This is a genomic window from Sphingomonas faeni (assembly GCF_040407565.1).
GTDB lineage: Bacteria > Pseudomonadota > Alphaproteobacteria > Sphingomonadales > Sphingomonadaceae > Sphingomonas > Sphingomonas faeni_F.
In genome coordinates this window covers 1-115343 of record NZ_JAPZPR010000006.1, presented here as the reverse complement: position 1 = coordinate 115343, position 115343 = coordinate 1, and the positions used below count along the sequence as shown (strand labels likewise).

General features: G+C 66.5%; 99 protein-coding genes and 1 tRNA gene (1 of these 100 running past the window's edge). 56 read left to right on the top strand and 44 right to left on the bottom strand.

Translation table 11 applies throughout. The features are described 5' to 3' along the window. From hemE to O6Y00_RS13540, 4 genes are all read left to right on the top strand, one after another. Window positions 1-133: the end of a uroporphyrinogen decarboxylase gene (hemE, locus tag O6Y00_RS13555; RefSeq protein WP_353443338.1), read on the top strand. Its footprint begins 917 nt before the window's first position; only the last 133 of its 1050 coding nucleotides appear in the window; its start codon lies beyond the left edge, outside the window; the stop codon is at window positions 131-133. Beyond that, window positions 130-591: a CopD family protein gene (locus O6Y00_RS13550; RefSeq protein ID WP_353443125.1), complete on the top strand. Its 462-nt coding sequence runs from the start codon at window positions 130-132 to the stop codon at window positions 589-591. The genes hemE and O6Y00_RS13550 overlap by 4 nt, the downstream gene beginning before the upstream one ends. Window positions 592-857: 266 nt before the next feature. Then, on the top strand, window positions 858-2114 hold the full coding sequence (gene rho, locus O6Y00_RS13545) for a transcription termination factor Rho (RefSeq protein WP_031395107.1): 1257 nt from the start codon (window positions 858-860) through the stop codon (window positions 2112-2114). A 203-nt stretch (window positions 2115-2317) separates the two neighbouring features. Next, window positions 2318-3037, top strand: a complete 720-nt coding sequence (locus tag O6Y00_RS13540) for a TerC family protein (RefSeq protein WP_353443337.1) — start codon at window positions 2318-2320, stop codon at window positions 3035-3037. A 175-nt stretch (window positions 3038-3212) separates the two neighbouring features. Here O6Y00_RS13540 and O6Y00_RS13535 read toward each other — a convergent pair whose 3' ends face one another. Both O6Y00_RS13535 and O6Y00_RS13530 read right to left on the bottom strand, forming a co-directional pair. Further along, complete coding sequence (locus O6Y00_RS13535; RefSeq protein WP_353443124.1) at window positions 3213-3914, bottom strand: dienelactone hydrolase family protein; 702 nt, start codon at window positions 3912-3914, stop codon at window positions 3213-3215. Then, window positions 3911-4381, bottom strand: a complete 471-nt coding sequence (locus tag O6Y00_RS13530; RefSeq protein WP_353443123.1) for a methylated-DNA--[protein]-cysteine S-methyltransferase — start codon at window positions 4379-4381, stop codon at window positions 3911-3913. The genes O6Y00_RS13535 and O6Y00_RS13530 overlap by 4 nt, the downstream gene beginning before the upstream one ends. Window positions 4382-4437: 56 nt before the next feature. On the opposite strand from O6Y00_RS13530, the gene O6Y00_RS13525 reads away from it, so the two are divergent. The 6 genes from O6Y00_RS13525 to O6Y00_RS13500 are packed head-to-tail and all read left to right on the top strand — an operon-like array spanning window position 4438 to window position 10138. Beyond that, on the top strand, window positions 4438-4671 hold the full coding sequence (locus O6Y00_RS13525; protein WP_056053820.1) for a DUF6489 family protein: 234 nt from the start codon (window positions 4438-4440) through the stop codon (window positions 4669-4671). 7 nt (window positions 4672-4678) lie between these two features. After that, the gene (gene mnmE, locus O6Y00_RS13520) at window positions 4679-5956 is read left to right on the top strand and encodes a tRNA uridine-5-carboxymethylaminomethyl(34) synthesis GTPase MnmE (protein WP_353443122.1); all 1278 of its coding nucleotides are present in this window, start codon (window positions 4679-4681) and stop codon (window positions 5954-5956) included. 54 nt (window positions 5957-6010) lie between these two features. Further along, window positions 6011-7846 (top strand): tRNA uridine-5-carboxymethylaminomethyl(34) synthesis enzyme MnmG, encoded by a 1836-nt coding sequence (gene mnmG / locus O6Y00_RS13515; protein ID WP_353443121.1) that lies wholly within the window; start codon window positions 6011-6013, stop codon window positions 7844-7846. Continuing rightward, window positions 7843-8463, top strand: a complete 621-nt coding sequence (gene rsmG / locus O6Y00_RS13510) for a 16S rRNA (guanine(527)-N(7))-methyltransferase RsmG (protein WP_353443120.1) — start codon at window positions 7843-7845, stop codon at window positions 8461-8463. The genes mnmG and rsmG overlap by 4 nt, the downstream gene beginning before the upstream one ends. After that, on the top strand, window positions 8460-9242 hold the full coding sequence (locus O6Y00_RS13505) for a ParA family protein (RefSeq protein ID WP_056064325.1): 783 nt from the start codon (window positions 8460-8462) through the stop codon (window positions 9240-9242). The genes rsmG and O6Y00_RS13505 overlap by 4 nt, the downstream gene beginning before the upstream one ends. After that, entirely contained in the window at window positions 9239-10138 is a 900-nt protein-coding gene (locus O6Y00_RS13500) for a ParB/RepB/Spo0J family partition protein (protein ID WP_353443119.1), read from the top strand. The genes O6Y00_RS13505 and O6Y00_RS13500 overlap by 4 nt, the downstream gene beginning before the upstream one ends. A gap of 330 nt (window positions 10139-10468) precedes the next feature. On the opposite strand, the gene holA is transcribed toward O6Y00_RS13500, so the two are convergent. Genes holA through O6Y00_RS13480 form a run of 4 tightly spaced genes read right to left on the bottom strand, consistent with a single transcriptional unit; the run spans window position 10469 to window position 15136 of the window. Beyond that, window positions 10469-11488, bottom strand: a complete 1020-nt coding sequence (holA, locus tag O6Y00_RS13495) for a DNA polymerase III subunit delta (protein WP_353443118.1) — start codon at window positions 11486-11488, stop codon at window positions 10469-10471. Beyond that, entirely contained in the window at window positions 11485-12015 is a 531-nt protein-coding gene (gene lptE, locus O6Y00_RS13490) for an LPS assembly lipoprotein LptE (RefSeq protein WP_353443117.1), read from the bottom strand. The genes holA and lptE overlap by 4 nt, the downstream gene beginning before the upstream one ends. Next, the gene (gene leuS / locus O6Y00_RS13485) at window positions 12012-14693 is read right to left on the bottom strand and encodes a leucine--tRNA ligase (protein WP_353443116.1); all 2682 of its coding nucleotides are present in this window, start codon (window positions 14691-14693) and stop codon (window positions 12012-12014) included. Before leuS ends, lptE begins: the two co-directional genes overlap by 4 nt. 11 nt (window positions 14694-14704) lie before the next feature. Further along, entirely contained in the window at window positions 14705-15136 is a 432-nt protein-coding gene (locus O6Y00_RS13480) for a DUF3576 domain-containing protein (RefSeq protein ID WP_353443115.1), read from the bottom strand. Between the two features lie 303 nt (window positions 15137-15439). On the opposite strand from O6Y00_RS13480, the gene O6Y00_RS13475 reads away from it, so the two are divergent. Then, window positions 15440-16150 carry a hypothetical protein gene (locus O6Y00_RS13475; RefSeq protein WP_353443114.1) on the top strand — a complete coding sequence of 237 codons (711 nt, stop codon included), beginning with the start codon at window positions 15440-15442 and terminating at the stop codon, window positions 16148-16150. Window positions 16151-16228: 78 nt separating this feature from the next. On the opposite strand, the gene O6Y00_RS13470 is transcribed toward O6Y00_RS13475, so the two are convergent. Next, window positions 16229-16753, bottom strand: coding sequence for a thiamine phosphate synthase (locus tag O6Y00_RS13470; RefSeq protein ID WP_353443113.1), 525 nt, complete (start codon window positions 16751-16753; stop codon window positions 16229-16231). 58 nt (window positions 16754-16811) lie between these two features. On the opposite strand from O6Y00_RS13470, the gene O6Y00_RS13465 reads away from it, so the two are divergent. Both O6Y00_RS13465 and O6Y00_RS13460 read left to right on the top strand, forming a co-directional pair. After that, window positions 16812-17486, top strand: coding sequence for a YggS family pyridoxal phosphate-dependent enzyme (locus O6Y00_RS13465; RefSeq protein WP_353443112.1), 675 nt, complete (start codon window positions 16812-16814; stop codon window positions 17484-17486). Then, entirely contained in the window at window positions 17483-18145 is a 663-nt protein-coding gene (locus tag O6Y00_RS13460) for an HAD family hydrolase (RefSeq protein ID WP_353443111.1), read from the top strand. The genes O6Y00_RS13465 and O6Y00_RS13460 overlap by 4 nt, the downstream gene beginning before the upstream one ends. A 190-nt stretch (window positions 18146-18335) precedes the next feature. Here O6Y00_RS13460 and O6Y00_RS13455 read toward each other — a convergent pair whose 3' ends face one another. The 6 genes from O6Y00_RS13455 to O6Y00_RS13430 form a co-directional block, all read right to left on the bottom strand. Next, window positions 18336-18815 (bottom strand): YdcF family protein, encoded by a 480-nt coding sequence (locus O6Y00_RS13455; protein ID WP_353443110.1) that lies wholly within the window; start codon window positions 18813-18815, stop codon window positions 18336-18338. 41 nt (window positions 18816-18856) lie between these two features. Next, complete coding sequence (ribA, locus tag O6Y00_RS13450; RefSeq protein WP_353443109.1) at window positions 18857-19903, bottom strand: GTP cyclohydrolase II; 1047 nt, start codon at window positions 19901-19903, stop codon at window positions 18857-18859. Then, a complete protein-coding gene (locus O6Y00_RS13445; RefSeq protein ID WP_353443108.1) occupies window positions 19900-20682 on the bottom strand; it encodes an exodeoxyribonuclease III in 783 nt (260 codons plus the stop codon). Before O6Y00_RS13445 ends, ribA begins: the two co-directional genes overlap by 4 nt. Window positions 20683-21026: 344 nt before the next feature. Further along, window positions 21027-21656: a LolA family protein gene (locus O6Y00_RS13440; protein ID WP_353443107.1), complete on the bottom strand. Its 630-nt coding sequence runs from the start codon at window positions 21654-21656 to the stop codon at window positions 21027-21029. A gap of 220 nt (window positions 21657-21876) precedes the next feature. Further along, window positions 21877-23265 (bottom strand): carbohydrate porin, encoded by a 1389-nt coding sequence (locus tag O6Y00_RS13435; protein WP_353443106.1) that lies wholly within the window; start codon window positions 23263-23265, stop codon window positions 21877-21879. Between the two features lie 230 nt (window positions 23266-23495). After that, window positions 23496-25808: a DNA translocase FtsK gene (locus O6Y00_RS13430; RefSeq protein ID WP_353443105.1), complete on the bottom strand. Its 2313-nt coding sequence runs from the start codon at window positions 25806-25808 to the stop codon at window positions 23496-23498. Window positions 25809-25950: 142 nt separating this feature from the next. On the opposite strand from O6Y00_RS13430, the gene O6Y00_RS13425 reads away from it, so the two are divergent. The 3 genes from O6Y00_RS13425 to O6Y00_RS13415 all read left to right on the top strand — a co-directional run bounded on the left by O6Y00_RS13425 (window position 25951) and on the right by O6Y00_RS13415 (window position 28559). Beyond that, window positions 25951-27165 (top strand): UbiH/UbiF/VisC/COQ6 family ubiquinone biosynthesis hydroxylase, encoded by a 1215-nt coding sequence (locus O6Y00_RS13425; protein WP_353443104.1) that lies wholly within the window; start codon window positions 25951-25953, stop codon window positions 27163-27165. 202 nt (window positions 27166-27367) lie between these two features. Then, entirely contained in the window at window positions 27368-28177 is an 810-nt protein-coding gene (locus tag O6Y00_RS13420) for an eCIS core domain-containing protein (protein ID WP_353443103.1), read from the top strand. Further along, complete coding sequence (locus tag O6Y00_RS13415; protein ID WP_353443102.1) at window positions 28167-28559, top strand: hypothetical protein; 393 nt, start codon at window positions 28167-28169, stop codon at window positions 28557-28559. The genes O6Y00_RS13420 and O6Y00_RS13415 overlap by 11 nt, the downstream gene beginning before the upstream one ends. Before the next feature lie 130 nt (window positions 28560-28689). Here the strand turns inward: O6Y00_RS13415 and O6Y00_RS13410 are convergent, their stop codons facing one another. The 6 genes from O6Y00_RS13410 to O6Y00_RS13385 all read right to left on the bottom strand — a co-directional run bounded on the left by O6Y00_RS13410 (window position 28690) and on the right by O6Y00_RS13385 (window position 36587). Beyond that, window positions 28690-28872, bottom strand: coding sequence for a Trm112 family protein (locus O6Y00_RS13410; protein WP_353443101.1), 183 nt, complete (start codon window positions 28870-28872; stop codon window positions 28690-28692). After that, entirely contained in the window at window positions 28869-29525 is a 657-nt protein-coding gene (locus O6Y00_RS13405) for an LON peptidase substrate-binding domain-containing protein (protein ID WP_353443100.1), read from the bottom strand. The genes O6Y00_RS13410 and O6Y00_RS13405 overlap by 4 nt, the downstream gene beginning before the upstream one ends. Beyond that, window positions 29522-30418 (bottom strand): tetratricopeptide repeat protein, encoded by an 897-nt coding sequence (locus O6Y00_RS13400; RefSeq protein WP_353443336.1) that lies wholly within the window; start codon window positions 30416-30418, stop codon window positions 29522-29524. The genes O6Y00_RS13405 and O6Y00_RS13400 overlap by 4 nt, the downstream gene beginning before the upstream one ends. Before the next feature lie 392 nt (window positions 30419-30810). Continuing rightward, window positions 30811-34341 (bottom strand): error-prone DNA polymerase, encoded by a 3531-nt coding sequence (locus O6Y00_RS13395; RefSeq protein WP_353443099.1) that lies wholly within the window; start codon window positions 34339-34341, stop codon window positions 30811-30813. Window positions 34342-34354: 13 nt separating this feature from the next. Beyond that, window positions 34355-35824 carry a Y-family DNA polymerase gene (locus O6Y00_RS13390; RefSeq protein ID WP_353443098.1) on the bottom strand — a complete coding sequence of 490 codons (1470 nt, stop codon included), beginning with the start codon at window positions 35822-35824 and terminating at the stop codon, window positions 34355-34357. After that, a complete protein-coding gene (locus O6Y00_RS13385) occupies window positions 35793-36587 on the bottom strand; it encodes an ImuA family protein (protein ID WP_353443097.1) in 795 nt (264 codons plus the stop codon). Before O6Y00_RS13385 ends, O6Y00_RS13390 begins: the two co-directional genes overlap by 32 nt. Before the next feature lie 165 nt (window positions 36588-36752). On the opposite strand from O6Y00_RS13385, the gene O6Y00_RS13380 reads away from it, so the two are divergent. The 9 genes from O6Y00_RS13380 (at window position 36753) to O6Y00_RS13340 (ending at window position 48325) form a co-directional block, all read left to right on the top strand. Further along, window positions 36753-36827: transfer RNA gene (locus tag O6Y00_RS13380), tRNA-Gly, on the top strand. A 545-nt stretch (window positions 36828-37372) separates the two neighbouring features. Further along, entirely contained in the window at window positions 37373-41578 is a 4206-nt protein-coding gene (locus O6Y00_RS13375; RefSeq protein ID WP_353443096.1) for an SIR2 family protein, read from the top strand. 57 nt (window positions 41579-41635) lie between these two features. Next, window positions 41636-41797: a hypothetical protein gene (locus O6Y00_RS13370; protein ID WP_353443095.1), complete on the top strand. Its 162-nt coding sequence runs from the start codon at window positions 41636-41638 to the stop codon at window positions 41795-41797. Between the two features lie 151 nt (window positions 41798-41948). Next, a complete protein-coding gene (locus O6Y00_RS13365; RefSeq protein WP_353443094.1) occupies window positions 41949-43787 on the top strand; it encodes a DUF885 domain-containing protein in 1839 nt (612 codons plus the stop codon). Continuing rightward, window positions 43784-45295: a S10 family peptidase gene (locus O6Y00_RS13360; protein ID WP_353443093.1), complete on the top strand. Its 1512-nt coding sequence runs from the start codon at window positions 43784-43786 to the stop codon at window positions 45293-45295. Before O6Y00_RS13365 ends, O6Y00_RS13360 begins: the two co-directional genes overlap by 4 nt. Before the next feature lie 108 nt (window positions 45296-45403). After that, window positions 45404-45952 (top strand): TspO/MBR family protein, encoded by a 549-nt coding sequence (locus O6Y00_RS13355; RefSeq protein WP_353443092.1) that lies wholly within the window; start codon window positions 45404-45406, stop codon window positions 45950-45952. Further along, entirely contained in the window at window positions 45949-46308 is a 360-nt protein-coding gene (locus tag O6Y00_RS13350; RefSeq protein WP_353443091.1) for a thiol-disulfide oxidoreductase DCC family protein, read from the top strand. The genes O6Y00_RS13355 and O6Y00_RS13350 overlap by 4 nt, the downstream gene beginning before the upstream one ends. Further along, the gene (locus tag O6Y00_RS13345; protein WP_353443090.1) at window positions 46305-46814 is read left to right on the top strand and encodes a DUF427 domain-containing protein; all 510 of its coding nucleotides are present in this window, start codon (window positions 46305-46307) and stop codon (window positions 46812-46814) included. The genes O6Y00_RS13350 and O6Y00_RS13345 overlap by 4 nt, the downstream gene beginning before the upstream one ends. Window positions 46815-46888: 74 nt before the next feature. Continuing rightward, window positions 46889-48325 carry a deoxyribodipyrimidine photo-lyase gene (locus O6Y00_RS13340; protein ID WP_353443089.1) on the top strand — a complete coding sequence of 479 codons (1437 nt, stop codon included), beginning with the start codon at window positions 46889-46891 and terminating at the stop codon, window positions 48323-48325. A gap of 145 nt (window positions 48326-48470) precedes the next feature. On the opposite strand, the gene O6Y00_RS13335 is transcribed toward O6Y00_RS13340, so the two are convergent. Continuing rightward, the gene (locus tag O6Y00_RS13335; protein WP_353443088.1) at window positions 48471-51686 is read right to left on the bottom strand and encodes a DUF4214 domain-containing protein; all 3216 of its coding nucleotides are present in this window, start codon (window positions 51684-51686) and stop codon (window positions 48471-48473) included. An 81-nt stretch (window positions 51687-51767) separates the two neighbouring features. On the opposite strand from O6Y00_RS13335, the gene O6Y00_RS13330 reads away from it, so the two are divergent. Next, complete coding sequence (locus tag O6Y00_RS13330; RefSeq protein WP_353443087.1) at window positions 51768-52211, top strand: AprI/Inh family metalloprotease inhibitor; 444 nt, start codon at window positions 51768-51770, stop codon at window positions 52209-52211. Between the two features lie 45 nt (window positions 52212-52256). On the opposite strand, the gene O6Y00_RS13325 is transcribed toward O6Y00_RS13330, so the two are convergent. From O6Y00_RS13325 to O6Y00_RS13295, 7 genes are all read right to left on the bottom strand, one after another. Continuing rightward, a complete protein-coding gene (locus O6Y00_RS13325; protein WP_353443086.1) occupies window positions 52257-57197 on the bottom strand; it encodes a DUF4214 domain-containing protein in 4941 nt (1646 codons plus the stop codon). Between the two features lie 152 nt (window positions 57198-57349). Then, the gene (locus O6Y00_RS13320; RefSeq protein WP_353443085.1) at window positions 57350-58324 is read right to left on the bottom strand and encodes a DUF2891 domain-containing protein; all 975 of its coding nucleotides are present in this window, start codon (window positions 58322-58324) and stop codon (window positions 57350-57352) included. Then, on the bottom strand, window positions 58324-59265 hold the full coding sequence (locus O6Y00_RS13315) for a DUF979 domain-containing protein (protein WP_353443084.1): 942 nt from the start codon (window positions 59263-59265) through the stop codon (window positions 58324-58326). Before O6Y00_RS13315 ends, O6Y00_RS13320 begins: the two co-directional genes overlap by 1 nt. Then, window positions 59262-59915 carry a DUF969 domain-containing protein gene (locus tag O6Y00_RS13310; RefSeq protein WP_353443083.1) on the bottom strand — a complete coding sequence of 218 codons (654 nt, stop codon included), beginning with the start codon at window positions 59913-59915 and terminating at the stop codon, window positions 59262-59264. Before O6Y00_RS13310 ends, O6Y00_RS13315 begins: the two co-directional genes overlap by 4 nt. After that, window positions 59916-63479, bottom strand: a complete 3564-nt coding sequence (locus tag O6Y00_RS13305; protein WP_353443082.1) for a hydantoinase B/oxoprolinase family protein — start codon at window positions 63477-63479, stop codon at window positions 59916-59918. It abuts the gene before it with no gap. Window positions 63480-63536: 57 nt separating this feature from the next. Continuing rightward, window positions 63537-64700, bottom strand: a complete 1164-nt coding sequence (locus O6Y00_RS13300; RefSeq protein WP_353443081.1) for an alpha-hydroxy-acid oxidizing protein — start codon at window positions 64698-64700, stop codon at window positions 63537-63539. 116 nt (window positions 64701-64816) lie between these two features. Next, a complete protein-coding gene (locus tag O6Y00_RS13295; protein WP_353443080.1) occupies window positions 64817-65596 on the bottom strand; it encodes a class II aldolase/adducin family protein in 780 nt (259 codons plus the stop codon). A 132-nt stretch (window positions 65597-65728) separates the two neighbouring features. Between O6Y00_RS13295 and O6Y00_RS13290 the strand changes: the two genes are divergently transcribed. The 3 genes from O6Y00_RS13290 (at window position 65729) to O6Y00_RS13280 (ending at window position 68842) form a co-directional block, all read left to right on the top strand. Beyond that, entirely contained in the window at window positions 65729-66451 is a 723-nt protein-coding gene (locus tag O6Y00_RS13290; protein ID WP_353443079.1) for a Crp/Fnr family transcriptional regulator, read from the top strand. A 58-nt stretch (window positions 66452-66509) separates the two neighbouring features. After that, window positions 66510-67301: a DUF72 domain-containing protein gene (locus tag O6Y00_RS13285; RefSeq protein ID WP_353443078.1), complete on the top strand. Its 792-nt coding sequence runs from the start codon at window positions 66510-66512 to the stop codon at window positions 67299-67301. Window positions 67302-67543: 242 nt separating this feature from the next. After that, complete coding sequence (locus O6Y00_RS13280; RefSeq protein ID WP_353443077.1) at window positions 67544-68842, top strand: amidohydrolase family protein; 1299 nt, start codon at window positions 67544-67546, stop codon at window positions 68840-68842. A 187-nt stretch (window positions 68843-69029) separates the two neighbouring features. On the opposite strand, the gene O6Y00_RS13275 is transcribed toward O6Y00_RS13280, so the two are convergent. Both O6Y00_RS13275 and hemC read right to left on the bottom strand, forming a co-directional pair. Beyond that, window positions 69030-70739: a uroporphyrinogen-III synthase gene (locus O6Y00_RS13275; RefSeq protein WP_353443076.1), complete on the bottom strand. Its 1710-nt coding sequence runs from the start codon at window positions 70737-70739 to the stop codon at window positions 69030-69032. A gap of 7 nt (window positions 70740-70746) precedes the next feature. After that, complete coding sequence (gene hemC / locus O6Y00_RS13270; RefSeq protein ID WP_353443075.1) at window positions 70747-71652, bottom strand: hydroxymethylbilane synthase; 906 nt, start codon at window positions 71650-71652, stop codon at window positions 70747-70749. Between the two features lie 64 nt (window positions 71653-71716). Here hemC and tsaD point away from each other — a divergent pair, with 64 nt between their 5' ends. After that, window positions 71717-72742 (top strand): tRNA (adenosine(37)-N6)-threonylcarbamoyltransferase complex transferase subunit TsaD, encoded by a 1026-nt coding sequence (gene tsaD / locus O6Y00_RS13265; RefSeq protein ID WP_353443074.1) that lies wholly within the window; start codon window positions 71717-71719, stop codon window positions 72740-72742. Then, window positions 72739-73716 carry an NAD(P)H-dependent glycerol-3-phosphate dehydrogenase gene (locus O6Y00_RS13260; RefSeq protein ID WP_353443073.1) on the top strand — a complete coding sequence of 326 codons (978 nt, stop codon included), beginning with the start codon at window positions 72739-72741 and terminating at the stop codon, window positions 73714-73716. Before tsaD ends, O6Y00_RS13260 begins: the two co-directional genes overlap by 4 nt. A gap of 214 nt (window positions 73717-73930) precedes the next feature. Here O6Y00_RS13260 and O6Y00_RS13255 read toward each other — a convergent pair whose 3' ends face one another. Continuing rightward, on the bottom strand, window positions 73931-75787 hold the full coding sequence (locus O6Y00_RS13255) for an AsmA family protein (RefSeq protein WP_353443072.1): 1857 nt from the start codon (window positions 75785-75787) through the stop codon (window positions 73931-73933). A gap of 209 nt (window positions 75788-75996) precedes the next feature. Continuing rightward, entirely contained in the window at window positions 75997-76155 is a 159-nt protein-coding gene (locus O6Y00_RS13250; protein WP_082441494.1) for a DUF1674 domain-containing protein, read from the bottom strand. A gap of 103 nt (window positions 76156-76258) precedes the next feature. Here O6Y00_RS13250 and O6Y00_RS13245 point away from each other — a divergent pair, with 103 nt between their 5' ends. From O6Y00_RS13245 to O6Y00_RS13220, 6 genes are all read left to right on the top strand, one after another. Further along, window positions 76259-77536, top strand: a complete 1278-nt coding sequence (locus O6Y00_RS13245; RefSeq protein ID WP_353443071.1) for an RsmB/NOP family class I SAM-dependent RNA methyltransferase — start codon at window positions 76259-76261, stop codon at window positions 77534-77536. 172 nt (window positions 77537-77708) lie between these two features. Continuing rightward, on the top strand, window positions 77709-78365 hold the full coding sequence (gene rpe / locus O6Y00_RS13240) for a ribulose-phosphate 3-epimerase (protein ID WP_353443070.1): 657 nt from the start codon (window positions 77709-77711) through the stop codon (window positions 78363-78365). 17 nt (window positions 78366-78382) lie between these two features. Continuing rightward, window positions 78383-80101 (top strand): heparinase II/III family protein, encoded by a 1719-nt coding sequence (locus O6Y00_RS13235; protein WP_353443069.1) that lies wholly within the window; start codon window positions 78383-78385, stop codon window positions 80099-80101. Between the two features lie 247 nt (window positions 80102-80348). Then, a complete protein-coding gene (gene purH / locus O6Y00_RS13230; RefSeq protein ID WP_353443068.1) occupies window positions 80349-81923 on the top strand; it encodes a bifunctional phosphoribosylaminoimidazolecarboxamide formyltransferase/IMP cyclohydrolase in 1575 nt (524 codons plus the stop codon). A gap of 267 nt (window positions 81924-82190) precedes the next feature. Further along, window positions 82191-82529 (top strand): P-II family nitrogen regulator, encoded by a 339-nt coding sequence (locus tag O6Y00_RS13225; protein WP_056053652.1) that lies wholly within the window; start codon window positions 82191-82193, stop codon window positions 82527-82529. 11 nt (window positions 82530-82540) lie between these two features. Beyond that, complete coding sequence (locus O6Y00_RS13220; RefSeq protein WP_353443067.1) at window positions 82541-83899, top strand: ammonium transporter; 1359 nt, start codon at window positions 82541-82543, stop codon at window positions 83897-83899. A gap of 585 nt (window positions 83900-84484) precedes the next feature. Here the strand turns inward: O6Y00_RS13220 and O6Y00_RS13215 are convergent. The 3 genes from O6Y00_RS13215 to recQ are packed head-to-tail and all read right to left on the bottom strand — an operon-like array spanning window position 84485 to window position 87107. Beyond that, a complete protein-coding gene (locus tag O6Y00_RS13215) occupies window positions 84485-84916 on the bottom strand; it encodes a hypothetical protein (RefSeq protein WP_353443066.1) in 432 nt (143 codons plus the stop codon). After that, window positions 84913-85341 (bottom strand): TIGR01244 family sulfur transferase, encoded by a 429-nt coding sequence (locus O6Y00_RS13210; RefSeq protein ID WP_353443065.1) that lies wholly within the window; start codon window positions 85339-85341, stop codon window positions 84913-84915. Before O6Y00_RS13210 ends, O6Y00_RS13215 begins: the two co-directional genes overlap by 4 nt. Next, a complete protein-coding gene (gene recQ, locus O6Y00_RS13205; protein WP_353443064.1) occupies window positions 85338-87107 on the bottom strand; it encodes a DNA helicase RecQ in 1770 nt (589 codons plus the stop codon). The genes O6Y00_RS13210 and recQ overlap by 4 nt, the downstream gene beginning before the upstream one ends. Before the next feature lie 274 nt (window positions 87108-87381). Here recQ and O6Y00_RS13200 point away from each other — a divergent pair, with 274 nt between their 5' ends. The 4 genes from O6Y00_RS13200 to O6Y00_RS13185 all read left to right on the top strand — a co-directional run bounded on the left by O6Y00_RS13200 (window position 87382) and on the right by O6Y00_RS13185 (window position 90490). Next, a complete protein-coding gene (locus tag O6Y00_RS13200) occupies window positions 87382-87678 on the top strand; it encodes a metalloregulator ArsR/SmtB family transcription factor (protein ID WP_353443063.1) in 297 nt (98 codons plus the stop codon). Continuing rightward, window positions 87660-88319 carry an SdpI family protein gene (locus O6Y00_RS13195; protein ID WP_353443062.1) on the top strand — a complete coding sequence of 220 codons (660 nt, stop codon included), beginning with the start codon at window positions 87660-87662 and terminating at the stop codon, window positions 88317-88319. The genes O6Y00_RS13200 and O6Y00_RS13195 overlap by 19 nt, the downstream gene beginning before the upstream one ends. 94 nt (window positions 88320-88413) lie before the next feature. Beyond that, window positions 88414-89322: a hypothetical protein gene (locus tag O6Y00_RS13190; protein WP_353443061.1), complete on the top strand. Its 909-nt coding sequence runs from the start codon at window positions 88414-88416 to the stop codon at window positions 89320-89322. Between the two features lie 94 nt (window positions 89323-89416). Then, window positions 89417-90490 carry a type I restriction endonuclease gene (locus tag O6Y00_RS13185; protein WP_353443060.1) on the top strand — a complete coding sequence of 358 codons (1074 nt, stop codon included), beginning with the start codon at window positions 89417-89419 and terminating at the stop codon, window positions 90488-90490. Window positions 90491-90878: 388 nt separating this feature from the next. Here the strand turns inward: O6Y00_RS13185 and gltX are convergent, their stop codons facing one another. Then, window positions 90879-92204, bottom strand: a complete 1326-nt coding sequence (gene gltX / locus O6Y00_RS13180; protein ID WP_353443059.1) for a glutamate--tRNA ligase — start codon at window positions 92202-92204, stop codon at window positions 90879-90881. A gap of 109 nt (window positions 92205-92313) precedes the next feature. Here gltX and O6Y00_RS13175 point away from each other — a divergent pair, with 109 nt between their 5' ends. Then, on the top strand, window positions 92314-93252 hold the full coding sequence (locus O6Y00_RS13175) for a ribose-phosphate pyrophosphokinase (protein WP_353443058.1): 939 nt from the start codon (window positions 92314-92316) through the stop codon (window positions 93250-93252). A gap of 105 nt (window positions 93253-93357) precedes the next feature. Here the strand turns inward: O6Y00_RS13175 and O6Y00_RS13170 are convergent, their stop codons facing one another. After that, window positions 93358-93687: a pilus assembly protein PilZ gene (locus O6Y00_RS13170; protein ID WP_353443057.1), complete on the bottom strand. Its 330-nt coding sequence runs from the start codon at window positions 93685-93687 to the stop codon at window positions 93358-93360. A 95-nt stretch (window positions 93688-93782) separates the two neighbouring features. Here O6Y00_RS13170 and O6Y00_RS13165 point away from each other — a divergent pair, with 95 nt between their 5' ends. From O6Y00_RS13165 to O6Y00_RS13145, 5 genes are all read left to right on the top strand, one after another. Beyond that, window positions 93783-94169: a hypothetical protein gene (locus O6Y00_RS13165; protein ID WP_353443056.1), complete on the top strand. Its 387-nt coding sequence runs from the start codon at window positions 93783-93785 to the stop codon at window positions 94167-94169. Beyond that, complete coding sequence (sucC, locus tag O6Y00_RS13160; protein ID WP_056053980.1) at window positions 94156-95358, top strand: ADP-forming succinate--CoA ligase subunit beta; 1203 nt, start codon at window positions 94156-94158, stop codon at window positions 95356-95358. The genes O6Y00_RS13165 and sucC overlap by 14 nt, the downstream gene beginning before the upstream one ends. A 366-nt stretch (window positions 95359-95724) precedes the next feature. After that, window positions 95725-96471, top strand: a complete 747-nt coding sequence (locus O6Y00_RS13155; RefSeq protein WP_056064107.1) for an electron transfer flavoprotein subunit beta/FixA family protein — start codon at window positions 95725-95727, stop codon at window positions 96469-96471. Then, a complete protein-coding gene (locus O6Y00_RS13150; RefSeq protein WP_353443055.1) occupies window positions 96468-97397 on the top strand; it encodes an electron transfer flavoprotein subunit alpha/FixB family protein in 930 nt (309 codons plus the stop codon). The genes O6Y00_RS13155 and O6Y00_RS13150 overlap by 4 nt, the downstream gene beginning before the upstream one ends. A gap of 466 nt (window positions 97398-97863) precedes the next feature. Then, window positions 97864-98622 carry an energy transducer TonB gene (locus O6Y00_RS13145; RefSeq protein WP_353443054.1) on the top strand — a complete coding sequence of 253 codons (759 nt, stop codon included), beginning with the start codon at window positions 97864-97866 and terminating at the stop codon, window positions 98620-98622. Between the two features lie 166 nt (window positions 98623-98788). On the opposite strand, the gene O6Y00_RS13140 is transcribed toward O6Y00_RS13145, so the two are convergent. Then, window positions 98789-99874, bottom strand: a complete 1086-nt coding sequence (locus tag O6Y00_RS13140; protein ID WP_353443053.1) for an acyltransferase family protein — start codon at window positions 99872-99874, stop codon at window positions 98789-98791. Window positions 99875-99966: 92 nt separating this feature from the next. On the opposite strand from O6Y00_RS13140, the gene O6Y00_RS13135 reads away from it, so the two are divergent. Further along, window positions 99967-101211 (top strand): dipeptidase, encoded by a 1245-nt coding sequence (locus O6Y00_RS13135; protein WP_353443052.1) that lies wholly within the window; start codon window positions 99967-99969, stop codon window positions 101209-101211. Window positions 101212-101373: 162 nt separating this feature from the next. On the opposite strand, the gene O6Y00_RS13130 is transcribed toward O6Y00_RS13135, so the two are convergent. The 5 genes from O6Y00_RS13130 to O6Y00_RS13110 form a co-directional block, all read right to left on the bottom strand. Continuing rightward, window positions 101374-102606 (bottom strand): MFS transporter, encoded by a 1233-nt coding sequence (locus O6Y00_RS13130; RefSeq protein ID WP_353443051.1) that lies wholly within the window; start codon window positions 102604-102606, stop codon window positions 101374-101376. Next, the gene (locus O6Y00_RS13125) at window positions 102596-103600 is read right to left on the bottom strand and encodes a histone deacetylase family protein (protein ID WP_353443335.1); all 1005 of its coding nucleotides are present in this window, start codon (window positions 103598-103600) and stop codon (window positions 102596-102598) included. Before O6Y00_RS13125 ends, O6Y00_RS13130 begins: the two co-directional genes overlap by 11 nt. A 145-nt stretch (window positions 103601-103745) precedes the next feature. Beyond that, window positions 103746-104078 carry a GFA family protein gene (locus tag O6Y00_RS13120; RefSeq protein ID WP_353443050.1) on the bottom strand — a complete coding sequence of 111 codons (333 nt, stop codon included), beginning with the start codon at window positions 104076-104078 and terminating at the stop codon, window positions 103746-103748. Between the two features lie 52 nt (window positions 104079-104130). Then, a complete protein-coding gene (locus tag O6Y00_RS13115) occupies window positions 104131-105711 on the bottom strand; it encodes a lysine--tRNA ligase (protein ID WP_353443049.1) in 1581 nt (526 codons plus the stop codon). A gap of 57 nt (window positions 105712-105768) precedes the next feature. Then, window positions 105769-106074 carry a hypothetical protein gene (locus O6Y00_RS13110; protein WP_353443048.1) on the bottom strand — a complete coding sequence of 102 codons (306 nt, stop codon included), beginning with the start codon at window positions 106072-106074 and terminating at the stop codon, window positions 105769-105771. A gap of 305 nt (window positions 106075-106379) precedes the next feature. Here O6Y00_RS13110 and O6Y00_RS13105 point away from each other — a divergent pair, with 305 nt between their 5' ends. Both O6Y00_RS13105 and O6Y00_RS13100 read left to right on the top strand, forming a co-directional pair. Next, window positions 106380-109079 (top strand): ATP-dependent DNA helicase, encoded by a 2700-nt coding sequence (locus O6Y00_RS13105; protein WP_353443047.1) that lies wholly within the window; start codon window positions 106380-106382, stop codon window positions 109077-109079. Between the two features lie 8 nt (window positions 109080-109087). Next, the gene (locus O6Y00_RS13100; RefSeq protein ID WP_353443046.1) at window positions 109088-109624 is read left to right on the top strand and encodes a SixA phosphatase family protein; all 537 of its coding nucleotides are present in this window, start codon (window positions 109088-109090) and stop codon (window positions 109622-109624) included. A gap of 242 nt (window positions 109625-109866) precedes the next feature. Here the strand turns inward: O6Y00_RS13100 and O6Y00_RS13095 are convergent, their stop codons facing one another. Continuing rightward, a complete protein-coding gene (locus tag O6Y00_RS13095; RefSeq protein ID WP_353443045.1) occupies window positions 109867-110391 on the bottom strand; it encodes a YceD family protein in 525 nt (174 codons plus the stop codon). Further along, window positions 110388-110894: a ubiquinol-cytochrome C chaperone family protein gene (locus O6Y00_RS13090; protein ID WP_353443044.1), complete on the bottom strand. Its 507-nt coding sequence runs from the start codon at window positions 110892-110894 to the stop codon at window positions 110388-110390. Before O6Y00_RS13090 ends, O6Y00_RS13095 begins: the two co-directional genes overlap by 4 nt. A 134-nt stretch (window positions 110895-111028) precedes the next feature. Between O6Y00_RS13090 and O6Y00_RS13085 the strand changes: the two genes are divergently transcribed. The 6 genes from O6Y00_RS13085 to O6Y00_RS13060 all read left to right on the top strand — a co-directional run bounded on the left by O6Y00_RS13085 (window position 111029) and on the right by O6Y00_RS13060 (window position 115144). After that, complete coding sequence (locus O6Y00_RS13085) at window positions 111029-111532, top strand: outer membrane protein assembly factor BamE (protein WP_353443043.1); 504 nt, start codon at window positions 111029-111031, stop codon at window positions 111530-111532. Window positions 111533-111834: 302 nt separating this feature from the next. After that, the gene (locus O6Y00_RS13080) at window positions 111835-112473 is read left to right on the top strand and encodes a glycosyltransferase (RefSeq protein WP_353443042.1); all 639 of its coding nucleotides are present in this window, start codon (window positions 111835-111837) and stop codon (window positions 112471-112473) included. 281 nt (window positions 112474-112754) lie between these two features. Beyond that, complete coding sequence (locus O6Y00_RS13075; RefSeq protein ID WP_353443041.1) at window positions 112755-113492, top strand: Crp/Fnr family transcriptional regulator; 738 nt, start codon at window positions 112755-112757, stop codon at window positions 113490-113492. A 407-nt stretch (window positions 113493-113899) separates the two neighbouring features. After that, complete coding sequence (locus tag O6Y00_RS13070) at window positions 113900-114040, top strand: hypothetical protein (protein ID WP_353443040.1); 141 nt, start codon at window positions 113900-113902, stop codon at window positions 114038-114040. A gap of 197 nt (window positions 114041-114237) precedes the next feature. Further along, window positions 114238-114495: a DUF6894 family protein gene (locus O6Y00_RS13065; protein ID WP_353443039.1), complete on the top strand. Its 258-nt coding sequence runs from the start codon at window positions 114238-114240 to the stop codon at window positions 114493-114495. A gap of 256 nt (window positions 114496-114751) precedes the next feature. After that, on the top strand, window positions 114752-115144 hold the full coding sequence (locus tag O6Y00_RS13060) for a hypothetical protein (RefSeq protein WP_353443038.1): 393 nt from the start codon (window positions 114752-114754) through the stop codon (window positions 115142-115144). Window positions 115145-115343: the final 199 nt, after the last annotated feature.

The window sequence follows — 115343 nt, the reverse complement described above, 5'->3', positions numbered from 1 at the left end:
TGCGGCGATCGACCGGATCCTGGCGGCGTTCGTCGAGCGGCCGCACGTCTTCAACCTCGGCCATGGCATCCTGCCCGACACACCCATCGCGCATGTCGAGCAGCTGATCGCCCGCGTAAGGAGCACGACATGAGCGGTTTTCTCGGCGCGGCCTACGACTGGGTGAAGGCGGCGCATCTGATCTTCGTGATCTTCTGGATGGCGGGGCTGTTCATGCTGCCGCGCTATCTGGTGTATCATCAGGAGGCGCTGGCGGCCGGCAACACGGGCGAGGCGGCGAACTGGGTCGAGCGCGAGAGCAAGATCCGCCACATTATCCTGACACCGGCGATGATCGTCGTCTGGGTGCTGGGGATCGCACTGGCGCTGAACCTGGGGCTGGCGGACGGTGCGCCGGGGTTGGGATGGCTGCACCTGAAGCTGCTGCTGGTGTTCCTGCTGACGGGATATCACGGTTGGGCGGTTGGCTATGCGAAGAAGCTCGCCGCGGGGAAGCCGACGCTGGCGGGGAAGCAGTTGCGGATGCTGAACGAGGTGCCTGCGCTGGCGGTGACGCTGATCGTCGTGCTGGTGATCGTCAAGCCGTTCTGACCGGGCGTTCTCCTGCGAACGCAGGAGCCCAGGGTTACAGGCGATCGCGTTTGTGATCCTGGGCCCCTGCGTTCGCAGGGGAACGGCGAAAGCGGAGTTCCCGTCTCCGCTTGACTAACCCGCCCCCCAATTCTAACCCCTTCTCCCAACACGGCCTCCTGGCGTCCTGCCCGGTCGTGTCTTGCCAGACTCGTTTCGCCCAGTTCCGCTTCCCAAGCGCACCGCCGACCGAGCGTTCTCCCGTTGATTGCTATCCGGAAATCCCCATGCATCTCAAAGACCTGAAAAAGAAGAAACCCGCCGAACTGGTCCAGCTGGCCGAGGAACTGGGGGTCGAGAGCGCCTCGACGCTGCGCAAGCAGGATCTGCTGTTCGCGATCCTGAAGGTCCAGGCGGACAATGGCGACCAGATCATGGGGCTCGGCACGATCGAAGTGCTGCCCGACGGCTTCGGGTTCCTTCGCTCGCCGGAATCGAACTATCTGGCAGGGCCGGACGATATCTACATCTCGCCGAACCAGGTCCGTAAGTTCGGCCTGCGCACCGGCGATACGGTCGAGGGCGAGATCCGTGGGCCGAAGGATGGCGAACGCTATTTTTCGCTGGTGAAGCTGACCGCCGTCAATTTCGACGATCCCGACGTCGTCCGTCACCGCGTTAATTTCGACAACCTCACGCCGCTCTACCCCGAGAGCAAGCTGACGCTCGATCCCGCCGACCCGACCGTCAAGGACAAGTCGGCGCGCGTGATCGACATCGTCTCGCCGCAGGGCAAGGGCCAGCGCACGCTGATCGTCGCACCGCCGCGCGTCGGCAAGACGGTCATGTTGCAGAACATGGCCAAGGCGATCACCGACAACCACCCCGAGGTGTTCCTGATCGTCCTGCTGATCGACGAGCGCCCCGAGGAAGTCACCGACATGCAGCGCAGCGTGAAGGGCGAGGTGGTCAGCTCGACCTTCGACGAACCCGCACAGCGCCATGTGCAAGTCGCTGAAATGGTGATCGAAAAGGCCAAGCGCCTGGTCGAGCACAAGAAGGACGTGGTGATCCTGCTCGACTCGATCACGCGTCTCGGCCGTGCCTACAACACCGTCGTGCCGTCGTCGGGCAAGGTCCTGACCGGTGGTGTCGACGCGAACGCGCTGCAGCGTCCGAAGCGCTTCTTCGGTGCCGCGCGCAACATCGAGGAGGGCGGTTCGCTCTCGATCATCGCGACCGCGCTGATCGATACGGGCAGCCGCATGGACGAGGTGATCTTCGAGGAGTTCAAGGGCACCGGCAACTCGGAAATCGTGCTGGATCGCAAGGTCGCGGACAAGCGCATCTTCCCGGCGCTCGACGTCGGCAAGTCGGGTACCCGCAAGGAAGAGCTGCTGGTCGACAAGGCCAAGCTCAGCAAGATGTGGGTCCTGCGCCGCATCCTGATGCAGATGGGTACGATCGACGCGATGGAGTTCCTGCTCGACAAGATGAAGGATTCGAAGACCAACGAGAATTTCTTCGATTCCATGAATCAATAACCGAGTGCGGCCTGCGCCAAGCTGGCGCAGGACTCGCACCGGTTCGGCCGGCGGGGCAGGGCCCCGACCGACGACATGGGCTTTGCCCATGTCCCGCCAAGCAGACCAAAACGGCACGCGAGAGCAATGGCTTTCGCGTGCCGTTTCGCTATTAAACCCCACGTAATCCGTCACCGGGAGCTGACATCTTGAGTATCATCGCCATGCTGGCCGCCGCCGTATCGAGCACCGCGGGCCCCGGCTCGCCGCTGGAAATCTGGCAGCACATCGTCGCCGACTTCTCCAACCTCGGCGACCCGAAGGCGCTGGCCGCATTCGGATCGGTCTTGATGATCGACCTCGTCCTCGCGGGCGACAACGCGATCGTCGTTGGCGCGCTCGCCGCTGGGCTGCCGACCGATCAGCGCAAGAAGGTCATCCTGATCGGTATCGGCGCGGCGCTGGTGCTGCGCATTTTCTTCGCGTTGATCGTGACGTGGCTGATGGGCATCGTCGGCCTGATCTTTGCGGGCGGCCTGCTGCTGCTCTGGGTGAGCTGGAAGTTCTGGCGCGAAATCCGCGAGGGCGCGGAGAACGCCGGGTCGGAGGAGATCGAGGGCGACGAGCGTTCGGGAATTCGGTCCTCAAAGGGCTTTGCAAGCGCCGCTTGGGCCGTCGCCGTCGCCGACGTCTCGATGAGCCTCGACAACGTCCTGGCGGTCGCAGGCGCGGCGCGCGAGCATCCCGGCATCCTCGTCATCGGCCTGCTGCTATCGGTCGCGATGATGGGTCTGGCGGCGAACTACATCGCGCGCGTCATCAACAAGTATCGCTGGATCGCGTATATCGGCCTCGCGGTGATCCTCGTGGTCGCGCTGAAGATGATCTACGAGGGCTGGGTCGGCACCGGCGAAACGCTCGGGATCATCTCGTTGCTGCGCTGATCGCGGTACGATTGGGATAAGGAAAAGGCCTCGCCGGGATCGTCCGGCGAGGCCTTTTTCATGTATACCGTCATGCCGGGCTTGTTCCGGCATCCACCGTTCCGCACGCTCGATAGTCGTGAGTTCGCGGGAGCGTGGACCCCGGAACAAGTCCGGGGTGACGGGGGAGGCGCGGTTAGCCGAGGTTCTGCGCGAAGAACTTCGCCGTGCGCTCGTCCGCCAGCTTGGCCGATGCGTCCGACCGCCGCTCGCCGAACTCGGTCGCGAAGCCGTGGTCCTCGCCCGCGTAATCGTAGATCGTCACCTTGGGATGATCGTCGAGCCCGGCGTGCATCGCTGCCTGCGCGGCCTTGTCGACGAAGTGATCCTCCTCCGGCACGTGCAGCAGCACCGGGTGTGCGATCGCGTGCTTTTCGCCGAGCAGGCCGTCGATCCCGACGCCGTAATAACCGACGCTCGCATCGACGTCGGTCCGTGCCGCAGTCATGAACGCCAGGCGCCCGCCGAGGCAGTAGCCGACCACGCCGACCTTGGCGTCGTCACCGAGTTCGCTGCGGACGGCGCGGATGCTCGCCTCGATATCGGCGATACCCTTGTCCTGGTCGAACTGGCCCATCAGTTCGAGCGCACGGTCGAACTCGGGCTTGATGTCCGGATCGAGTTCGATGCCGGGCTCGAGGCGCCAGAACAGGTCGGGGGCGATCGCGAGATAGCCGGCCTCGGCGAGCGTATCGCACTTGCGGCGGATTCCGGCGTTCACGCCGAAGATCTCCTGGATCACGACGATCGCGGCCTTTGGCGTGCCCGCCGGCGTCGCGCGATACGCGGTGAATTCGCCATCGCCCGCGAGCGTGGCGATCTTGGTAGTGTTCGTCATAACAGTCCTCCTGGCGGCCGCTCATGATCGAGCAGCCGGGATTTGGTGATCGGGCCTTCCCCCGCGGAGTACGCACCAAGCGCTCCGCCGGCTCCAAGGATTCGGTGGCAGGGGACGATGATCGGAAAAGGATTGCGTGCGCACGCCTGGCCGATCGCGCGCGGGCTCGATCCGATTGCCTTGGCGAGCGCGCCGTAGCTGGCCGTCGTGCCGTAGGCGATGTCGACGATCGCCTGGCGAAGGTCGGCACCGCGCGGGGTAGGGGAGAGCGCGAGGGGCAGGTCGAACACGGTCAGCCGTCCGGCGAAATACGCGTCGATCTGGCGGAGTGCTTCGAGGATCGTGGGGGCGTCGCTGGTAGACACCGTGTCCACGCGGATATCGATCGCGTCGATCCGGTCCCCGGTGCCGGTCACGCGGACCAGACCGATAGGCGTTGCGATCGAGGCGGCATCGCGCGCATACATTCCCCCGCTATGCAGCGCCGCGATGGACCGCTCAAGCGTCATCGAGGGTGCGTCACATGAAGATGAATATCGAGATCGAATGCACCCCCGAAGAGGCGCGCCGTGCGGTCGGGCTGCCCGACCTGACGCCGATCCACGACCGCTATATCGCGATGATGATGGAGGCGATCCCGGACGGCCAGATGAAGCCGGAAATGCTCGAGTCGATGATGCGTGGGTGGCAGCCGATGGGCGAGGCGGGGATGGCGATGTGGAAGCGCCTGTTCGACAGCGCGACGAAAAGCGGCTGACTTTCACGTGAAGACCATTTTTGCGGTATCGAGCGGACGACCGCCAGCGGCGATTGCCGTGGTTCGGGTGAGCGGGCCTCAGGCGTTTGCCGCGGCCGAGGTGCTCGCGGGACCTTTGCCGGCGCCGCGTCATGCTAGCCTCCGGGGACTGCGGGACACCGATGGCGCTTTGCTCGATCGCGCGTTGGTGATCGTGTTTCCGGGACCGGCGACCGCGACCGGCGAAGACCTGGTCGAGTTTCACTGCCACGGTGGTCGCGCGGTGATCGCCGCGGTCGAGCGTGTGTTGTCGGGAATGCCAGGGTTGCGGCACGCCGAGCCAGGGGAGTTCACGCGCCGTGCTTTGACCAACGGGCGGATCGACCTGACCGAGGCGGAGGGGCTCGCCGATCTTCTCGAAGCCGAGACCGAGAGTCAGCGCGTCGCGGCGATGACGGCGGCCGAGGGGCGGGTGAGCCAAGCGGTCCGCGGCTGGATGGACTCGGTTGCGATGCTGTCCGCGCGGATCGAGGCGATGCTCGACTTCGCGGACGAGGACGACGTCGCGAGCGATACCGCAGCGTTCGACGCGATCGTCTCGGAGATCGACGCGCTCGCTGCGCAGATCGAGACGGTGGTCGATGCCCCGCCGGTCGAGCGGCTGAAGGACGGCCTGCGCGTCGTCATTGGCGGTCCGCCCAACAGCGGCAAGTCGACGTTGCTCAACCTGCTCGGCGAGCGCGATGCGGCGATCGTGTCGCCGATCTCCGGAACGACGCGCGATCGGATCGACGTGCCAGTTACGCGGAACGGTGTCGCCTATGTGCTGACCGACACCGCGGGCTTGATCGACACGCTCGACCCGATCGAGGCGATCGGTGTCACGCGGGCGGAAGGTGCGCTCGCTGCGGCGGACATCGTGATGTGGCTGGCCGATACCGCGCCGCCCCGCGCCGATGCGATCTGGATTCATGCGCGCGCGGATCTGCCGGGGCGGGGAGAGTTGCCGTCTGCTCGGACTTTGGCGGTTTCACAAAACGACCGTGGATCGCTCGATGCCCTGTGGAGTGAACTGCATCAGCGAGCGATTGCGATGTTGCCGCGTGGCCATGAGATCGCATTGAAGCAGCACCAGCGCCGGCAGTGCGCCGCGGCGGTCGAGGCTCTTCGGTATCGAAGCTCGGACGCGCTTATCGTCGCCGAGCATCTACGCCAGGCCCGCGCAATCCTCGCAGGCGTCCTCGGCCTCGATGCCACCGGGGAGATGCTCGACGCGCTGTTCGGACGTTTCTGCATCGGGAAGTGATGTTCCACGTGGAACATCTTTGACGCGTCCGTCGCGGCGTTCTACGGCCGTGACATGTTCGATGTAGTGGTGGTTGGCGGTGGCCATGCCGGAACCGAAGCCGCAGCTGCGGCGGCGCGGAGGGGCGCGCGTACCGCGCTCGTGTCGTTCGACGCTGCGCATATTGGCGCGATGTCGTGCAATCCGGCGATCGGTGGTCTCGGTAAGGGGCACATGGTTCGCGAGGTCGATGCGTTCGACGGGCTGATCGGTCGCGCCGCCGACGCTGCCGCGATCCATTATCGGATGCTCAATCGCAGCAAGGGTTCGGCGGTGCAGGGGCCTCGGATCCAGGCCGATCGGCGTCTCTATTCCGGTGCGATCCAGGCGATGCTTGCGGCCACTGAGGGGCTTTCGATCGTCGAGGGCGAGGCGACGGCGTTGCACTTTAACGGCGATCGCTTGGCGGGTGTCGTGCTGGCGGATGGCTCGATCGTCGCAGCACGAGCGGTCGTATTGGCGACCGGGACGTTCCTGGGGGGGCGGATCTTCCGGGGGGATGACCGCGAGGAAGGGGGGCGGATTGGCGAGCGGGCGGCCAAGCCACTTGCGGACCAGCTGCGCGCGCGCGACCTGCCGATGGCGCGGCTGAAGACGGGGACGCCACCGCGGCTCGATGGTCGCACGATCGACTGGGGTGCGCTTGCCGAGCAGCCGTCTGACCTCGATCCCTGGACGATGTCGCCGATGACTCGCGCGCGTCCGCTCCCACAGATCGCGTGCGCCATTACCCGCACGACTGACGAGACCCACTCGATCATCCGCGAGGCGTTCCATCGGTCGCCGCTGTTCACCGGCGCGATCGAGGCGGCGGGGCCGCGTTACTGTCCTTCGATCGAGGATAAGGTGCATCGGTTTGGCGACCGGGACGGGCACCAGGTTTTCCTCGAACCCGAGGGGCTCGATGATGCGACGGTTTACCCGAACGGGTTGTCGACGTCGCTGCCGGTCGAGGTCCAGGCGGCGATGCTGGCTAGCATTCCCGGGCTCGAGCGCGTCAAGATGACGATGCCGGGTTATGCAGTCGAGTATGATTATATCGATCCGCGTGCGCTCGATACGCGGTTGGCGCTGGGTGCGATCGAGGGCGTGTTCTGCGCGGGGCAGATCAATGGCACGACCGGGTATGAGGAAGCGGCGGGGCAGGGGCTCGTCGCGGGGCTGAACGCTGCGGCGTATGCGTGCGACCTCGCGCCGGTGATTTTGGATCGTGCGTCGAGCTATCTGGGGGTGATGATCGACGACCTGACGCTGCAGGGGGTGACCGAGCCGTATCGGATGCTGACGGCGCGCGCCGAGTTCCGGCTGTCGTTGCGCGCGGACAATGCCGAGACGCGTTTGGGCGATATCGCGGGGGCGGCTGGGTGTCTTGGGCCCGAGCGTCTGGCGCATCAGCATGCGCTGGCCCGGGATCGCGTCCGTTTCCGCTCGGCGCTCGACGACGAGCGGACCGCGACCCATGTGGCCGATCAGGGTGTGGCGATTGGCCGGGATGGTGCGCGGCGGACGGCGTTCGACTGGCTCCGGTTCGAGGGGGTAACGCTCGCGCATGTCGCGCCGGACGCTGCTGAAGGCATCCCGGTGGCAGTCGTTGACGAAGTGTTAGAGGACGCGCGCTACGCTCCGTATATCGAGCGGCAGGCGCAGGAGGTCGCGCGGTTGCGGGCGGACGAGGCGATCCGGTTGCCTGAGGACCTTGCCTATGATCGCGTGCCGGGTCTGTCGAACGAGATGATCGATCGCCTGAGTGCTGCGAGGCCGGCCTCGCTTGCGGCGGCGGCTCGGGTGCGGGGGATCACGCCGGCGGCGTTGTCCGCGGTATTATTGCATACGAAACGAGTGCCAGCATGACCGAAGACGATGCACAGAGCTGGACGACCGAGCGGTTTGGGGCGGCAGCGACCGAGCGGTTGAACGCGTTCGTGGCGATGGTCGTCGAGGAAGCGCCGCACCAGAATCTGATCGCGCCGTCGACGATCCCGACGATCTGGGATCGGCACGTTGTGGATTCGCTTCAGTTGGTTGCGCTTGCAGGGGCGGATACGTTGTCGAAGCGCTGGCTAGATATCGGTACCGGCGGGGGGTTTCCCGGTATGGTCGTTGCATTGGTTCGCGAGGGGCCGGTCGATCTGGTCGAACCCCGGCGACGCCGCGCTGACTTCCTCCAGCTCTGTGTCGCGCGGCTTGGCCTCGGCGACCAGGTCCGCGTCCACGCCTCGAAAGTCGAGAATGCGACCGCCGACGCGTCGATCATTTCCGCCCGAGCGGTCGCCTCGCTGCAAAACCTTTTGCGTGGCGCGGCGCACTGCGCCACAACGGAGACGCGGTGGTTGCTTCCTCGGGGGCGTTTCGACGAGGAGGAGCTGGCCGCACTCAAGCAGCATTGGCGGTTTATGTTCCACGTGGAACAAAGCGTCACGAACCCGGAGTCGTCGATCGTGGTTCTGGATCGGGTAAGCGCGCGATGATCACCATCGCGGTCGCCAATCAAAAGGGTGGGGTGGGTAAGACCACCAGCGCCATCAATCTCGCGACCGCACTCGCGGCGACGGGTATGCGCGTGCTGCTGGTCGATCTCGATCCGCAGGGCAACGCATCGACCGGACTCGGCATCGGCCATTCGCAGCGCGAGCGGTCGAGCTACGACGTGCTGGTCGGCGAGACGTCGATCGAGGACGCGGTGGTGCATACGCGGGTGCCGCGGCTCGATATCGTGCCGGCGACGGTCGATCTGTCGGGCGCGGAGATCGAGCTGGTCGATTTCGATGCGCGCACGCACCGGCTCGATCGCGCGGTGAAGGCGGCGCAGGGTCCTTGGGATATCGCGCTGATCGATTGCCCGCCGTCGCTGGGGCTGCTGACGATCAACGCGATGGTCGCGGCGGACTCGCTGCTGGTGCCGCTGCAATGCGAGTTTTTTGCGCTTGAAGGGTTGTCGCAGTTGCTGAGTACGGTCGAGCGAATTCGCCAGCGGTTCAATCCGGGTTTGTCAATTCTGGGGGTGGCACTGACGATGTTCGATCGGCGGAATCGCCTGACCGACCAGGTCTCGGCGGATGTTCGCGCTGTGCTGGGCAAGGTCGTGTTCGAGACGGTGATCCCGCGCAACGTGCGGCTGTCGGAGGCGCCTAGTCACGGATTACCGGCCCTGATCTACGACCATCGGTGTTCGGGGTCGCAGGCGTATATAGCGCTAGCCCGTGAGCTTATCGGGCGGCTTCCGGCAACTGCGCAGGTTGCGGCATGAGCGACGGTAACAAACGCGGCCGTCCGGGGCTGGGCAGGGGGCTCAACGCACTTCTCGGCGAGATGGCGCGCGAGACGCCGGTTTCGGCTGATGGTGCGGCGCAGCAATCATCGGGAGTGCGGATGCTGCCGGTCAGTTCGCTGTCGCCGCATCCCGATCAGCCGCGGCGGCATTTCGACGAGGCGATGCTCGACGAGCTCGCCGCCTCGATCGCGTCGCGGGGGCTGATCCAGCCGATCGTCGTGCGGCCGCATGGGCATGACTACCAGATCGTCGCGGGTGAGCGGCGCTGGCGGGCGGCGCAGCGCGCGCGGCTGCATGAGGTGCCGGTCGTCGTTCGCGACTTCGACGATGCCGAGACGCTCGAGATCGCGCTGATCGAGAACATTCAGCGCGAGGATCTCAACGCGATCGAAGAGGCGCAAGCGTATCAGCGGCTGGCGGGCGAATATGGCCACACGCAGGAGGTGCTCGCCAAGATCGTCCACAAGTCGCGCAGCCATGTCGCGAACCTGCTGCGGTTGCTGGAGTTGCCGGCGCAGGTGCAGTCGCAGGTGGTCGATGGATCGCTGTCGATGGGGCATGCTCGGGCGTTGCTGGGGTCGCCGGATGTGGAGTCGCTGGCGGACCAGGTCGTGTCGAGGGGGCTGTCGGTGCGCGAAACCGAGAAGCTGGCGCGTGATGCCAAGCCTGGGCGGAGTCGTGGGGTCGGTGGATCGTCAGAGCCTCGGGTGCCGGATGCAGATATTGCGGCGTTAGAGCGGCAGTTGGCGGATCTGCTCGGGTTGCAGGTTAGGGTTGCGCATACCGAGACTGGGGGGACGCTGACGTTGAGTTACTCGACGTTGGATCAGCTCGATATGGTTTGTCAGCGGCTTACGGGTGGGGCGATCTAGGTCGCGGGCCAACCTGAGCCAATTACCCCCGGCCCGTTCGTGCTGAGCGAAGTCGAAGCACCTGCGTGCTGGACCATCCTTCGACTTCGCTCAGGACGAACGGGGCATAGGAGGGCGTGGAGGGAGGAGGGAGGACCAATACCCTCCGTCATCCCGGCGGACGCCGGGACCAACGGTTGCGGTCCGCTTTCGTTGGTGATCGCACCCTGTCCATGGGGCCCGGCGTGCGCCGGGATGACGGAAGGTGGGGGGCGGGAAGAGGGAAGCGCAAGCGGATGCAGACGCAGACGCAGAACCAGACGCGAATGCGGTTGCAGACGCGAATGCGCGTTAGTTTCGCCGGGCGATCGCTTGGGATAGCGCCACCACGGCAGCTTCCGCCACCACACCGCCGGCATTCCCCGATGCCATGATCGCGCGCTCGGCGGTTCGGACGCGCTGGATCGCCGTCGCGAGCATTACTGGTGACCAGCGCCGCAAGGACCGCGCGGTGCTGGCCTCTTCCTTGAAGAACACCCTGTGGCGTTTCATGACCGCGTCGACCGCTTCGCCGCGGTCGATTTCGCCGCGCATGTCGGCGAGCGCGATCAGGCGGCGGACGAGTTGCCGGAGCCATGGGATCGGCGAGGTGCCGGCTTCTTCCAACACAGCGAGTTCGGCGCCGAGATCGTCGACCCGGCCTTCGATCACCGCATCGACCGCACGGCTCATTTCCGCGTCGCCGAGGTCTGCACCGACCGCATCGAGTGCGTGGTGATCGAGGTCCGCAGGCCGATCGGGCGCGGCGTCGAGGTATAGCGCGAGCTTCTCGATCTCGCGCGAAATGACCGCGCGATCGCCGCCGGTCGTATCGACCAGGCGGCGGGCGACGCCGGGGGCGGGGCGGAGGCCGTTCTCGTTGGCGATCGTCGTCGCGAGGCGTTCGGCGTCCTGCGCGGTCGGGGCGTAGCAGGCGAACGCCATCGCACGGGGGGAGTCGATCGCGAGCTTGACGATCTTGGCGGTCGATTTGACGGTCGGGGCGATCGCGACGACCGGGTTGCCGACGCGCTCGGCCGCGAGGAGGTTGATGAACGCTTCGAGGCTTTCCTCGCCGGCCGACGCGACGCGGACGAACCGCGCACCGGCGAACAGCGACAGCGAGGCGGCTTCGTCGGTCAGCCGGCCGGGATCACTCTTGAGCGTAGAGCCGTCGAGATCGACGCGTTCGGCATCCGCGCCCATTGCCTTGGCCAGCACGCGCGCGAGATCGCTTGCGCCGGCCTCGTCGGGGCCGTGGAGCAGGTACAGGCGGATGTCGCCGCCCGGCTTGGCCAGCGCACCGCGGATCTGGCCGGCGCTGGCCTTCACTTGGCGGGCGGAGTGGCCTGCGCCGCTGCGACCGCGGGCGTATTGCGGGCGTAGAGCGCGATGCGGGCGACGATCTGGTCCGCGACGATCGTCGAAAGGCGTTCGAGCGCGGTGTTCTCGGCGGCGATCGTCGCATATTCGGAGCGGACGACATCGATGCCGGCGTCCGAGCCCGCGGTCGCGTCGAGCAACACCGAATTGTCGCCGATCCGGACGAGTTGGTAGCGGGCGCGCAACGTGCGGCGTTCGCGCGCGACGCTGTCGTCGCGGCGGACGCCCAAGCCGCTGATCTGGTCGTCGAGGCGGATGTCGATCCGGTAGATCGGCGCGGCACCGTTCGACGGCAGGCGATCGCGCAGCGCCGTCGCCAGCAGCCAGCCGTTCTTGCCCGCGATCGGCGCGATTTCGACCTGGCCGAGCGCGCCCGCGACCGGACCGCTGCTGCCGCCTGCATAGAGTGGATGCAGGCCGCAGCCGGACAGCGCAGGGGTCAGCGCGAGCGCACCGAGGATCGCCAGGCGCTTCATGCGACGATATTCACGAGACGGTCGGGCACGACGATCACTTTCCGGGGCGGCTTGCCCTCGAGCAGGCGGACGATCTTCTCGGAGGCGAGCGCAGCGGCTTCGACGTCGCCGGACGGCGCGCCCTTGGCGAAGACGAGCGTGTCGCGCAGCTTGCCGTTGACCTGCACCGCGATCGTGACCTCGTCGTCGACCAGCATCGCCGGATCGACGATCGGCCAGGCGGCGTCGGCGATCAGGCCATCATTGCCCGCGGTTGCCCAGGCTTCCTCGGCGACGTGCGGGACCATCGGGCTGACGAGCAGCAGCAACGTGCGGACCGCCTGGTCGCGATCTGCGGAGGGCGCTGCCTTCTCGATCGCGCTGCACAGGGAATAGAGGCGTGCGACCGCCTTGTTGAACTGCAAGGCGTTGATATCGCTCTCGATACCGACGGTCGTGCGGTGGCAGAGTTTGCGCAAGGCGATGTCGTCGCCCTCGGCCTTGGCGGCGTCGTCGGACTCGATCAGGCGCCAGAGACGCTGGACGAACCGCCACGCGCCTTCGATGCCGGATTCGCTCCAGGGGAGATCGCGTTCGGGCGGCGAGTCAGAGAGCACGAACCAGCGCACCGCGTCGGCGCCGTACTGGTCGACGATAGGCTCGGGATCGACGGTGTTCTTCTTCGACTTCGACATCTTCGTCACGCGACCGACCGTCACGGGGCCTCCGGTCGCGATCTCGATATACCCCGCGTCGGTCTTGCGGACCTCGTCGGGAGACAGCCACTTCGTCTTCACCGGCGCGTCGCTCGAATCGTCGTCGTCGGTGTCGGCCTCCGGCTGCGCGTCGCTGGCGTCGCCTCGGCTATACGTCTCGTGCGTGACCATGCCTTGCGTGAAAAGCCCGGCGAACGGCTCGGAAATGTCGAGCATGCCGATATGCTTCAGCGCGCGCGTCCAGAACCGCGCGTAGAGCAGATGCAGGATCGCGTGCTCGACGCCGCCGATATACTGGTTGACCGGCAGCCACTTCTCCGCGCCCGTCCGGTCGAACGGCTTGGCGTCGGGCTGGCTGGCGAAGCGGATGAAATACCACGACGAATCGACGAACGTGTCGAGCGTATCGGTTTCGCGCCGCGCGTTCGCACCGCAGGACGGGCAGGGGACGTGCTTCCAGGTCGGATGACGATCGAGCGGGTTGCCGGGGATGTCGAACGACACGTCCTCGGGCAGCACGATCGGCAGCTGGTCCTTGGGCACCGGCACCGCACCGCACGCGTCGCAGTGGATGATCGGGATCGGCGTGCCCCAGTAGCGCTGGCGGCTGACGCCCCAGTCGCGCAGGCGGAACACGGTGGTGCCCTTGCCCCAGCCTTCGCCCTCGGCGCGCTCGATCACGACGCGCGTGGCATCCTCGATGTCCATGCCATCGAGGAAGTGCGAGTTCACGATGGTGCCGGCGCCGGTCCAGGCGGTGTCGCCGACGAACACGGGGGCCTCGTCATCGCCTTCGCTGACGACGCGCTTGACGGGCAGGTCGTATTTGCGCGCGAAGTCGAGATCGCGCTGGTCGTGCGCGGGCACACCGAACACCGCGCCGGTGCCGTATTCCATCAGCACGAAGTTCGCGATGTAGACGGGCAAGTGCCATGTCTTGTCGAGCGGATGGACTGCGCGGATGCCGGTGTCGAAGCCGAGCTTTTCCTGCGTGTCGAGTTCGGCTGCGGTGGTGCCGCCACGCTTGCAGAGTTCGATGAACGCTGCAGCTTCGGGGTTCGTCTCGGCGATGGCGCGCGCGATCGGGTGATCCGCGGCTACCGCGACGAAGCTGGAGCCGAACATCGTGTCCGGGCGGGTGGTGAAGACCTCGACGGACTCAATTCCCCTTCCGCCTGCGGGAGGGGTTAGGGGAGGGGAGGCATCCTCGGACGCTGCCGCCCCGTTCGTGTCAGGCCCTCCCCCGACCCCTCCCGCGAGCGGGAGGGGAGCAGTGAGGTCGAACTTGAACTGCAGGCCCTGGCTGCGGCCGATCCAGTTCTCCTGCATCAGCTTGACCTTGTCGGGCCAGTGCTCAAGCGCGCCCAACCCGTCGACCAGCTCGTCGGCGAAGTCGGTGATCTTCAGGAACCACTGCGACAGCTTGCGCCGCTCGACCAGCGCGCCCGAGCGCCAGCCGCGACCGTCGATCACCTGCTCGTTGGCGAGCACGGTCATGTCGACCGGGTCCCAGTTTACCGCCGATTCCTTGCGGTAAACCAAGCCTGCTGCGAACAGGTCGAGGAACAGCGCCTGCTCATGCCCGTAATATTCAGGCTCGCAGGTCGCCAGTTCGCGCGTCCAGTCGAGCGCGAAGCCCAGGCGCTTCAGCTGCGCCTTCATCGTCGCGATGTTGGCGCGCGTCCAATTGCCCGGATGGACGCCCTTTTCCATCGCCGCGTTCTCGGCGGGCATGCCGAACGCGTCCCAGCCCATCGGATGGAGCACTTCCATGCCCTTCATCCGACGGAACCGCGCGAGCACGTCGCCCATCGTGTAGTTCCGGACATGGCCCATGTGGATGCGCCCCGACGGATAGGGGAACATCTCGAGCACGTACGAACGCGGCTTGGTCGACAGATCGTCCGCGGCGAACGTCTTGCGCTCGTCCCAGACTTTCTGCCACGCCGCGTCCGCCTTCAACGCATTGAAACGCGACGCCATTATATCAGTCCTCAGCCCGCGATCGAGGCGCGGCGCAGGTCGCGGGCCTTGGTCAGGATGATGTCCTCGAGCTTCTGCGTGGTCGCGGCCTGGACCGGCGACGACACCCACTGGCCGTTGCGGTTGACTTCGCGCAGCGCCGCGACGCGCAGCGCATCGGCGCGCAGATCCTGGTCGAGGATCGACACGGTCACTTTCATGCGCTCGGTCGGCGTCTGCGGATTGGTGTACCAGTCGGTGACGATCACGCCGCCGTTGGAATCGGTCTGCAGCAGCGGCATGAAGCTCAGCGTGTCGAGGCTCGCACGCCACAGATAGCTGTTTACGCCGATGGTGGTGATCTTCGACGCGGCGAGATCCGCCTTGGGACGCGCGGAGCCGCCGCCGCACGCGACGAGGGGCAGGGCAAACAGCACGACTGCGATACGCGAGCGGCGGAACATGGGCATCATCCTGGCAAGAAAATCTGCCTCATGCTCTACAGGCGAGCCCGCGTGCCCGCAAGCAGACGCCCGCATAGGCAGATCGGCGGCGCGCGGCGTGGCATCCGTGTTCCTGCACACGGTCGATCGGCACCGATTCGGCCGGGCAAACGCGGCAACCTGTGTGCTGATTGCAACACTGTCCGACAATTCAGCGACGAGGAGGGCGATCCGTCGGTTCTGCGGCCTTTGCTGTGGATCAATTCATGTTAGATGCGCTTTAACAGGATCCGATTACGGGATTCGAAGGACAGATTCGTTGTGATGACGCGTGGGGGAATTTTCGGGATGGTTGCCGGGGCGCTTGTCGCCACCACTGCAATCGTCGCGCCCGCGTTCGGCGCCAGCGAACAGCCAGCCCGGATCGTCAAGCACAACGTCGCCGCGGTCCGCGGGATCGGGTCGTTCACGCCGGCCGCTGCCGATCCCCGCCTTGCCGCGATGTTCGCGCGCGGTGGATTCGACGCCGGCAGCTTCCGCTTCACGCCCGCCGAGACTCGCCAGGACAACCGTGCGGTGACCGTCGCGGTCCGCGCACAGACCAACCGCGGCGTCGCCAACACCGCCAGCCTGGCGTCGACGACGCCGACCGTCGTCGGCATTGCGCCGATCGCCTATAATCTCGGCATGTCGGTGGGCTGGAAGCGGTTCGCGATCTCGGGCGACATGAACAAGCTCGATCTCGGAGGCCTGCCGGGCAGCCGCGAAGCCGCCGACCTGGCCGTGAGCTACAGCGCCAAGCGGTTCAGTGGGACGGTAAAGGCCGCGGCCGACCGTCCGATGGCGAATGCGCCGCGTCTGGTGGAGGATGCCCCGAGCTATTCGGTCGATCTGGGCGGCTCCTACGCCTTGACGCGCAGCTTGGCCGTCACCGCGGGCGTCCGCTACCGGTCCGACCGCGAGCGCTTCGTGAAGGTCGACGACGACCGTCGCGACAGCCAGGCCGTGTATCTGGGTACCGCCTTCCGCTTCTAGGCGTCCGGTCGAGCGATGCTCGGCTACCTCCTGTCATCCGGACGGTCGTCGGGACCCAGTGTTACTGATCGCTGCGTTTCATGGCACTGGATCCCGGCTCTCGTCAGGATGACGGCGTATGGCAGGCATCCAGGCATCGATCGCGGCCCAGCCATGGAAGCCGAACCGCTGGATGCGCCGCCAGCGCGCCTCGTTCATTCCGCCGAGCGCGATCAAGGGTATCCCCAGCCCTCGTCCGATTCGTATGGCCCGCCGCGGACCGATCCCCGCCGCGTCGTCGTGCGACCGGGTGGGATGGATTGGCGACACGAACAGGGCATCAGCCCCGGCGCGCTTTCCGGCCAATGCCTCGACGCGAAAATGGGCAGGCCAGGTTCTGATTCCTTGGGTTTGTGCCCTACCATGCACGCCATCGGCCCTGATCGTAGAGTTTCCTGCCACCACTACGACCAACCTGCGCGCCTGGGCGATGCGGATAACTCGCCGCAGCAATGCCCGCCGATCCTGCTCGGGTGTGGCATAATGCCGAAACACCACGCCGGATCCCGGCGGCAACCGCCCGAGTGCAAGCCACAGAGCGTTGCCCATCCGCTCCTCGGTCATCAACCAGCGCGTGGGAATGGGGTTACGACGGGCCACGCCGCTGCCTATAGCGCGCGGCATGATTGCTGACGACACCACCAAATTGCAGGCCATCCGCAGCCGGATCGCCAAGGCCGCGGAGCTCGCCGATCGCCGCGCGGCCGACGTCACGCTGATCGCGGTCTCCAAGACGCACCCGGCCGCGGCGATCGAACCGCTGCTCGTCGAGGGCCAGCGCGTCTTCGGGGAAAACCGCGTGCAGGAAGCGTCCGAGAAATGGCCGGCGTTACGTGCGGCGTATCCCGATGTCGAACTCCACCTGATCGGGCAGCTCCAGTCGAACAAGGCGGCCGACGCGGTGGCGCTGTTTGACTGCATCCACGCGGTCGATCGGCCGTCGCTGGTCGAGGCGCTGGGGAAGGCGATGGCGGCGAGCGATCGTCGGCCGGACTGCTTCCTCCAGGTCAATATCGGCGACGAACCGCAAAAGGGCGGCTGTGCGATCGCCGATCTCCCCGCGCTGGTCGAGCAGGCGCGCGCCGCCGGACTGCCGGTCGCGGGGCTGATGTGCCTGCCGCCCGCCGACATCGAGCCGGCGCCGTATTTCGCGTTGCTCGCCAAGCTCGCGCGCGATCACGGGCTGACGGGGCTGAGCATGGGCATGTCCGACGACTTCGAAACCGCGGTGACGATCGGCGCGACTCACGTCCGGATCGGCAGCGCGTTGTTCGGCGCGCGGGGTGTCGCGGCATGAAATTCGACGCGCTGCTGTTCGACTTCGACGGCGTCCTGATCGACAGCGAAGCGATCGGCAATCGCCACATCGCCGAATGGCTGACCGCCGCGGGTCATCCGACCACCGCGGACGATTCGATGGCGAACTTCATGGGGCTCGCCGGGCCGCAGTTCATCGATGCGATCGAGCGCTGGATCGACCGGCCGCTGCCCGAAGACTTCTACGCCGCGCGAAAGGCCGAGGATGCGCGGGTGATGGCGGCGGGGATCGACGCCATCGACGGCGCGGTGGCGTTCGTGCGGTCGCTGCCCGCCGACCTGCCCAAGGCGATCGTCTCGTCGAGCCCGGTCAGCTGGATCGCGCGGCATCTCGAGCATATCGGCCTGCGCGAGGCGTTCGGCGACCATCTTTACAGCGGCCGCGAACATGTGACGAACGGCAAGCCGGCGCCCGATCTGTATCTGTTCGGCGCGCGGCAACTCGGCGTCGATATCTCGCGGACGGTGATTCTCGAGGATTCGCCGGTGGGCGCGACCGGGGCGGTGGCGTCGGGCGGCTATGTGATCGGCTTGTCGGCGGGGTCGCATTGCAACGCGGAGCATGGCGCGCGGCTTGAGGCGATCGGTGTCGATGCGCTGGCGGAGAGCTTCGACGACGTGGCGCGGTTGATCGCGTAAAGCGGGTCGCTATCCGATTGGGCAATCTTCCCCGCAAGGGGGAGGTGGCTGACCGTTGCCAAACGGAGGGGGAGGCGAGCGCCAACCTCTGTTCCGTGTCCTCCCCCTCCGTCGCCCCCGGCGCCACCTCCCCTGGCGGGGGAGGATCGTTTGCATGCGTAATCTCGGTCTCCTGCGTTCTCAGGAGAACCTAGCCCCGCTTCCGCCGCCAGATCGCTCCGATGCCCGCGACCAAGTCATACGGAATCGCCGCCGCCTCGCGCGTGCGCATCTTGAGCTGGTACCGTCGGCTCCCGCCGTGCGGCACGTGGATCGCGCTCGCGGGCATGCCGAGCATTGCGAACAGCATGCGGATGCGCGGCTGATGATAGCCGTCGGTGCAGATCATGCACTGCGCATAGTGCCCCGCGCGCGCGAACGCGGTCGCCGCGACGACGCTTTGCAGCGTATCCACGCTCGCCTCGTCGAGATGAATTCGCGACCGGTCTACCGTCTCGGCGAGCATTTCGGCCATCACCGACGCCTCGGATGGCCCATGCGTCCCCTTCGCCCCCGAGCAGAACAGGTCCGCATCGACATAGCGCGCCGCCGCGGCCGCCGCGAACGCGATGCGGCGGGCGAGAGTAGGGCTGGGACTCCCGTCGGGACGCACCGCAGCGCCGAACACCACGATCAGGCGCCGGGACGGTGGTGGCGAGGTCGGAATGTCGGTCAGAACTGATGCCCCGTGCGGTCGCGCTTGGTCGCGAGATACTGCGCGTTGTGCGGGTTCGACGGCAGGAAATGCGGCACGCGTTCGATCACCGTCACGCCTGCCGCTTCGAGCCCGGCGACCTTGGCGGGATTGTTGGTCAGCAACCGCACCTCGCGCTGGCCGAGCAGCGTCAGCATCCGCGCCGCCACGCCGAAATCGCGTGCATCGACTGCGAAGCCGAGTCGCGTGTTCGCGTCGACCGTATCGAAGCCCTGGTCCTGCAACGCGTACGCGCGCAGCTTGTTGACCAGCCCGATGCCGCGACCTTCCTGCCGCAGATACAGCAGGATACCCCAGCCACCATGCTGGATCGCGTGGATCGCGGCGTGCAACTGCGGTCCGCAATCGCATTTGAGGCTGCCGAGCACGTCGCCCGTCAGGCACTCGCTGTGCAGGCGGACGAGCGGGGGCTGGCCGTTGGGCTGGCCAATCAGCAGCGCGATATGCTCGTCCGCGCTTTCGGGGGAGCGGAATGCGACGATCTCCGCATTCTCCGCGCCTTCGACCGGAAGCCGCGCGCGTGCCGCGAGTGTCAGGCGGTTCGCGTCCTCGTGTGCGTCGATGTCGGCGGTGGTTATGCCGACTTCGGGCTCGCCGGTGCCGAGGAAGAACGCGGGCAGCAGTCCGGCGATCCTCGCTAGGCGTAATGCGGCGGCGGCTGCTTCGGGATCGGTCACCGGGAGCGTGCGGAACGGACCCTTCAACGGAGTCGCCAGGTCGAATTGCGGATCGGCCAGCGCGGTCGCGGCGGCGAAGTCGATCCACGGCGCGCGATCGACGAGTACGGGCTCGGTAGGATCCGCCGCCGCGAGCTGGTTCGCGAGCTTCAACGTCGCCGCGCGGCCCGACGAGATCAGGACGCCACCATTCGCTTCGGGATCGAACGCGGCCAACCGCTCTGCATCCGCCGTCTCCACCGCGAGCAGGACAAGCCCGTCGATCGCGATCGGCCAGCCGCGCCTGAGCGCGTCGACCGCGCGGGCGGCGGCGCGGGGATTGGTCAAAACGCGAACTCGGTCATGATCGGGACGTGGTCGGAGGGCTTCAGCCAGCTTCGGCAGCGTTCGTAGACGTGGTGCGACACCGCGGCTTCGGCGGCCGCACCGGTCGCCCACATATGATCGAGCCGCCGGCCACGGTCCGACGCGGCCCAGTCCTTGGCGCGGTAGCTCCACCATGTGAACAGGCGCGCGGGGGCGGGGTGGAAGCGGCGGCCGAGATCGACCCAGTCGCCTGCCGCCTGCAACTTGCCGAGCGCCTCGACCTCGATGGGGGTGTGGCTGACGACATCAAGCAACTGCTTGTGGCTCCAGACGTCTGATTCGAGCGGGGCGATGTTGAAGTCGCCGACCAGGATGGTCGGGCCGGGAAGCGTTTCGGACCATGTCGTCATGCGCTCGATGAAGTCGAGTTTCTGGCCGAACTTGGGGTTCACCTCGCGGTCGGGGACGTCGCCACCGGCGGGAACGTAGACGTTCTCGAGCCGTACGCCGTTCTCCAGCCGGACGCCGATGTGCCGCGCCTCGCTGTTCGCCTGCCAGTCGAAGCGGTCGTCCTCGACGATTGGAATTCGGCTCAGGATCGCGACGCCGTGGTGCATGCGCTGGCCGTGCAGGACGATGTGCTCGTAACCGAGCGCGCGGAACGCCTCCAGCGGGAAGTCGCCGTCGATCACCTTGGTCTCCTGCAGGCACAGGATGTCAGGCTGCTCGTCGCGCAAAAACTGTTCGACGATGGCGATCCGGAAACGGACCGAGTTGATGTTCCAGGAGACGATCTTCACCGCCGCGATGTAGCGTTGCGTGGGGGTGGGGACAAGGAACGCTGCTGAGGGTGCGGAAGAAGGTGAGAAGTTAGAAGACGCCACGGGCAAAGCCCATGTCGTCGACCGGGCTTTGCCCGTCGGCCGCGCTTGAGCGAGTCAGGCAAATCTTTTTGCCTGCCGCTCTACGCGAAAGACCCCCGCTCCGGGGGCATGGAGCGAGGGCCGACTCAGCGTTCGTCACGCAGGCGAGATATGGGGAAACCATCCGGGCAACAGGGGGAAAAATCCCGAATGCCCCACATCCGCGAGCCACTCTCTAGGGATCGAAACCTGTCGCTTGCATGAATGACGCGAAAGTTATGTTACTTTCTTCCATTCGTGCGCCGCGGATCGTTCCAGCGGAAGGTGTTCTCGCTGACCGGAACGCCGAATTTCTGGTTGGTCAGCCGGACGGTCGTGCGGTTGTTCTGGCTGTCGAGCGCGACCCAACCCTGCAACATCAACCCGCCCGGCGCGCCTGCGTTGCGGACGAACACCAACGTGATCTTGCCCGTCTCGGGGTGCTTGGGATCGTTCACCTCGACCGATACGATCCGTGAATCATAGCCGGGTACGAGCTTGGCATAGCGCGTGATATCGCGCGACGGATCGAGGAACACGACCAGAGGCGAGTTCTTGATCGGCCAGCGCTGCACCTGCTTCACGGAGTAATCGATGAAGGTCAGCGCGCCGCCCTCCGCGACGATCAGGATCGGAACGCCCTTCTGGTACTGGAACCGGATCTTGCCGGGCTTCTTCAGCGTCAGCACGCCGGTCAGCACCTTGCCGTTGCGATCCGCCTGCGAGAAGTCGGCGGTCATCGTCTCCATTGCCTGGAGGGACTTCTGCACGGCCGCCAGGTCACCAGTCGCCTGCGCGGCGATCGGCGCCGGTACGGCAGCGACCGAGAGGGCGGCGATCGTCGCGATCACCGCGGGACGGGTATTGAACATCGAAATCTCCTTGGAGCGCCACCGTTGCCCGCGCGCGCTTGAACCGCCACTGAATTCGTCCAGCGTTCCGCATCGAACCCTGGCCGTTACCTCCACCCGCCGTCCGTCATCCTGACGAAAGTCAGGATCCAGGGTGGTGAGGGACCGTCCTGCTTTGCTCTGGATCCTGACTTTCGTCAGGATGACGGGGCTGGGACCGGCAACACGGAGTGTCAGCGCGTTACAGCGTAATGGCGGCCTTCATACCCAACACGCCGACATCGTTCGCATCATGCACGCCACCGGGATTGTGGATGAACTGCACGTTCGGCCGCAATTCGAGCCACCGCGTCGGATGCACGCTGTAGTAAATCTCCGACGCATATTCGGCGTCCTGCACCGCCGGCCGCGTCGGATCGAGGGCCTCGCCCTTCGCGACGCGCCCGTTGACGTTGGTTCGCGCCACACCGAAGCCGAGAATGTCGCCCGGCCGCCAGGGCACCAGCCCCTTGTAGAACAGCCCGGCGGCAACCTGGTTGTCGGTGGTCGAGGTCGCGCGATCGGCCTGCGTCGCGTTGAGGAAGACGCTGAGCCCGGTGACCGACTTGCCGTCCTTCGAGGTGCCGGTGATCTGCTGCTGCAGATTGAAATATACGCCGTAGCGCGCATTGCGACGGAGCGGTTCGAGCCCGGTGATGGCGATCGGCTGTCGGTTGACGTCGTAGAACACGTCGTCGCCGTTCGATGTGTTGACCCAGCCGCCGACCTTGTACGCGCCCACGCGGCCATCGTTGTCGCCGCGGTGCCATTCGGCCTCGACCGGAACCAGCGCGCCCGTCGCGCCGTGGAACCGGCCGATCACGAAGTCCTTTTCGAGATTGCGCGGATTCACCTCGTAGGCGGCGGTCTTCAGCGTGAGGTGGTCGTTGACGTCGTAGCGCAACCGCGCGCCCCATTGGCCGACCGGCCAGTTCTGCCAGTAATCGCCGACCAGATTGCCCGGCTGCGCGCCGCAGAAGCTGAGATTCTGGAAATAGCAGGAGAACACCGCGAAATCCTCGCCGGGATTGGTGCGGCCAGCCTTGATCTCGAATTTCTCGCCGATCTTCTGCTCGTACCAGAATTGCGTCAGGCGCAGCGTCTGGCCGCGGCCGTACACCTCCTGCACCTGTTGCAACACACCAAGGTTGGCGTCGGCGCCGAGATCGCGACCGCGGCGATAGGTGAGCGTGGCCTGGAACGCGCCGCCCTTGAGTCCGACGACCTTGTCGAGATCGAGCAGCACGCCGACGTCGAACTGGCCGGTTTCGCGCAGCAGTTTCCGGTCGCCGCCTGCGAAATTATACCCGCTCTCTGACGCATAACGCGCGCTGACGCCGATCCCGCGCTCGGTCAGCCGCTTGCGGACGTCGAACCAGTCCGCGAACAGCCCGGGCGGCGGGGTGCGCTGCGTATCCGCGGTGAGGGCCGATGGGGAGAGATCGCTGTCGCGGCGGATGCCGGCGCGCGAGCGATGCTGCGTGTCGGTGGTGCTGCTGCCGGGGGTCTGCTTGGCGGTATCCTGTGCGGAGACCTGACCGGGTATGGCCAGCGCCAACGCTGCCGTTGCACAGAACCGCCGAAACTGCATTACGCCCACCTGTTTTCGGAACTTGTATCAACCCCTTATCGCGGGCGTTGGCTGATCGAAACCCTCCGGGAGGTCGAAGGCCGGATTACAATAATCCTCCCCCGCCAGGGGGAAGTGGCTGGCACTTGCCAGTCGGAGGGGGCGGTAAACGACAAACTAGGCTCCGTGTCCTCCCCCTCCGTCACCTGCGGTGCCACCTCCCCCTGGCGGGGGAGGATCGTGGTGTGGCGCTAGACCGCATGCCCGTCGGTATCGCGCAGCACTTCGCGACGGCCGACGTGATCGGGGCGGCCGACGATACCGTCCTTCTCCATCCTCTCGATCAACCGTGCGGCGGAGTTGTAGCCGATCCGCAACTGGCGCTGGAGCCACGAGGTCGACGCTTTCTGCGACCCGCACACGAGCTGGATCGCCTGGCGATATTGCTGGTCCTCCGCCGAATCCTCACCGGTCGGCGAGCCCTCCAGCGCGAAGCTCTCCTCGGGCTCCTCGGTCACGGACGAGATGTAATCCGGCAGCCCCTGCGAGCGCCAGTGATCCGCCACCAGCCGCACTTCGTCATCGGTCACGAACGGCCCGTGGACGCGGACGATGCCCTTGCCGCCGGGCATGTAGAGCATGTCGCCCTTGCCGAGCAGCTGCTCGGCGCCCTGCTCGCCGAGGATGGTGCGCGAATCGATCTTCGAGGTGACGTGAAAGCTGATCCGGGTCGGCAGATTGGCCTTGATGACGCCGGTGATGACGTCGACCGACGGCCGCTGCGTCGCCATGATCAGGTGGATGCCCGCCGCGCGTGCCTTCTGCGCGAGCCGCTGGATGAGGAATTCGACCTCCTTGCCCGCGGTCATCATCAGATCGGCGAGCTCGTCGACGATCACCACGATCTGCGGCAGCACGTCGTATTCGAGCTTCTCCTCCTCGTACATCGGCGCGCCGGTGTCGGGGTGATAGCCCGTCTGCACCTTCCGCCCGAGCGGTTGCCCCTTCGCCTTTGCCCCGCGGACCTTGTCGTTGAAGCCGGCGAGGCTGCGCACGCCGACGGAGGACATCTGGCGATAGCGATCCTCCATCGTCTCGACGGCCCATTTCAGCGCGCGCACGGCCTTGGCGGGATCGGTCACGACTGGCGACAGCAGGTGCGGAATGTCGTCGTACATGCTCAGTTCGAGCATCTTCGGATCGATCATGATCATCCGGCACTGGTTCGGCGTCAGCTTGTAGAGCAGCGACAGGATCATGCTGTTCAGGCCGACCGACTTGCCCGAGCCGGTGGTGCCCGCGACCAGCAGATGCGGCATCGGCGCGAGATCGGCGATCACCGAATCGCCCGCAATGTTCTTGCCGAGGATGATGGGCAACTGCGCCGACTGGTCCTCGAACGTCTGGCTGCCGACGAGTTCGTGCAAGCTCACCGCCTCGCGCCGCGCGTTCGGCAACTCGATGCCGATCACGTTGCGCCCCGGGATCACCGCGACGCGCGCGGAAATCGCGGACATGTTGCGGGCGATATCGTCGGCCAGCGCGATCACGCGGCTCGCCTTGACGCCGGGGGCGGGCTCGAGCTCGTACATCGTCACGACCGGACCCGGCCGCACCTCGATGATCGACCCCGTCACCTTGAAATCGTCGAGCACGTTCTCGAGCAGCCGCGCGTTACGCTCGAGGCCTGCCTTGTCGATCACGTTGCCCTGGCTCGGCGGCGACGGCGTCAGCAGGTCGAGGCTCGGCAACGTGAAATTGTCGCGCAGATCGAGCGACGACTGGCGCTCCTTGGGTTTCGCCTGCGACGGCGCGTTCTGGCGGTCGGCGATGACCGGGGCCGGGCGCGGGTCGGGCTCGGCGACCGCGCGCGGCTCGACCGGTTTGCGAGTCAGCGTCAGCGGTTCGTCGTCGTCCTCGTCGATCTCCGCAAAGCCGTCATAGCCGAGCGCCTCGGTGCGATTGCGGCGGGGGAAGCGCCATTTGCGCTCGCCCAGGTCGATCTCGATGCTCTTGCCCCAGACGATCGCACCGGCGATCGCTGCGATCAGTCCGACGGCGCGGGCGGACCAGAGCTCGGCGACCGGCTGGCCGATGAAGCTCAGCCCCCAATGCACCACGCTCGCGACGGACAGGCCGATCACGCCGCCCCACCCGGCAGGCAGCGCCAGCACCGACGTGCTCGAGACGAACGCCAGCGCGCTCGCCATCAGCGCGACGCCGATCGCCGCGCCGCGCACCATCCGCACCCAATGCCCGAGCGGCAGATCGCGCCACAATCGCATCCCGAGAATCGGCCCGATCGGCAGCAACAGCGCCACCGCTGGCCCGAACAGCGTGAGCGCGATATCGGCAAACCACGCGCCCGGCGGGCCGCCCAGATTGTCCGGATAGGCACCGGACGCGGTGTTGAGTGCCGCGTCGCTCGGGTGATAGCTCGCCAGCGCCAGCGCCATCAGCAGCGTGCCGACGAACAACGCGATCGCCGCGATCAGCGCACCGCTGCGGACGGCGCCCGCCTTCACCGTCTCACGCCACAAGGCTGGCTGCGCGCGGCTGGCCATGACCCGTATTCTCCAGTTGCAATCTAATCGGAAATGCATCGCCCTCGGCAGGCTCAACGTCAAGGTAACCACGCGGCAACACGGGTTAAGCTGCGCCCGGATCGTCGTTGGCAGCGACCGGCTACCGGGATAAAGCGCGACCATGGACACAGATGTACTCATCCTCGGTGGCGGGCTGGTCGGCGCGACGCTCGCCGTGGCGCTCGACGTGCACGGCATCTCGACGATCGTGATCGACCCCGCCGACCCCGCGGTGACGCTGGCCCCCGGCTTCGACGGCCGCGCGTCGGCAGTCGCGAGCGCGAGCCACCGCATGCTCGACGCGATCGGCATCGGCGCGACGCTGGCGGGGCAGGGCTGTGCGATCCGCCAGATCCGCGTCAGCGATGGCCTCGAACCCGGTGCGCTCGATTTCGTCCCCGCCGCGGATGATGGCGCGCTCGGCACGATGTACGAGAACAAGCTGCTCCGCCGCACGCTGTTCGACGCCGCCACCGCCGCGCCGCATGTTGACCTCCGCATGCAGACGCGCGCGACCTCGGTCGACCGCGCCGAATCGGGCGTGACCGCGACGCTCGACTCGGGCGACACCGTCCGTGCGCCGCTGCTGATCGTCGCGGAGGGCCGTAATTCGCCGACGCGCGAGGCCGCCGGGATCACGATCGCGCGCTGGTCCTACGATCACACCGCGATCATCGGCGCGTTCCATCACGAACTGCCGCATAACGACGTGGCGTACGAGATCTTCTATGCGAGCGGCCCGTTCGCGCTGCTCCCGCTGCCGGACGATGCCGACGGCCATCGCTCGGCGATCGTCTGGACGGTGGATGCGAAGGACGCGCCCGGGATGCTGAAGCTCGGCGACCGCGCGTTCCTGGCGGAAGCGGAGAAGAGCATGGGCGGTTTTCTCGGCGCGCTGTCGATGGCGACGCCGCGCGCGTCCTATCCGCTCGGCTTCCATCACGCCGCACGCATTACCGACACCCGGCTCGCTCTGGTCGGCGACGCGGGCCACGGCATCCATCCGATCGCGGGGCAGGGGCTCAATCTCGGCTTCCGCGACGTCGCAACGCTTGCCGAAGTGCTGGTCGAAGGCAAGCGCCTCGGCCTCGATCTCGGCGATGCGGCGCTGCTCGCGCGCTACCAGCGCTGGCGCGGGCTCGACACGTTCATGACCGCCGCCGCCACCGACACGCTCACCCGCCTGTTCGGCCTCCCCGGCAAGACCGCCAGCGCGGTGCGCCGCTTCGGCATCAGCGCGGTGAATGCGATCCCCCCGCTGAAGGACCGCTTCATGGCGGAAGCGCGCGGCGAAAGCGGCGATCTCCCCAAATTGCTGCAGGGGATGACGGTCTGAGGCGACGGACCGAGGCGATCAACCATTACACCGGACCTGTTCCAGCATTGATGGTGCCACGCATCCGATAGACCCGGTTTGCGGCGGCTGCCGCCGCCGGCTCGTCCGATGTCGTGCACCGCGTGTCTTCCGCGACAGGAAGCGTAGCGGTATGGACAGTTACGGGCGTTGCGTGGGGCCAGAAGCCTGACTAGTCTCGGCTTTGCCGGATGTCGCGCTGACATCGCCGATGCCTGCAAGAACGACGCGAAAAGGGTATAGGACGATGATCCCTGATCCTCTCGAAGCCTTTCGCCGCGCGGCCGCCGCCACGCTTGCCCGGATGGAGCAGGCCTTTGTCGAGCGCGCGCTGACCCTTCCAGGTTTGCTCGCCGGCGAGGTCGTCAACGGCGCGCGCCGCGTGGTGACGAATACGGCTCAGTTGGCGCTCGATGCCGTGCAGATGCTGGTTCGTCTGCCCCATCATCTGGCGGACATGCTCGCCGACAGCTGGCGTGGTCCCGATGCCCGTGCGCTGACCGTGCGGGAGCGGCTCGCGATCGCCGATGCGTACGGCTACCGTGCGCGACCCGACCTGCTGCGTATCGTCAACGGACCCGGCCTGTCGGCGATTCCGCGCGCGGCATTCGAAAACGGTAATCCCGCGATCACGATCGGCAATACGATCTATCTCAGGCCAGCGTCCAATTGGCCGAAGAAGGATCTCATGGCCAAACCCGAGGGGGCCGCGCTGTTGATGCATGAGGTCATGCACACCATCCAGTATCGTGAGATGGGGTATTCTCGATTCGCTGCCCGATATGGCGTCGACATGACGACCGTGCGCGGCAAGGCCGGTGACATGTATAAATACGGCAAACGTCGTCGCCAGTTCAATGCCGAGATGCTTGAAGGTCAGGCTGAAATGGTAAGCGACTATTACACCGTCCTTCACTCGACCAATCCAAAGCTGGCGGTCCAGCGTGCGGCGCTGCAGCGCCGGTTGAAAGGCACCGGCATCTATGGACTTTAAGCCTGTGCCTTTACTTCTGATTCTTGCTCTTGCAGCGTGCAATATCGGTGTCGAACGCGTCGATGTCAGCGGTTCTGCGCGAGATCTCCGCTTTGCGGCCGTCGCCTCGGAGCGCGAGGAGCCTGTCTGCATCAAGACGGCGAGCGTTTCGCAGGTCGAGCCCGAGGACGCCGAGCCAGTGTGGCAGGTAACGGCCTTGCGCACCGACAAATGCGTCTCGGTGGTCGGCTATGGTCGCGAGACCACCGAGCTCGCACAAGAGGCGCCCGCTCGAACCCTGCGGGCGGGCGTTCCCTACAGGGTCCGCATGTCTGGTAGTGGCTTCAGCTTCACGCGTGATTTCAGCATTTCGCCGAAAGGTGACCTGACGGTACTGGATTGATCCGTGCCTTCGTTACGGGAACCAGCGTCGTCCGTGACGGGTCCTGGCGCTGCACGTTCGAGTGCGTCACGGCGATTTGGACCAGCGCTCCACACCAGTCGGTCCGCCTTCTTCCCACTCCAGGACAGTATCAGGTCCGTCCGTCGATCCGACGCGCTTCCTCGATCAGCATGACCGGCACGCCGTCGCGGATCGGATAGGCCAGACCGGCCGCCTCCGAGATCAATTCCTGCGCTGTCTCGTCATACTGCAGCGGCGTGCGCGTCACCGGACAGACTAGGCGTTCGAGCAGCCAAGGATCGAGCGCGCTCACTGCAACGTCACCGATTCGTCGCCGTCGTGGCGGCCGAAAAATTGCATCAGCTGGATGATCAGTTCGGCACGGTGTTCGATGTTCGGGGCTTCCAGCAACGCCTGCTTCGCGGCGGCATCGAACGGTGCGATCTGCGCGATGCCGTTGACCAGGCTCTCGTCGTCGAGTCGGCCGACCGCATCCCAATCGACCGCATAGCCCTGCATGTCGGCGAACCGACGCGACTCCAGCTCCAGCGACGAGCGCCGCCCGAGCGATAACGCATCATCCTCGATCAGCGGCAGCAACTCGGCCTCGACCTGGCGGAACGCGGTCGTCACGTCCAACTCGCGGACGATCCGGAACAGCGCGATTCCCTCCAGCACGACGTTGTAGCGCCCATCGTCGAGCGCCTCGACCTCGGCGATCTTGCCGACGCAGCCGATGTCGTACAGCGCATCCGCGTCGTCATGCGGTCCGCCGCGCGGCTGGATCATCCCGATCCGCCGGTCGCGCGCCATCGCGTCGCTGATCATCGCCCGATAGCGCGGCTCGAACATGTGCAGCGGCAGGTGCATGCCGGGGAACAGCAGCGCCCCCGGCAACGGGAAGATCGACAGCCGCGTGGTAGCGCGCGGGGGGGTGGCGCGCGGGGGGGCGGACTCGGTGGTCATCCGAACAGGATCGCAGACAGGCGGCGTCGCTGTCCAGACACCCACGAGTCCTCGAGCCCGACAACCTCGAACAGTTTCAGCAACTGCGTCCGCGCCGCGCCCTCGTTCCAGTCGCGCTCGGTGGCGATGATGCCGAGGAACGTGTCGGCAGCGGCATCACGGTCGTTCGCCGCCATCTGGCCATTGGCGAGTGCGAACCGGGCCTGCAGGTCGTCGGGGTTCGCCTCGACCGCAGCCAGCAGCGGCGACAGGTCCGCGACCGGCGGGGCCGATTGTGCGAGCGCAAGCGCCGCCTGTGCGCGCGTAATCGCCGGGTCCTTGGCGATCGCCGGATCGAGGTTCGCCAGCCAGTCGCTTGCCTCGTCGAGCTGCCCGGTCGCGACCAGCGCGCGGACGAAGCCGGCATGGACCTGCGGATGCTCGGGCGCGATCTCGGCGATCTCGCGGAAAATGCCGAGCGCGCGCTCGCCGTCGCCCGCGGCCAGCGCCTCTTCGCCCACCGCGATCAGTGGCTCGACGTCAGGCGACGCGTCGGTTGCGCCGGCTTCGATCGGCAGCTGCTTGAGCAACTGGTCGAGGATCACGCGCAGCTGCGATTCGGTACGCGCGCTGGTCATGTCGGCGACGAGCTGGCCCTGGAACATCGCGTAGACGGTCGGGATCGACTTGATCTGGAATTGCGCGGCGATGAACTGGTTCTTGTCGGTATCGACCTTGGCCAGCACGACGCCCTTGTCGGCATAATCGGCGGCGACCTTCTCCAGCGTCGGCGTCAGCGCCTTGCACGGCCCGCACCATTCCGCCCAGAAATCGATGATCACGAGGCTGGTCATCGAGGGTTCGACGACGTCGCGACGGAACGCCTCGACGGCATCCTTCTCCGCGGGGGACATTCCAAGCGTGGCCAAGTTCAACTCCCGTGTGGTTCTAGCGCGCTATCTGGGGGGCGGCGGCGGTGAATGCCACCTCTAGGATGGATAGGTATGCACGACAAATGGGCGGTATCGTCACACGGGGCTAGCCGTCACGCGCTCCACCGCCGGGAACGAGGCGCTTGGCAAACCAGGACCACTGCGCTCTCCGGGCAACGGCGGTACTATTCGCGAGCGCAACTCACGGCCAGCGGATCGCACCGGATCCTCCCCCGCAAGGGGGGGGGGGCGCCGAAGGCGACGGAGGGGGCGGATACGGAACAGAGGTTTTCCTTTCCTCCCCCTCCGTCTGGCAAGCGCCAGCCACCTCCCCCTGGCGGGGGAGGATCGTGAGGTCGAACGGCGATCCGTCGTCAGTGAAAGTCGCGGGACTTAGGGAGGACGCGGACGTCGCGGGGGTGCGTGGCGCGTGGGTGGCGCGCGCGGGCGTCCGGGCTGCGCGTGAGGACCGGGCGGATCACTTCGTCGACGCGCGCGAGCGGTGGCTCCAGCGCGTGATCCTCCGACAGCAGCCGCAGCATCTCGGTGCGATCCTGCACCCGCGACGTCATCAGGTGCGTGACGCCTTCCTCGCTGCGCTGGATCACGCCCTCCAGCACCATCAGTCGCGACGCCATCACCGCGCGGCGGTTCGCCTCGAAATCGCGCGCCCACATCAGCCCGTTGGTGACACCGGTCTCGTCCTCGATCGTCACGAAGATCGCATTGCCCTTGCCGGGGCGCTGGCGGACCAGGACGACACCCGCAACCTTCGCGCGCCGCCCGTCCTTGGTCGCGTTGGCCTGCGCGCTCGACAGGACTCCCTCGGCAGCAAAGCGCGCGCGGAGGAACGACATCGGATGCGCCTTCAGCGACAACCGCGTCGTCTGGTAATCCGCCGCCACCTGTTCGGAGAGCGGCATCGCCGGCAGATGCGCGTCGGGCTCCGCGCCAAGCTCGGGCACCTCTGCCGCCGCAAACAGCGCGAGTTGCTTGGGTGGCGTCCGGCGGACGTCCCACAACGCCTCGCGGCGCTCCTTTGCGACCGAGCGGAACGCGTCGGCATCGGCGAGCAGGTTCATCGCCCGCTGCGGGAGGTTCGCGCGCCGCGCGAGGTCCTCGATACTCGCGAACGGCGCGCCCGCCCTGGCGCTGGCGATCTCGTCCGCCCAATCCTTCCGAAACCCGTCCACTTGCCGAAATCCGAGCCGCAGATCCTCCCCGGCACGGGGAGGGGGACCATCCGCAGGATGGTGGAGGGGGGGCGCCGCAAACGTCCCGCTCGGAAGAGTAGCAACTGCGAACGCGCCGCCCGTAACAGGGATCCCCGCAAGCGATACGTCCGCGGAAGCCCCCCTCCACCCCGCTTCGCGCGGTCCCCCTCCCCGTGCCGGGGAGGATAGACTGTTATCCCATCCGCTCGCGTTCACATCGACCGGCAGCACCGTCACCCCGTGCTCGACCGCATCGCGCACCAGCTGCGCCGGCGCGTAGAACCCCATCGGCTGAGAATTGAGCAACGCGCAGCAGAACACCGCGGGATGGAAGCATTTGATCCACGACGACACATAGACGAGGCGGGCGAACGACAGCGCATGGCTCTCGGGGAAGCCGTACGATCCGAACCCCTCGATCTGCTTGAAACAGCGCTCGGCGAACTCTGCCTGATAGCCCCGCGCGACCATCCCGCCGACCAGCTTGGCCTGGAAATTGTCCATGCCCCCGACCTTGCGGAACGTCGCCATCGACTTGCGCAACTGGTTCGCCTCGTTCGGCGTGAACCCCGCCGCGACGATCGCCAGCTTCATCGCCTGTTCCTGGAACAGCGGCACGCCGTAGGTGAAGCGAAGCAGTTGCTGCAATTCGTCGGGCGGCCCGAATTTCGGATCGGGTGAAGGAAACTCGACCTTCTCCTTGCCGCTCCGCCGCCGGAGATACGGGTGCACCATGTCGCCCTCGATCGGGCCCGGCCGGACGATCGCAACCTGCACGACCAGATCGTACAGCACGCGCGGTTTGAGCCGCGGCAGCATGTTGATCTGTGCGCGGCTCTCGACCTGGAACACGCCGATGCTGTCGCCCTTGCACAGCATGTCGTACACGCGCGGATCCTCGGCGACCGCGATCGTATCGAGCAGGTGATCGCCGTGGCCATGCGCGCGCATCAGGTCGAACGCCTTGCGGATACACGTCAGCATGCCGAGCGCGAGGATGTCGACCTTCATCAGCCCGAGCGCGTTGATATCGTCCTTGTCCCATTCGATGAACGTGCGCTCGTCCATCGCGCCGTTGTGGATCGGCACCATCTCGTCGAGCCGCCCCTGCGTGAGCACGAACCCGCCGACATGCTGCGACAGATGGCGTGGGAATTCGAGCAGCCGGTCGACCATCTCGCGCAGCCGCGCGATCTCGGGATTGTCGACGTCGAACCCGGTCTCGGCAAAGCGCTGTTCCTGGAACCGGCTCGAGAAACTGCCCCATACCGTGCTGGTCAGCCGCTGCGTCACGTCCTCGGTCAGGCCGAGCGCCTTGCCGACCTCGCGCACCGTGCTCTTCGGGCGATAATGGATGACGGTCGCGGCGATCGCGGCGCGGTCGCGACCATAACGGCGGTAGATGTACTGCATCACCTCCTCGCGCCGCTCATGCTCGAAATCGACGTCGATGTCCGGCGGCTCGTCGCGCTCGCTCGACACGAACCGTGAGAACAGCAGGTCGTATTTCATCGGATCCACCGACGTGACGCCGAGCAGATAGCACACCACCGAATTGGCCGCCGACCCGCGTCCCTGGCACAGGATCGGCGGATCGCAGCTCCTCGCGAACCGGACGATGTCGTGCACGGTCAGGAAATAATAGGCGTAGTTCCGTTCGCGGATCAGCGGAAATTCCTCGTCGAGCAGCGTGTGCATTTTTGCAGGGATGCCGTCCGGGTATTTCGCCCGCGCCGCCTCAAGGACGAGGTGTTCGAGCCAGTCCTGCGCAGTCCAACCTTCCGGCACTGGCTCATGTGGATATTCGTATTTCAGATCCTCAAGCGTGAAGGCGATCCGCGATAACAGCCTTGCGCTCTGCGCGACCGCGTCGGGACGGTCGCGGAACAGCCGGGCGATCTCCTCTTCGGGCTTCAGATGCCGCTCGCCATTCGCTGCGAGCCGCCGCCCCGCCTTGTGGATCGTCGTCCGCTCGCGGATGCAGGTGACGATATCGTGCAGGTCGCGGTCGTCGGGATAGGCATAGAGCGCATCGGTGGTCGCCAGCACGGGCACACCCGCCGCATCCGCGATCCGACCGAGCCGCGCCAGCCGTCGCCGATCGCGGCCGCCGCGCGGCATCGTCACGCCCAGCCACACAGACTCCGCCCCCAGCCGCCTGACCGCGCGCAAGACCGTCGCCAGATCGCGCGTCCGGTGTTCTGGCAGGCGTCGTTCGGGCAGGGCATCCCCCTCCGGCAGCGGCGACACCGGCGTCGCGCCGCGCGCGCTGCTCTCGGGCATCACCACCAGCAGCAGGTCGGCGTGATGCGCGATCAGGTCGCCGAGCCCGAGAATGCACCCGCCCTTTTCGGCGCGACGGTTGCCGACCGTCAGCAAGCGAGTCAGCCGCCCCCAGCCGTGCCGCGTCGCGGGGTAGGCGACGATGTCCGGCGTGCCGTCCTCGAACACCAGTCGCGCGCCGACCACCAGCCGGAAATCGACCGGCGGCATCGCCATTCCGAGCAGCGCGTCTTCGGCCTTCTTCAACGCCAGATGCGCGCGGACCACGCCGGCGACGGTGTTGCGGTCGGCGATGCCGATTCCGCAGAGCTTCAGCTGCACCGCGCGGCCGACCATCGCGCCGGCATCGCTCGCGCCGTCGAGGAACGAGAAATTGGTCGCGGCGACGAGTTCCGCGAACCCGGTCATGGCGTCGCTCTGCTCACGCGAAGACGCCGTGGAGGTACCAGCGCGGCGCTTCCATCTCGGTGTACAGGCCGTGGCGGAAGATCCAGAAGCGGCGGCCGCGGCGGTCCTCGATCCGGTAGTAATCGCGCGTCGGGATATCCTGGCGCCGCCACCATTCGCCCGCGATCCGCTCCGGCCCTTCGCTGTGCGCCACGTCGTGGACGGTGCGACGCCAGCGGAACCGGTGCGGCGGGCCGTCGGGGACCTCGGCCATCATCGATTCGATCGGCTGCGGCGGATCGAACAGGTAGATCGGCCGGAGCGGCGGTTCACCGGTTTCAGGCGCGATCCAGGGCGTCGGGGCTGGGGCCTCGGCGGCGGGCAGCATCAGCTCGGCCTGTTCGGGAATATGACTGTCGCGGGCTGAAAACCGGCGCACGCGTGCCCGACCCAGCCGCGTACCGAGCTGGTCGACGAGCTGCGCGACGTCTCCCTTCTGCGCCTCGCCGCCCTCCAGCTTCAATTGCGACGCATCGAGCCGCTCGGCGAGCGCCACGTCCAATCGGACCAGATCATAGCCGAACCCCGGATCGAGCGGGTCGGCGAGGCTGTCGATCCGTTCGCGGAACAGCCGCATCAAGAGCGCGACGTCGCGTATCGGCTGGCCAGTCTCGATCCTGAGCCGCTGGACCAGCCCGTCGGCACGGAACAGCCGCACTTCCCATCGACGCCCGCCTTCGTGGCGTTCGGCCAGTTGTTCTGCGGCTTCGGCGGCGAGTTCCGCGATCACCTCCAGCGCATATTCCGTGCGCGCGATCGGTTCGGCGAAGCGCCGTTCGACACCGATCTTGGGCACCGTCCGCCGCGCGACGATCGGCCCCTTCACGCTGCCGTCGAGCCGGCGGATCATCATCGCCGCTTCCTCGCCGAACCGCGCGGCGATCGTCGCGAGCGGCCGCGCCATCACGTCGCCGACCGTCTTCAGCCCCGCGCGCGACAAGGCAGTGGTCGCATCCTCGTCGAGGCCCAGCGCCGCCACCGGCAACCGCTTCACCGCACGCTTTTCATCCGGAGCCGGTGCCCCCGCATAGCGCGCGAGCGCCCGCGCCGTGTCGGGTGTGTCGCCGAACGCATGCCGCACCAGCAGCCCGCGCCGCGCGAGGCGTTCCTCGAGATCGGCCGCCAAGCGCCGCTCGCCCTCGAACTCGTGCACGCAGCCGGCTATATCGAGGATCAGCCCGTCGGGCTCGTCGAGCGCGACCGACGGCGTGTAGCGCTGGCACCCGTCCGCGAGCCGCTCGAGCCATTCGTGATCGGCATGCGCGTCGTGCTCGTAGACCTCGAGTTCCGGTACCTGCGCGCGCGCATCGGCCAGCGTCAGGCCGGGAACGAGCCCCGCGCGCATCGCCTCGCGGTCGAGCGCCTTCAGCCGGACTCCACCCGACACCGTCTCGACGAACGCGATCGGCGTCTCAGCCCGTCCGACGAACAGATGCGGGCGCATCGTCCGCAGTCGCTCGATCGGCAACCACGGGAACACTAGCGCCAGATAGCGTCTCGGAATCCCCGAACTCGACGGTCTTGTCGAAGGCGGTTTGGTCGAAGATGTGCGCGTCACGGTTCCACTCCACGCGCCAGCGGAGCCCGGCCTGGCCTCCGCGTCGACGCAGCAATTCGATGTCGAAGGCAGGTTTGCCCGGTGCGTCGGCTTCCAGCGGTCGCGAGCGACACGCGGCGACCCGCCAGCGCGACGCGGCCGCACTCGGCACCGGTTCGGCACCGACGCGCAGATTAAGTATCGTCACGCCCGAGGCTTCGGCCGCCAGCATCAGCCGCCGCGTCGCGGTCAGGTCGATCCCCGGTGCGCGGCCCCAGGATTCCATCACCAGCGTACCGAGCCCGTGGCAGCGCGCGGCGTCGGCGGCAGCACGCAGCAAACTCGCCTCGTCGTCGACCAGCCCGAGCACCAGCGCGGTCACGTCGAGCCCCATCTCGACCAGCCCGGTCGCGTGCAAGCGCCCGCCCTGCCGCTCGCTCGCCTCGGTCCTGAGCCACATCACCGGCGCCGCGCGCGCCGCCAGCAGCGTCGCGACCGCGAACCCCGCGCCGCTCGCCGAATCGTCGACGCTCGCGAAAATCTCGTGCAACTGCGCCTTCGCCATACCCTGCGTCAGCCAGGCATCGTCGGGCCGGCCATCCCCCTGGGTCGGCATCCCGGTCGTGGCGATCCGCTTCAGGCGGGCGATCAGGGCGGACGACTCGTTCACAACTGTTCTTGTAATGTTCTAGTACCGGAGTCGCCAAGCGGAATCTCGTTTGCGTCGAAATTCACGCGAATGTCGAAAAGGCGCTTGCCGTCCCCGAAACACCGGGCTAACAGCGCGCCTCACCCAGTCACCGTGTCGCTTCAGACCGGAGACATAGGCGCCAGAGCGGGCGTAGCTCAGGGGTAGAGCACAACCTTGCCAAGGTTGGGGTCGAGGGTTCGAATCCCTTCGCCCGCTCCAGTTTTCTTACGAAAACCAGTAGGTTAGCGCCGATCGCGCCGACCTTTTCCGCGAAACTCTCGAATTTAGTTTCGCCCGGATTCCCGCCCCCTGTCACCGTTTTGAAGAATTCCCTTCGAACGACGGTTCTAGCTTGTGCTTAGCTATCATCGATAGGGTTCGCTGAACGGCGCCGACCACGCGCTGCACGCTGCAAATGGTGCAGGTAGGACCGCACCGCCATGACAGGTCGCTGGCGTGGTGCATCTTCGGCTTCGGAATACCTCGGGCCGACATGCGTATCGGTGGCATCGACGCGACAAGCGTATCCGTAATGGACCATCAGGCAGCGATAATTTGCAGTCTTCCCGAAATGCGTATCAAGCTACGCCGTCATCACGCCAATAGATCGAACACGTGGCGCAGGAGGGGGTAGTCATAGCGTGAGTACGCCATACACCTATATCAAACGATATTTGTTCGATGATCGCAAGTTGCGCGAACGTGGTTTACGCGAAATGGTAAGAAGCTTGCGCGATGGCAGGCTGGTGGCAATGACCGGCTCGATGAGTACCGAAGCGCTGGGGTATTTCTCCTGGCAGGAGATGTGTCGTGAGTTTGCCATCGTCGCAGAAGCGGTGAAAGCGGCCTTCAGCAAAGATTTTCTTACGCTGAAGGGCGAGACCGAGCGGCAGGTCGCGCAATATTTCGACAGTATCGACGACCATGTCGCGGCGTTGAAAATTCTGGCGAATGGCGGGTGGGGCATCGATCCACGCGTCCATTTCAACATTATCCGCGAAGCCTTTTCCGCGATCGGCGCGATGTTCGTCGCTGCCGGACTGACGCGCGAGGCGGGTCGGACGGGCGAGACGCGGATGTTGCCGCGCGCCGATTTCGACGAACACTTCGCGGCCCGGTTTCGCGCACCCGATGTTCAGGTCCGCGCGCAGGGCAAGGCGTCGGCGCTGGCTCCGCTGATCGACAGGCTGGGGATCACGCGCTTCGTCACGCTCAATTACGATCTCGAACTCGAACGCGCGCTCATGCTGACCCGCGAGGAACGCGCCGAACTGACGCTTTCCGAAACGCAGGCGGCGGCCGCGCTACGCGATGGGGGCGACGCGCTACGGCCGCGAATGCTTGGTTTCATGGACTTCACCGGACCGCCCGAGGAGCAGCGTGCGGTATCGTGCGACCAGCTCAAGCGCCTGACTCGCGTGCGGAGCGATGGAATATCCGTCGAGAGCGACTGGCTGGATCGCGAACGACCGGACCGGCTGCTCGAATTCGCGATCGGGTCGAGCGAGATCGATCGGCACGTTCTCCATCTTCATGGCCGCGCCGACCAGCCCGACTCGATGCTCGTCGATATCCGCGATTACGACCGCCTCTACCGGCGAGACGATCTGTCGAAGAATCCGTTCGAACACGGACTGCGCGCGCTGTTTGCGGGCAACCCGGTGCTGTTCGTCGGGCTGGGCATGAACGAAACCGAGATCAACGCGACGCTCCAGGAATTCGTCAGCGACAGCCCGTATCGGCGCAGCACGCCCGCCTTCCTGCTGTGGAACACCACCGAATTCATCGACGACACCACCAGACCGGAGGTGCTGGCGAGGGAAATGCGGATGAAGCGGCTGGATTTCCTCCAGCGGCTCGGCGTCTTCGTGATTTTCGACGAGGATCTGGTGTGGCCGGAGCGGGGCGAAGAAGGCCCTGGTGGACCGGTCGAGTTCCGCCGGAAGTTCAAGGCCCTGGTCCAAAAAGGGAAGGCGCAAGGTGCCGACGGCGCGGCGATCGATCGCGAGATACGCGCGCTGAAACTCGATGCGCTGCACGCGATGATCGAGGGCCTGCCCGACACGACCGCCAAGGTCGGATTGCTCAGTTCGCGCAACGGCAAGGCATGGCGATCGATCGCCGCCCGGGCCCAGGCGACGTGCGACCAGCCGGTGCGGCTATGGGGCACGCCACGACTCGCGGCGCGGGCGCTGGGGCATTTCTTCACGCCGTCGACGGGCGAGGTCGACCAGGGCAAGCCGCGGACCGAACTAAGCTTCCGCCGGGTCGAGCCGCCGCAGTCCGCCGCAACGACGTCCGACCATGTGATGGTGGGCATCGCCGCTCCGGGGTTCGGACGTGGCCTGCTCGCGGAATGGATCGTCCAGCACGACGTTGCCACCTTGGGGCCGTGGCAGTTCGCCACGACGCGAAAATGCGATCGCCTGCTGGTGAATGTCGGCTTCAGCTACGATAGCGACGCGCTGCTTTCGGGTATTGCCGAATTCCTCAAGACGCGTGCCGGCCTGGCGGGCTCGTCCGAAAGCCGCGAGTTGCTGTTCGCGCGCGGCAGCGTGTTCCGGACCAAGACCGATGTGCTGATCGTGCTGAACGGGATCGACCGCTTCTTCGGCGTCGAGGGTACGCCGCTCAGCGCCGAGTTCGATCATCTGCTCCGTTCGGTCCTGCAGCGCGACAGACGCGGCGATGCGGGGGGCAAAGGCGATGCGGGGGACGAAGGCGATGCGGGGGACGAAAAGGTCCGCTGGCTCCTGCTCGGGACGGACCGGGTCCGGCGCTACTTCCGGTCGCTCGGCGTGGCGACGACGCTGTTGAGCGGGGCCGACACCGCGTCCGCCGTCGCGCCGGCGACACTGCCGAACCGGGCGCTCGCGTCGAAATATCTCGACGGTATCCGCGGCGCGTTCGAAGCGAAGACGATCGCTATCGACCTGGCGGCCCATGCCAAGATGGCTGATGCCGAAGGGTTCGGGCGCGAGACCGTCAGGCGCGCTTTTTTCGCCGCCTATCTGTCGCCCCATGCGCTCGAGGCGGCCTGCAGCGACGATCCGCTGCTCGATGCGACGATCGCGCTCGAGATTTTGCGCGCGATGGCGTTCATCGGCTGGCCGACCGAAACCGTGACCTTGTACCATGTTCCCAAGATCGCGGCCTTGCTGCGGCGGCAGGCGGGGCAGGCTGGGCAAGATGGAGGGGCCGTGCTGAAGGCCCACATGACCATGCTGCATGCGCTTGGCCTGGTCATCGCGGTCACGTCGTTCGACGCCGAAAGCCATATCACCGGCGCATGTCAGGGCGCAGTCCCGTCGCTGATGGTTTCGGACGCCACCCGTTTCGGGCTGCACCGTGCGCTCGCCACGGAAATGCGCGAACGGCACGGCATCCCGCTCTCGGAAGCCAAGCTGTCGAGCACCTTCAACATGTCGCTCTTCGCCGCGCAGCCGGCCGACGACTACATGCCCGAGCCGCAATTCCACGACGAGCTCGGCCAGCTCGTCGACCGGCTGATCGGCGCGTGGCGCGATGCGCCCTGTGGCAGGCCGACCAGTTGGCAGGACGTAAAGCTGACCACCGCCAATATCGACGCCATCACCGGCGCGCCGTTGCACGCACCGATCACGTCGGACGAGTTCGCCAGCCTGTGCAGCCCGCGTAGCGTGTCGTGTCTGCGCGCGGCGCTGGCGGTTATCCGCGGCTATTATTCGACCAGCAACTTGCTCTCGCTCGATCTGAACGACCGGTTGGTGACCGAAACGCGCGATGGCGCGCTGACCGAGCATGCCGATCGCCTCGACCGTCTGTTGCGAGGGTTCGGCACGATCGCGAGCGCGCGCGAGCAGGCGCACACGCAAAACCGCAGCACGGCCGACATCAAGGCGATGGGTGCCGAACCACTCTATCCCGACGATCTGGTGTGGCTGCACAACGAGCGCGGGGTGGTGAAGCTCGCGCAAGGCGATCTTTACGGCGCACGGCGTTCGCTGATCCTCGCGCTCGACGCCAACGCGAAGGGTGTCGAGTTCAGCCATCACGGTCACAATTGGCGGCGGATCACGCTCAATCTGGTCGGCGTGCTCATCGAACGCGGGCGGTTGCCGACCGCCGAAGGCCGGCTCGACGATATCGAGGCCTCGATCGACCATGCCGTCTGGCGGCACCCGGCGCCGAGTGGCGTCGTCGGCAGCACCAGCCGGACTGCGGCGATCCTCGCGCGCTATGGCGGACAGGACGGCTATATCGACGACTGTCTGAGCGAAGATTACACCAGCGAGGAGATCCTGATGACCGGCCTCGTCACCGGCTATCGCGGACTGATCGCGCAGCACCGCGGTCATATCAAGACGGCGGAGGGGCTGTACGTACGCAGCATTTCGGTGCTCCGGCGGATGGGGGAGCGGCGCGCCTATGCGTTGTTCCAGCGGCATTATGCTTCGCTGCGCCGCTTCGGCAAGGATCAGGACGACAGCATCCGGCAGATCGAGATCGCGATCGCCGCGGCCGATGCCGCGCACCAGGTCGATATGTCGTATCGCGCGCGTCTGCTGCGCGCCGATCACGTCCGACACCGCGGGCCGGACGCGCTCACCGAGCGACGCGAAGCGCTGGGCGACATCAACCGGGCGGTGCGCTACGCCGCGCTGACCGATTCCTATCGCGTGCGGATCGAGGCCGGATCGAGCCTCTCCCGGATGATGCTGCACAGCGGGGAGTTCGATGCCGCCTTGAAACACGCGACCGATGCGCTCGCGGTCGCCTGCCGGTTCGGCCACAGCCTCCACAAGCTGTCGTTGAGGGTGCAGATTGGCGACATCCTGATCCAGCGCGGCGATCCGAAATCGGGCAACGCGCTGTTGGACCGGGCGTTGAGCCTGGCGACGCGGATCGGCTATCAGCGGATCGTCGAACGCGTCCAGCGCGCCCGCGCGCACGAGGCGACCCCGGCGCCGGCAAAACGCGGCGACCAATGACCCGAGCCCATCGCGATCTGGATGCACCCCCAGCGCATTGCCCGGGGGCGCGACAGGATGATCGGCATGTACGGATTTGCGGTCGAGGGGACCGTGGCGGTGTTCGGGGAGCCGGTTGACCACGTCTGTTTCGTGAAGGACCGGTATCGTTTCGATATCGGCACGATAGCGGCGTCGGGCTGCACTGCCGCGGACGGTCTGCCGGCGCGGGGCGCGTAGCACGCAGCACGCAGGACGCAGCACGCGGGATGGCGGCTGCCTGGCGTGTCGGGCGGCGGATAAGGCCCTGACGGGGGGCATGTGAACACGGGTGCTTGCGAGGGTTCGCACCGCATCCTACGCACGTGCCATCGCATCGAAGGAACGCCTGTTGTCCGTCAAACTGGTCATTGCCGCTCTACTGTCCACTACGCTCGCCGCAGCTACGGTCTCTGCCACCGCGACCGCGCAGGCGCTGCCGCCGCCGACCGCGCAACCCGGCGAGAGCGCGGACGATGCGCGGCTCAAGCGACTGTTCTACGACAGCGACGAGGCGAGCCTGAAGCGCAATCCGATCGAGGGCATTTTCCGCGGCGACCTGCGCTATGCCGACCGGCTCGGCGACTATCTGACCGACGCGTATCTCGCCGCCGAACGCGCGGCGATCGACCATAACCTGGCCGCGCTGAAGACGATCGATCGCACCAGGCTGACCGCGACTGACCAGATCGCCTATGATGTTTTCAAGACCCGCAACGAGACCGATCTGGCGGGCTATGCGCCGGCGATCCTCAAGGTCCAGCGCGACCTGCCGATCGATCATTTCAACGGGTTCCAGACCTTCTATCCGGATCTCGCGTCGGGCAAGGGCGGCGCGCCGTTCAAGACGCTCGTCGACTACGAGAACAATCTGAAGCGCAATGCGCAATATGCCGCGGTGCTCGATCGCGCGATCGGGCGGTTCCGTCAGGGCATGAGCGACAAGATCGTCCAGCCCAAGCTGGTCGTCACCAACATGATCCAGGAGTTCGACAATCTCATCGCCGAAGGCGTCGAGGGGTCGACCTTCTACGGCCCCGTGAAGACCTTCCCCGCGACGATCTCCGCCGCCGACCAGGCGCGCCTGAAGGCGGCCTATGCGAAGCAGATCCGCGACGTCATCACACCCGCGCACCAGCGGATGCGCGACTTCCTCGCCAAGACGTACCTGCCGGTCGCGCGCGACACGGTCGGGCTGTCGGCGCTGCCTGGCGGTGACGCGTATTACACCTATCTGATCCGGCAGAGCACGACGCTGCCGATGACCGCCGAGCAAGTCCATCAACTGGGCCTCTCCGAAGTGGCGCGCATCCTGAAGGGCATGGAGGCGCAGAAGCAGGCGGTCGGGTTCAAGGGCGATCTGCCGGCGTTCTTCACCTTCCTGCGTACCGACAAGCAGTTCCAGCCGGCGTCGGTCGATCAGTTGCGTGACGGCTATCGGGCGATCGAAAAGCGCATCTATCAGCGTATCCCCGAGCAATTCTCGCTGACGCCGAAGACCACGCTCGAAATCCGCCCGGTTCCTGCGTTCAAGGAGAAGACCGAGGCAGGCGGCTCGTATCAGGGCGGTACGCCGGACGGATCGCGGCCCGGCGTGTTCTACTACAATACCTACGACCTGCCCTCGCGCTACATGTGGGAGATGGAGACGCTGTTCCTGCATGAGGGCGTGCCGGGGCATCATTTCCAGATCAGCCTCGCGCAGGAAAACACCGCGCTCCCGGCCTTCATGCGGTTCGGTGGCAACACCGCGTACGTCGAGGGCTGGGCGCTGTATGCCGAGAGCCTGTGGAAGGAACTCGGGATGGAGACCGATCCGTATCAGCGGATGGGCGGGCTGAACGACGAGATGCTCCGTGCGATGCGGCTGGTGGTCGACAGCGGCATCCACGCCAAGGGTTGGACGCGCGACCAGGCGATCGACTACATGCTCGCCAATTCGCCGATGGCGCGGACCGATGCGACCGCCGAGGTCGAGCGTTACATCGCGATTCCGGGGCAGGCGCTCGCCTACAAGATCGGCCAGCTGACGATCGCGCGGACCAAGGCCAAGGCGCAGGCCGCGCTCGGCGCGAAGTTCGATCCGCGTGATTTCCATGCGCAGGTGCTCGATACCGGCTCGCTGCCGATGCCGGTGCTCGAACGCAAGATCGACGCCTGGATCGCCGCTGGCGGTGGTGCGGCCAAGTGATCGCGCGCTTCGTCACTGCATTCGCCGCAACGTGCCTGCTCGCCGCACCGATCGCGGCACAGGAGAAGAAGGAGACCTCGACCGTCGAGAAGAAGGTCGACGACGAGGTCAAGTTCCCGCCGCTGCCCGCCGACAAGACGGTGCGCCAGTCGGCGTCGATCGGCGGCCGGAGCATCGCCTACGATGCCACCATCGGCACGATCTCGGTGCGCGACGACAAGGGCAAGGAGATCGGCCAGGTCGTCTACACGTCCTATGTCGCCACGGGCTCCGATAAGGGCGAAGGCGCTACAAACCGCCCGGTGACGTTCGCGTTCAACGGCGGACCCGGCGCATCGTCGGTGTATCTCAACCTCGGCGCGGTCGGCCCCAAGCGCGTCCAGTTCGGCGCACAGGGCAACGCGCCGTCCGACGCGCCGATCACCACCGACAATCCCAACAGCTGGCTCGACTTTACCGATCTCGTCTTCATCGATCCGGTCGGCACCGGCTTCAGTCGCAGCCTGGTCGACGAGGACAAGACCAAGAAGGCGTTCTACGCCAACGATCCCGACATCAAATACCTGTCGAAAGTGGTCTACGACTGGCTCGTGAAGGCCGGGCGGTTGCGATCGCCCAAATACGTGATGGGCGAAAGCTATGGCGGCTATCGCGCGCCGCGGATCGCGTACGAACTCCAGTCGCAGATCGGCGTCGGGGTCAACGGGATCGTCATGGTCTCGCCGTATCTCGATCCCGCGTCGGGCGACGGTGCGACCGCGTTGTCGCCGCTGCCGTGGATGATCGACCTCCCGTCGATGGCGGCGGCGCATCTCGAGCAACAGCATCAACTGACCCCCGCGGCGATGGTCGACGTCGAGGCGTACACCCGTGGCGCCTTCGCAACCGACCTGCTGCGCGGGCGGACCGATCCGCAGGCGGTGTCGCGGCTCGTCACCAACGTCAGCCGCCTGACCGGGCTCGATCCGGCGCTGGTGCAGAAGATGGGCGGGCGGGTCGATTCGGCCACGTTCCTGCGCGAGATCCACCGCGCCGACGGGACGATCGGCAGCGTCTACGACTCGAACGTTACCGCGTTCGATCCCTTCCCGTGGTCCGCGCAGCGCCAGTCGAACGACCCGATCCTCGACGCGCTGATCGCGCCGACGACCAGCGCGATGGTCGATTTCGTCACCCGCGTCGTTGGGTGGAAGACCGACGCGCGCTATCATGCGCTGTCGTACGAAGTGAATTCGGCATGGGATCGCGGCAAGCCCGACGACACGCCTGTCACCGACCTGCGCAAAGCGATCGCCAACGATCCGAAGATGGCGGTGATGATCGTCCACGGCTGGGACGACCTGTCCTGCCCGTTCTTCGCCTCCCGCCTGATCGTCGACCAGATGCCGAGTTTTGGCGCGGCGGAGCGCGTGAAGCTCAACGTCTATCCGGGCGGGCACATGTTCTACAGCCGCGAGGACAGCGGCGCGGCGTTCAAGCGCGACGCGCGGGCGATCTACGCGCGGTAGCGGCCGAACCTGCCGATCCGGTGATTCCATGCCGGCGGCGCTGCGTGGAACGCTGTGGCGCGTGACTCGCTGTAGCGGCATGGACGTTCCTGTCCGCGGAGTTGCCGGATGATTGAAACCACGTCGCGCGCGAACATCACCCAGACGCCTGTTGCCAAAGGCCTTTCGCCGCTCGCCGCGCTGGCCACGATCGGCGTGGTGCTCGGCGTCAGTGCCGTGGTCGGCCGCCGCAATGCGCCCGACCGCACGCATCCCGGAATTCGGCGCTGGTACCGTCGGCTCGACAAACCGGGCTTCACCCCGCCCGATGCGGCATTCGGAGCGGTCTGGCCGGTGCTGGAGACCGGGTTGGCAGTCGGCGGATACCGGCTGCTGCGCGCGCCGTCCGGCCCGACGCGCGACGCCGCCGTCGGGCTCTGGCTGCTGAACACGGCGATGGTCGGCGGCTGGACGCAGCTGTTCTTCCGCAAGCGCCAGCTAGGCGCGAGCGCGGTGGCCTCGGGCGCGATGGTGGCGACCGGCGCAGCCTATGTCGCGACCGCCGCCCAGGTCGACCGGCCCGCGGCCGCGGCCGGCGTGCCGTTCGTCGCCTGGTTAGGTTTCGCCACGCTGCTCGCCGAACGCATCTGGCGCGACAATCCGGCCGATGGGCGATGAGCCGCGTGACCGTCTGGCACGACGGGAACTGTCCGCTCTGCCGGCGCGAGATCGCGATCATGCGACGGCTCGATCGGCGTGGCCGGATCAATTTCGTCGATGCCACCGGCGCGGCGGACTGCCCGCTCGATCGCTCCGAACTGCTGGCGCGGTTTCATGCGATGGAGGACGGCACGCTGCTGTCCGGTGCGGCGGCGTTCGCCGCGATGTGGCGCGCGATCCCGGTGCTGCGGCCGATCGGCCTGCTGGCGCGGCATCGCCCGGTGCTCGGTCTGCTCGAGCGCGCGTATCTGCGGTTCCTCAAGGTCCGGCCGCGCCTGCAACGCTGGTTCGGCAAGCAGGAAGCGCAGGCATGAGACCGCAACCCGATCCGGTCGCGCCCGATCCAGTAGGGCCGGGACAGGAGAGCGTCTGGCGCTATCCCCGCCCCGCGATCGCCGAGCGAAGCGACCGGCACATCCGCATCGTCCATGCGGGCATCACCGTGGCCGAGACCCGTGCCGCGGTCCGCACGATCGAGACGAGTCACCCGCCAAGCTGGTACATCCCGCCGGACGCCATAGCACCCGGGGTGCTCCGCCGATCGACCCGCCGCTCGTTCTGCGAATGGAAGGGCGAGGCGCGATACTGGCATATCGAGGTCGGTGGTGCCACGTTCGCCGACGTCGCCTGGAGTTATCCCAACCCGACCCCCGCCTTTGCCATGCTGCGCGATCACCTCGCATTCTACGCCGGTCCGTTCGACCTGTGCACGGTGGATGGCGAGCGCGTGCGGCCGCAGCCGGGCGGCTTCTACGGCGGGTGGATCACGTCCGACCTCGCCGGTCCGTTCAAGGGCATACCGGGCAGTATGGGATGGTGAGCGGCTCGCTGCCCCCCGGCCTTGCGCTGCCTCACGCTCTCGCCGACTGGCGCGAGGCGCCCCGCGTCCGCGCGATGAACGATCGCCCGATCGTCACCGACGCGCGATACGTGCTGTGCTGGCTCCAGCAGGCGTTGCGCGCGCGGGACAACCCGGTGATCGACGCCGCGGTCCGGCTCGGCAATGCGCTGGGCTTGCCGGTGCTGGTCTATCACGGCGTGCGCGAGGATTATCCTTACGCGTCGGACCGGCTGCACCAGTTCATCCTCGGCGCCAGCCGGGATCTCGCGGCCGGCTGTCGCGAACGCGGCCTCGCCTGCGTCCGGCATGTCGACCGCGACGGTCACCGCGAAAAGGGGCTCGTCTACCGCCTGGGCGCCGACGCTGCGGCACTGGTGCTGGAGGATCAACCGACCTTCGTCGCCCGCTGGCAGAGCGAGCGCGTCGCGTCGCGGATCACGATCCCCGTCTACGCGGTCGACGCCGCCTGCCTGGTGCCGCCCACGGTGCTGGGGGACGGCATCGCAGGCCGGTCGGGGTTCCTGGGTCGTCACGAACCCGCGCGGGCGGCGTGGATCGATGCCGAGGACGAACAGGCCAAGATCGCCCCCTACGACGCCGCGCTGCCGTTCACGCCGGACTCGCTCGATGGCGACCTCGACGCGCTAATCGCGACGCTCGATATCGACCACAGCCTGCCGCCGAGCCCGGCCTTTCCTGCCGGGCGCGGGGCGGCCGAGGCGCGGTTGCAGCGGCTGATCCGCGACGTCCTGCCCGGCTATGCCACGACGCGCAACGACGCGACCCGGCGCGAGGGCGCGAGCGGCCTGTCGCCCTATCTGCATTTCGGCGTGCTCGGCCCGCGCGAGGTGATGCGGGCGGTCGCGGCCGCGCAGTCGGGGGGCGGGGGCGGAGGAAAGGGCGGGGGACAGGTCGGGGCGCGACACGCCACCAAGTTCGCCGACGAACTGCTCGGCTGGCGCGAATGGTTCCAGTATCAAGCGCGCGGACTGGCGGCGCCCGAGCGCTACGACCGTGTCGCCGGCTGGGCGCGGGCGACGCTGGCGGACCATGCGGACGACCCGCGGCCGGATATCGAGAGCCTGGCATCGCTGCTGCGCGGCGAGACGCGCGACCAGAGCTGGAACGCCTGCCAGCGCCAGTTCCTCCGCTTCGGATGGATGCACAACAACCTCAGAATGTACTGGGCGAAGCGGATCATCGCGATGACCCCCGATCCCGAGACCGCCTGGGCGACCGCCTGCTATCTCAACGATCGGCTGAGCCTGGATGGCCGCGACCCGTCGACCTACGGCAATATCGCGGCGATGTTCGGCGGCGCACCCGGCGATTGCGAACGCCCGGTCTATGGCCGTGTCGCGACCCGCGGCGATGGCTCGACTCGCGCGCGCGACGGCGGCGACGCCTGGCTCGCCAGGGCCGCCTCGCGACCCGTACCGGCCGTCACCGTCCCCGCCGACGTCCCACGTGAGCGCTACCTGCGGGACTGACGAACAGACTGCGGTCCCGTGCCGATGATCGTCCGGAAACCAGGTCGAATCGCCCGGCGATCACGCACCGACCAGGCGCTGCTGCGTCACCGGTTGCCAAGACCGCCCATCGCGCGGAGGTATTCCGGCGGTGGGCAGCGCTTGATCAGACGCTGACGTGCATCTCGGCCAAGGCATGATGGCTCATGTCGAGCCAGGCGGCACGATTCCAGGCGGCATGATCGACGGCCTGGGTCGCGTCGGTGGCCGACGGGTCGACAAAGGCACTGGGGCGCACGGCCGATGTTGTCGCGCCATCGTCGAACACGCTGTCGGCCTGCGCCACCGTCGTCGTGGCGGCGGATGCACCACCGCCGATCCGGATGCCGTCGATGATGTCGGCGGCCTTCAGCGAGAAATGCTCGGCGCTCTGCGAGAATTCGAACAGCAGTGCGCCCTTGGTCAGGCCCTTGTCGAGCTGGTCGACCCAGAAGGCACGGCCCGCCGCATCGGGACCGCGATCGAGCGTGTTCTGGTACATGAAGTCGACCAGCTGGCCGCTGGTCTTGCCCGCGATCGCCGCGGTGAATTCGGTCGACGCCGCAAACTCGTTGGAGACCTGCGCCAGCGTCCGCGCGCCCATTTTTACCTGCTCCGACCAGAAAGTCAGGCCGCCGGCATCGGGCAGGCGGCCGGTGAAGCTGTCGTACAGCAACGCGACGGCCTGGTAGGTGTCGTCGGTGTCGAAATACCCCTTGCCGACTTGGTCGGCGGTCAGCGTGCGGTGCTCGGCGCTTTCCGAGAAGTCGATCAGCATGCTGCTGCGCGACAGCCCGCCATTAAGTTGCGCCGTCCAGAAGCTGCCGCCGGCAGGATCCGCACCGCGGCCAAGCGCCTGCTGGTAGACATAGTCGACGAACGCCGCGTTCGACAGCGTGCCGGTCGCGGCCTGGAATTCGGCGCTGTTGAGGAAGTCGGTGGCCACCGTATTGAGCGTCGCGCCCTGATCTTGGATCCGGTCGAGCCAATATTCGAGTCCGATCGGGTCCGTACCACGCTGCAACACCGTGTCGTACAGACGCGTCACCTGCGCACCGACGCTGTCGGCATCGGCGACATACGTCCCGTCGGCGAAGCTCACGATCTCGATGCCGGTCAGCGTGTCGCGACCCTCATCCGATCCTCCGTTGAGAATGATGGAGGTGTTTGAAATCTGCGCGGCATAGGCCCGAAAGACGTTCGTGTAGCTTGTCCGATCGAACCCGGCTCCACCTTCGATAAGGTCATTGCCCGCACCGCCCGAGAACGTATCATTGCCGGCGAGGCCCTGCAGGATGTTATCCTGGCCATTGCCGATCAGGCGGTCGTCGAAAGCGGTTCCCCGGATCCCCTCGATGCTTTGCGCCGCTGAAAATTCGGCTTGTCCAATCGTCGAAATCCGCGTCGCCAGATTCGCGTCGAGCCCGCGCGATTGATCCTCGAACGACAGCATATCGAGGCCCTGGCCGCCGTCGATCACCGAACTGCCAAGGAATGCGACGATCACGTCATTGCCAGCGCCGCCATCGAAGACATTGTTGCCGCCGCCACCGTTCAGAAGGTCGTCGCCGGCGCCGCCTCGCAGGATGTCGTCGGCCGTTCCGCCGCGCAACGTATCGGCACCATTGCCGCCATCCAAGGTGGATCCGACACTCGCCGAAATAGTGACCGGCGCACCCGGTATCGAGACGTGGAGTGAAAATGCCCCGCCGACTGGCGCTGCGCTGCTGCCATATTCGACGACCCGGGCAAAATACTCACCTGGCGTCGTCACCGCGTATGTCAGGTTGGATTCCAACAGGCTCGTGCTGCCCGGGTCTTGAACCGGGCTGTCATCGTTGGACGCGATCAACAGACCGGCTGAATCATATAGATAGAGATAGGTGTCGAAGCTGGCTCCGTCGATATCGAGCGCGATCGTACCGGCTGCGCCCACTGTAAACCTGAACCATTCCGCGTCGCCATCCGAGGACGCGCGAACGGTGGCATGGGGAATCGTCGTGGAGTTTGCGATCGTGGTGTCGGCCGCCAACGATATCCAGTTGTTCAGCGAAACGGCCTGGGATTGTGTGGAATTCGCTTCGCCAGCAGGCTTGACGCGCGCCGGCGCACCAATGCCGCCGATCCCGGCAACCAGAACGTCGTTACCGTCCATACCGTAGATCTGGTCGCTGCCACCATTGCCGGAGATGTAATTATCGGCCGCGTTGCCGATGATCTCGTCGGCGCCCGATCCGCCGATTGCACGTTCTATCACTACGCCGGCGGCGATCGAGACGTTACCGCGCAAACCACCGACATCCGAGAACGCACCCGCATTCAGGTCGATGCGCTGCGCCTGCGCGTACCCCGAAAAGTCGAACGTATCGACACCGCCGGCATCCCATGCGGCGAACACCACCGGCATATTGGCAGACGTCGCACTGTAGAAATCACGCCCGGCATTCGAATTGAATCCGTAGGTCGTGTCGTCGAGCCTCATCGTCATGTTGGCGCCGTACAGACGCTGTGCTGCAGCGATGTCGTCGAGCAAGGGCGCAGACGCATATGTCCCACCAAAACTGGCACCCGTGTTGGTTTCCGACCAATAGCTCATCACGGAATACTGTCGTGAATCCTCGTAATAGCGCGCGTCATTGGTGTAACTCGGCGAGCCATTGGCCGAGTCATAATCGCCCGGATGTGAAATCCCCATCGTATGGCCGATTTCATGCGTGAGAGTCTGCCGTCCATAACTGAGGGTCGACGGATTGATGTTGGTGCTGATCGTAGTGTTAAACCAGAGATCGCCCCCATTCCCCGTGCCGGGATAATAGGCATAAGCGGCAGCGTTTTCTCTCCCTGTCGAATAGTTGGAGAACAGCATCTGCGCGGCTGAGCTATACGCTGCAGCGCCACTCGATCCGGTTCCGACGCGCGTAAAGGTGATGTTTGCGACATCGGACCAGGACTGCAACGACAACTCGGCTTGCGTAATCTGCTGGGCGCTGAAAGTGGAAAAGCCCTGCGTATCGCCGGCCGGCGCCGTATCGCGAAAGCCGTAGGTCACGGTTGCCGCACGGCCCAGGACACTGCCGTTCCACGTATAATTGTTGCGCGTCATATAGATGGCGGCTTCATCGATCGTGTACGAAGGCTTGCCGTTCGGACCGGTATCGCCACGAGCGCCGTCGTTCACGCCGCCAACGGGTGCCACAACAGCGCCCGCCGACGAGAACCCCGATGCCGAAGCTGCCGGCGCAGGTGCGTGTTCGAATGCATTCGCAACACCGCTGGCAATCCCGGGCGTTGTCGGGGATGCCTCGAAAACGTCGCCATCGATCGGCGCATACTGAAGTCGCATTGTGACGATTTCCTGATTAGAAGTACGGCCAGCCATGAGCCTGGCCTTTTACCTTGACGGCAATTGAATGGGCGGAAAACTATGTACAAACGCGCTCGTTCGGCACTGTTGATCCGATTTGTCGCAACTGCTTGTATTATTTTGGTGCCGATTCCCGCAGATGCTGAAAGCATGAACGACAGTCAAAAGTTATCGCCCGCGACCAGTTTTGCCGGACCGTGGCGCGTCGAAAGCGAAGACAGTATTTGCGCTGTGTCTTTGACGACCGTCTGGGTCGAGAATGCCAATGCGTATCGCTTACTAGATCCTGATGGATGCCTGGCCAAGACAATCGGCGCACAGGCTGTTGCGTGGCGCCCGGCCCCCGATGGTCTGGATCTTGTTGGACCAGATCGTCTGTCTGTCGGATTTTTCGCTTTCGACAGGACGGGCTTCGCGTCCCTCCGTCGGCCTGGCGGTACAGTCATTACATTGGCTCCGCATGACGTCGGCGACAGCGACCCTGGGCGACGTTTGAAGTTCTAGAACTGCCCGTATCCGTTGCAGACCGCGAATACGGGCAGTGCCAATTCAGACGCTGACGTGCATCTCGGCCAAGGCATGATGGCTCATGTCGAGCCAGGCGGCACGATTCCAGGCGGCATGATCGACGGCCTGGGTCGCGTCGGTGGCCGACGGGTCGACAAAGGCACTGGGGCGCACGGCCGATGTTGTCGCGCCATCGTCGAACACGCTGTCGGCCTGCGCCACCGTCGTCGCGGCGGCGGACGCGGACGCACCCCCGCCGATCCGGATGCCGTCGATGATGTCGGCGGCCTTCAGTGCGAAATGCTCGGCGCTCTGCGAGAATTCGAACAGAAGCGCGCCCTTGGTCAGGCCCTTGTCGAGCTGGTCGACCCAGAAGGCGCGACCCGCAGCATCGGCGCCGCGATCGAGCGTGTTCTGGTACATGAAGTCGACCAACTGGCCGCTGGTCTTGCTCGCGATCGCCGACGTGAATTCGGCCGATGCCGCAAACTCGTTGGAGACCTGCGCCAGCGTCCGCGCGCCCATTTTTACCTGCTCCGACCAGAAAGTCAGGCCGCCGGCATCGGGCAGGCGGCCGGTGAAGCTGTCGTACAGCAACGCGACGGCCTGGTAGGTGTCGTCGGTGTCGAAATACCCCTTGCCGACTTGGTCGGCGGTCAGCGTGCGGTGCTCGGCGCTTTCCGAGAAGTCGATCAGCATGCTGCTGCGCGACAGCCCGCCATTAAGCTGCGCCGTCCAGAAGCTGCCGCCGGCAGGATCCGCACCGCGGCCGAGCGCCTGCTGATAGACATAGTCGACGAACGCCGCGTTCGACAGCGTGCCGGTCGCGGCCTGGAACTCGGCGCTGTTGAGGAAGTCGGTCGCGACCGTGTTCAGCGTCGCGCCCTGATCCTGGATCCGGTCGAGCCAATATTCGAGCCCGATCGGGTCCGCTCCACGCTGCAACACGGTGTCGTACAACCGCGTCACCTGCGCACCGACGCTGTCCGCGTCGACGACATATACGCCGTCGGCAAACGCGAACCGCTCGATACCGGTCAGCACATCATGGCCGTCCGCACCATCGACGACATACTGGCCACCTGCGGCTGCGCCCGTAATCGCCGATGCGTGATACAGGCTGGCAAAGACCGCCGTGTCGATCCCGGTGCCGCCGTCGATATGATCGTTTCCGAGACCGCCCTTCAGGATGTCGTTGCCGGCAAACCCCGATATGTCGTCGGCAAAGTCAGTCCCGGTGAGCGTGTCGGCATTGGCCGTACCGGTCTGGCCGCTGTCGATGAGCTTGATGAGAATCGTCTTCGTATCGGTGCCGGTATCGAAGATCTGCCCCGACGCGCGGATCGTCACGGTGATCGTCTCGGTGCCTTCCTTCAGGCTGTCGGCAATCACGGCAATCGACGGCAGGTCAAGCGTGTAGTTGCCGCTCGGCGACAGACTGACGCTGTAGCTTCCCGAATAATTCGGCACGCTGACATCGCTGCCATTGGTCGCGGTCGATTGTGCCGCATCGAACGATACCGACACCGTCCCGCTAGCCTGGCGGATATTGAGCAACGTAATGCTCAACGCGCCGGACAAGCCGTCTTCGGACAGGATCGAGGGGGCCAATATGGTTGCCGTTGGCGCCAGATTTTTGTCGGTGACCGTGAAGGCCGTATTATACCCCAAGGCTATAAGCTGATTTTCATTGTAATAGGTGTTGTTACCAGCCTTGTCGAAAACATAGGCTCCGGTAACTTTGTAAGTCCCTGCAGCAGTGGAGGAGTCGAAATACGACTGAGTTGACGAAACACCATCGGAGAAACTGTCAGATGAATCATAGAGATTGATGTAGCTCGTATTTCCATAATCGGAACGATAGGAGTGATCGAGAGCTAGCGTTACATGATCCACGCCTTGACCTGCATCGCTGGCGCCAACGGTGAAGCCGACATACTGACCACCCCGAGTAACGTCGATATTGGTCGGCAAGGTGAGCGATGTCAGAACCGGGCCTGTCGTATCTGCCACGGTATTACTCGAAACTGTGAACCTGTTATCGATACCTAAAGAAGTGAGCTGATTTTCATTGTAATAGGTGCTGTTGCCGGCTTTATCGAAAACATAAGCCCCAGTAATTTTATAGGTTCCTGCAGTGGTCGCCTGATCGAAATACGACTGCGTTAACGACACTCCATCGGAAAAACTGTCAGATGAGTCGTAGAAATTGATGTAGCTCGTGTTTCCATAATCGGACCGATAGGCGTGGTCCAACGCTAACGTAACGTGGTCCACGCCCTGGCCTATATCGCTGGCGCCAACCTTGAAGGTTGCATATTGGCCACCCTTGGTAACATCGATAGTTGTCGGTAGAGTGAGCGATGTAAGGATCGGGTTTACAGTATCCGCCTGTGAATTGCTGATAACCGTAAATTCGTTTTTGATGCCCAGGGCTGTGAGTTGATACTCATTATAGTAGGTATTGTTACCAGCCTTGTCATACACATAGGCTCCAGTAACTTTGTAGGTTCCTGCAGACGTTGCCGGGTCGAAATATGATCGAGTTGACGAAATACCATCCGAGAAACTGTCGGAAGAATCGTAGAAGTTGATGTAACTCGTATTTCCATAATCGGAACGATAGGAGTGGTCTAAAGCTAAAGTAACGTGGTCCACGCCCTGCCCTACATCGCTGGCACCAACCGTGAACCCGACATACTGACCACCTTTGGTAACGTCGACATTCGTCGGCAACGTCAACGATGTCAGTATCGGGTTTGATGTATCGACCGGCCCGTTTTCAGGGTCGGTGGGCGCAGTCGATGAATTTGCAACGAGAAGCTCGGAGGAAATCGCACTTGGGCGTACAGCCGATGCCGTTGCAGCGGCGGACCCGCCATCCGCTACTCGGATGCCGTCGATGATGTCGGCGGCCTTCAGCGCGAAATGCTCGGCGCTCTGCGAGAATTCGAACAGCAGCGCGCCCTTGGTCAGGCCCTTGTCGAGCTGGTCGACCCAGAAGGCGCGGCCCGCAGCATCGGGACCGCGATCGAGCGTGTTCTGGTACATGAAGTCGACCAGCTGGCCGCTGGTCTTGCCCGCGATCGCCGCGGTGAATTCGGCCGATGCCGCGAACTCGTTGGAGACCTGCGCCAGCGACCGCGCGCCGGTCTTGACCTGCTCCGACCAGAAGGTCAGGCCACCGGCATCGGGCAGGCGTCCGGTGAAGCTGTCGTAAAGCAACGCGACCGCCTGGTAGGTATCGTTGGTGTCGAAATAGCCCTTGCCGACCTGGTCGGCGGTGATCGTGCGGTGCTCGGCGCTTTCCGAGAAGTCGATCAGCATGCTGCTGCGCGACAGCCCGCTGTCGAGCCGTGCCGTCCAGAAGCTGCCGCCGGCAGGATCCGCACCGCGGCCCAGCGCCTGCTGGTAGACATAGTCGACGAACGCCGCGTTCGACAGCGTGCCGGTCGCGGCCTGGAATTCAGCGCTGTTGAGGAAATCGGTGGCCACCGTATTGAGCGTCGCACCCTGGTCCTGAATCCGGTCGAGCCAATATTCGAGCCCCACCGGGTCTGCGCCACGCTGCAACACCGTGTCGTACAGCCGCGTCACCTGCGCACCGACGCTGTCCGCGTCGACGACATACACGCCGTCGACGAACGTGACCGCCTCGACCCCGGTCAGCGTGTCGCGCGCCTCGGCGGCCCCGCCGTGGAGCACGAGCGATCCTGCCGAGGCTTCGGCCGCATAACTGCGGAACGTGCCGGCATAGCTCGCGCGGTCGGCACCGGCGCCGCCGTCGAGCAGGTCGTCGCCCGCGCCGCCGATGAGCGTGTCGTTGCCGTCACCGCCATAGAGCTTGTCGTTGCCGCCAAGGCCGGACAGCACGTCGTTGCCGTCGAGACCGTAGAGCTTGTTGATCCCGGCATCGCCGGTGAGCGCGTCGGCGACATCGGTGCCGTTGCGCAGCGTCGTGTCGATTCGTTGGACGCCGCCCTCATGCGTGAGGATCAGATATTCGCCATTGTCGGTGACGTGGAGATTGTCGCCAAACGCGCCGGTCCGATACGTGCCGGCCAGCGACACACCCGTCGCATAGGTCGCGACGGTGCTCCAGTCGCTCGTCGAGATCGCCAGGATGGTGTCCTTGTCGCCGTTGACGACATACAGGATGCTGTTGTCCTTGCTGAACGTAAGACCCTGCAGACCAGTCGACGACTGAAGATCGGGATATGTGTTCGACAGATTGTAGGTGTATTTGAGGTTGCCGTCGAACACGAGCACGCCCGCGCCGTACACGTAATTGGCGACCAGGCTGCCGTCGGCGCTGATCGCCTGGACGCCGCGGTTGTACCCCTGCGATCCGTTATGCGCGGTCGCGACGAGCGTATCGCCCTGAACCGTGAACATGTTGACGGGCGCGCTGGAGATATTGGATTCCGCCACCAGCACCTTGGTCCGGTCGTCGCTGACCGAGATGATGCTGTCCTGCGTATAGGAACCAGGCAGCGTCGCGATCGCGCCGGTGGCGATGTCGAGCGTCTTCAGCGTCACCCAGCCCGAGCCCTGGAAGCTCTGCGTCAACAGCACCTTGCCGTTCGACAGCACCGCGACGTCGAAGAAGGTGTAGTCGTAATAGTTCGGGGTCGTGACGAAGGTCCTTACCTCGCCGGTCGCGAGATCGACCCGGTGAACACCGATCTGGTAGGTCCGTTCGCCATATTGGCCGATCGTCGTCGAAATCGGCGTCCGCTCGGCGATCACCGCATACCGTCCGTCGAGCGAGATATCCAACCCGCCGAGATTGGTGCCGACCGTCCAGCCTGCCTTCAGCGCGCCGGTCTCGACATCGATCACCGAGAGCTTGCCGTCCTTGCCGGCGACATACAGCGTCTTCTGGTCCTGGCTGAGAACGGTTTCGTTCGACGTCGACGTCAATGTTACGGACGCGCTTTGCGGCTGACTGGTCATGATCCCCCCGGATACGATCTGTTTCACTCGTAGGTCTTGTCTGAAAATCTTTCGTTCGCAATCCGGGTTTTATCCGGTGTCGCGCCACGAAATCGCTTCAACGACTTAACCTATGTCTGGATTGTCGGGCTCCCGCAAGCGGCGCGTCGGGGCAAAGTTTCGAGCCCGACTCCTTGCGCTCAAGCGGTAAGCGCCAGTAGCGCGAAGGTCGCGAGCCAGTGTTCGCCCATATAGTCGTCGGCGAGGTGCGGTAGCGCGGCGTCGAGATGTGTCTCGGCGATCGCGCGCGTGCGCGCCGGATCGGGCAGGTCGTTGGCGAGGCTGCGCCAGCACCAGGCGCGGGCGAGGTTCAGCCCGTCGAGATGCGCCAGCCGCCCGTCGCTGCGATCCGTGACGTCGGCGGGCACGCGCAGGCAGGCGGTCGGCGCGCCGTAGGGGTCTGGCAGGAACGCGGCCAGCCACGCGCCGAACTCCGCCCCCAGCACGGACTTCATCAAGAGCGCCTCGCACAACGTCGCGGAGAGGAAGTCCTCGCCGCTCGGCTCCCACGGCCGTGCGTCGCGATCTCCGCCGAACCAGTGGCGCGCGCGGTCCTCGATCAGGTGCGCCAGCGCGCGGTCACGCGTCCGCGCCCAGCGCAAGGCGTGGATCAAGGCGAACGCGGTGCTGTCGTGCTTGCCGCTCCGCACCGGGTAGCTGAGCTTTGGCAGATACGCCTCGAACCGCGCGGCGAATGCGTGGGCGAGCGGCGCCATCGCGCCGGCCCAGGGACGATCGGGACGCAGCGCCAGTTCGTCGTGCAGCGCGAGCAGCCAGCCCCAGCCATAGGGGCGCTCGAACCCGCCGCTCATCGGTCGGTCGAGATAGGCGACCTCCCCGGCGACGCGCTCGGGGATCAGCATCCGGTCCGCCAGCGCCTCGATCGCGGGGGTTGCGGCGTTGTCCGGATACAGGCGCGCGAGCCGCATCACCTGCCACCAGCCATGCACGCAGCTATGCCAGTCGAAACTGCCGTGGAAGATCGGGTGCAGCACGCTCGGCTCGGCGAGATCGACTGGACCGGTGAGAATCTGGTCGAGCTTGAAGGGCCATGCGCGGGTGAGGTGGCCCAGCGTGAGCGCGGCGAAGCGGTCGGCGGTGGCGGCGTCGAGCATCAGCGGAATCCCAGCCAGTAGAGCAGTGCGATATTCACCGCGAGCAGCGGCAGCGCGGTCGGAATCTGGGCGCGGATCACCGCGCCCTTGTCCTTGAGGTCGAGCAACGCGGCGGGCACCAGATTGAAGTTCGCCGCCATCGGCGTCATCAGCGTCCCGCAGAACCCGGCGAGCATGCCGATCGCCGCGATCACCGCCGGATCGCCGTGATAGCGGCCGATCAGCAGCGGCATCGCGACCGCGGCGAACATCACCGGGAAGGCGGCGAAGGCGTTGCCCATCACCATCGTGAACGCGGTCATGCCGAGCACATAGACGAGCACCGCGCCGATCAGGCTGCCATCGGGGATCGCCGCGCCCGCGATCCCGCCGACGACCTGGCCGACGCCCGCCAGCGCGAACACCGCGCCGAGACTCGCGAGCATCTGCGGCAGCACCGCCGCCCAGCCGACATCGTCCATCAGCCGCAGCCCCTCGACGAACGGGGTCGCGGGCGACGGCCGGAACCAGGCATAGCCGACCGCGAGTGCGAGGATCACGCCGCACGCCAGCGCGACCAGCGTGATCTGCCTGGGGTCGACGAGCGCGGGCATCGCCTTGAACGCCAGCGTGCCGAGCAGCGCGGTCGCCGGGATCACGAGCGCGGGCAGGAACAGCCGGTTGCCGCGCGCCGCTGCCTCGGCCTGGCGCGCGACGGACCCGGTGGTGCCGCGCGTGCTGCGCCCCATCGCGCCCGTCCCTGCGATCGCGACGAGGCCGAGCACGAGCACGCCGTTGCCGATGTCGCCGATCCGATCGCCGAACAGGAAGCTGAGGCTGAGCAACGCGTAGAAGCCGGCATTGCCCAGGCGCCTGGCGTTGCCGCGGTCGGTGGCGCTGAGCAGCGCGAACACCGCGAACGTCACGCCACCGACGAGATAGATGAAATTGGTGCCGATCATGCGGCGCGGGCCAGTCGACGATCGAGCAGCCACAGGCGGAACCCGTGGATCAGCAAGGCCGCGATCGCGGTCGGGATCGCCCATAGCGACAGATGCAGCGGCTGGATGACGATGCCATAGCCTTCGAGCACGCCCTTCATCAGCAGGATCGATCCGATCGCGATGAAGATGTCCTCGCCGAAGAACAGCCCGATATTGTCGGTTGCCGCGGCCATTGCCGGGATCGCATCGCCGCCGGGCTCAGCGCCTTGCCGCTCGGCGGCCGCCTCCGCCATCGGCGCGACCAGCGGGCGCACGCTCTGCGCCGGCCCGGCGATCGAGGTGAGCCCGAGCGCGGCGGTGACCTGGCGGAACAGCAGATAGCCGAGCAGCAGCCGCCCGACCGTCGCGCCCTTCAGCGCGGCGATCGCGCCGCGCGCGCGCTCCTGCAGCCCGTGACGTTCGAGCAGGCCGATCACCGGCAGCACGATATAGACGACGCTGACATAGCGGTTGGTATTGAACGCCTTGCCGAACGCGGCGAGGATCACGCGTGGATCGAGCCCCGCGGCGAGACCGGTGACAAGTGCCGAGACGGCGACCACCAGCAGCGGATTGAAGCGCAACAGGAAGCCCGCGACGATCACCGCGATACCGGCAAGAACGAGCATTCAGACGCTCCCGAGTGCGTTTGCGGGCAATGTGCCGAAGCCGCCGCCGCCGGGCGTCTCGATGACGAACACGTCGCCGGCGGCCATGTCCACCTTCGCGGTCGATCCCAGACGCTCGATCGACCCGTCGGCGCGCTCGACGCATGCCGCGCCGACCGCCCCGTCCGCGCCACCGCCGAGACCGAATGGCGGCACGCGGCGGCGGTTGGCGAGGATGCACGCGGTCATCCCGGCGAGGAAGCGGATCCGGCGCGTGCCGCCATCGCCGCCGCGGCGGGCGCCCGATCCGCCCGAGCCGGCGCGGATCGAGAACTCCTCGAGCAGCACGGGAAAGCGCGTCTCGAAGATCTCCGGATCGGTCAGTCGACTGTTGGTCATGTGGGTCTGGATCACCGCGGTGCCATCATGCGTCGGGCCGGCCCCCGATCCGCCCGCGATCGTCTCGTAATATTGGTAGGTATCGTCGCCGAAGGTGAAGTTGTTCATCGTGCCCTGGCTGGCCGCCATCGCGCCGAACGCGCCGAACAGCGCATCGGTGACGACCTGGCTGGTCTCGACATTGCCCGCGACCACCGCGGCCGGAAAGCGCGGGTTGAGCATCGAGCCTTCGGGGACGCGGATCGTGACGCCGCGCAGACAGCCGTCGTTGAGCGGCACGCCGTCGTCGACCAGCACGCGCATGACGTACAGCACCGCGGCGCGGACGATCGAGACCGGCGCGTTGAAGTTGTTGGGCCGCTGGTCGCTGGTGCCGGCGAAGTCGACCACCATCGTGCGGGCCGTGCGATCGACGCGGATCGCGACGCGGACCATCGCGCCGTCGTCCATCGCGTAGGCGAAGTCGCCGTCGTCGAGGCCGGCGATCACGCGGCGGACCGCGGCGTCGGCATTGACCTGGACGTGCTCCATATACGCGCTGACGACGTCCGCCCCATAGTCCCCGGCGATCCGCGCGAGGCCAGCGGCGCCGCGCGTGCAGGCGGCGAGCTGCGCGGCGAGATCGGCGATGTTCTGGTCGATGTTGCGCGCCGGCCAGACGCCGCCTGCGAACAGCGCGCGCAGCTCGGCCTCGCGGAAATGGCCCTCGTCGACCACCAGCACGTCGTCGAGCAGCACGCCTTCCTGCTCGACCGAGACGCTGTCCGGCGGCATCGATCCGGGGGTGATCCCGCCGACATCGGCATGATGGCCGCGCGCGGCGACGAACCAGTCCGGTGCGTCGCTGCCATCCGCGAATACCGGCATGATGATCGTGATGTCAGGCAGATGCGTGCCGCCGCGATACGGCGCGTTGAGCGCATAGGCGTCGCCGCGGCGGATCCCGCGGCCGTCTGCGGCATCCCCCCGCGCGGCGATGATGGTGCGGATGCTCTCGCCCATCGAGCCGAGATGGACCGGGATGTGCGGCGCGTTGGCGACCAGATTGCCGCGCGCATCGAACAGCGCGCAGGAGAAATCGAGCCGTTCGCGGATGTTGACCGAGGCCGCCGAGCGCTGCAGCGCCGCGCCCATCTCCTCGGCGATGCTCATGAACAGCCCGGCGAAGATCGCGAGGCGGACCGGATCGCTGGCGGTGCCGATCACGGCGGTTGCGCGCGGGGCGATGCGGTCGAGGATCAGCGTGCCGATGCCGTCGACGCGGGCGCGCCAGCCGGGTTCCACGACGGTGGTCGAGACCGGATCGATGATCAACGCCGGACCGTCGAGCGCATGCTCCGCGGGCAGGCCTTCGCGCGCGAGCACCGGCGTGTCGTGCCACGCGCCCGCCAGATAGACCGGGACGGTCGCCATCGGCGCCGCCGCCCGGGTCGGCAGTGGCCGCGCCATCGTCTCGATCGGTGCGCTCGCCGCGATCGCCTCGGCGAGGATGCGGTCGACGATCAGCGGCTGCGTGCCGGCGAACCCGAACTGCGCGACATGCGCGGCGTCGAACGCGGCGGTCATCGTGTCGATGTCGGCGAGGTCCAGCTCGATGCTGTGCTCGGTCTGGCCGCGCCGCAGATGCACGCGCCGCTCGACGATGATCGCGTCGGCGGCGATGCCTTGCGCGACGAGCGCCGCGCGCGCCGCATCTGCCAGCGTGTCGAGCGCGCTGACGAGCGTGGCATGATCGTCGATCCCTGTTCCCAGCGTCGCCTCGCGCAGCACGCGGCGGTCGGCGAGCCCCATGCCATAGGCGGAGAGCACGCCGGCGAGCGGATGGATCATCACCCGGTCCATCGCCAACGCATCGGCGACGAGGCAGGCATGTTGTCCACCGGCGCCACCGAAGCAGGCGAGCGTGTAGCGCGTGACGTCGTGCCCGCGCGCGACCGAGATCGTGCGGATCGCGTTGGCCATGTTGGCGACCGCGACCGCGACGAAGCCTTCGGCGGCGACGTGGGGGGCGAGCGGCAGTTCCGCGAGACGGTCCGCCACCGCCGCGGGATCGAGCGGCGCGTCGCCCTGCGCCCCGAACAGCGCGGGAAAGAAATCGGGGCGCAGCTTGCCGAGCATGACGTTGCAGTCGGTGACGGTCAGCGGCCCGCCGCGCCGGTAGCACGCCGGCCCCGGCACCGCGCCGGCGCTCTCGGGACCGACCAGCAGCCGCTGGCCGTCGAACCGGCAGATCGACCCGCCGCCCGCCGCGACGGTGTGGATACGCAGCATCGGCGCGCGGATGCGCGTGCCGGCGATCAGCGTGTCGGTGTCGCGTTCGTAGCTGCCGGCATAATGCGACACGTCGGTCGAAGTGCCGCCCATGTCGAAGCCGATGACCCGGTCGAACCCCGCCTCGCGCGCGGTCGCGGCCATGCCGACGATCCCGCCCGCCGGCCCCGACAGGATCGCATCCTTGCCGCGAAAGCTGGCGCCGTCGACCAGGCCACCCGACGACTGCATGAACAACGCGCCCTGGCCAAGCGCCGCGCTGAGCCCCTCGACGTAGCGATCGAGCACCGGCGACAGATAGGCGTCGACCAGGGTCGTATCGCCGCGACCGATCAGCTTGATCAGCGGCGCGACCTGATGGCTGACCGAAACCTGCGTGAAGCCGATCGCGCGTGCGATCTCCGCCAGCGCGGTCTCGTGATGAGTGAAGCGATAGCCGTGCATCAGGACGATCGCGATCGCGCGGAGGCCGGCGTCGTATGCGGCTTCAAGCCCGGATTGGGCGGCATCGCGGTCGAGCGGTGTCAGCACGCTGCCATCCGCGGCAATCCGCTCGTCGATCTCCACCACGCGCGCGAACAGCGGCGCGGCGCGGCCGACGTCGCGCGCGAAAATGTCGGCGCGTTCCTGATGGCCGATGACCAGCGCATCGCCGAACCCGCGGGTGATCGCCAGCAGCGTCGGCTCGCCCTTGCGCTCGAGCAGCGCGTTGGTCGCGACGGTGGTGCCGATCCGCAGTTCGAGCGGCACGTCCGCGCCGCCCGTCAGGCGCCGGATCGCCTCGACCGCGGCATCGGCGTAGCGCTCGGGGTCCTCGGACAGCAATTTCACCGTGACGAGGTCGCCACCGGGTTGGCGGGCGACGACATCGGTAAACGTGCCGCCGCGATCGATCCAGAATTGCCAGGGTATCATCACCGACGTCTTACGGCACCACCGGATCGGATCAAGCCAAGCCGTCCACCGACGCCGTCACGCGCGGCGGGTGGCTCCTGCGGCGCGGACCTGCGCGATCGACGGATAGCCGTTCACCGCCATCAGCAGGTCGGCTTCGGCGAGAATGCATTTCAGCACGTGCGCCGCGCCGGCCGCGCCGTCCAGCGCCAGCCCATAGGTATAGGGCCTGCCGACCCCGACCGCGGTCGCGCCGAGCGCCAGCGCCTTGACGACGTCGCTGCCCGACCGGATCCCGGAATCGAACAGTACCGGGATAGTGCCGCTCGCGGTGACGACGTCGGGCAGCAGGTCGATCGCGGCGATCCCGCCATTCGCCTGCCGTCCGCCGTGGTTCGAGCAATAGATCGCGTCGGCGCCGAGATCGATCGCGCGCCGGGCGTCGTCGGGGTGGCAGATCCCCTTCAGGACGAGCGGCAGCCGGGTCAGCGAGCGGAGCCAGGGCATGTCGTCCCAGGTCAGCACCTTGCCGAAAATGCCCGCCCATTGCCGTACCGCCGCTGGCAGATCCTCGCGCGGCGGCTTGGCGAGCATCGCCTGGAACACCGGATCGCTGAAGTAATTCTCCAGCACATGGCCGCGCAGCTGCGGGAAATTTGCGACGTTGAGATCGCGGGGACGCCAGCCGGTCACCCAGGTGTCGAGCGTGACGACGATCGCCTTGTACCCCGCCGCCTCGGCGCGGTTGACCAGGCTTTCGGTCAGCGGCTTGTCCTTGGGCGTGTAGAGCTGGAAGAAGCCGGGCGTATCGCCGAGCGCCTCGGCCACCGCCTCGATCGGGTCGTTCGACAGCGTCGACTGGACCAGCGGCACGCCGGTCAGCGCGGCGGCGCGCGCGGCGGCGATGTCGCCATGCCCGTCCTGCGTGCACAGACCGTTGATCCCGACCGGGCTCATGAAGATCGGGCTCGGCAGCGTCATCCCGAACAGGTCGATCGACAGGTCGCGGCGCGCGCAATCGATCATCATCCGCGGCGTCATGCCCCAGTGGCGGAAGGCGTCGGCGTTGTGGCGCTGCGTGAACTCGTCGCCGCAGCCGCCCTGGAGATAGCCGAGCACCGCGGGGGGCAGGGCCGCCGCGGCGCGCGCTTCGAGCGAGGCGAAGTCGACCGGCAGCTTCGGTGCGACGCCCGCCAGCCCGGCGAAATAGATCTCGTTCTGATAGTCGCCGTAATGCGGCATGCGGTACCTTTCCGGACGTCGATTGAACCCGTCGCGATTAAGCCGGTGCTGAGCACGGCCGTTGCAATTGGGCCGATGCGATTGGGCCGGCGCTGAGCACGGCCGGCCCGATTGCGTCAGTCGCGATAACCCGGATTGACGCGGTCGAGCTTGCGCAGCAGCGCCGGCCAGGCAAGCCCGTCGGCGAGCATGCGCATGCCCGCACCGCTCGACTGGCCCTCGACCTTCTCGGCGACGCCCTGGTGCGGCGTGTTCAGATTCTCGCGGCCGGCGCTCAGCATCAGCACCTGCGCCTCGCAGGCGCGCTCGAGGAAATACATCCGCAGGAACGCCTGCGGCACCGATTCCCCGATCGTCAGCGTGCCGTGATTGCGCAGGATCATCGCGTTCTTCGTGCCCAGATCCTCGACGAGACGCTCGCGCTCCTCCAGTTCGGTCGCGATGCCCTCGAAGTCGTGATAGGCGACGTCGTGCCCGGCGATCATCGCCGTCTGGGTATGCGGCAGCAGCCCCTCCGCCATCGCCGACACCGCCTGGCCATGCGGCGTGTGCAGATGGAGCACCGCGACCGCATCGTCGCGCCCGGCATGGATCGCCGAATGGATCACGAAGCCCGCCCGGTTCACCGGCGCCGGCGTGTCCATGACCTTGTTGCCGTCGACGTCGATCTTGACCAGCGACGACGCGGTGATCTCCTCGAACATGTGCGTATAGGGATTGATCAGGAAATGATGCTCGGGACCGGGCACGCGCGCCGAGAGGTGCGTGAAGATCAGGTCGTCCCAGCCATACAGCGCCACCAGCCGATAGGCGGCGGCGAGATCGACGCGCAGCGCCCATTCCTCGGCCGAAACCTGGTCCTTCACGGTCGTCATTGCCTTCAATGCCGTCGCCATCATCGTCTCCTCGTGCCGCGCGGTCGTTCGCCGCCGCGCCGTTCGGCCATGCCGTTGCCGCAGTGTACGACAGCCGCACGCGAAACAGTGTCGCCCTGGTGACAATCTGCAAATAACCGCTAGCCTTTGCAGATGCGTAACGCGGCCCTCGACCCGATCTCGGACATGCTGGCGACCGATCCGTGGTTCGGCGGCATTGCCCCGGTCCGGCGCGAGAGCCTGCTGCGTGAGGCGCGGGTCGAGACGCTGGAGGGCGGCGCGCGGATCTATGGCGCGGGCGATCCGCCGAACGGGCTATGGGCGGTGATCGACGGGCAAATCCGGCTGAAAAGCCTGTCCGCCAACGGAGCGGAGCTGCTCGCGTTGATCGTTCGGCCGGGGACCTGGTTCGGCGAATTGTCGACGCTGGACGGTCATCCGCGCCCCCACGACGCGACCGCGTTCGGGCCGGCGCGGCTGCTGCACGTGCCGATGGCGGCGTTCGCGCGCGCGGCGGAGGCCCATCCCGCGCTGTACCGCGATCTCGGCCTGCTGGTCTGCGCGCACCAGCGCACCGCGTTGCGGTTCATCGCGCACAGCGTCGGCCGGTCGATCCGGGCCCGGCTCGCGCAGGCGCTGCTCCGCGCTTCGCATGCAGAGACGGGGCACGCAGAGACGAGGCACGCAGAGGAGGGGCGGATAGGGGAGGCGCCGGTGGTCATCAGGCAGGAGGATCTCGCGGCGGTGGTCGGGATCGCCCGCCAGACGCTCAACCGGCATCTCAAACAGTTCGAGCGCAGCGGGCTGGTCAGCATCGCCTATGCGCGGGTCGAGATCCTCGACGTGCCGGCGTTACGGGCGATCGCCACGGAATGACCGGCTTGCCGCAAGGACTCATCGCCAAGCACCGACGCGACGCGCTACACCGTCGCGCATGACCATCAGAATTGGAATCGGCGGCTGGACCTACGAGCCATGGCGCGGGACCTTCTATCCCGAGAAATGGCCGCAGAAGCGCGAGCTCGATTATGCCGCGGAACACGTCACCGCGATCGAGATCAACGGCACCTATTACGGCAGCCAGAAGCCGGCGACATTCGCGTCGTGGGCGAAGGCGGTGCCCGACGGGTTCGTCTTCTCGCTCAAGGCGTCGCGCTATTGCACCAACCGCAAGGTGCTCGCGGACGCGGGCGACTCGATCGCGAAGTTCACGGGGCAGGGGATCGCCGAGCTGGGCGATCGGCTCGGGCCGATCCTGTGGCAGTTCATGGCGACGAAACAGTTCGACGCGGACGATTTCGGCGCGTTCCTGAAGCTGCTGCCCTCCAGACAGGACGGGCTCGCGTTGCGCCATGCTATCCAGGTTCGCCACGAGAGTTTCGCGGTGCCGGAGTTCGTGGCGATGTGCCGCGACGCCGGCGTCGCGATCGTCTTCGCGCAATCGGCGGAATATCCCGCGATCGCCGACGTCACCGGCGATTTCGTCTATGCGCGGCTGGAAGACGCCGAGGAGCAGTTCGTCGCGGGCTATGCGCCGACCGTGCTGGACGCATGGGCGGACCGTGCGCGAATATGGGAAGCAGGTGGCCGCCCCGACGGCCTTCCCTATGTCGAGGACGCTGCGCCCGCGAAACGCAAGCGCGAGACGTTCGTGTTCTTCATCAACGGCGCCAAGATCCGCGCGCCGCATGCCGCGATGGCGCTGATCAAGCGCGTGTCGGCATAGGCCGCCGCGGCGCCTGCTGCGTCCGATAACGCGCACCCGCGGACGTTCAGCCTGTTGATCACGCTTCGCGAAACCAGACATTTGTCCACTCTCATGCGCGCACTACCAACGGCAGCGTTGCCGGCAGTGCGACCTTGCGCCGGTTGACGGCCGTCCGCGCTCCGCGTCCACGCGGAACGGATGGATGTTCCCTGGGCCTCCGTCTAGAAAGCGCTATTCCGAGTTCGGAGGCGGCAGACGACATGGACTGGAAAGTATTCACTGCATGCGCGACGTGCGTGCTGTCGCTGACCCCCGCAATAGCCCAGGACCACCGTGTCCTCATACAGGGAGCCCGCGTCTTCGACGGCACGAAGATGCTGGGCAAGCGCGACGTGATGCTTTCAAACGGGCGCATAGCGGCGGTCGGCAAGATGCTGCGCATACCGTCGGACACCGAGGTGATCAACGGTCGTGGCCGAACGCTCATCCCCGGCCTGATCGACGGGCACGTACACGTTTTCGCGGGCGCGCAACGCGACGCGCTGCGGTTCGGCGTGACGACGATGTTCGACATGTACTCGATTGCCGACGCCGCCACGATCGCCGGCTGGCGTCAGCAGCGCGCCTCGTATGGGAGGGTCGCCGAAGCCGACACCTTCACCGCCGGCGTCGGCGCGACCCCGCCTGGCGGACATCCGATCGAGCTGTTCGCGGGTCAGGCCAATATGCCCTTGCCCCCCACGCTCGCCGCGGACGCCGACGCGAACGCCTTCATGGCAGCGCGCGTCGCCGGCGGGTCCGACTACATCAAGATCCTTCAGGACGATGGTGCTCGCCCGGGGCGTCGGGCCTCGCTCCCCGCATTCAGCGCGGCACGCTTCGCCGCCGTCATCCAATCCGCCAAAGCGACGGGCAAACTCGTTGTCGTCCACGTTCAGCAACTGGCCGACGCGCGCATCGCCGTCGCTGGTGACGTCGACGTGATTGAGCACGCGATCTGCGATGCCCCTCTCGATCCGGCCCTTGTCAGATCGATCGTGTCGAAGGGCATTGCCCAGACGGCAACGCTCGCGGTGTACGACGGGATCTCCGGCGCGGACGATGCGCGCACGCTGGCCGCGGATCCCGTCGTGGCACCGTATCTCTCGGAAACGCAGCGCGGCATGCTCACTCTTACCTGGCCTCGGCCAAGGCCTGCCGACTTCTCGACCGCGCTCGCCAATACGCGAATGCTCGCCCGGGCCGGTGCGGTGATGATCGCCGGTACAGACGCGCCCAATCCCACCACGGCGTTCGGACCTTCTCTACACCTCGAACTCGCGCTTCTCGTGCGTGCAGGGCTCAGTCCCGTACAGGCACTGGCCGCGGCAACGTCGGCGCCGGCCCATGTCTTCAAGACGCCGGACCGCGGCCGCATTGCCAAGGGGATGCGGGCGGATCTGGTTCTCGTCGAGGGCGATCCGACGAAGAGGATCAGCGACACCCGCCGGATCGTGACGATCTGGAAGAACGGTTACACCGTCGATCGCCACGTCGTTCCGGCACCGCCGGGGCGCTGACGCGCTGGCACTCACGCCGACAGGACGGAAAGGTCGGATCTCCGGGCTCGGGAGCTAAGAATCACGACGCCCGAAGTCTGTGATTCGTGCAGTCCGCGCCCATCGTCCGTGGTCGATGTTCCGTCGCGAATCACGGTGGCAGGATCGTTTGGACATGCGGACGAGGCAGGCGCCGCAACCGTGAGTGTCAGACGCCCGGGCTCTCCGGGGCAGTCTCGACCGCGGGGGTTTGTGGCTCGGGGGCGGGCATCACTACCGGCGCCGGCTGGGGTTGCCCGGCCTGGCCGATCAGCGCGGCGTTCTCGATCGCATCGAGCGCCTGGCGCGCGACGACGTAGCGCCGCGCCGCGTCCATCCAGTTGCCCGCCTGCGTCGCGCCCGGCAGCCGGGCGACTTCCGCGCGCGCCGCCTCGACCTGGCCCGCGCCCAGCAACCGCCGTGCGCGCGCGAGGCGATCGGTCGGGATCTGCGAGGGCGTACCGGCCTTGCGCAGGATGATCAGCGAGTCGATCTGGTGCTGGATCGTGTCGAGCCAGCCCTCGCCGGTCGATGTCGTGATGTCCGGCGCGATCGTGTCGAGCCCCTGGCGCAGATCCTCCAGCGTCACCGGCTGGCGCGCGGCCTGGATCAGCAGCATCGTCGCGCGTGGCTGCGCCTGGCCGAACCGCAGCCGTATCTGTTCCTCGAGATAGCCGAGCTGGACGCCGCGATCGAGCGCGCGGCGCGCGGCGAAGGCGACCATCAGCCCCTCCGCGCGCGTCGCCTGGCCGCCCGCGGCGGCGGCATCGCTGGTGATCGCCGCGGTGCGCGCCTCGAGCGCGGCCAGCTGGCCTGCCAGCGTGGCTTCGCGCGTCGCCAGCACGGCGGTGTCGATCGGTGGCGCGGCCTGCGGCTCGCCGTTCGGGCCGAGCGGTTGCGACGGGATATAGCCCGCGCTGCCCGCGCCCTGCGTCTGCGCCGTCGTCGCCGCACCGGTGCCGGTCGACCCGGCGGTCGCCTGCGTGCCGCCGAACCAGGGCAGCATCCTGGAGGCATAGGCCATCAGCCCGAGACCGGCGACGAAGGCGAGCCCGGTCAGGGCCAGGATGATACCCATTTTGGGTCCGCGTGCCCGTGGGCGATCGGTCGGCACGTAGTCGCTCATGACATGCTTATCCCCGCCGCGCGCCGGATGGTCAATCGCGTGCGTGTTCGCACCTGCAACAGCGAGCGCGACGAGTGCCGGATCGCTGGGCTGCGGTGCGATCGACACGGAGGCCCAGCCGCGACCGGCGGCCTCGCCGACGCCCTCGCTGATCGCCGCGACCGCGATTCGCGACCGGTCCACTCCCGCTGCGTCGACCAGTGCCGCCAGCCGCGCCGCCGCCCGCGCGGAATGGAGCAGGACGAGGCAATCCTCGAACGACCGCGTGGTCGCGTCGTCCAGCGGCAGCGCGTCGCTGGCGTAGACGATGACCGAATCGATGCCGCCGGTCGAATCGTCCGCCCCGTCATTGCCGTACGCATCGCCGACCCCGGTCGGGCTCCGGTCGCGGCCGGCGAGATGGAGCAACCGGGCAAAGCCGCGGTCGCGCGCCTCGGAAACGACCGCGCGGGCGTCGCCGGTGCCGGTGACCGCCACCGCGAACCCGGCACCGGCCGCCGCGGCCGCCGTCGTCGCGCCGACCGCTATCGCCGGCAGATGCTTCACCGCGTCCAGCCCGGCACCGCCATGGCGCACCGCGTTGGCGCTCGTCAGCAACAGGCCATCGATTCCGGTGAGCTCTGGTATCGTCCAGGCGACCGGGCGTACCGCGAACAGCGGCACCTGGCGCACCGTTAGCCCGAGCGCGCGCAGGGCCGCGGCGGTGCGCGCGTTGCCGGGCTCCGGCCGCAGCACCACGATCGCCCGGGTCATGGCAGCATCATGCGGCGAACAGCCGCCGGACGCTGGCGGGGGCGCGGGTCAGCAGGTCCTCCGCGAGCGCGGTCCCGAGGTCGTCCTCGACCGTCCCCTCGATCGACCCCGCGACATCGCACGACCCATCCTCGGCGATCAGTTCGGCGCGCAGCGTCAGCGTCTCGCCCGCCAGCGAGGCCAGCGCCGCGACCGGCGAATGGCAGTCCGCCCCCAGCCGCGCGAGCAGCGCCCGCTCGGTCAGCACGCACGCACGCGTGTCGCTATGATCGATCGCGGCAACGATCTCGCCCGCGGCGCTTCCGGCGAGCACCTCGACGCCAACCGCACCCTGGGCGGGCGCCGGCAGCATGACGTCGGTCGGGATCGCATGGCCGTCGTCGCGCCCGAGCCGGTCGAGCCCCGCCGCCGCCAGCAGGGTCGCATCCATCTCGCCGCTCGCGACCCGGCCGAGCCGCGTGTCGACATTGCCGCGGATCAGCACGATCTCGAGGTCGGGGCGCAGCCGCAGCATCTGCGCACGGCGGCGCGGCGAACTCGTGCCCACCACCGCGTGCGGGCGCAGGTCGGCGAGCGTCTCCGCGCCGATCAGCCGGTCGCGCACGTCGGCGCGGGGCAGCATCGCCGCAATCCGCAGCGTCTGGGGCCGGATGGTCTCGACGTCCTTCATCGAATGCACCGCGCCATCGATGTCGCCGTCGTGCAGCGCGCGATCCAGCTCCTTGGTCCACAGCGCCTTGCCGCCGATCTCGGCCAGCGCGCGGTCCTGCACGCGGTCGCCGGTGGTCCGGATCACGACGATCTCGACCATATCGGGCGACCAGCCATGCGCCGCGCACAGTGCATCGCGCACCATGCCCGCCTGGGTGAGAGCGAGCGGCGATCCGCGCGTACCGAGCCGAAAACGAGTCATTCTTCGCGCCATGCAGAAACCGCGCGGCTTCGACAAGCTTGGCGCGGCGCGATAGGAGAGGGCGATGATCATCCTCGGTATCGAATCCTCCTGCGACGAAACCGCCGCCGCGCTCGTCACCGGCGACCGTCAGGTCCTCGCGCACCGGCTGTTGGGGCAAGAGGCGGCGCACGCCCCGTTCGGCGGCGTCGTCCCCGAAATTGCCGCGCGCGCGCATGTCGAGGCGCTCGAGCCGCTGATCGTCGCGGCCCTCGCCGATGCGGGACTCAAGCTGGCCGACGTCGATGCGATCGCCGCGACCGCGGGGCCGGGGCTGATCGGCGGCGTCATGGTCGGGCTGGTGACGGGCAAGGCGCTCGCCCACGCGGCCGGCAAGCCCCTGATCGCGGTCAACCACCTCGAAGGCCACGCGCTGTCGCCACGGCTGTCCGACCCGGATCTCGAATTTCCGTACCTGCTTTTGCTCGTGTCCGGCGGGCATTGCCAGTTGCTGCTGGTCGAAGGCGTCGGCGCGTATCGCCGGCTCGCGACGACGATCGACGACGCGGCAGGCGAAGCCTTCGACAAGACCGCCAAGCTGCTCGGTCTCGGCTTCCCTGGCGGCCCCGCGGTCGAACGCGCCGCAGCACTCGGCAACCCGAAGGCGGTCCCGCTGCCCCGTCCGCTCAAGGGCTCGGCGGAACCGCATTTCTCGTTCGCCGGCCTGAAAAGCGCCGTCGCGCGCGTCGTCGGCCAATATTCGCCCGAGGACCTTGCCGCCTCGTTCCAGGCCGCGGTCGTCGACTGCCTGATCGATCGCACGACGAAGGCGCTGCGGACCTCGCACGGCGCCACCGCGCTCGTTGTCGCGGGCGGAGTAGCGGCGAACACCGCGGTTCGTGGCGCGTTGCAGACGCTCGCCAGCGCGCACGGCCTCCGCTTCGTCGCGCCGCCGCTCTGGCTCTGCACCGACAACGCCGCGATGATCGGCTGGGCGGGCGCCGAGCGTTTCGCCGTCGGGCTCACCGACCCGCTCGACGTCGCCGCGCGCCCACGCTGGCCACTCGATCCCAACGCCGAAGCGGTGCGTGGCGCAGGAGTTAAGGCATGAAGATCGGCGTCATCGGCGGCGGTGCCTGGGGCACTGCACTCGCACAGGTCGCCGCGCACGAAGGTCGCGACGTGATCCTCTGGGCGCGAGAAACCGCGGTGGTCGACTCGATCAACGAGCACCACGAGAACAGCCTCTTCCTCGCCGGGGTCGCGCTCTCCCCGACGATCCGTGCCACCGAGGACCTCACCGCGCTTGCCGACATGGACGCGATCCTCGTCGTCGCCCCCGCGCAGCACGTCGGCAGCGTCCTCGCCGCCGCCCCGGTCGGGCGCATCCCGCTCGTCCTGTGCGCAAAAGGCATCGAAGCCGGCAGCAAGCGTCTGGTCGGCGAAGTCGCGCGCGCCGTTCACCCGAACGCACCGATCGCCGTCCTCTCCGGGCCCACCTTCGCGCACGAGGTCGCCGCCGGGTTGCCCACCGCCGTCACGCTGGCATGCGAGGATGCCGACCTCGGCGAACGCCTCGCCACGCGGCTGGCGGCGCGTCATTTCCGCACCTACGCCTCCACGGACGTCGCCGGCGCGGAGATCGGCGGCGCGGTGAAGAACGTCCTCGCGATCGGCTGCGGCGTCGTCGAGGGCGCCGGGCTTGGCCAGAACGCGCGCGCTGCCTTGATAGCGCGCGGATTCGCCGAGATGACCCGCTTCGGCCTCGCCCGCGGAGCCCGGGCGGAAACGCTCGCCGGGCTATCGGGGCTGGGCGACCTCGTCCTGACCTGCTCCTCGATCAGTTCGCGTAACTTTTCGCTCGGCGTCGGTCTGGGGAGGGGCGACTCCGCCGCAATGCTTCTGTCCGACCGTCGCACCGTCGCGGAAGGCGCCTTCACCGCCCCCGTCCTCCGCGAAGCCGCGCGCGACGCGGGCGTCGACATGCCGATCACCGAAGCCGTCTGCCGACTATTGGAAGGTGCGCCGGTAAGTGACGTCATCGGCGACCTCCTCGCGCGCCCGCTAAAGGGCGAGGCGGGCTAACCCCCAAAACTGTTTCCCCGCGAAGCCAGGGACCCAGACTGGGCTCCCGCCTTCGCGGGAGAACAAGGGAGAGCCGACCTCGCGATCCTCCCCCGCCAGGGGGAGCTGGCACCGAAGGTGACGGAGGGGGAGGACACGGAACCTACGTTGCCCTTACCTCCCCCTCCGTCTGGCAAGAGCCAGCCACCTCCCCCTTGCGGGGGAGGATTAGCAATCACCGCAAAACCCGCGCCGCCAACCCCGAACAATCCGCATCACTCGCCGTCGGCCCCTGCTTCCCGGTAATCGCCCGCCCGATCGCCTTGAAGATATTCCCCACCGACTTCACCTCGGGCGGGATCGTCACGTGCGGCTGCTCGATCGTCCCGGTCATGTACGCCGACCCTGGCAACCGCAGCAGCGCATGCTGTTTCGGCGTGCCCGTCAGCCGGATGTTCAGCGTCTCCCCCGGAAACACCACGCTCCCGGTTCCGCGCAACTGACTGGCCGTCGTATCGACGATCATCGGATCGACCCGCCCTTGCCCCCGCGTCACGTCGAGCTTCAACACCACGCACCGCAACCCCGCCCGCTCGCCATCCTTCGCCAGCAGCGCGCGCGCGGCGTCAAACCCCAGCGCGGCGGCGATCCCCTGCGGCAACTGGCCATCGCGCGCGACGAACCCGATCGTCCCGTTCGACCGCCCGACAGCCGCACGAATCGTCTCGCCCGGTCCCTTCAGCCGCACCCGCGCACTTACGTTTCCACTGAAATCACCACCGCCGCCCGCCAGCGCCTGGACGCTGCTGCCCCGTAGCCGCAGGTCGATATCGACGGTCGGCACCTTCCGGTCGCCGCGCTGGTCGACCGTCACCTTGCCGGTGACGTTGCCGTGCGACAGCCGCGCGACGAGGTCGCTCAACGTGAGGAGCTGATGATCGATCGCCAGCACGCCCTTGGCGGAGAGGATAGGCGACGCGCCCTTGCCGCTGACGATACGCCCGATCCGAAATCCCATTCGCGCGTCGGTCGTATCGATCTTGCTGATGTCGATCCGCGTGTTCGGCACCAGCCGCGGCCCGATCCGCCGTTCCAGCGCGGCGCCCTCGGCCTTGCCCTCGTCCGACGCCAGATCGCCGAAATCGAACTGCCGCGAGACGATGGCGCCATCGACCTTGCTGCGCCCCGCCTGCTTATCGACCGTCACGTGGCCTGCAAAATCCGAGCGCCCGACCACGCCCTTCAACTGCGTAACGGTCCATTTCGGCTGGTCGTGCCGGACGTGCGCGCTGAACGACACCGGCTGCGTGCGGAACAGTCCCGCCTCGGTCACCGCGTCGATCAGCTTCAGATCGGTCGCGCGCGCCGTCACGTCGAGGCTCATCGCGTCGGTATCGAGCGGCCGGTCCATCAGCCCCTTGGCGGCAATCGAAAGAGCATCGCCATCGATTGACGCGGTGAACGGCCAGGGCTTGCCTTGGAACTTCTCCACCGACGGCCCCGCGACCGCGATCCGCACCGCCGCCCCGCGGATCGTCCCCGATCCGTTCGCGCGGATACCATGCACCGGATCCGACACGAACCGCGCGGTGACGAAACGGTCCTGCTTGTCGTCGCGATACTCGATCACGCTGTCACTGATCGTCAGCCCGTCGAGATCGGTCGAACTGCCGCCGCCCTTCGGCTTGCCCGGCCGCTCCCAGTTGGTCCGGCCGTCCTTGTCGCGCACCAGCACCAGACGCAGCCCGCGCGCCTTCACGTCGCGCGGCCCGAACGCGCCCTTTAGCAGGCCCATGCCAGAGAACGTCGCTTCGGCCTCGCGCAGCTGAACGAAGTCGCCTTTGCCCGCCCATGCCGCCTGCGGGATGCGCACGTTCGTGATCCGGATCGTGGGGTTAAAGCCGAACGCGTCGACCCGCTCGATCCCGCCGATCGTCACGGGTCGCCCGAACCGCGCGGTCAGCTGCCGCTCGATCACGCCCTTCAGCGATCCCCACGGAAACGCGGCAAGCCCCACCAGCCCCAGCACGAGCACGCTCGCGACAACAATGCCGGTGACTTTAACCCAACGTTTCTCGAAGAATCCCCTCATCATAGCGGCGACGCGCCGCCGGGGAAATCGTTCCGCCTGCGTCAGGACCGCTGCCGCAGATTACATCCATTCGCCCTAGCCATTGCACAACCCCGGCGGAGGCCGGGGGCCAACTGGGCAACGTCGCTAAAGACGGACAGCGCCACGTTACGACCACCTTTCCACTTGGGCCCCGGCCTCCGCCGGGGTGGTAAGGTGCGGTAAGCCCCTCAGAAATCGATCGCCATGCCCTTCAGCTCCCAATCGCCATAGCGCGTAGGATCGCGCGGTTCGGGGTCCTTGTCCGGCACGATCGCCTCGGGCTTCGGCACCGGCGTATTCTTCGCAAGATATTCTGGCGGCTTCAGATGATCGGGGCGCTGGCCCATCGCGGCTCTCCGGATTTGCGTGTTGGCGTCGTAACCGCCACATGGGCCCTGTCGCGCCGCTTTGCCACAAGCCGCGCGCCAAACCGAACGCGAAGGACCTTTGATGCCTGATTATACCCACGCCCCCGAGCCGCTCGGCGTCCCGACCCGCCGCGCCGCGCTCCGCCTGCTCGACGCCGTTCTGCGTCGCGGCGAGTCGCTCGAATCCGCGCTCCCCGCTGCAACGCGCGCGATTCACGGCCCAGACCGTGGCCTCGCGCATGCGATCGCGGCCGAGACGCTCCGCCGCCTTCCCGATCTCGACGCGATGATCGATTCGGTCACCAAGACGAACCTGCCCGACGATGCGAAGGCGCGCATGGCGCTGCGGATCGCGCTGGTCCAGGTGCTGATCCTCGGCACCCCCTCGCACGCCGCGATCTCGACCGTGCTGCCGCTGGTCGACGGCGGTCCCCGGAAACTGGTCCACGGCGTGTTCGGCACGCTGTTCCGTGCCAACATGCTGCTCCCCGAAGTGCCGACGCTGCCGGCCCCCGTCGAACTGCGCTGGGAAGCCGCGTGGGGCGAGGAGATGGTCGACGCCGCCGGCCGCGCGATCGCGCAGGTGCCGCCGCTCGACCTGACGATCGCCGACCCGTCCGAGACCGAAGGCTGGCGCGAGAAACTCGGCGGCGAAAGCTTCATGCCCGGGCATCTGCGCCTAGGTGACCACGACTCCGTCCCCGATATGGCCGGCTTTGGCGACGGCGCCTGGTGGGTGCAGGACATCGCCGCCTCGCTGCCCGCGCGGTTGCTCGGGAAAGGGGAGGGCCACGTCCTCGATCTCTGCGCAGCCCCCGGCGGCAAGACGCTCCAACTCGCGAGCGCCGGGTGGACCGTCACCTCGGTCGACAATTCGCAGAGCCGCATCAAGCGCCTGCGCGAGAACCTGTATCGCACGCATTTGAAGGCCGAGGTCGTCAATGCCGACATCCTCGAATGGGCGCCGAGCGAACCCGCCGACGCGATCCTGATCGACGCGCCGTGCAGCGCGACGGGAATCTTCCGCCGCCACCCCGACGTCCTCCACCGCGTCCGCCCCTCGATCATCGCCGAGACCGCGGCGTTGCAGTCGCGGATCTTCGCGAGGGCGGCGGACTGGGTGAAGCCGGGTGGGACTTTGGTGTACGCCACCTGCTCGCTCGAGCCGTCGGAAGGCGAAGCGCAGCTCGACGCGTTCCTCGCCGCCCGCAGCGACTACACGATCGCTCCGGTAGACCAGTCGGAACTTCCCGCCGGTATCACGCCGACGGAAGCTGGCACCATCCGCACGCTCCCCGGCATGCTCGCCGACCAAGGCGGCTGCGACGGCTTCTTCATCACCCGCCTCAAGCGCGCGTAACCAATCCTCCCCCGCCAGGGGGAGGTGGCTGGCACTTGCCAGACGGAGGGGGAGGAAAGGGTAACCGAGGTTGCGAGTTCCTCCCCCTCCGTCACCTTCGGCGACACCTCCCCCTTGCGGGGGAGGATTGAAAGACTTCGCACCGCACGAATCCCTCGCTAGGACAATTTTCATGCAACCCGTCCGCATCGCCCCCTCGATCCTCTCCGCCGACTTCGCCAAACTCGGCGAGGAAGTCCGTGCCATCGACGCGGCCGGCGCCGACTGGATCCACATCGACGTGATGGACGGCCATTTCGTCCCCAACATCTCGTTCGGCCCCGCGGTCATGAAGTCGGTCCGCGGCGTCACCACCAAGCCGTTCGACGTCCACCTGATGATCTCCCCCGTCGACGCGTATCTCGACGCGTTCGCGGAGGCCGGCGCCGACTGCATCACCGTGCATTACGAAGCCGGCCCGCACATCCACCGCTCGCTCCAACACATCAAGGGCCTCGGCAAGCGCGCTGGCGTCGTGATCTGCCCCGGCACCCCGGCGAAGATGCTCGACTACCTTATGGACATGGTCGACCTCGTGCTGGTGATGAGCGTCAACCCCGGCTTCGGCGGCCAGAGCTTCATCCCGAGCCAGCTCAAGAAGATCTCGGCGATCCGCACGATGATCGAGAAGAGCGGCCGCGCGATCGATCTCGAAGTCGATGGCGGCGTCGATGCGGAATGGGCCAAACGCTGCATCGACGCCGGCGCGGACGCGCTGGTCGCGGGTACCTCGGTCTTCCGCGGCGGCCCCAACCACTACGCCGCCAACATCGCCGCGTTGCGGGGGTGAACGAGCCGCGTGATCCCGTGACCGATCCCGCCCCCGACGGGATCGACGAAGGCCGCCGCCTGATCCGTCTCGGCGGCGACAAGGGGCTGTCGCTCGCCGATCGCCTGGCCGAGCGCTTCCACCGCCTGACGTGGCGCACCCCGCTCCATACGCTGCGCCTCAAGGGCCGTTACCCGCTGAAGCTGATCGCGGTCCCCGACGACCCCATCCTCGGCGATATTCCGCGCGGCACGATGCTGCTGGAGGGCGTCCTGTCGTTCCGCGGCGAGGCGCGGGATATCGAGACGCTCGATCTTTCGAAGCCACTGCCGAAACCGTTCGCCGAATATCTCCACAGTTTCGCGTGGCTACGCGATCTCTCGACCGTCGCGACCCGCGCGCGGGGCGCCCCGATCGCCGAGTACCTCATGGGCCTCTGGCTGACCGCGCACGCCGACACGCAAGGCGGGATCGCATGGCGCCCTGACATGTGGGGCCGCCGCATCCTCGCCTGGACCGCGCACGCGCCGCTGATCCTGTCGTCGTCCGACCAGATCTATCGCTCGAAGGTGCTCAACGCGCTCGCAAAGGGCGCCCTCCACCTCGATCGCAATGCCGACAAGGCCCCAGCCGGCGCCCCGCGCATCGCCGCGTGGTGCGGAGTCGTCGCGGCGGGCCTGCTGATCCCCGGCGGCGAACCGCGCCAGGCATTTGGTGAGGCAGGCTTGCTCCGCGCGCTCGGCACCGGCCTGTTCGACGACGGCGGTTCGGTCTCGCGCAGCCCGGCGATGCTGCTCGATTCGATCCAGCTGCTCACGCTGCTCCAGGAAAGCTACGCCGCCCGCAGCGCCGAACTCCCCGAGACGGTCGCGGTCACGCTCACCCGGATGGTCGCGGCGCTGCTCGGCGTCGCGCACGCCGACCGCGGCCTGTCGAGCTGGCAGGGTGGCGGTCCGGCCAGCGAAACGCAGGTCGCCGCGGTCGTCGAAGCCAGCGGCGTCCGCACCCGCCCGCTTCGCCAGGCGCGCGACTGGGGCTATCAACGCCTCGCCGCCGGCACCGCGGTGCTAATCGTCGACGCCGCCCCGCCGCCGATCGCGCGCCTCGTCGAAGGCGGTTGCGCGTCGACGCTGGCGTTCGAATTCTCGGACGGCCCGGCACGGATCGTCGTCAACTGCGGCGGCGCACGCGCCGGCATCTCCCAGCTCCCGCCCGCGATGGTCGAGGGCCTGCGCTCGACGGCCGCCCACTCCACGCTGACGATTGCCGACAGCAACTCGACCGCGATCCTCGCCGACGGCACGCTCGGTCGCGGCGTCGGCGAAGTCGAGCTCAGCCGCCAGGAATCGGACGCCGCCAGTCGGATCGAGGCAAGCCACGACGGCTATGTCCGCCGCTGGGGCTTCCTCCACCGCCGCCAGCTGATGCTCACCGGCGACGGCCGCGAACTCCGCGGCGAGGACGCGCTGTTGCCGCAAGGTCGCAAACGCCGCGCCGGATTGTCGTTGTTCGCGATCCGCTTCCACCTCGGCGAAGGCGTGCAAGTCTCCCCGACCGCGGACGGGCTCGGCGCGATCCTCCGCCTCCCCGGTGGGCCCTTGTGGCAATTCCGCTGCCGCGGCGGCGCGCTGGTGGTCGAGGACAGCGTCTGGATCGACGCCGACGGCCGCCCGGTTGCGACGCAACAGCTGATGATCACCGGCGAAGCGGCAGCCGGCGGCGCGAGTGTGAGCTGGGCGCTGAAGAAGGCCGTCTGACCGGAGGCCACCCCAGGTGAGATGCACCACCCCGGCGAAGGCCGGGGCCCAGTTGGAAAGGTGGCAATAACGGAGCGTCGTCGCCGGTTAGCAACGCCCCCCAAATGGACCCCGGCCTTCGCCGGGGTGGTGCCATTGTTCGGAATGGCGCGGGATGGCGGCATTCGTGCGTGACCTGCCCCCCTGTTCCCCGACGTCAACCGACGCTAAGGCACCGCCGCACGGCGAACCCCGACGAAAGACCCTCATGACCAGCATCCCGAACACCCTCCCCATTCGGCGCGCGCTCCTGTCCGTCTCCGACAAGACCGGGATCGTCGATCTCGGCAAGGCGCTGGCCAGCCACGCCGTCGAGCTCGTCTCCACCGGCGGCACCGCCACCGCCCTCCGCGCCGCCGGGCTCGAAGTGCGCGACGTGTCGGAACTCACCGGCTTCCCCGAGATGATGGACGGCCGCGTGAAGACGCTCCACCCGATGGTCCACGGTGGCCTGCTCGCGGTCCGCGACGACGCCGGCCACGCCGCGTCGATGGCCGAGCACAAGATCGGCGCGATCGACCTCGTCATCGTCAACCTCTACCCGTTCGAGGCGACCGTCGCGAAGGGCGCCGACCGCGACACCGTGATCGAGAACATCGACATCGGCGGCCCCAGCATGGTGCGTTCGGCGGCCAAGAACCACGCCTATGTCGCGATCGTCACCGACCCCGCCGACTATGCGCTCGTCTCGGGCGGCACGACGACGCTCGAAGATCGCAAGAAGCTCGCAGCAAAGGCCTTCGCCATCACCGCCGCCTATGATTCCGCCATCGCGACCTGGTTTGGCACGGTAGATCAGGCCGAGGAATTCCCCGCCACGCTGCCGATCACGCTCAAGCGCGGCGACACGCTCCGCTACGGCGAAAACCCGCACCAGTCCGCCGCGTTCTATACGGCGACAGGCGACGTCCGCGGCATCGGCCAGGCCCGCCAGCTCCAGGGCAAGGCGCTCAGCTACAACAACCTCAACGACGCCGACGCCGCGCTCGAACTGATCGCCGAATTCCGCGACGCCGCCCCCTCGGTCGTGATCGTCAAGCACGCCAACCCCTGCGGCGTCGCCACCGGCGCCACGCTCGCCGACGCCTATGCCGCAGCGTTCGCCTGCGACACCGTATCCGCATTTGGCGGCATCATCGCCGTCAACCGCACGCTCGACGCCGAGACCGCGCGCCAGATAACCGGCATCTTCACCGAAGTCGTCGTCGCCCCCGACGCCGACGAGGAAGCGATCGCGCTGTTCGCCGCCAAGAAGAACCTACGCCTGCTGCTCACCGGCGACCTCCCCGATCCCGCCCGCCTAGGCTTGACGGCAAAGTCGATCGCCGGCGGCTGGCTCGTCCAGGGTCGCGACAACGGCACGCCCGGCGAGTTGACCGTCGTCACCAAGCGCCAGCCGACCGAGCAGGAGCTGATCGACTGTCGCTTCGCCTGGACGGTGGCCAAGCACACCAAGTCGAACGCGATCGTCTACGCCAAGGACGGCAGCACCGCAGGGATCGGCGCCGGCCAGATGAACCGCCTCGAATCCGCGCGCATCGCTGCGTGGAAGGCGAAGGACGCTGCGGAGAAGGCTGGCTGGTCGACCCCGCGCACGATCGGCTCGGCGGTCGCGTCGGATGCGTTCTTCCCCTTCGCCGACGGTTTGCTCGCGGCGGTCGAAGCGGGCGCGACCGCGGTGATCCAGCCCGGCGGCTCGATCCGCGACGCCGACGTCATCGCCGCGGCGGACGAAGCCGGCCTCGCGATGGTCTTCACCGGCATGCGCCACTTCCGCCACTGAGTTCGAAGACCGCAACGCTTTAACCGTTCCCCCGCGAAAGCGGGGGCCCAGGACCACAAACGGCACCGTTCGTAACCCTCGGCTCCCGCCTTCGCGGGAGAACAGCGCGCGCGGTGAGGTTGCCCATAAAACAGGCACTCGCACCGCACTGCACAAGTTTTAACCCCAAAACGCCCGCTGCCCGCTCGCCGAGCACGCCTCACCCCTCCACACCGCAACTGGCACGCACATTGCGAGGCACCTCCCGTAACAAGGGGAAGGGGCGCGATGAAACTCGTCATTGCCATCATCAAGCCGTTCAAGCTCGACGAGGTGCGCGAAGCGCTCACCACGATCGGCGTGGCGGGCATGACGGTCACCGAGGTCAAGGGGTTCGGCCGTCAGAAGGGCCAGACCGAGATCTATCGGGGGGCCGAATACAGCACCAACATGGTGCCGAAGATCAAGATCGAGGTGGTCTGCGCCGCCAGCCTGTCCGACCGCGTGGTCGAGGCGATCCAGGCATCGGCGAACACCGGTGCGATCGGCGACGGCAAGATCTTCGTGCTCGACGTCGGCCAGGCGGTACGCATCCGCACCGGTGAAACCGACGATTCAGCGCTCTGAGGGGGGACGAGATGAAGCATGATTTGAAGAAGGCCGCGGTCGCGGCTCTAGGGTTCGGCGCGACGATGATTGCCGCCGCACCCGCCTGGGCGCAGGACGTCGCGGCGCCCGTGGCCCCGGTCGTCGCGCCGGTGGTGGCGACCGTGAACAAGGGCGACACCGCCTGGATGATGACGTCGACGCTGCTGGTGTTGATGATGATCGTCCCCGGCCTCGCGCTGTTCTACGGCGGTCTCACCCGGTCGAAGAACATGCTGTCGACGATGACCCAGATCGGTGCGGTCGCGTGTCTCGCGATGCTGTTGTGGGTCATGTACGGCTACACGATGGCGTTCGGCGACGGCGGCGGCGAGTATATCTCGGGCTTCGGCAAGGCGCTGCTCCGCGGCATCACGCCCGACTCGACCGCGGCCACCTTCACCGCGGGCGTCGCAATCCCCGAATATGTCTTCATCTGCTTCCAGATGACGTTCGCCGCGATCACCGTCGCGCTCGTGCTCGGCTCGGTGGTCGAGCGGATGAAATTCTCGGCGGTGATGGTGTTCGCCATCGTCTGGCTGACGATCGTGTATTTCCCGGTCGCGCACATGGTGTGGGCATCGGGCGGCAAGTTCTTCAAGATGGGCGCGCTCGATTTCGCCGGCGGCACCGTCGTCCACATCAACGCCGGTGTTTCGGCGCTGGTCGCGGCGCTGATCCTCGGCAAGCGGATCGGCTATCCCACCGATCGTATGGCGCCGCACTCGCTGACGATGACCGGCATCGGCACCGGGCTGCTCTGGGTCGGCTGGTTCGGCTTCAACGCCGGCTCGGCGCTCGAGGCGAACGGCTCGGCCGGGCTCGCGATGCTCAACACCTTCGTCGCCACCGCCTCGGCTGGCCTCGCCTGGATGCTGGTCGAGCGCGTCAACGGTCACAAGGGCTCGGCGCTCGGCTTCTGCTCGGGCATCATCGCCGGTCTCGTCGCGGTGACCCCTGCTGCGGGCAATTCGGGCCCGTTCGGCGCGATCATCCTCGGCGCGGTCGCCTCGGTGGTCTGCTATTACGCGGTGACGGTCTTGAAGCCGAAGCTCGGCTATGACGATGCGCTTGACGCGTTCGGCATCCACGGCATCGGCGGCATGATCGGCGCGATCGGCACCGGCATCGTCTACTCGCCCGCGTTCGGCGGCCCCGGCAAGCCCGATTTCGACATGGGCCACCAGTTGTTCGTCCAGATCGCGGCGGTCGCCACGACCATCGTCTGGGCGGCGATCGGTACCGTCATCGCGATCTTCATCGCCAAGGCGCTGACCGGCTTGCGGGTCTCCGAGGAAGTCGAGCGCGAAGGCCTCGATCTCGGCGAACACGGCGAACGCGCCTACGACTAGTTCGGTAGCGGGCCACCCGAGCCCGCACCCACGACGTTCCTCCTGCGGACAACCTTGGCTCGGTGTGGCAACACACCGGGCCATTTTTTGGGTTCGATCGAAGTGGTACTTCGATCGAGTTTGTGGGGGGGTAAGGACACCCACCATGTTCTCCCGCGAACGCGGGAGCCCAGGACCAAACAAAGCGACGGCGGTTCAATTCCCCTCCCGCTTGCGGGAGGGGTTAGGGGAGGGGCCGATGTACGTACTGGCGTCCGGTCCATGAGGCTAACCCCTCCCCCGACCCCTCCCGCAAGCGGAAGGGGAGCAGAAGAGCGCCGTCTCCCGCATCGGTCTAGGCGCCAGCACTTCCCCGGCGGAGCCCCGATACGACCAGTGCAAACACACCCAACCCGTTCGTGCTGAGTAGCGACCGAGTAGCTCCGTCAGGAGCGTATCGAGGGCGCGTATCGAAGCATGGGTTCCGTGTGCCGCCCTGTCCTTCGATACGCTGCTTCGACAAGCTCAGCAGCTACTCAGGACGAACGGGGAGCGGGGCTAGAGACGGGGGAGCGCGTAAACCGCGACCCGAGCAAAAGCCCCCGCCTAAACCCGCACGCCCTTCGGCGCCAACCGCCGGATATCGAGCACATCGACCCGCGACAGCATCACCGCGCCGAGCATCTTGTCCCCGGTCTCGACCAGGATCCCCTCGTGCGTCGCGCGCACCGTCCGCCACGCGACCTCGCGCACCGCGAGCCGCTTGCCGACCCGCTTCACCGCCGCGACGCGCCCGTCGTCCGCCACCGCCAGCGCCCCCTGGCCATCCGCGCCGACGACGGCGCCCGCCACCGCGAACCCGTGCAACTGCGTCTGCGCCGCGTCCGCCGCCTCTTCCGGCGTCTCGATCTTGACCACCCGCCGCGCCCGCACGAACGCCCAGGCAACGACGAGACCAACGATCACCAGCACGGCCACGATCGAGCCGCCGATCGCATAGGGCCCGACCAGATAGGGCCCGATCGCAACCGGGCTCATCGCGGCCCTGCGAGCGCGTCCAGCATCGGGCGGATTCCGCGCAGGTCATACCCGGCGTCCTCGGCCTGCGCGAGCAACAGGTTGGGATTCCGCCCCGCCTTCGCCGCCGCCAGCGCCCACAGATTGCAGCTCCGCGTCCCCGACCGGCAATAGGCCAGCACAGGCCCGTCCGAATCCGTCAGCGCCTGCGTCATCGCGTCGATCTGCGGATGCGAGAACCCTGCATGCGTTACCGGGATCGAGACATACTTCAGCCCGGCCGCCTCTGCCGCCGTGCGGATAGCGTCACCCGAAGGCTGTCCCGCGTCCTCGTCGTCCGGCCGATTATTGACGATCGTCTTGAAGCCCGCCGCAGCGATCTCCGCGACCTGCTCGACCGCGATCTGCGGCGCGACCGAAATACTTTCGTTGATTTGCCGTATCATGCGAGCTCGCGGACAACCTGGAGGAAGGCATCCCCATAGGCGTCGAGTTTCCGCGCGCCAATGCCTGATAACAGACTGAGCTCGGCCCGCGACGCCGGCCGCTGCCGCGCAATGTCACGCAACACCGAATCGTGGAAGATCACATACGGCGGAACGCCCGCTTCCTTCGCCAGATCGCGCCGCCGCACGCGCAGCGCCTCGAACAGCGGATCGTCGACCGGGTTCGGTACAGCGCCAACCGCCCCCTTACGCCGCCGCTCCCGCTTGGGCGGCACGACGATCGACACCGCCGCCTCGCCCTTGAGGATCGCCTTAGCCGCCGGCCCGAACTCCAGCCCGCCATGCGGATTGGTCCGAAGCGCATCCTTCAGCATCAGCGCGCGCGACACCGGCTTCAGCAACGCCACCTCGTCGCCCTCGACGATCCCGTATACCGACAGCGCCTCGTGCCCGTTCATCAGGCTGCGTTCCGACGACACCCCCGTCAGGATGCCCTCGATATACCCCACGCCGAACATCTGCCCGGTCCGGAACACCGCCGACAGGAATTTCCGCGCCGTCTCGGTCGCATCCACCGCGTCGACGTTGCCGAGGCAATTGTCGCAGTTCCCGCAATCCTCGAGCCGCTCCTCGCCGAAATGCTTGAGCAGGATGCGCCGCCGACACCCGGCCGTCTCGACCAGCCCGCCCATCGCGGTCAGTCGCTGCCGCTCACCAGCCTGCCGCTCGGGCTCGACCTCGCCGATCCGCTGCCGAGCGCGCGCGAAATCCTCCGCGCCCCAGAACAGGTGCGCAATCGCCGGATCGCCGTCACGCCCCGCGCGGCCCGTTTCCTGATAATAGGCCTCGATCGACTTCGGCAGCCCGGCATGCGCCACGAACCGCACGTCGGGCTTGTCGATCCCCATCCCGAACGCGACCGTGGCGCAGATCACCATGTCCTCGCTCGCGACGAAATCCGCCTGGTTCTTCGCGCGCACCTGCGGATCGAGTCCGGCATGATAGGCCCGCGTCGGCCGCCCGCTCCGCCCTAGCGCCTCCGCCAGCTTTTCGGTCGCCGCCCGCGTTTGCGCATAGACGATCCCCGGCCCCGGGATCTTCTCGAGGATATCGGCGATCTGCCGATTGACGTTGTCGCGCCCCGAAATCGCATAGCGGATGTTCGGCCGGTCGAACCCCGACACGATCAGGCCCTCCTGCGAGATCCCCAGCTGCTCGAGGATATCCGCCCGCGTATGCGCATCGGCAGTCGCCGTCAGCGCCAGCCGCGGCACGTCCGGAAAGCTGTCGAGCAGAGGCCGCAGCAACCGGTAGTCCGGCCGGAAGTCATGCCCCCACTCGCTGACGCAATGCGCCTCGTCGATCGCAAAGAGGCTGATCCGCGCCTGGCTGAGCAGATTGCGGAAGCTCTCGTTCGAAGCCCGCTCCGGCGCGACGTACAGCAGGTCCAGATCGCCCGCGCGGAACCGCGCGATCGTCTCCTCGCGATTGGTATCGACCGAGGTCAGCGTCGCCGCCTTGATCCCGACCGCCGTGGCAGCCCGCAACTGGTCGTGCATCAGCGCGATCAGCGGCGACACGACCACGCACGTCCCCTCCAGCATCGTCGCCGGCAACTGGTAACACAGCGACTTGCCCGCACCCGTCGGCATCACCGCCAGCGTCCGTTGCCCCGCGAGCACCCGGTCGACGACATCGCGCTGCACGCCGCGGAAATCGGGGAAACCGAAGATGCGCTGGAGATCGGGGAGGGGGTCGAGTGCCATTGCCGCCTAGGTAGCGATCCTCGGGGCGATGTCGAGGAGACTGGGGGTGTTATCGCGACGGGGATGCCCGGGTTTGGCCTCGCCACAGACAGAATGCACCACCCCGGCGAAGGGCGGAGCCCAGTTGGAAAAGTGGCAGTGACGACGCGATGTCTCCAGTCATCAGCCGCTCCCAACTGGACCCCGGCCTCCGCCGGGGGGGCACCTGAGAGAACGGACGATGGATATCATTAGTCATATTGCTAATTAGCCTAAATCCTAATATGCATCCCACATGGACTCGGTCTTCGACGCCCTCGCGCATCCGACGCGCCGCCGCATTCTCGAGCTGCTCAAAGGCGGCGCGATGACCGCTGGCGCGCTTGCCGAGGCGTTCGCGGTGTCGAAGCCGACCATGTCGAACCACTTCGCCAAGCTGAAGGCGGCGGGCCTCATCCAGGCCGAGAACCGCGGCACGTCGATCGTCTACACGCTCGATTTGTCGGTGATGGAGGAGGTGGTGATGGGCTTCATGGGCCGGCTCCGCGTCGGCACACACGCAGAGGGGGACACATGCGCTACCGAAACCTGATCATAGCCTCCGCGCTGACCGCCGCCGGCCTCGCGATCGTCGCGGCCGTCGCGCTCGGCCGGTTTCCCCCTGGTACGCACCTGCCGACACACTGGGGCGCCGACGGCCTCCCGGATCGGTTTGGCAGCGTGCGCACGGCGCTGTTCATGCCGGTAGCGCTCACGGTCGGCATCGCGCTGTTCATGGCCGCGTTGCCCTCGCTCGAACCGCTGCAGGACAAGCTCGAACAGTCCGCGCCGCTCTATCGCACCGCCTGGGCCGGGTTTCTCGGGATGACGGCCTTGTCGGAAGCGGTGGTTGCCGCCCCCGCGTTCGGCCTGGCGCTGCCGCCGACGACAATGCTCGCGGGGATCGGCATGCTGCTGGTCGCGATCGGCAACGTCCTGCCCAAGTCGCGCCCCGGCTTCTTCGTCGGTATCCGTACCCCCTGGGCGATCGTCGATCCCGACAACTGGATCGCCACGCACCGTTATGCCAGCCGCATCATGATGGCCGCGGGGCTGGCGATCATCGTCCTCGCACTCTTGCCGATGCCCGGCGAAAACCGCACCGCATTCTTCCGTGCGGTGCTGCTGGTAACCGTCACCACCCCGGTGATCTATTCGTTCTTCTACTGGCGCCGCACGCGCCGCGCGGGCTAGGCGCCGGATAGATCGATATCCGTCCGAACACCCGCCGCCTCTATTGCTCTGCGGGGAAGGCTCGCCCATCCCGACCGCATCACGCGGAGGCTTCATGATACGCACACGCTCGGCATCGGCTTGGATCCTGGCGCTGGCCGCGCTCACCGGCGCGGCGACGCCTGCGCGTGAACGCGTCGTCGACGGCGACGGCATCGTCGATGCGACCATCGCCGGCGTGCGCGGGCGCATCCGCATCGAGCCTTCGGGCACCGCGATGCCGCTGGTCACCACCGCCTGGGCCGAGCGCGCGACACTCAAACCGGGCATGCTCGCGTTCAGCTATGCGGTCGGCACCGAACGCGTCCACGGCAGGACCGGGGTCGCACCGATCGACCTTGGCACCGGCCCCTTCAAGCGCCGCATCGGCTGGACCGCCAATCCGTACACCCCGGCCGCAGACGGCGTCATCGGGCCGGGCGGCGTCCCCGAAGACGTCGTCCGCTTCATCTTGCGTACACCGGTCGCGGGGGAGCGCACGGTGGCGTTGCCGACGACCGACCAGGGTGGCTTGGCCGGCGGCTGGGGCGAACTCTACGCGCTGATCGATCTCGGCGGCCAGCCGCTCCGCATCCGCTTCGACCCGTATCACGCACGGACGCTCGCCACCGCCAGCGCCGCCGCCCGGATTGCGGCGGCCCAGGGCGGCGTGCTTCAGGGCGTAGTCGAGAAGGTGGAAATCGCCTTTGGAATCGAACGCCCGGTCCGCACCATGACGCTCGCCAGGCCGCTGACCGTCGGGCCCCTCCAGTTCGCCACGCTGGGTGTCCGCACCGCCGACCACGGCTCCACCGCCGGCATCGCCGATGCCGCAGACCCGATCGACCCGGACGAAATCGTCGTCACCGCCAAGAGCAAGAAGCCAGGCCGCGATCGCCTCTCGATCGGCGCGGATCTGCTCGCCCGCTGCTCGCGTATCGTCTTCGACAAACCGGCCAGGCAGATCCGCCTGACCTGCGCGTAAACTCGATCGAGATCCGGCCAGTCTGGCGCGGGCGAACGATGGACCGCGCCCCTGCGAGCCGGCATCCTCCACCGTTCAATCCGGGGGGACGCGCATGGAACTGAGCATCAGGCTGGCCGAGCTGCAAAAACGCACGATCGAGCACCGTGAGGTCTTGCTGACCGAGGAGGCCGCGAAGACCGCGCTCGTCATGCCGTTCCTCCAGTCGCTTGGCTATGACGTCTTCAATCCGTCCGAGGTCGTTCCCGAATTCACCGCCGACATCGGCACCAAGAAGGGCGAGAAGGTCGACTATGCGATCTCCGCGGGCGGGAAAGTGTCGATCCTGATCGAGTGCAAGCCCTCCTCGGTGCTGCTCAACGTCAATCATGCCGGCCAGCTGTTCCGCTATTTCAGCGTCACCGATGCGCGTCTGGCGGTGCTGACCAACGGCGTCGTCTATCAGTTCTATTCGGACATCGAGCGCCCGAACAAGATGGACGACAAGCCGTTCTTCACCTTCACGATGGACGCGATCAAGCCCGGCGACATCCGCACGCTCGAGAAATTCACCAAGGCCGCATTCGACATCGACAAGATCGTCCAGGAGGCCGGCAACCTCAAGACGCAGTCGCTGATCCGCCTCGAGCTGGAGAAGGAGTTCGCCGAGCCGTCCGACGAGTTCGTCCGGATGACGGCACAGCGCGTCCATGGCGGGCGCCTGACCCCGGCGATCAAGGACGGTTTTGCGAAGCTCGTCGCCCCCGCGATCGCCGCGCTGATCCGCGATTTCGTCAACGAACGTCTGTCATCGGCGCTGAAGGCGTCGAGCCCGGTCGAGGACTTGCCGCCGGGTGCGTCCGACGATCCCTCCGACGGCGACGGCATCGTCACCACGCAGGAGGAGATTTCGGGCTTCCACATCGTCCAGGTGATCGCCTCGCGGCTGGTCGATCCGAAACGCGTGATCGTCCGCGACGCGAAATCCTATTGCGCGATCCTGCTCGACGACAACAACCGGAAGACGGTCGCGCGGATGCACTTCAACGGCATCACCACCAAGTATCTCGGCATGTTCGCGGGCAAGGACGAGACGCGCCACCTGCTGTCGGACCTGACGCACATCTACCAATATTCCGCGGCGATCGAGGCGCGGTTGCGCGAACTGGATCCGGCGATCCCGGCTTAGCGCGAACGGAAGGGTCTTGCCGAGATTCGGCTAGGGATCGGCATTAGAGCCGAACCGCTTGAACGTACCGCCACCCCGGCGGAGGCCGGGGCCCAGTTGGGGAAGGTCGATAACGAAAGACTGTGCTCCGTTACTCCATCCTCTCCAACTGGGCCCCGGCCTCCGCCGGGGTGGCGGAATAGAGCCCGGCGCCTGTGATGCTGCTTAGTCTAGTTTAGTCTAGTCCCGCGCGGGATCGTCGCGACCATCTCGGCTCGATCTATCAGCCGAGCGCTCTCGTCCCGTCGATCAAGCTTGCGCAAAACGCGCTATTATTCTGAATGGTCCGACCCAAGTCGCCGTCAACGCCCAGCCGCAACCGCCGGCACCGCGCGCAACGGGGCGCAGATCAACGCGCGGCCAGACGCTCCAAGGCACGCTCGCGCCCGATCAGCGGCAGCAACGCCGCCATGTCCGGGCCATGATCGCGTCCCGTCAGAGCAAGGCGCAACGGCAGGAACAGCGCCTTGCCCTTGCGCCCCGTCTCGGTCTTCAGCCGGGCGGTCAGCGCATGCCAGGGGTCGCCCGACCAGTCGATCGCCGCGGCCGCCGCCAGCGCCTGGTCGAGATACGCCGGCTCGACATCGCCCTCGATCGCCACCGGCCCCTCGATCACGTGCCACCAGTCGGCCACATCGGCCATCGTCACGAGGTTCGGCCGCACCGCCTCCCACGCCGCCGCCCCCATGCCGGCAGGCAACCGATCCGCCACGTCCTCATACGCCAGCGCGTGCAGGATTCGCGCGTTCAGCTGCGCCAGTTCCGCCTCGTCGAACCGCGCGGGCGCGCGCCCGAACCGCGCGAAGTCGAATCCCGCGATCAGCGGCGCGGCGTCGGCGATCGGTTCGACCGGATCGCTCGTCCCGATCCGCGCGAGCAGCGCACGCACCGCCTGCGGTTCGATCCCGACCGCGCGGAAATGATCGACGCCGAGCGAGCCGAGCCGCTTCGACAGCTTGCCCTCCGCGCCCGTCAGCAACGCCTCATGCGCAAACCGCGGCGGGGTCACGCCAAGCGCCGCGAACATCTGCAACTGGAGCGCGGTGTTCGACACATGATCCTCGCCGCGCACGACATGCGTGACGCCCATCTCGGCATCGTCGATCGCCGAGGGCAGCATATAGAGCCACGATCCATCCGCGCGTCGGACCACCGGATCGCTCATCGTCTTCGCCTCGAAATGCGCCACGCCGCGGATCAGGTCGTCCCATGCGATCGGTGCGTCATGATCGAGCTTGAACCGCCAGTGCGGCTTCACCCCGTCTGCCTCCAGCTTTGCGCGCGCGTCGTCGTCCAACGCCAGCGCCGCGCGGTCGTAGATCGGCGGCAACCCGCGCCCGGCCTGGATCTTGCGCTTCAGATCGAGCTCCTGCGTCGTCTCGTACGCCGGATACACATGCCCGCTCGCGACCAGGTCCGCGAACCGCGCCTCGTACAACGCGAACCGTGCCGACTGCCGCTCCTCCGCATCGGGCGTCATCCCGAGCCAGTCGAGATCGGCACGGATCGCATCGACGTAGCGCTCTTCGCTGCGTTCGGGATCGGTGTCGTCGATCCGCAGCACGAACGTCCCGCCATTGGCCCGCGCGAACATCCAGTTGTGGAGCGCGGTGCGGATGTTGCCGACGTGCAGCCGGCCGGTGGGGGAGGGGGCGAAACGGGTGATGACGGTCATCCCGCCGCTGTACGGATCGGCGCGTCGGCGGGCAAACCCTTCCACGCACCCTTTCACCGGACGATTCGTGCGCCTAAGGGGTGCGGAATATCGAGCGGGAAATAGCTTCATGAAACTGATGACCGGCAATTCGAACCTGCCACTCGCGCAGGAGATCGCCGCCTATCTCGAGACGCCGCTGACCGACGTCAGCGTGCGCCGCTTCGCGGACGAGGAGGTCTTCGTCGAGATCAACGAGAACGTCCGCGGCGAGGACGTGTTCGTGATCCAGTCGACCGGCTATCCCGCCAACGACAATCTCATGGAACTGCTGATCATGATCGACGCGCTGAAGCGTGCGTCGGCGCGGCGCATCACTGCGGTGATCCCGTACATGGGCTATGCCAGGCAGGACCGGAAGCCCGGCCCGCGCACGCCGATCTCGGCCAAGCTGGTTGCGAACCTGATCACCGTCGCGGGCGCCAACCGCGTGCTGTCGGTCGATCTGCATGCCGGCCAGATCCAGGGCTTCTTCGATATCCCGACCGACAATCTCTATGCGGCCCCAGTGATGTCGGCGGACATCCTCGCGCGGTTCAAGGGCAAGAACCTGATGGTCGTCTCGCCCGACGTCGGCGGCGTCGTCCGCGCCCGCGTGCTCGCCAAGCGACTCGACAACGCCCCGCTCGCGATCGTCGACAAGCGGCGTGAGCGCGCGGGCGAGTCGGAGGTGATGAACATCATCGGCGAAGTCGAGGGACGTTTCTGCATCCTGATCGACGATATCGTCGATTCGGCGGGGACGCTGTGCAACGCCGCGGCGGCGCTGATGGAAGCGGGCGCGGAGGGCGTGGTCGCCTATGTCACGCACGGTGTGCTGTCGGGTGGCGCCGTCGCCCGAGTCGAAGGGTCGGAACTGCGCGAACTGGTGATCACCGATTCGATCGGCAATCACGATGTGATCAAGGGCGCACACGGCAAGATCCGCCACCTCCAGATCGCGCCGTTGCTCGGCGAGGCGATCAAGCGAATCGCGGACGAGACGTCGGTGTCGAGTTTGTTCGACTGACCCTGTGTCTCGGGGCGGAGTTAGGCTTGTTTCTCCGCGAAGGCGGGGACCCGGACTGGGCGCGCGCCTTCGCGGGAGAACACGAAAGCGGGAGCGACGCTCTGATCAGCGCTGCGACAACGCTACAATATGCTCGAATACAGCAGGATGCAGCGGCTTGGCGAACGCGCAGCCGTATTTGAACTTGTCGCGCCAGGCGACCACCGCTTCCAGCGCCGCCAGCCCCGGCAGCGTCAGCCACACGACCGTACCCGGCCACAGGGTGAAGCTCGTCTCCGCGCGGAAGCCCGACAGCGACAGGTCGGTCACCTCGATCTCGAACCGCGTCTGGCCACGATCGCGCAGATGCGCGCGCATCTTGACGGCCTTGCGGAGGGCCTGACGAAGCTCCTCGCCGGTCGGTTCGGCTGGAGGAAGGGAGACGGGCTGTGTCATGTCCGGAACACTGCTCCCGAAAGGGTTACTTTTCTGCAAACGCCGGCGATTCGGCGGTCTGCAATCGGACCGCACGGGACCGAACACGCATCGGTATGCCAGCGCGCGACCGGCGCTCGAGTTCCGCCTTCAGATCCACGAGCTTCGACGCGACGAAAAAGCAGAAATTTGCATTGCCGTTCTTTAGTCTCGACGACGTGGTGCGGCTGGTGCGCCCGGACGATCCGCTCGACGCAGCAAGTGGCGAATTGTCGCGGGACGATCGAAACTCACGAGCATCAACCCAAACGATCCTCCCGCTGGTGAAGGATGATCACGGGCCGGCAATACGTCCAGCCATCGCGCCCAAATCACCCTATTGCAAACGAGACGCAAGTTCAAATGCCTTAAGGGTGGATTTGCAGCGCGCCCTGTGCTTTACGCCCAACCAATTCCCGAGTTTCCTAAAAATTGCGTGGAGCCTTCCCGATGAACATCCATGAATACCAGGCCAAGGAACTGCTGGCCAAGTTCGGCGTCCCCGTGCCTGCCGGTTTCGCGGCACTGACCGTCGAGGAGGCCGTCGAGGCCTCGAAGAAGCTTCCCGGACCGCTCTATGTCGTCAAGGCGCAGATCCACGCCGGCGGCCGCGGCAAGGGCAAGTTCGTCGAGCTCGGCCCCGATGCCAAGGGCGGCGTCCGCCTCGCCAAGACCGAGGACGAGGTTCGCGCGGCCGCGACCGACATGCTCGGCAACACGCTCGTCACGATCCAGACGGGTGACGCGGGCAAGCAGGTCAATCGCCTGTACGTCACCGACGGCGTCGACATCGACAAGGAATTCTACCTCGCGCTGACGCTCAACCGCACCACCGGCCGAGTGATGATGGTGGTCTCGACCGAGGGCGGCATGGACATCGAAGCGGTCGCGCACGACACGCCCGAGAAAATCCAGTCGATCGACATCGATCAGGCGACCGGCTTCATGCCGCATCACGGCCGTGCCGTCGCGGCTGCGCTGAAGCTCACCGGCGATCTCGCCAAGCAGGCCGCGAACACCGCGTCGAAGCTGTATGACGCGTTCATGGGCACCGATGCCGAGCAGATCGAGATCAACCCGCTCGCCGTCACAAACGACGGCAAGCTGATGGTGCTCGACGCGAAGGTTGCGTTCGACGGCAACGCGCTGTTCCGCCACAAGGACCTGCTCGAACTGCGCGACGAGACCGAGGAAGACCCCGCCGAGCTCGAGGCGTCGAAGTACGACCTCGCCTACATCAAGCTCGATGGCGACATCGGCTGCATGGTCAACGGCGCCGGCCTCGCAATGGCGACGATGGACATCATCAAGCTCAACGGCATGTTCCCGGCCAACTTCCTCGACGTCGGCGGCGGCGCCAACAAGGAGAAGGTGACCGCGGCGTTCAAGATCATCCTCGCGGATCCGAACGTGAAGGGCATCCTCGTCAACATCTTCGGCGGTATCATGAAGTGCGACATCATCGCCGACGGCATCGTCGCCGCGGCGAAGGAAGTGAACCTCTCGGTGCCGCTCGTCGTCCGCCTCGAGGGCACGAATGTCGAGAAGGGCAAGGAGATCCTCGCGAACTCCGGCCTCGCGATCGTCCCGGCGAACGACCTTGGGGATGCCGCGAAGAAGATCGTCGCAGAGGTGCAGAAGGTCGCGGCGTAACCGCCCGGTCTTTCGCATACTGATTCTGCGAAAAGAGGGGCTCGGGCGGAAACGTCCGGGCCCTTTTTCGTTGATGCCAACCTATCGATCCTCCCCCGCAAGGGGGAGGTGTCGCCGAAGGTGACGGAGGGGGAGGACACGGAACCGAGGTTTTCCTGTCCTCCCCCTCCGTCTGGCAAGGGCCAGCCACCTCCCCCTGGCGGGGGAGGATTCGTTGGAGATACGACTCGACCGCCGGGCACACCGTCGTGACGCTACGGCATCGCGATGATTCCGTACCGGACTTGCGAAAACGGCTCGAAACGGCCATCTGTCGCGCCAACGCCAATTGGCGAAACGAATAGATTCACCTTGGAAGGAACCCCGATGAAGGTGCTGGTGCCGGTCAAGCGCGTGCTTGACTACAACGTGAAGCCTCGCGTGAAGGCGGACGGAACGGGCGTCGATCTGGCGAACGTCAAGATGAGCATGAACCCGTTCGACGAGATCGCGGTCGAGGAAGCCATCCGCCTCAAGGACAAGGGCGTGACCGAGATCGTCGTCGTCTCGATCGGCGAGCAGAAGAGCCAGGAAACGCTCCGCACCGCGCTCGCGATGGGCGCCGATCGTGCGATCCTCGTCGTCAGCGAGACCAAGGTCGAGCCACTGGGCGTCGCCAAGATCCTCGCCAAGATCGTCGAGGAAGAGAAGCCCGACCTCGTGATCCTCGGCAAGCAGGCGATCGATGACGACAACAACCAGACCGGGCAGATGCTCGCCGGCCTCCTCAACTGGGGCCAGGGCACGTTCGCATCGAAGGTCGAGATCGCCGACGGTTCGGTCAACGTGACTCGCGAAGTCGATGGCGGCGCCGAGACGGATACGCTCAAGCTGCCCGCGATCATCACCACCGATCTTCGCCTCAACGAGCCGCGCTATGCCTCGCTGCCGAACATCATGAAGGCGAAGTCGAAGCCGATGGCGCAGAAGACGCCGGCCGATTTCGGCGTCGACGTGACGCCGCGCCTGACCACGCTGAAGGTGGTCGAGCCCGCCAAGCGCTCGGCTGGGATCAAGGTCGCCGATGTCGACGCACTGGTCGGCAAGCTCAAGGAAATGGGAGTCGCCAAGTGAAGACGCTCGTCTGGGTCGAACATGACGGTCAGGCCGTCAAAGATGCCACGCTGTCGGCGGTCACGGCCGCATCGCAGCTCGGTGAAGTCCACCTGCTGGTCGTCGGCCAGGGCGTCGATGGCGTCGCCGCCGCAGCCGCGAAGATCGCCGGCGTAGGCAAGGTGCATGTCGCGGACGACGCTGCGTTCGCGCATGCGCTCGCCGAGAACGTCGCGCCGCTGATCGTCGAATTGATGGGCACGCACGATGCGTTCGTCGCGCCGTCGACTACGCACGGCAAGAACATCGCGCCGCGCGTGGCCGCGTTGCTCGACGTCATGCAGATCAGCGACATTCTGTCGGTCGAGAGCGAAGACACGTTCACGCGGCCGATCTATGCGGGCAACGCGATCGCGACCGTGCAGTCGACCGACGCGAAGAAGGTCATCACGGTCCGCGGCACGGCGTTCGCCAAGGCTGCGACCGAGGGTGGGTCGGGCGAGATCGAGGCGGTCGCGTCGACCGGCGACAAGGGTCTGTCGACCTTCGCCGGCTCGGAGATTGCGAAGAACGAGCGTCCCGAGCTGACCAGCGCGAAGATCATCGTCTCGGGCGGCCGCGCGCTTGCCTCGAGCGACCAGTTCCACGCGATGATCGATCCGCTGGCGGACAAGCTTGGCGCCGGTGTCGGTGCGTCGCGCGCCGCGGTCGATGCAGGCTATGCGCCGAACGATTATCAGGTCGGCCAGACCGGCAAGATCGTCGCGCCGGAAGTGTATGTCGCGGTCGGCATCTCGGGGGCGATCCAGCATCTCGCGGGGATGAAGGACTCGAAGGTCATCATCGCGATCAACAAGGACGAGGACGCGCCGATCTTCCAGGTCGCTGACATCGGCCTGGTCGGCGATCTGTTCAAGATCGTGCCGGAATTGACGGCGAAGCTGTAGGCGAAGCCGTTGCGCAAGGCGAAGCCAAGCGCAACAGCTAGCCCGGCCGGCGGCGCTCCAGCGCCGACCGACGACGCGGGATTTACTCCCGCGGCGCGCGCCACGAACGGGCGGTGTGACGTAGGGCGCACCGCCCGTTCTCGTGTCTGCCGAACGTAAAGGTCGGCGGATGTCGAACCGATGCGCTGACAAACGGAGGCTTGTTGCGTTCAAGCGAGCACTACCTTGGCGGAGGCCGGGGCCCAGTTGGGCGCCGTCGCTTATAAGGCGTAGCGCTTCGTTACTGCGACCTTTCCAACTGGACCCCGGCCTTCGCCGGGGTGGTGCTTGAGTTTGGCAGGCGACGCCTCTAGCGGTAATTGGTCTAAGCCCGATCGAGCCGATGTCGGCAAACCTCCGAAGCACTGACCTGCCCACAGCAACCCACGCAGTTGCCGCCCGCCGCACGCCTCCCCAATTACCCAGCATGTACGGCGTCCACTCGAACCCGCGCGACCGCCTGATATCCGCGGCCGGCGCCGCGATACTCTGCGCCGTGATCGGCTATGCGCTGATCCTCGGCCTCGGCGTCAGCATTCCCACCGCTATCCCCGACGCGCTGAAGACATTCGCCGTCGGCCCCACGCCACCGCCACCGCCGCCCGAAAAGATCGTCCCCCGCCCCGCGAAAAGTCACCGCCCCGAAGGGGCGGCGTCGCCCGCGAACCTTCGCTCGAAGGCGCCCGAAGTCGTCGTCCCCAAACCGATCATTCCCCCGATCGTCCCCCCGCCGCCGGTCATCGCCGCCCTCAAACCCGGACCCGGCAGCGACGCCACAACCGGCGCGGCCCCCATTCCCGGGCCGGGGACCGGCGCAGGCGGCGAGGGGAACGGCACCGGCAGCGGTCGGTCCGGAAATGGCGACGGTGACGGTGGCGACGAGACTCCGCCCCGTCTCCTCAAGGGCCGCTTCAAGAACAAGGATTTCCCCAACGCCGAGGCGGTGATCGGCGCGGGCGGGATCGTCGGCGTGCGGTATACGGTCGAGACCGATGGCAGCGTCACCCACTGCATGGTCACGCGCTCCAGCGGAAACGGCGTGCTCGACGCGACCACCTGCCACCTGATCGAACTGCGCTTCCGCTACCGCCCCTGGCTCGACGCCGCCGGCCGGCCGGTCCGCTCGACCGTCGTCCACAACCAGGAATGGGTGAACCAGCTAGGCCCGCCGTCACGCGGGTCTTGATCGCATCGCGGAACGCCGGATGACCCGCCGAACATGGAATCGTCATCCCCGCGTAGGCGGGGATCCATACCCTCGGAAGCTTGCGATCGTTAGCAAGAGGTCAGCCAGTATGGGTTCCCGCCTCCGCGGGAATGACGATTATGCGATGGTGGCATAAGCCCCGCACCTAACGCCGTAACCGTCCCCCGCTCAGTACCCGCGCCGCCGTCGGCCAAACCGCCAGCAGCGACCGCCCCAGGACGATCGTCGCGCCGAGCACCAGCAACGGCTGCACCAGCAGATACGCCGGATACACCGCCGCCCCGAGTGACCCGGTCGCGAGGCCGATCACCGGCCCGAACAGCCACAACAGCACCAGATGATCGCAGAACGCGAGAAACCCGTACCGCTCGATTGAACGCAAGCGGTCCGCGACGCCGCTCCCCGCCAGTGCCCAGGCCAGCCGCCAGAACAGCAATGCCGACGCCAGCCGGAACACGAGATCGAACGCGGTCATCCCGTGCGGATGCGCCTCGAAGAAGCCGTTCCCCAGCACCGCCGTCCAGAGCCTCGGCGCGATCAGCACCACGAACGGCAGGGCACACGCCGCAACACGCCAGCCCGCTACCCGTTCCGCCACGCCGAACCGACGCGCGGCGATCCCGGCGGTGAAGAAAAGCAGGATCGGCGGTCGTAGCAGCACCGGGATGTGCACCCCCGACACGCTCCACACGATCACCACCAGTGCGACGACCGCGAGCCACGCGCTCGACGCCCGCACGAGCAGCGGCGCAATCATCATGCAGACGAACAGATCGCGCAGGAACGGCATCTGCACGTTCACATCATTGGCGTGCACCAGCGGCACGAGTTCGTTGAGCGTCCAGCCGAGGCTCGACGGCGTCGGCGCCTTCAGCGTACCGAACGCCGCCGCACCGCCCACCAGCAGAATCGCGATCGCATTCCACAGCAGCATCGGCAGCAGGATCGTCCGCGCCTTGCCCGCGAGGAACGGCGCATAGCTCCGGCGCGTCGCGGTCGACACGACCAGCCAGCCCGAGATCATCCCGAGCAACGGCACCGCGCTGCGCCCGAACAGCTCGCCGAGCGTGGTTCGCAGCACCGCCTGCCAGCTGAACGCGATCGCCGCCAGCTCCTCCGCGGTCCGCCCGGTCCAGGCATGGACGTAGACGATCCCCATGATCCCGATCAGCCGCGCGATCGCGATCGCGGTGGAGAGCCGGCTGTCGTGTTCGGTCGATGTGATCTGCACGCCCTTCCTCCGTCTGCGGACGCGGCTTTACCGCGCTTGTCGCCCGCGAACACCTGCTTCAGGATGGAGCGGACGTCACGGGGGACCAAGTCATGATCGCCGCATTGCTGTTGCTGACCGCGCAGGCGGGGGCCGCCGATCCCGTCCCGGACGCTACGCTGTCCCGCCGGGTCGAGCGCGTGCTGGAGCGCAGCCCGGTGATCGACGGGCACAACGACCTCGCCTGGGAGATACGCGAGCTGCACGAAGCGAAGGTCGAGTCGGTCGATCTTGCGGTCGATACCGCGCATCTGCCGAACCCGTTGCAGACCGACATTCCCCGCCTGCGGAAAGGTCACGTCGGCGGGCAGTTCTGGTCGGTCTACATCCCCGCCGATGCGCCGCGCGCGGTCGAGATGACGCTGGAGGAGATCGATATCGTCCGGCGATTCGTCGCGGCAAACCCGGCGATTTTCGAACTCGCCACCACTGCCGCGGATATCCGGCGGATCGAGAAGGCCGGGCGGATCGCCTCGCTGATCGGCGTCGAGGGCGGGCACCAGATCGACGGGCGGCTGTCGGTGTTGCGCCAGTATCGCGCGCTCGGCGTCGCGTATATGACGCTGACGCACGGCAAAAGCCTGGACTGGGCGGACAGTTCTACCGACGCACCGCGCGCGAACGGGCTCAGCGAGTTCGGGCGGCAGGTGGTCGCGGAGATGAACCGGATCGGGATGATCGTCGACGTGTCGCACGTGTCCGACGCGACGATGGCCGCAGCTTTAGCCGCGACCAAGGCGCCGGTGATCGCCTCGCACTCCAGCGCGCGGGCGATCGCGGATGCGCCGCGGAATATCCCCGACGACCTGCTTCGCGCGATCGGCGCGAACGGGGGCGTGGTGATGGTGAACTTCTATCCGTCGTTCCTGTCGGCCGCGTGGCGCGCCTGGGACGTTGCGCGCTCGGCCTATGCGAAGGGCATCGGCGTACCGGCGAACGTCTATGGCGCCAAATCGCCTGCGCCATTGGTAGCGTGGGACGCCGCGCATCCGGAGCCGCAGGTCACCGCCGCGACGGTGGCCGATCATGTCGAGCATATCGCCAAGATCGCCGGCCACGATCATGTCGGGATCGGTGGCGATTTCGACGGCATCCAGGGGACCGGGCCGATCGGGCTGAAAGGCGTCGACGGCTATCCGCTGCTGTTCGCCGAACTGGCGCGGCGGGGATGGAGCGATGGCGATCTGGCGAAGCTGTCCGGCGGCAACGTCCTGCGCGTCATCGAGCGCGTCGAAGCGGTCTCGAAGGCGATGGCGGGGATGCCGCCGGTCGATGCGACGGACGTGGGGTCGCGGTAAAGCGAGTTCCCGTTCCCAAGTCTGAGCGAAGCCGGACGTCTTCACCCCTCCCTGGAAGGGAGGGGCGGGGGTGGGTCGGGTTCCGCGAATTCCAGTGTTGGTGGCTCAAACTGGCCAACCCACCCCCAGCCCCTCCCTTTCAGGGAGGGGGGCATTCGTCCCTCACGGATCGGGCATCCGCTGCGGCGCGGGCGGCTCCACCACCAGCGGCGGTACGCCACGCAGCACCAGCCCGATCACCAGCGCCGCCACGCCGAGCAACAGGCAGAACGCCGTCACCCCCGGCCATCCGGCATGCGTCCAGGCGAACCCGCCCGCCGATCCCAGCACGCTCGATCCCATGTAATAGAAGAACAGATAGAACGCCGCCGCCTGTCCGCGCGAACCCTGCGCACGCCGGCCGACCCAGGCGCTCGCGATCGAATGCGCGCCGAAGAAGCCGATCGTCACCACCGCGATGCCTGCGATCACCAGCACCAGCGGCGTCATCGCGGTCAGCGCGACGCCGACGATCAGCAGCACGACCGGGATCCAGAAGACCTTCCGTCGCCCGAGCTGTCCCGCCAGCGTGCCGAACTTCGCCGAACTCACCGATCCGAGCACATACAGCAGGAAGACCCCGCCGACCGCCGCCTGGCTGAGGCCGTAAGGCGGGCTCATGAGCCGGAAGCCGGCATAGTTATAGATGGTGACGAACACGCCCATCAGCAGGAACGCCTCGAGATACAGCAGCGGCATCGCGCGATCGACGAACAGCGATCCGGCACTCCGCAGCAACGCGCCCGGCCGTCCCACGCTGGGCGTAAAATTGCGCGAGAGCGGCGCGAGCCGGCGAAACGCCTCCGCCATCGCGAGGCCAGCGATCCCGACCGCGGCGAGCGCCCAGCGCCAGCCTTCGAGATCGGCGACGATGCTCACGACCAGTCGCCCCGCCATCCCGCCGAGCGCGCTGCCCGCGATATACAGCCCCATCGCCGCACCGACCGAGCCCGCATCGACCTCCTCCGCGACATAGGCCATCGCCACCGCCGGCACGCCCGCGAGCGCGACGCCGGTCAGGAAGCGCAGCACGAGCAACCCGCTCCACCCCGGCACGACCGCCGCCGCCAAGGTCAGCGCGCCGGCTGCGAACATCGCCGCGATCATCAGCGGCCGCCGGCCGACCCGGTCCGAGACGAACCCCGCGAACAGGATGCCGATCGCGAGCGGTCCGGTCGCCAGCGACACCGCCAGCGATGCGCCCTCCGCGGTCAATCCGAACTGCGCGGCGAACAGCGGCAGCAACGGCTGTACCGAATACAGGAGCGAGAAGGTCGAGAAGCCGGCGAACAGCATCGCCAGCGTCAGCCGGCGATAGGCTGGCGTGCCCAGAGCGATCGGCGCCTCAGAAGCCACTCAGAAAGCTCGCGACATTGTGGCCGAGTGCGTCGACCGCGTAGCCGCCCTCCATGACGATGACGGTTGGCCAGCTGCGTGCTGAGATGTCGCGCGCAAGGACCGCGTAGTCGGGCGTGGTCAGGCTAAAGTGCGAGATCGGATCGCCCCCCCACGTATCCGCGCCGAAGCTGACGACGAGCAGGCCGGGATCGAACGCGGCGATCGTGTCGAGCGCCGTGGTTTGCGCTGTGCGAAACGCGTCGATCGTCGTGCCATGCGGCAGCGGAAGGTTCAGTGTCGTGCCGAGTCCTTCGCCCTCTCCGGTCTCGTCGGCATGGCCCCAATAGAAGGGATAGTCGGTCTTGGGATCGGCGTGGACCGACGCGTAGAACATATCGCCTCGGGTGTAGAATATGTCCTGCGTGCCGTTGCCGTGGTGATAGTCGATGTCGAGGATCGCGACGCGGGCGATGCCGGCGTCGCGCGCAGCCTGCGCGGCGATCGCGGCGGTGTTGAGGTGGCAATAGCCCCCGCAATAATCCGCGCCGGCATGGTGGCCGGGCGGACGGCACAGCGCAAAGGCGGCGCGCTCGCCGTCGAGTACCGCCTGCGTCGCGGCAAGTGCGGATTGCGCGCTGCCATAGGAAGCGGCCCAGGTCTCGGGCGTGATCGGCGTGGTCGCGTCGAAGCTGTGCGCGCCGATCAGTGCGTCGATCCGGCTGAGGTCGAGCGGACGGCGGCCGCGGATCGGGAAGGTGTAGGGGATCGCATCGCCCTCTCGCCCCGCCTCGCGCCACAGTTGCGCGGCGTCCTTCAGGAACGCGACATAGGCGGGGGAGTGGACGGCGAGGATCGGCGCTTCGCCGCGATCCTGCGGCATTTCGACCGGACCGATCGCGCGGAGGATCGCGTCGATCCGCGCGGGCGTCTCGGCATAGGCAGTGAACGCCCCGTTATGCAGCTCGCGCGCCGGGGCGTGGGTGCGCTGGGCGTCGTCGAAGAACAGCCGCATCTCTTGTGTCCCTTGCGCATGCGTCATGATGACAGAACCGACGGATCAGCTTGAAGGTCCGCGAACCGGCAGGCACGCATGCCGCAGTTCGGCGCGTCGAGGAATGACCGGAATGGGGAGGATGGCGGACGTTGCGGCAAGAGGATCACGCTGCGTTGTCGAACTTCCTGACCTGGACGGCGCTTTCATCGAAACCGTCGAGCAAGCGCGCATTGATGCCCATCCTGCCAAAATCCTCGCGAAGCGTCTGCCAATGCGTGCCACATCCGCACACCGGACAATGGTGGATACCGATCATGCGATCGCCCCAGACATAGGCGACGGTTTCACCGGATATGCGAACATCGGCAGGCGGGTAGTAGGCGGTGCGCCAGGCGGTTCGCCGACAGAGCGAGCAGTTACAGTCCGCCACCCAAGCCGGCAGGCTCGGGAGTTGGATCCGCACGTTGCCGCAATGACAGCTTCCTTCGACGGGCATACCGACGTGTAGACGCCCAGTGCAACGTCCGCAAATGGGCGAAGGTGACGCCCTACCGCGCCAATGTCTCCGCAATCAGCTTCCGCGAGTTCTCGACCCCGTACAGCGCGATGAAGCTGCCCATCCGCGGGCCCTGTTCGGAGCCCAGCAGCGTCTCGTACAGCGCCTTGAACCAGTCGCGCAGGTTTTCGAACCCGCCGGTCTTGCCGATCTCGTAGACGATGTTCTGGATATCCTCCGCGCTCGCCCCATCCGGCAGCGCGGCGAGTTCCGCGTCCAGCCGCTCCAGCGCCACGGCCTCGACACCCTCGGGCGCGCGGCGCTTCAACGTCGGCGCGACGAAATCGCGGCTATAGGCCAGCGCATAGCCGATCAGCCGGTCAAGCTCGGGATACTTGGCCGCCGACGCGTCCGGCACGTAGTTCGCGAGATAGCCCCAAACCTGCTCCTTGCTCGCATCGCCCATCACCCCGACAAGGTTGAGCAACAGCCCGAACGTCACCGGCAGCTCGCCCGTCGGCAGCTTGCCGTCGTGGATGTGATGGACCGGATTGCCGAGCTTCTGCTTCAGGTCCTGGCCCGCATAATTGCCACGAAACTGCCAATATTCGTCCACCGCGCGGGGAATTACACCCATGTGGAGCGACTTCGCCTTCTTGGGCTCCCGGTAGGCGTAGAAGGCCAGCGACTCCTCGGGGCCATAGGTCAGCCACTGCTCGAGGCTCAGGCCATTACCCTTCGACTTCGAGATTTTCTCGCCATTCTCGTCGAGGAACATCTCGTAGTTGAAGCCCTCGGGCGGACGGCCGCCGAGCACGCGTGCGATCTTCGACGACTGTGTCACCGAATCGATCAGGTCCTTGCCCGCCATCTCGTAATCGACGCCGAGCGCGACCCAGCGCATCGCCCAGTCGACCTTCCACTGGAGCTTGGCCTTGCCGCCGAGCACCGACTGCTCGATCCGCTGACCCTCGTCCTCGAACGCGATCAAGCCTGCCTCGGCATCGATCACCTCGATCGGCACCTGCAGCACGATGCCGCTGGTCGGCGAGATCGGCAGCACCGGCGAATAGGTCGCGCGGCGCTCGGCCCGCAGCGTCGGGAGCATCACGTCCTGAATGCCCTGGAAATGGCGGAGCACGCCCGTTAGCGCCTCGTCGAAGCGCCCGGACGTGTAATAGTCTGTCGACGACGCGAACTCGTACTCGAAGCCGTAGCGGTCGAGAAATTCGCGCAGGATCGCGTTGTTGTGTGCGGCAAAGCTCGAATGCGTGCCGAACGGATCGGGGATCTGCGTCAGCGGCTTGCCGAGATGCTCGCGCAGCATGTCGCCGTTGGGGACGTTGTCCGGCACTTTCCGAAGGCCGTCCATGTCGTCCGAGAAGGCGATCAACCGCGTCGGCGCGTCGCTCAGCGCGTGGAATGCGTTGCGCACCATCGTCGTGCGCAACACTTCGTTGAACGTGCCGATATGCGGCAGGCCCGACGGTCCATAGCCCGTCTCGAACAGCACCGGATCGCCCGACTTGCCGTTCGGATACCGCTTGAGGAGTTTGCGCGCCTCCTCGTACGGCCAGGCTTTGGACTCGAGGGCGGCTGCTTCGAGAGCAGGGGGGCGGAGTTCGTCGGTCATGATACAGCGCGACTAGCGCGTGCATTCGTGTCCGTCACCCCCACCGCCGCTCGCGACTCAGCGGCAACGATCCTTCGCGGTGATCGTCCGGTCGACCGCACGGCCACCGAGCGCACCCGCTGCGCCGCCGGCGAGCGTGCCGAGCAAGCCGCCGCCGACCGCATTGCCGAGCACCGCACCGCCGACGCCGCCCGCGACCAGGCCGGTCGTGCCGCTCGAATGGCGGCAGCGCCGTGCGTGATAGCGACGGTTGTGGCCGCGATATTCATGCCGCGAGCGCGCTTCGGCCTTGCCGGTAGGGATCACGGCAGCCGCCGGAATTGCGAGCGAGAGCGCGCTCAGCGCCATGAGAAACTTACGCATAATGATTGTCCCTGTTGATGTAGATAAGGCCCGGTATCGATAAGTGCGCAACGCGCGTGAGCCGTACCGGTTGCGTAACGGCCGATATGGGGAACGATCAAATCCTCCCCTGCCAAGGGGAGGTGGCGCCGTGGGCGTCGGAGGGGGAGGACGCGGAACCACGGTGATCGCTTACCGCCCCCTCCGTCAGGCTGCGCCTGCCACCTCCCCCTGGCGGGGGAGGATTGCCTAGCCATTCATATCTGAAGCACTCTTTGGCTGCACAAAAAGTTGCCCTTTCGTTCTCCATCCCGCAAGGTCTCGCGGTGCTTCGCTATCCTGCCCTCCACGCCAGCCACGCCGGCATCTGGATTGCGAATGCAGATGGCGCGCGTCCCATCGGGCGAGGCGAGGCGATCAGGATCGCCGCCGATACGCCGGTCATCATGCTCAACGCGCCGCTGGTCGGGCAGCGACTCGGGTATCCCGATCTGTCGGGGCTCGACCTGCTCGAACTCTACGCTTTCTTACGCCCCGCGCAGTTCGCGGTGCCCACGCCGAAGGGGATCGCGCGGGTCACCGGCCTCGACGTGCCGAGCGAGGATGCGGAGGTTGCGCCGTTCCTCCTCCGCGCGGCCGAGGCGATGCTGGCGCTCACCGACACAGACTGGCCCGAACGTGAGGGGGCGTGGACGGCGGCGCAGTCGCTGTTTCGGTTGCGTTGGCCCTGGGCGCCGGTCGTTGCCGAGCGGTTGAAGAAACCCGCGGTCAACGAGCGCTGGCTGTTCTCGTCGCTCCCCGAATGGGAGGAGCACCCTCCGCGACCCGCGCCGCGTACCGTGACGATCGAGCCCGGCGATGCCGAGGCGCGGCTGGTCGACCTTACCGGCCACGGCGCCGAGGAACGCCCCGGCCAGCGCGCCTATGCCGGCGCCGCCACCGCCGCCTTCGCGCCGCGAGCAATGCGCGATACGCCGAACCTCGTCCTCGCCGAAGCGGGCACCGGGATCGGCAAGACGCTTGGCTACCTCGCCCCAGCCTCGCTGTGGGCGGAGAAGGCCGGCGGCGCGGTGTGGATCTCGACCTACACCAAGACGCTGCAACGGCAGTTGGGGCAGGAAACCGCGCGCTTGTATCCCGACGCGGCGATCCGGAAAGCCAAGGTCGTGACACGGAAGGGGCGCGAGAACTACCTCTGCCTGCTGAACCTGGAGGACGCGCTGCAAGGCGGGTTCGCAGGCCGTGCGGCGATCCTGGCGCACCTCGTCGCACGCTGGGCGGCGTATAGCGCGGATGGCGACATGGTCGGTGGCGATTTGCCGGGCTGGCTGCCGACCTTGTTCCGCCGCAACGGCTCGACCGCGCTGACCGACCGGCGCGGCGAGTGCGTGTATGCCGGCTGCCCGCACTACCGGAAATGTTTCATCGAGCGCGCCGCCCGCGCCTCGTCCGATGCCGACATCGTCATCGCCAACCACGCGCTGGTGATGGTCAACGCCGCACGGGGCCGCGAACTCGCGACGCGGCCGACGCGGTACGTGTTCGACGAGGGCCATCACATCTTCGACGCGGCCGATTCGATGTTCGCGACCGCGCTGACCGGTGCGGAGACGATCGAACTCCGCCGCTGGATCCTCGGCCCCGAATCGAGCGGTCGCGGGCGTAGGCGAGGACTTGCTGCCCGCCTGTCCGATCTCGCCAGTTATGACGAGCAGGGCGCGCGGGCGATCAGCGATGCGGTCACCGCAGCGGGAGCACTGGCGTCCGATGGCTGGCTGCAACGTCTGGGCGAAGGTGCGCCGTTCGGGCCGATCGAGACGCTGCTCGCTGCCGTTCGTGGGCTCACCTACGCGCGGGCCGAACAACCGGGCGACGCGGGCTATGGCCTGGAAACCGAACTCGCCGAACCCGACGCCACGCTGATCGAGGCCGCGGCGCCTGCTGCCGCCGCGCTCGACGGGCTCGTTCGTCCGCTCGTGACGCTCGGTCGCCGTCTCGAAGCCGTGCTCGCCGAAGCGCCGGACTGGATGGACGCGCCTGCCCGAGCGCGAGTCGAAGGCGCGATCGCCTCGATCGGCTGGCGGGCGGAGACGGTGGCGTCGTGGCTGTCGCTGCTCGCGCGCGTCGGTGGACCGGTCGATGGCGATTTCGTCGACTGGCTCGCGGTCGACCGTATCGAAGGGCGCGAGTTCGATATCGGGCTGCATCGCCACTGGCTCGACCCGACGCGGCCGTTCGCCGAGATCGTCCTGAAGCCCGCCCATGGCGCGCTCGTCACCTCGGCGACGCTTACCGGCGGCGGCGATTGGGAGGTGGCCGAAGCCCGCACCGGCGCGCCGCATCTCCTCCGCCCCGCCGCCCGGTTCGAGGCGAAGAGCCCGTTCGACTATACGCGCCAAGCCGAAGTGCTGATCGTCACCGACGTGAAGCGCGGTGACATCGGCGCGCTCGCCAACGCCTATGCGCAGCTGATCGTCGCCAGCCGCGGCGGCACGCTCGGGCTGTTCACGGCGATCCGGCGGTTGCGCGGCGTGCATGGCCGCATCGCCGACCGACTCGCGCGCGAAGGCCTGCCGCTCCACGCGCAGCACGTCGATCCGATCGATACGGGAACGCTGGTCGACATTTTCCGCGACGATCCGGGGGCGTCGTTGCTCGGCACCGATGCGCTGCGCGACGGTGTCGACGTCCCCGGCGAATCGCTGCGGCTGGTGGTGATGGAGGGTGTGCCGTGGGCGAAACCTTCCGTTCTGCATGCCGCACGCAGGCTCGCGGGCGGCGGTTCGGCGTATGACGACCGGCTCGTCCGCGCGCGGCTTGCGCAGGCGTTCGGCCGGCTGATCCGCCGCGCGGATGACTCCGGCGTGTTCGTGATGCTGTCTGCCGCGATGCCGTCGCGACTGCTCAGCGCGTTCCCGCCGGGGGTACCGATCGCCCGCGTAACGCTCGAAGAAGCGGTGGCCCGAGTCGCAAGCCGGCTTTCCTCGCGCGCGACGGTAGGGCATGAACGCCGCGAACCCGCTTGAGGATTGCCATGAAGACGTTGACGCTGTTGCGCCACGCCAAGTCCGGCTGGGACGATCCGGTCGCGCGCGATTTCGACCGCCCGCTCAATGCGAAGGGCAAGCGTGCCGCGGCGATGGTCGGGCGGCACATGCGGTCGCTGGGGTTGGTGTTCGATCACGCGATCGCGTCGCCGGCGGTGCGCGTGTCGGAGACCTTGGAGCAGATCGAATCGGGCTATGGCCGGACGATCGCGCCGGACCTGGATCGGCGCGTGTATCTGGCGTCGGCGGCGACGTTGCTGGATGTGGTGCACGGGTTTCCGGCCGAGGCGGAGAGCGCGTTGCTGGTCGGGCATAATCCGGGGTTGGAGGATCTCGTGCTGATGCTGGTCGCGGATGGGGCCGATCCGTTGCGCGATGCGGTGGAGGATAAGTATCCGACGGCCAGTATTGCCGAGCTTCAGTTCGAGGGGGACTGGGCGAGCATCGCAACCGGCACCGCCCGCCTGACCCGCTTCATCCGCCCACGCGATCTCGATCCTACTTTAGGCCCCGACGCGGACTGAACCATGTTTCCCCGCGAAGGCGGGGACCCAGTCTGGGCTCCCGCCTTCGCGGGAGAACAAGGGGGCGGTAGATTTCCCCAAACACACACCACCCCGGCGAAGGCCGGGGCCCAGTTGGGGGACGTCGCTAACGAAGGGCAACGCTTCGTTACGACCACCTTTCCAACTGGGCCCCGGCCTTCGCCGGGGTGGAGCGAGTGTGTGGATACGCTAACTTTTACCGCATACTACGGCAGACCCGCTTAGCTCTTCCCCGCCATCCTAGCCTTCAGATCCGAGAACGCATTCGCCGGTCGGAACTCGTCCTCGCTGATCACCCCCGCCGCCGCCAGCGCCGCAGCCGCATTCGGCCCGCGCGGGAACGGGTCGATCGCCAGCGCCAGCGTGTCCGCGGCCGCTTCGCCGAGGTCGATCGTGCCACCCTCGATCGCGACCGTATCGAGCGCGTCGTCGGACAGTTCGACCTCGTCGCCCTCCGCAATCAACTGCTCGACGAACAACAGCGCGACCGGCTCGTCGATCTTCGTGTCGAGCGGTTCGTCGGTGACCGAGCACGCCTGCACCGCAGCCCCGGTCACGCGGCCCTTCACGACGATGCCGCTGTCGGTGCGCTTGATCCCGAGTCGCGCGTCGAGTCGCGAAATCGAGAGCAGCGCGAACCGCTTCGCCAGCGCCGCGCGCTCGTCCTCGGTCGCGGCGATCTCGACGATCCGCTCGCGCTCGCCGATCGTGTCGAGGCGTTCGGGGCGGCTGAACTCGGGCTTCACGGCAGTTCTCCAGATAACAGATTCGGGAGTGGCGTCGCAGCCAGACCCGCATGAAACGCCATCACCGACTCGCGGACATGCGCCAGTGCGGTATCGTCCCGCGCGGCGCCCCGGTACAGGTTGCGCACCAGGGCCGGCGCGATATCGCCCGCCGCCAGCCCGTCGCGGTACGCGCCGAGCCGCCCGCCGAGCATGCTCATCATCTTGCCGATATGCTTGCCGACGATGATGTCGCCGATCCCGATCTCGCGCAGCTGCCCGTCCATGTCGTCGACGAAGCGTTCGGCCAGACGCGCCGCGGGTTCACCGCCCAAGCGCTCGGTCTCGAGCCGCAGCATCACGATCGCCAGCAAGGTCGCGATCATGTCGAAGCGGCCGTCGACCGTGTCCGGCACCGCGCCTTCCCGATACCAATGTTCCGCGCGCGCGCGACCGACGACGGCGTTGTACAGCGGCAGCGCCTCGTCGGGCTTCTCGCCGAGCAGTTTTCCCAACCAGCTCAAATTCTATCGTCCTCGCCACGAAGCCGCGCTTCGGCTTGTTTGCCCGCGCATCCTCGCATATCGAGGCGATCGGCGGCCGATGCAATCGCGTGGGACCCGTCACGTGTTTTCGCGTGCCCCGGTTGGGAGTTTATATGAGCGTGTTTTCCGCCCGTACGGGTCTCGCCGCCGCACTTGCGGTCGCCGCATTGGCCAGTGGGGGCTGCACCCAGTTGCGCTCGCACCAGGGCTATGTCGTCGATACCGACCTCGTCAACTCGGTCCAGCCGGGCGTCGACAATCGCCAGTCGGTGCTCGCCACGCTCGGGAAACCGACGATCGCCGGGCAGTTCGACCAGGGCGACTGGTATTATCTCGCGCGCGACAGCCGCAACCTCGCCTTCCGCAATCCGCGCCCGAACGCGCAGATCACGTTGCAGATCAGCTTCGACCAGAAGGGCACCGTCACCGCGATCCGTCGCGGCGGGCTCGATCAGGTCGCCTCGATCAAGCCGTACGGCAAGAAGACGCCGACGCTTGGTCGCGAGCGCGGCTTCTTCCAGGATCTGTTCGGCAACATCGGCACGGTCGGCGCAGCGGGTTCCGGCGGTGGCGGCAGCGGCAGCAACACCGGCGGCGGCGGTCGCGACCGCCCATAACGTCTTGGCCGCAACGTCTTGGCGGTAATGTCCTGGCGGTAATGTCTGGCCGTCATTTCACGCCATTGGCGAGGCGTCGCGGGCAGGCTTAGGCCGCACCACGTGCCATGCAGCGGTGCGGCCGGGCCGGGCATTGTCGGCGCCGATCCCGAAAGGGGGGAAGGGATCGCTGTCGTAACGCGCTCCAGGCCGGTTGGTTCGGTTCGTCGCAGCGATTTCGCGAATTCTGCAAACATCCGATCTCGACGAGACTGGAGCCAAAACGGCGCAAACGTGCGGTACCCTCGGCAGGGGGGTGTGGCTTGGGCGAGTCGCTGTGGATCATCGACGCATCTGCGCGAGAACTGCTGCTGTTCGCCGGCGCAGGCTTGTTGCTTGGCGGTCTCGACGATCTGCTCGTCGATCTGGTCTTCATCGTCCACCGATTGCGCCGCGGCCACGAACCGCGGCTGAGCGTCGCCACGTTGCCGCCGCCGCGCGGTTCGGGCCGGATCGCGGTATTCGTCGCCGCGTGGGACGAGGTCGCGGTGATCGGCCGCATGCTGTCCACCTCGCTCGATCGCTACGAGCATGACGACTACCGGATCTATGTCGGTGCCTATCCCAACGACCGCGGCACGATCGACGCCGTCGCGGCGGTCGCCGAGCGCGATACCCGCATCCGGCTGGTGATCGGCCCGCGCGATGGCCCGACCACGAAAGCCGATTGTCTCAACGGCCTGTGGCACGCGCTGCGCCGCGACGACGCGCGGGAGGCGCTGCAGACAAAGGCGATCGTGCTCCACGATGCCGAGGACGTCGTCCATGCGCAGGAGTTGCGCGTGTTCGACAGCCTGATCGATCGCTACGACGTCGTCCAGCTACCGGTGTTGCCGCTGGTCGATCGCGGTGCGCGGCTGGTGTCGGGGCATTATGCGGACGAGTTCGCCGAAGCGGCTTGAGCGTTATCGCAACTCGTTTCGAACGACCGCTTCCGCCCATACCCAGACACCCAGCTTTGAGATCCCAGCTCCCGATAACGGCCATCCGTTCAGCGCATCTTTCCCAGTGGAAATTTGCCCAATCTGCTCGACCTGCTGCTGTACCGTGAGAGAGTCGTGAAACTTAACTTCAATCAAGCCTTGTCCGGCAACCTATGGTATGACTTATAAATTGCTAACCGATCACGGCTCTTGGCAACTGAGAGTCTCAATGCTCCCGCCGATATTACGGGAACCTCGTGTTGATCTCGGAAATTGACCCTCGTGGTCTGATTGCCAAAAGTCTTTCGGAGCATTCGCAGTTAGACGTCTTTGACACCGAAGCTTTGGGCCGCTTGAAAGCTCGAACAAAAACCTTTGAGTCGGGAAGCTACGTATTCAGGGAAGGCTTGTCATTTTCAGACTATGTGTTCGTAATATCGGGATATTTATTCCGTCAAAAGCAGACTTCGGATGGCTATCGACAAATTGTATCATTCACAATTCCCGGAGACATAGTTAATCCAGAAAATAGATTTGTGAATAATCTGGACTATAACGTGGTTTGTGCAGAAAAATCTAGCATCGCGTATGTGCAAAAATCCGAGTTTGAATTGCTAATAGATTCCCACCCCTCCATTCGGTTGGCGGTGGATTTAAGAACAACCGCGGAGTCGCGACAATTACGGGAGTGGCTATTAAACATTGGCGGGCGCTCTGCAAAGACTCGTGTAGCTCATTTCTTAAACGAATTTGCCGCCAGGACGAAGTTGCGTGGCTTAAGTGATGGGTTGCACTTTTCCCTACCAATGTCGCAGGAGCAAATTGGGGATAGCGTCGGAATCACACCTGTTCACGTTAATAGGGCTATCAGGTCGTTTGTTGAAAGTGGCTTGATCAGTCACACAAACAGAAAATACGAAATAGTTGACATCAACGGCTTTAGGCAAGTTGGTCAATTCTCGGAAAAATTTCTCTTGGTCAGTAATTTTCCTCAATAATTATCACATCGTGTACACCATGATGGCCACCGTTCTGCGGTATGTGGTTCAATTTCGGCAATCGCAACCCAACTTGCCATAAGAGGGACCGGTCGCTTTCCTTCCGTTTCCATCCATGCCACTTACGCTCCGACAAGGACGCTAAGGTGGGTCATTTTTGCTGTCGAAGCCACCTGTACATTCAGATGGGGCTGCATTTTTTTGACGTAGCCGAATGCCATCGAAGAAAACGCAAGCGACGCGTCGATTGCGTTTGGCCGGCCCCTGGGCCCGTCGGAGAGGGCTCCATAGTCAGCAAACTTGATCCTGATTAATCCTATATTGGTAGTATCATTTCGCCTCCTTGATCTAAGTTATACCCGCAAGGCCTCACGGTACACGTCGGAATACTGGACAGGATGCCGAGGATGACGCTCGACCAACATGAAAAATTGAAAGCGCTTCTGCTGGAAGCGCTGGCCATAGCCGATAAAATGGAGGGGCGCGGTGTTCTCGCCCTCTACATTGTTCATGCACTAGATACCCTAATGCCCGACGTTCGGCGTTAAGCGGTTCGATGTCGGCTATTGCCGCCTGCCTCACAATTAGAGGACGGACCGCTTTCCTTGCCGTTCCCGACGTACTCATCTTCCAGTCACAAATCGCCGTCCAGGGGAACCGAAGACGCTCGGTATTCGCTACCCTCCTATCGTTGGTTCTCGGCGACTGAGAGACATCGTGCTCCCGCGTTATTTCGGGAGCTCGAATGTCGGTTTTTTATTTCGAGATAGCCGATGTCAAACCTAACATTCCATGCGTAGGCGAGGATCTGCCGTCCCTCGCTGCTGCTCGCTGCTTTGCGCTAAAATATGCGGCGTTGTTACTATGCGATCAGGAAGAGGTATTCTGGGAAGGTGAGGAGTGGGTAATGACGGTTACCGACGCAAACCGTCTAACCATGTTTACGATTATGATCTGCGCGACGGCAGCACCTGCCACTTTGAACCTCAAAAAATTGATATGAGAAGTGTGCAACCATAGGCGTTATCTCGGCCGGTCTCTTAAAAGCCGCCGGTCCGCTTTCCTTCCCAAAGCGGACATACGGCCAACGCGGAGTTGAGGTGAGATCGGCCATACGAGAGCGGTTTCGCATTCGCTGAAGCGGCTTGAGCGTTATCGCAACTCGTTTCGAACGACCGCTTCCGCCCAAAAGCCGACGTGCGCGGGCCTTGGTTCAGTTCACGATTGCGGACGTTGGCCGGACGGTGCAGCCTTGCGGTATGCAGCATGGTTCAATCGTCGCATTCTTATCGGGCACACTCTCTCCGGAAAGCCTCGCCGCAGAGATCGGGCCGGAGGTCGTGCGCTTTAGAGCAGCCTTATTGGCAACTGCGGAGGGTCGTATTCAGGTCACTGATGGACCGCTCTTTGTGGTCACAAAGGAAGGCGCGCGGCGCTTGCTTGAGGCGGTAGCCGACGAGCGACTGCCCTTTGATGCAGCGAATTACCTCGCGGACTGCATCGTCATGAACGACGACTTCGATTATGCAGATGAAGCTGTAAGAGACGCGGTCTTCTTTATTGAGGACGATTCTGGGCGGTTTGCCACGGACGAAGATGATTGGCGACCCACACGGGCGGAGACGTTGGCCGCGTTGGCGCTCCTCGATTGAACGGCAGCTTTTTCTGGTCCGCCGCCGAAACCCGCTGTTCCGCTTTCCTTCCCATTCCGGCCATTCCGCTATCGCCCATTAGCGGACGCTCCCGGTGCCATCTCCGGGCGACGGTCGTACGTCGCAAAACTGCATAATCCAGTTATCAAAGCTGGGTGCGACGTGATCGACGGTGCGGATATCATGATCGAAGAACCAG

What these genes read in the sequence shown, in the direction of transcription:
- O6Y00_RS13320 (WP_353443085.1), bottom strand. Translation starts at nt 58,324, where the DNA reads ATGCTCGACGCCGCCACCGCCGACCGCTTCGCCGCGCTCACGCTGGGC.
- O6Y00_RS13425 (WP_353443104.1), top strand. Translation starts at nt 25,951, where the DNA reads ATGGACACAGATGTACTCATCCTCGGTGGCGGGCTGGTCGGCGCGACG.
- O6Y00_RS13070 (WP_353443040.1), top strand. Translation starts at nt 113,900, where the DNA reads ATGACGCTCGACCAACATGAAAAATTGAAAGCGCTTCTGCTGGAAGCG.
- O6Y00_RS13475 (WP_353443114.1), top strand. Translation starts at nt 15,440, where the DNA reads ATGACGCGTGGGGGAATTTTCGGGATGGTTGCCGGGGCGCTTGTCGCC.
- O6Y00_RS13185 (WP_353443060.1), top strand. Translation starts at nt 89,417, where the DNA reads ATGGAACTGAGCATCAGGCTGGCCGAGCTGCAAAAACGCACGATCGAG.
- O6Y00_RS13315 (WP_353443084.1), bottom strand. Translation starts at nt 59,265, where the DNA reads ATGATCGGCACCAATTTCATCTATCTCGTCGGTGGCGTGACGTTCGCG.
- O6Y00_RS13505 (WP_056064325.1), top strand. Translation starts at nt 8,460, where the DNA reads ATGATCACCATCGCGGTCGCCAATCAAAAGGGTGGGGTGGGTAAGACC.
- O6Y00_RS13215 (WP_353443066.1), bottom strand. Translation starts at nt 84,916, where the DNA reads ATGAGCCCGGTTGCGATCGGGCCCTATCTGGTCGGGCCCTATGCGATC.
- lptE (WP_353443117.1), bottom strand. Translation starts at nt 12,015, where the DNA reads ATGAAGCGCCTGGCGATCCTCGGTGCGCTCGCGCTGACCCCTGCGCTG.
- O6Y00_RS13375 (WP_353443096.1), top strand. Translation starts at nt 37,373, where the DNA reads ATGAGTACCGAAGCGCTGGGGTATTTCTCCTGGCAGGAGATGTGTCGT.
- O6Y00_RS13480 (WP_353443115.1), bottom strand. Translation starts at nt 15,136, where the DNA reads ATGTTCCGCCGCTCGCGTATCGCAGTCGTGCTGTTTGCCCTGCCCCTC.
- O6Y00_RS13255 (WP_353443072.1), bottom strand. Translation starts at nt 75,787, where the DNA reads ATGAGGGGATTCTTCGAGAAACGTTGGGTTAAAGTCACCGGCATTGTT.
- O6Y00_RS13145 (WP_353443054.1), top strand. Translation starts at nt 97,864, where the DNA reads ATGTACGGCGTCCACTCGAACCCGCGCGACCGCCTGATATCCGCGGCC.
- O6Y00_RS13535 (WP_353443124.1), bottom strand. Translation starts at nt 3,914, where the DNA reads ATGACGAACACTACCAAGATCGCCACGCTCGCGGGCGATGGCGAATTC.
- O6Y00_RS13525 (WP_056053820.1), top strand. Translation starts at nt 4,438, where the DNA reads ATGAAGATGAATATCGAGATCGAATGCACCCCCGAAGAGGCGCGCCGT.
- O6Y00_RS13280 (WP_353443077.1), top strand. Translation starts at nt 67,544, where the DNA reads ATGGACTGGAAAGTATTCACTGCATGCGCGACGTGCGTGCTGTCGCTG.
- O6Y00_RS13370 (WP_353443095.1), top strand. Translation starts at nt 41,636, where the DNA reads ATGATCGGCATGTACGGATTTGCGGTCGAGGGGACCGTGGCGGTGTTC.
- O6Y00_RS13155 (WP_056064107.1), top strand. Translation starts at nt 95,725, where the DNA reads ATGAAGGTGCTGGTGCCGGTCAAGCGCGTGCTTGACTACAACGTGAAG.
- O6Y00_RS13225 (WP_056053652.1), top strand. Translation starts at nt 82,191, where the DNA reads ATGAAACTCGTCATTGCCATCATCAAGCCGTTCAAGCTCGACGAGGTG.
- tsaD (WP_353443074.1), top strand. Translation starts at nt 71,717, where the DNA reads ATGATCATCCTCGGTATCGAATCCTCCTGCGACGAAACCGCCGCCGCG.
- O6Y00_RS13250 (WP_082441494.1), bottom strand. Translation starts at nt 76,155, where the DNA reads ATGGGCCAGCGCCCCGATCATCTGAAGCCGCCAGAATATCTTGCGAAG.
- O6Y00_RS13200 (WP_353443063.1), top strand. Translation starts at nt 87,382, where the DNA reads ATGGACTCGGTCTTCGACGCCCTCGCGCATCCGACGCGCCGCCGCATT.
- O6Y00_RS13435 (WP_353443106.1), bottom strand. Translation starts at nt 23,265, where the DNA reads ATGCAGTTTCGGCGGTTCTGTGCAACGGCAGCGTTGGCGCTGGCCATA.
- O6Y00_RS13135 (WP_353443052.1), top strand. Translation starts at nt 99,967, where the DNA reads ATGATCGCCGCATTGCTGTTGCTGACCGCGCAGGCGGGGGCCGCCGAT.
- O6Y00_RS13260 (WP_353443073.1), top strand. Translation starts at nt 72,739, where the DNA reads ATGAAGATCGGCGTCATCGGCGGCGGTGCCTGGGGCACTGCACTCGCA.
- sucC (WP_056053980.1), top strand. Translation starts at nt 94,156, where the DNA reads ATGAACATCCATGAATACCAGGCCAAGGAACTGCTGGCCAAGTTCGGC.
- O6Y00_RS13530 (WP_353443123.1), bottom strand. Translation starts at nt 4,381, where the DNA reads ATGTATGCGCGCGATGCCGCCTCGATCGCAACGCCTATCGGTCTGGTC.
- O6Y00_RS13245 (WP_353443071.1), top strand. Translation starts at nt 76,259, where the DNA reads ATGCCTGATTATACCCACGCCCCCGAGCCGCTCGGCGTCCCGACCCGC.
- O6Y00_RS13345 (WP_353443090.1), top strand. Translation starts at nt 46,305, where the DNA reads ATGAGACCGCAACCCGATCCGGTCGCGCCCGATCCAGTAGGGCCGGGA.
- hemC (WP_353443075.1), bottom strand. Translation starts at nt 71,652, where the DNA reads ATGACTCGTTTTCGGCTCGGTACGCGCGGATCGCCGCTCGCTCTCACC.
- O6Y00_RS13100 (WP_353443046.1), top strand. Translation starts at nt 109,088, where the DNA reads ATGAAGACGTTGACGCTGTTGCGCCACGCCAAGTCCGGCTGGGACGAT.
- O6Y00_RS13220 (WP_353443067.1), top strand. Translation starts at nt 82,541, where the DNA reads ATGAAGCATGATTTGAAGAAGGCCGCGGTCGCGGCTCTAGGGTTCGGC.
- O6Y00_RS13175 (WP_353443058.1), top strand. Translation starts at nt 92,314, where the DNA reads ATGAAACTGATGACCGGCAATTCGAACCTGCCACTCGCGCAGGAGATC.
- gltX (WP_353443059.1), bottom strand. Translation starts at nt 92,204, where the DNA reads ATGACCGTCATCACCCGTTTCGCCCCCTCCCCCACCGGCCGGCTGCAC.
- recQ (WP_353443064.1), bottom strand. Translation starts at nt 87,107, where the DNA reads ATGGCACTCGACCCCCTCCCCGATCTCCAGCGCATCTTCGGTTTCCCC.
- O6Y00_RS13110 (WP_353443048.1), bottom strand. Translation starts at nt 106,074, where the DNA reads ATGCGTAAGTTTCTCATGGCGCTGAGCGCGCTCTCGCTCGCAATTCCG.
- O6Y00_RS13290 (WP_353443079.1), top strand. Translation starts at nt 65,729, where the DNA reads ATGCGTAACGCGGCCCTCGACCCGATCTCGGACATGCTGGCGACCGAT.
- O6Y00_RS13065 (WP_353443039.1), top strand. Translation starts at nt 114,238, where the DNA reads ATGTCGGTTTTTTATTTCGAGATAGCCGATGTCAAACCTAACATTCCA.
- O6Y00_RS13405 (WP_353443100.1), bottom strand. Translation starts at nt 29,525, where the DNA reads ATGACCACCGAGTCCGCCCCCCCGCGCGCCACCCCCCCGCGCGCTACC.
- O6Y00_RS13190 (WP_353443061.1), top strand. Translation starts at nt 88,414, where the DNA reads ATGATACGCACACGCTCGGCATCGGCTTGGATCCTGGCGCTGGCCGCG.
- O6Y00_RS13460 (WP_353443111.1), top strand. Translation starts at nt 17,483, where the DNA reads ATGAAATTCGACGCGCTGCTGTTCGACTTCGACGGCGTCCTGATCGAC.
- O6Y00_RS13415 (WP_353443102.1), top strand. Translation starts at nt 28,167, where the DNA reads ATGGACTTTAAGCCTGTGCCTTTACTTCTGATTCTTGCTCTTGCAGCG.
- O6Y00_RS13330 (WP_353443087.1), top strand. Translation starts at nt 51,768, where the DNA reads ATGTACAAACGCGCTCGTTCGGCACTGTTGATCCGATTTGTCGCAACT.
- O6Y00_RS13115 (WP_353443049.1), bottom strand. Translation starts at nt 105,711, where the DNA reads ATGACCGACGAACTCCGCCCCCCTGCTCTCGAAGCAGCCGCCCTCGAG.
- O6Y00_RS13285 (WP_353443078.1), top strand. Translation starts at nt 66,510, where the DNA reads ATGACCATCAGAATTGGAATCGGCGGCTGGACCTACGAGCCATGGCGC.
- O6Y00_RS13395 (WP_353443099.1), bottom strand. Translation starts at nt 34,341, where the DNA reads ATGACCGGGTTCGCGGAACTCGTCGCCGCGACCAATTTCTCGTTCCTC.
- O6Y00_RS13500 (WP_353443119.1), top strand. Translation starts at nt 9,239, where the DNA reads ATGAGCGACGGTAACAAACGCGGCCGTCCGGGGCTGGGCAGGGGGCTC.
- mnmG (WP_353443121.1), top strand. Translation starts at nt 6,011, where the DNA reads ATGTTCGATGTAGTGGTGGTTGGCGGTGGCCATGCCGGAACCGAAGCC.
- O6Y00_RS13120 (WP_353443050.1), bottom strand. Translation starts at nt 104,078, where the DNA reads ATGCCCGTCGAAGGAAGCTGTCATTGCGGCAACGTGCGGATCCAACTC.
- O6Y00_RS13170 (WP_353443057.1), bottom strand. Translation starts at nt 93,687, where the DNA reads ATGACACAGCCCGTCTCCCTTCCTCCAGCCGAACCGACCGGCGAGGAG.
- O6Y00_RS13470 (WP_353443113.1), bottom strand. Translation starts at nt 16,753, where the DNA reads ATGACCGAGGAGCGGATGGGCAACGCTCTGTGGCTTGCACTCGGGCGG.
- O6Y00_RS13060 (WP_353443038.1), top strand. Translation starts at nt 114,752, where the DNA reads ATGCAGCATGGTTCAATCGTCGCATTCTTATCGGGCACACTCTCTCCG.
- O6Y00_RS13340 (WP_353443089.1), top strand. Translation starts at nt 46,889, where the DNA reads ATGAACGATCGCCCGATCGTCACCGACGCGCGATACGTGCTGTGCTGG.
- O6Y00_RS13440 (WP_353443107.1), bottom strand. Translation starts at nt 21,656, where the DNA reads ATGTTCAATACCCGTCCCGCGGTGATCGCGACGATCGCCGCCCTCTCG.
- O6Y00_RS13275 (WP_353443076.1), bottom strand. Translation starts at nt 70,739, where the DNA reads ATGACCCGGGCGATCGTGGTGCTGCGGCCGGAGCCCGGCAACGCGCGC.
- O6Y00_RS13430 (WP_353443105.1), bottom strand. Translation starts at nt 25,808, where the DNA reads ATGGCCAGCCGCGCGCAGCCAGCCTTGTGGCGTGAGACGGTGAAGGCG.
- rsmG (WP_353443120.1), top strand. Translation starts at nt 7,843, where the DNA reads ATGACCGAAGACGATGCACAGAGCTGGACGACCGAGCGGTTTGGGGCG.
- O6Y00_RS13195 (WP_353443062.1), top strand. Translation starts at nt 87,660, where the DNA reads ATGCGCTACCGAAACCTGATCATAGCCTCCGCGCTGACCGCCGCCGGC.
- O6Y00_RS13210 (WP_353443065.1), bottom strand. Translation starts at nt 85,341, where the DNA reads ATGATACGGCAAATCAACGAAAGTATTTCGGTCGCGCCGCAGATCGCG.
- O6Y00_RS13085 (WP_353443043.1), top strand. Translation starts at nt 111,029, where the DNA reads ATGAGCGTGTTTTCCGCCCGTACGGGTCTCGCCGCCGCACTTGCGGTC.
- O6Y00_RS13465 (WP_353443112.1), top strand. Translation starts at nt 16,812, where the DNA reads ATGATTGCTGACGACACCACCAAATTGCAGGCCATCCGCAGCCGGATC.
- rpe (WP_353443070.1), top strand. Translation starts at nt 77,709, where the DNA reads ATGCAACCCGTCCGCATCGCCCCCTCGATCCTCTCCGCCGACTTCGCC.
- O6Y00_RS13305 (WP_353443082.1), bottom strand. Translation starts at nt 63,479, where the DNA reads ATGATACCCTGGCAATTCTGGATCGATCGCGGCGGCACGTTTACCGAT.
- O6Y00_RS13400 (WP_353443336.1), bottom strand. Translation starts at nt 30,418, where the DNA reads ATGTCCCCCGCGGAGAAGGATGCCGTCGAGGCGTTCCGTCGCGACGTC.
- leuS (WP_353443116.1), bottom strand. Translation starts at nt 14,693, where the DNA reads ATGGCGTCGCGTTTCAATGCGTTGAAGGCGGACGCGGCGTGGCAGAAA.
- O6Y00_RS13165 (WP_353443056.1), top strand. Translation starts at nt 93,783, where the DNA reads ATGCCAGCGCGCGACCGGCGCTCGAGTTCCGCCTTCAGATCCACGAGC.
- O6Y00_RS13335 (WP_353443088.1), bottom strand. Translation starts at nt 51,686, where the DNA reads ATGCGACTTCAGTATGCGCCGATCGATGGCGACGTTTTCGAGGCATCC.
- O6Y00_RS13355 (WP_353443092.1), top strand. Translation starts at nt 45,404, where the DNA reads ATGATTGAAACCACGTCGCGCGCGAACATCACCCAGACGCCTGTTGCC.
- O6Y00_RS13550 (WP_353443125.1), top strand. Translation starts at nt 130, where the DNA reads ATGAGCGGTTTTCTCGGCGCGGCCTACGACTGGGTGAAGGCGGCGCAT.
- O6Y00_RS13310 (WP_353443083.1), bottom strand. Translation starts at nt 59,915, where the DNA reads ATGCTCGTTCTTGCCGGTATCGCGGTGATCGTCGCGGGCTTCCTGTTG.
- O6Y00_RS13390 (WP_353443098.1), bottom strand. Translation starts at nt 35,824, where the DNA reads ATGCGCCCGCATCTGTTCGTCGGACGGGCTGAGACGCCGATCGCGTTC.
- O6Y00_RS13295 (WP_353443080.1), bottom strand. Translation starts at nt 65,596, where the DNA reads ATGGCGACGGCATTGAAGGCAATGACGACCGTGAAGGACCAGGTTTCG.
- O6Y00_RS13125 (WP_353443335.1), bottom strand. Translation starts at nt 103,600, where the DNA reads ATGCGGCTGTTCTTCGACGACGCCCAGCGCACCCACGCCCCGGCGCGC.
- O6Y00_RS13350 (WP_353443091.1), top strand. Translation starts at nt 45,949, where the DNA reads ATGAGCCGCGTGACCGTCTGGCACGACGGGAACTGTCCGCTCTGCCGG.
- purH (WP_353443068.1), top strand. Translation starts at nt 80,349, where the DNA reads ATGACCAGCATCCCGAACACCCTCCCCATTCGGCGCGCGCTCCTGTCC.
- O6Y00_RS13300 (WP_353443081.1), bottom strand. Translation starts at nt 64,700, where the DNA reads ATGCCGCATTACGGCGACTATCAGAACGAGATCTATTTCGCCGGGCTG.
- rho (WP_031395107.1), top strand. Translation starts at nt 858, where the DNA reads ATGCATCTCAAAGACCTGAAAAAGAAGAAACCCGCCGAACTGGTCCAG.
- O6Y00_RS13540 (WP_353443337.1), top strand. Translation starts at nt 2,318, where the DNA reads ATGCTGGCCGCCGCCGTATCGAGCACCGCGGGCCCCGGCTCGCCGCTG.